Genomic DNA, 115,343 nt, shown 5'->3' on the forward strand with positions numbered 1-115,343 from the left:
CAATGCGGATCAAACGACAACTTTTGAGGTGACCTCAAACGCGCTTGATGTCATCAACCCGGATACGCTTCAAAATGCACTTGGCGGCGGACTTAAAACGCCTAATCAATTCTTGGTTGGCGGAAGTCTGGAATGGCCGTTCAAATTGATTTTATCGGCGGATTTCAGCTATCAGCAATGGTCGCAATACAGGAGCTTTTCCAGATCAAATGATGGTTTGAAAGACGTAGGCCGTATTAATGTAGGGGCAGAATATCTTCCAAGATTTACATCGCTTAACTACTTTGATCTGGTAAGATACCGCGTTGGGTTCAGCTATGGTAAAACGCCGTATTCGATTGGAAAAAGTGATGTCAATGATACCAATGTAAGTCTGGGCTTTACATTCCCGATGGGCCGTGGATATCAGAACTTTCTGTCTGTTGCACTCGTCGCAGGGCAAAGAGGCAACACGGGCGGAGGGATGATAAGAGAGCGTTATGGACGCGTTGTACTAGGCATTACGCTGTTGGAAAGATGGTTTGTTAAACAGAAAATCGACTAAAATCAGACATGCGACTTGCATTGATCTTCACACAAATACAAAAAGGAAATAAATTTTTATCTCCTTTTTACCTTCTTGTGCTGGCGGTGTGGATGCTGGCAGCTTGTGAGGGAAAACAAAATAAATTAGGTGCATTATACACCGGCCCGCTCGAACTTGTCAATGATGTTGAGGTAAAATACAGTGAGCAGGGAAAGCTTAAAGTGGTGATGAAAACGCCCAAGCGCCTCGCTTATCAGAACGAAGCACAAGTTTTTCCCGATACGATCAACATTAACTTTTACGATACAACGGGCACCATCGTAACACGCCTGCGTTCCGATTCGGGACATTATGACAAAGCGGCGGATGTTTATATTGTAAAGGGAAATGTTCGCGTCGTAAAATCAGAAACAGAAGAGCTGCTTACTACCACAGAGCTCAATTGGAGTCCACGCACCAGGAAGGTCTTTACAGATAAACCACTTTCCGTGATCAACAAGCGGACTTCTGAAATTACCAATGCAATTGGAATGGATGCAGAGCAGGATTTTACACGGATCAAATTCAGAAAGGCGACCGGAATCTACAAGTTCAGCGGCGCACCTTAATATTCTTTGCAATTCTTCAATGCAGCCTGTACAGTTTCGATCGAAGTATATACGCTGTCTTGCCCCCACTTCATACTCAGGAAGCTGACCAGCTCGGCAATCTCAATCTCAGTCAGTTTAGGGTTGGCTGGCATGGGGCGGTTGAATTCTTTGCCATCGACTATAATAGTGCCCTTCATGCCGTTTCTGATAATGCACGCAACTGCGGATTTATCATTGTATCGGTCAGACTTCGCCAATGGCGGATACAGATTGGACATTCCCTTGCCGTCGGCCTGATGGCAATTGGCACAATAGGTTGTGTAAAGATTATATCCTTCTACAAAATACTGCTCGCTTTTTAGCTCAGAAGCGCTCTTGCAGGACAACACTGCCATAACAAACAAAACAATAATGGCTGGCTTGGTCATGAAATCATGGGGTGACTTACTATTTGTATTCGTCGAGCAGGATCTTCATGTCGGCAATTAACTTCTGCGTTCCTTCTTCCGTGGTGCCGTCGTACATGCCCCTCACACGCTTTTCCTTATCAATGAGGATGAATGCTCCTCCGTGAATGTATCCGCCGTCAGCGGTCTTGTCTTCCTTTGCAGTGACCAGATAGTTGTGTTGGCCAATTTCAAAGATCTTTTCCTTGTTTCCGGTCAGAAATTGCCATTGACTGCCTTCGACTCCCAAATCTGTTGCAAATTTCTTTAACACCTGAGGCGTGTCATGGTCGGGATCGATGGAGTGGGAGAGGATCATGACCTGCGGGTTTCCTTTGTACTGATCGTAAACCTTAATCATTTGGCGCTTCATAATAGGGCAAATGGTCGGGCAGGTTGTGAAGAAAAAATCCGCAACATAGATCTTGCCTTCTGCGATCTTTTCAGAAACGGAGTCGCCTTCCTGATTAACAAAGGAAAAAGCCGGAATGGTGTTATAAACCGTGTCTACAACTTCCTTTCCATCAACCATTTTCTTCACCGCATCACGTTCTCCAAGGATCGGCAATTTTTTCTCTTCTTTACAGCTGGTAATGCTAAAAATGAATGCAGCCAGTACGAACGTGTATATATGGATAGTCTTAATTCTTAATTTCATAACCTGTTACTCCAAAAATGTTTGCGCTTCCTGAATTGACTTTAATGTTACCTGTTTCACTTGCAGGATCTTTTCCTTTTCGGTCTCAAAATATTGAATCGCCTGCTCTGGTTTTAACGCCTTGGCAGAATCACCTCTGTACCCGTGCATCCAGCTCATCATCAGCTTATCAGACTCGTTGAGCTTTTGGTTGAGGTCCACAGCCTTCATGCGCTCTTCGGCAATGGTATTACTGCTAATGCCCTCATTTTGAAGGCTATCCATATGCTGGATTTTCTTGGAAAGTTGTGATTTTAATGTCATGATCTGATCCATTTGCGGCATTACTTCGTCGTGAATGGTCATCACTTCTGCTTCCAGTTCAGTGGCTTTATCTTGTTTACCTTCTTTACCACATCCTGACAAAAGTGCCAGGACAAACAGGGTTAGTAGCGGGTATTTCATGCGTTTTTTGGGAGGTTAAAATGTATTATTGTTGGCAATGCTGCTTGGTCAACTTTGTTCTTTCAGGATCATTTCGCGCGCATTGACCAGCACCGAATCGGAAGGATTATGGCCGCCGATCATTTGCGCAATTTCCTGCACACGCTCGTCTACGGTTAGCTTTTTGATTTTACTGACAGTCTTTTCGGATGAATGGTCTTTGTAAACAAAATAATGCGCATTACCGCTACTGGCAATCTGGTGTAAGTGCGTGATGGCGATAATCTGGTGGTTATGCGCCATATTTTGCATCATCTTTCCCATTTTTCTGGCAATTTCACCCGAAACACCCGTATCAATTTCATCGAAAATGATCGTCGGGAGCATTCGTTTGTCTGCAAGAATGTATTTGATAACCATCATCAATCTGGAAAATTCCCCGCCGGAGGCAACCTGCTTCAAATCCTGCGGAACGACACCTTTGTTGCCGCTAAAAAGGAAGGCAACCGAATCCAGGCCGTTTGCTGTCGGCAAAGTCTCCGTAACCTGTATAGATAAACTGGCGTTTGGGATTCCCAGTTCCGAAAGTCTTTCCAAAATCAGTGTTTCTATTGCTTTGGTAACTTTTCGTCGCTTTTCTGAGAGGATTTTTGCGCTTTTGAGCATGGCCTCCTTTGCCTGGGTCGCAGCTTTTTCGGCCTTAACCAGGTCTTCATCCAAGTTTAACACGATGCTAAGCTTACGCTGCAATTCTTCCTCGATTTGAAGCAACTGATCGACGCTGGTTACCTGATGTTTTTTGAGCAATGTATAGATCAGGTCCAGGCGCTCCTGAACGAGCTCGGCGCGCCCCTGATCAATGTCAACAGAGCTGTTTGCCTGGTCGATCTCGTCCGCTACATCGCGTAATTCTATTAATGTGCTCTGTACGCGCTCGCGGATTGCGTCATAAACAGGAACGAGCCTGGCGGCCTGGCCGATTGCATTGGCAGCATTTTTAAGCAGTTCAAGAATCGAGTTGTCCGGGTTATCCAGTAATGTATACGCGAGTTGGAGTTTTTCGCGGATTTCCACTGCATTTTCCAGAATGTTCAGCTCTACTTCAAGCTTCTCTTGTTCGTCTGAAACCAGCTTCGCATTGTCTAATTCCTGAAAGAGAAATTGGTCGTAATCGAACTCTTTTCTGAGCTTGACCGCTTCCTGCTGCAGCGTTTCAAAAGCCTTGGCGGCGTCCTTATAGGCCGAAAAGTCACGCTGATAGGATTTAAGCAGTTGCGCATTATCAGCAAATGAATCCACCACACGAAGCTGAAACTCATTATTGCCCAGCATCACCGAATCGTGTTGCGAGTGAATGTCAAGCAGCTGGCTTCCAATGCGTTTTAGGGCATCTAGGTTCACAGGTGTATCATTGACGAATGCACGTGACTTGCCAGCGACAGAAATTTCGCGGCGAATGATGCATTCATCGGAATAGTCTACATTTTCGTCCTCAAAATTTGGAGCAAGATCATAGCCGGAAAGATTGAAACTGCCTTCGATCACACATTTTTCGCTGGAATCGTATAACGATTTTACGTCTGCCCGATTGCCCAGAAGTAAGCCAATGGCACCCAGCATGATCGACTTTCCAGCGCCCGTTTCACCCGTTATGATGTTCAGTCCGGGATCTGGTGACATTTCCAGTTGCTTAATCAGCGCGTAATTTTTTATAAGTAAATTCGAAAGCATATCTATACGAATATAGTTATCAGATCAACAATTAGGAAATATAACGATTCGCATTCCGGTTTTTGATGGCTCATTTTGAGCTGGCGTCATACACGATCTCATAAAGCGAAGGCAATGGAATGAGGTGCGCGTGGTTACGCGTGTCGCGGATCAGCAGATTCTCCTTTGTAAAGGATTCAAGTTTGCCAAAATGCGTGTTGCCATTGTCCATCACTGCATTGATCTCTATTTTGAGCAGCTTTTCGAGTGAAGCAAAAATGTCTTTGGAAGAAATGCGTATCAATCTTTTGCTCATAATAGTAAACTCAAAACAATTTGGACGGGGGAATGCGATGGTTTATAAGGAAAGACGTTGATATAATTGCGTTTTTGTAGGATCCAGCCCGACCAGAAGCGTGTACGCTTTTGCGCGTTCCTCGGGCTGTGCCTCTATCAGGATCCTGTACAGCTCATCGGATTTTGAATCAAAGAATGAGTTAATGACCACACTTGCCGGGCGCAACTGATTGACTTCTTTCGCTGTGTTGAGCACTTCAAGCACTTTTGCGCGTGTTTCGGCAGGATTTTGAGTTGCCACATCAAGTCCCAGCCGGTAATATTTATACATTCCTTCTCTGAACGGCGTAAACTGCTGGCTCATCAGGTTCTCAACAAGCCAGTAGCGGTTGCGTGAATCCCCATTGGAATCCCAACCACGCTTGTTAGGGGAGGAGTTACGCGCCTGATTTACAAGGTTAAATGCCTTTTGCACGTAAGGTGACCCGCCCAGTTTGCTGAAAGAGTCGTAATCAAAAATCAAAGCGACATTGGCGTAAAAGGCCAGAATGTACGGAAGTTCTTCGGTGTAGTTATTTTCATTAAAATACAGGGGCGTGTTGGGCAAGTAGCTGAACGTGAAGTTCTTATCTACATAAGTAAAAAGAACTGTCTCGTAGTTTGAATTGTAAACAGGTCTTGAAACGACCAATTGTGCGTTTCCCTCATAGGCGCCCTGATTCAGTGAGCGGGTCAGGTTTACATTGAGCTTACATTTGATTTTTTCTTCTTTACCAAACTCGTCGTTGGTCCAGCGCGTATTGTTCAAAAAATCATTCATATAAGTTTGAAGCTGGGCCATAGACTGTGGATCAGTCTTTTGCTGCGCTACAAGCTGCTCGTAATTAAGGTTGACAGAGAACTGAAATTCCTGCGCGAGCGATTGGGCAGAATTCGTGCAAGCGACTATTAAAAGCAACCAAACCCATATATTTTTCATGCTTCACTCCATTTATTTAGGACAATGTTCAGGATGTCCTGTGCCACTTCTTCTTTATTTTTAAGATCAAAATGTTTCACATTTTTCCCTTTGTCAATAACGGTTATTTTGTTGGTATCGTGTGCAAAGCCAGCACCCGGATCATTCAGTGAATTAAGAATGATGAAGTCAAAGTTTTTGCGCAATAACTTATCCATCGCATACTCCATTTCATTCTCTGTCTCCAACGCAAAACCGATCAGCAGCTGGTTTTGCTTCTTAGTTTTCCCCAACGTTCCTGCAATGTCCTGGGTTTTTACCAGATCAAGGGTCATTTCCTGGCCTTGTTTTTTGATCTTATGTTCGGCAATAACCTTTGCAGTATAGTCGGCAACGGCAGCAGCGAAGATCACCACATCGCTTTCTTCAAAGTTTGCGGCCGTGGCTTCATACATTTCATTTGCACTCTGCACATTGATGCGCTTCACCGTTGGCTCAGTAGTCGCCAGGCTCGTAGGCCCGCTGACAAGCGTTACCATCGCTCCTGCGGACGCAAACGCCTCCGCGACTGCGTAACCCATTTTCCCCGACGAGCGGTTGCTAATGTAACGCACCGGATCAATTGCCTCCACTGTCGGGCCAGCAGTAATGAGCACCCGCTTTCCGGAAGTGATGGGTTTTTTCGCAAAAGAGCTGCCTAGCACCTTTATGATCGTTTCCGGCTCGGCAAGGCGGCCATCCCCAACCAAGCCACTGGCCAGCTCACCGTGTTCCGGCTCGATGAAGTGATTGCCAAAGCGAATCAGCGTATCAATGTTCTGCTTTGTTGACGGATGCTGATACATATCGACGTCCATTGCAGGGGCAAAGAAAACAGGGCAACGTGCTGATAAATAAACGGCCGTCAACAGATCATCGCAGTTGCCGGTCGCACATTTTGCAAGTGTGCGCGCTGTCGCCGGGGCAACCACCATCGCATCCGCCCAAAGGCCAAGCTCGACATGGTTATTCCAGGTCCCGTCCTTTTGGTCGGAAAATGCGCTTAACGCAGGTTTTTTAGATAAAACGGATAATGTAAGCGGGGTAATGAATTCCTTTGCCGAGTCCGTCATAACCACTTGAACATCAGACCCTGCCTTTACCAAAAGCCTGACAAGCAGAGCAGATTTATATGCAGCAATGCTGCCTGAAACGGCTACGAGTATCTTTTTACCTTTGAGATTCAAACTTCAATCGCTTTGGGTGGTCAATTCGGAAGGACTCCTGTCAGGCATAAAGTTACAGAGATAAGTGTAACATTTAAAGCCTATAAATGAAAAGCCAGCCGCAAAAGAACTTTGGCGGCTGGCTTTTTATAAAATCGAAAATTATTCTTCTGTTGTGTCGCGGTAAGCGTGGTAAGTTTTTCCTTCGATGAATTCATCTATTGAAATGCTTCCGGCTTTCGGCATGCGCTCGTAAAACTTGGAAATCTCAATTTGCTCCCTGTTTTCAAACACTTCTTCCAGGTTATCTACGCCAGAAGCAAACTCAGCAAGCTTATTATTAAGCTCTTCCTTCATTTTGCTGGAAATCTGACGGGCTCTTTTAGAGATTACAGATACTGATTCGTATAGGTTACCAGTTACGTCTGCGATCTTGTCGGTATCCCGGGTAATGATTGATGGATTGGTTGCCATACTTATGGTGATATTAGTTGAAATTAAAATCTAAATAAAACTACTGTCCTTTCGGCTCTGTAATGGCCGGCGTTGTTACTTTCGTCGGCTTGTTAGCTGGATCTGGCTGCGTTTCAAGTTGTTTCTGACGTTCTACTTCGGCTTTTGCAATAACATCGATCTGTTTTTGACTTTCGTCAAACATTCTTTCCGCATCGCGGTTATATCTTCCTGTCGGATATTTGTCGATCAGCTCCTGATAAAACTTCAAGACATCCTGGTATCTTTCTTTCTGCTTGGCACTGAAACTGTTGGTTGCCAGATTGTACTGCGATTCCACTTTCAAAAACGCAAGCTCTTCATTGTATTTCGAGTCAGGGAAATCTTTACGGAAATTCTCGATCGATATCACGGCCGATTTCATAGACATTGCATTGAAATCGCTGATCTTGTGATACAACCGGGCCCTTTCATAAGCTTTGCGTTCAAGCTTTGCCCGCAGCTCCAATATATAACGTGTACATTCTTCGCGGAACGGACTTTCGGGATATGCGTTGATAAAATCCTGCATCGCCGAAATCGCAGTAAATGTACTGGTCTGATCCAGATTGAACGGCGACGAATCTTTATACAACGAAAAAGCATGCATATAGAGCGCTTCCTGTGCGTAATCGCTTCGTGCGTATGTATCAAAGAACTTTTTGAACAAAAACTGGCTCGTATTGTACTGCCCTTGCTGATACTGGGTATACGCATAGTAAAACTGCGCTAACTCAGACTCCGTACTTCCTTTTAATAATGGAATGAGTTCCTCAAAAAGTAGGCCGGAACGGTAAAAATCCCCCTTTTTGTAATAAGACATCGCGGCATCATACTTTTCCTGATCCGTACCAGTCTTTTGTAACTTCGAGAACTTACTGCATGAAGTAATTACAAGGACCGCAATAAAAAGCAAGAAATAGCTTGCTGGACTGTTTTTTCGCATATTAGGTGCAAAGGTAATAAAAAAAGCTACACCATTCATAACGAATGCGTAGCTGATATAGTGTTAAAAATTAGCCTATTGCTGATGACGTACAAGCATTTTTTTGGTGGCTACTTTTTGACCGTCCAGTGACAATTGATAGAAATAAAGCCCTGTTGGCATATCCTTCGTGTTCACACGCAGCTTTCTGTCATTTCTGTTTAGGGGCAGCTCAGCCATTTGAGAACCAAGCACGTTGTAGATAATCAATTTTGCATCGCGAATGTTGGCAGTGATGTTATAGTCAAGATCTGCGTACTCGCTGGCAGGATTGGGATAAATGTTTGATACTGAAATCTTATCGTTGGCATACAATTGCTCTTCCACTTTCAGCTGCGCTTCCATTTCAGGTTGTCTTCTGTTTGAAGATCTTTCAACGATTTCGGCAGTAGCGACACCTGTGCTTTCGGAAGCATTCGGAGAAGAAAACAGGAATGAGCGGTAAAAGCTGTTCAGCACTTTTGGATTTTGCAAAGACAATAATTTATAACTTGAACCTGTTGCCAAACCTGAAAATTTAATGTTTTCACTGGTAGCCGGCTTTTTCTTGTTGACCATATTCAAACGGCTCCCGTTCGAGACGGATTGTGCGTTTAAACCCTGCAAGGCCAACGTTAGTGAGATTAATAAGTAAAGTATATTTCTTTTCATAGCGTCAAATTGGAATACTTTATGACTAATATTTTATAATATTTTACCAAAAAAGTACATTACAAAAATATAGAGAAACAATTGTATATTCAAAATATATTGTGCGAATGGACATCTTTATTTTGATGATCTAAAAAACCATGCCTGTCAAAATAAAATTAGGCCTGTCCTGATATATTTTTTACAACTCTTTCCAAATCGTCTTATTCTTCGTCGGTTTCTCAGAAATCCGCCAATTGAACCCGTCCAGCTGGCGTTCCGGTGCCTTAATCTGTGAGGGAGGGATCAGCCTGCCGTCCGGTTTCCCCACAAATGAGATTTTATGTACACGGTTGTCGGTAAAAAGCAGATTCATCCTTCCACATTCAACCCGGTTTAGCCCTATGCTTTTTTGCTCATCATCGATGGCATAATAGGCGCTTTCCCCGTTTCCATCCACAAGGACCTGTTTCAATTGATTTCCCTTTTCAAAAAAAGCATTGATCGTCCGGCCCTTAACCTGGTTAAACTGCTTGACCAATGTGTCCTCCGTGATCACAAACGATTTGCCTTTCAGCAGCATCCGGTTGATCTCATTATTGACCAAGAAAGCGGTGATTGAATCTGCCTCCATCTGATAATGCTGATCGCTCCACAATATTGGTTTCCGGAAAAATCGTATGATCGAATCAGAAGTGTCATAAGTGATCGAATCGCACTTGCCCTGAAAATCACTTTTATATATAAATACGTTTTTGTTTCCGACCAATTTTCGGGTGCTATCCTTTTGATTTTCATATGAATATAATGTATCAGCCCGGATGTAAAGCGTGTCATCGGACACCACATTCCTGACATAAGCATGACCGAAAATTTTGGAATAGCCTTCTTTTTTCCAATAATATCCTTCATCGCCGTTCAGAACCGTTTTATCCTTTTTCGCAACGATCACTACATTGCCTTTTCCACGGCCATTATTTGTTTTTCCATCTACTTCCAGCGAGTCAGCGGTAAGTGTATACGTTTCATTGTCAACCATAGTCCGCTTCTGAAATGAAGACTCCGCCGACTCCGTATTATACCGTCCCCTTGTTCCATTTACCGTCCCGTCTTTATTAGTGATTTTCGTTGCACCATTGAAATCCGACCACTTAGTGATCGAGTTGTAAAGCAATGTATCCGTGGTGAGCACATACTTTTTATTGACCAGTTTTACACTTCTATAGTACGTAAATTCCTTCGTGCGTGTATTATAAAAGCCCTCTTTACTCGTCAGCACATTCTCCTCATCAACCGTCCGGCCTGGCGTTTTGTAATTGGCAATGCCATTGGCCATATCATATTCAATTTTTCGGGTTGTTAATGTGCGTTTACTATCTTTCAAAACCGTCCTCTTACCACTCACAATAGCGAGTCTGGTGTTGCCGTAATAATAAAGCGTATCGCCGGTAACCGTAAGTGTGTCGCCCTGTACAATCTTTACATTTCCAAAGGCTTCGATCACATTCGTATTTATATTCTGAATGGCCAGTTTGCTATACAAAAGCGCACCCTTGTGCTTGAAAACGCCATTTGTAACACGGCGTGAGTCGACCCCGTTTTCATTGACAATTTCCAGCTCGTCGGACTTTATGATTTCAACAAGATCTTCACTCTGAGCGGGCTGGGAATTAGGTAAAGTTCTCTGCGCCAGCAGATAATGTGAAAAAAACATCAAGACAAAGAACGTCAATCTAAACATATTACCTTTGATATTGATGACGCGCAAAAGTTTAAAAGGGTTGCAGTTCGCGATGTATTTTTTTTTATTCATGTTGCCATTCTTTCTTTTACCTTTGAAATAAGCGCCATTTAAATAGCCCGGTAAAAGACTTTTCAGATCTTATATACGCCAAAACTACATCAATTACGTTTCTTAGGTTCATGTTGGATGCTTTTTTAACTTTTATTAACCAACACAAGCTGGATCTCAAAAAGCAGCCTTGCCTGCTGACCGTGAGTGGGGGAGTGGATTCGGTTGTAATGCTCGATTTGTTTCATAAAGCGGGTTTTCCTGCCGGTATTGCGCATTGTAATTTTGGGTTAAGAGGCGAAGATTCGGAGGGAGACGAGCAGTTTGTTCAGCAGCTTTCCGACAAATATGGTTTTCCATTTTATACCAAGCGTTTTGACGTAAAGTCACTGACCCAAAAAAAAGGCATCTCAACGCAAATGGCTGCGCGCGAGCTCCGTTACGCCTGGTTTGAAGAGCTCCGGACTACACATCATTATACATATATCGCTACTGCCCACCACGCAAACGATTCGCTTGAAACCACGCTACTGAATCTTGTACGCGGCACGGGTCTATCCGGTCTAAGTGGCATATCGGCTATCAACAACCATCTTTTGCGTCCATTGCTCCTTGCTACCAAAGAGGAAATTCTTGGCTATGCAACAGAAAATGCTCTGCCATGGCGGGAGGACCGCTCGAACGATTCCGATGACTACAAAAGAAACCAGATCAGGCATCAGGTTGTGCCCGTTTTGAAGCAGCTTAATCCCTCGTTAGAGTCAACGTTCATTCAATCTTCTGCAAAACTTTCAAGCGCGGACCGGTTGCTGAAAGAAGTGTTGGACGAGTGGGCAGCAAGCATCGTTGTGAAGACTGGTGATCAGGTTAGGATTAGTAAGGCAGGGCTCATGTCGGAAAGCGAGCCTGCGTACAGACTTTGGCACATTTTGCAGGATTATGGGTTTGCCTATGCGCAGGTAGGGAAGATTGTTGAGGGTTTGAATGGAATTTCGGGCAAAATTTTCCAATCCGCATCTCACACTTTATTAATAGACCGGCAAGATTTGATAGTTAGAAAAAGCACTGTAAATGAGGTAGACTATTACATCCAAATTGAGGACAATCAGCAGACGGCGGAGTTCGCCGGACAATGCATTTCACTAACAAAGAAAAGCTCAAACACAGATAATAACTTTGTAAACAGCCCAAACTCGGTATCGATAGACTACGACAAACTCGTGTTTCCGCTGCAACTCAGGAGATGGCGGTTGGGTGACGCCTTCCAACCACTGGGCATGAATGGTCGGCGCAAAAAACTCAGCGACCTTTTTACCGACCTCAAAATGGATCATTTTGCAAAGCAACAAACGCAGATTCTTGTCAATGGAAATGACGAGATTATTTGGGTGGTAGGGGTGAGGCTGGACGAGCGTTACCGGATCACAGAAAGTACGCAACAAATTTTACAAGCATTCCTGAGTACACACGAATAGGATCACGATCCAGATATTTTTTGACATATCTATTGCGCATAAAGTTTTTGTTTTTACATTTGCACCACGTTTCGCATACGGCGAAATGATTTAGAGAGATGGCAGAGTGGTCGATTGCGACGGTCTTGAAAACCGTTGACTGTTACAGGTCCGGGGGTTCGAATCCCTCTCTCTCTGCAGAACACACAAAATACAGCCAGCCCGCCCACCAGCGGGCTTTCTTTTTGAGCGTATAAGCAGATTTTGATTAATGTAACTGGCAGTTGAATTGTATACCGTTTTCCATACCATAGAAATGTGGTAGGTAAATTTCTGACAACCCAATTCAATTCGTTATGGAGTACTTAAAAAAAAAGCACTAGAATGCGCGTACGGTTTATTCTTCGGAAAGCCAGGCTTAACAAATTGGGACAGTGCCCGCTTGACTGTCACATTCGTGTGAGTGGAATTCCATCCACACCATTCTCAACCTCCATCATGGTAGCTCCTTCCAAATGGGACTCGAAGTTCCAGCGGATAAAAGGAAGCTCGGACCATGTCCATTCTCAAAATAAAAAGCTTGATCAGATCCGGAATGATCTGGAAACGATCCGTGATACCAATCTTGCAAGAGGCCGAAGGCTTACAGCAAAGGAGGTCGTCGATATTTACCACGGAAAGCGGGAGGTGTCCTGCAACTTCCTTACCCTTTGCCAAAAAAAGATTGACGACCTGCGATCTCAGAACCGGTCCGCTTCTACAATACAGATCCATAAGAAGTGCCACCTTTACCTGCTTGGATACCTGAAAGAAAATATGCTGGTTGAAGATATCGAGCGCAGGCACGTTTCAGGATTCTGGCAATACCTCAAAGATCGGGGCTACAACCATGATTATGTAAATAAGACGGTTGCCAATTGTATCAGCCTGTTCAGATTTGCAGTGAAGAAGGGATATTCGGACCATAACCCATTTGCCGGTATTTCATTCACATGGATTAATGAAGTTGATTTGACTTGCCTTAATGAAGAAGAGATCGAAAGATTGAAAACCTACACATGGAGCGAAACCCTTCAAAAGGTAGTGGACTCATTTCTTTTCATGTGTTACCAGGGTATGCACATCGCAGACTATCAAAAGCTGACGGATGATCACCTGTCGAGTGTGAAGCACGTGCAATGGATCCGGATTGGACGGACTAAAACCAAAGTGCAGGCAAGCATCCCCCTACACAGTGAGTCGGCGAAGATCATCGCCAAATACGGAGGGATGTCAAACCTGCCAAAACTATCAGGTCAGAAGTCAAACGAATACCTGAAAATCATTGCTGAGAGAATCGGGACCGAAAAGCACCTGACCAACAAGATCGCAAGAAAGACCTTCACGAACATGTGTATCAACGATTACGGCATGAGTGATGAGTCTGTCGCCGCCATGCTCGGTCACACATCCACCAGGTTTGTGAAGAAATACGGAGCTGTTTCTCAAAAACGGATTATATCCGAATGGAAAGACAAAATTGAAGTGGCTTAATTGATTTTACTCAACGTTATGAATAAACCTATCCTTACTGACGAAGACAAAGTCCGGATCATAGCCTCCGTATATTCAAACCCGAAAAAATTATTAATAGCCACGCAGATTCACAAGCTCAAAGAATCGAGCGCTGATGAACTAACACGACTAACCGGTATCAAAGCGAACCTGATCACCATGTATCTGAAAGAAATGGAAGAAGCAGGAATAATGAAAACCCGCCGCGAATCATATTATGTCTTTTACTCCCTCACTCCGTTTGGAGAAAAGATCATAACGCTCTTTAACTGATATCAGCTATTGCACATCACCCATAGTTATTGGGCGACGCACATCGTTTCCAATATTCAATGATCGTCCTCACAGTTTCGGATAGATCCTTGTGCGATGAAGGCTTTACGAAGAATCCTTGGGCAGATATGCTGTAAGCATCAATTACCATTTTCTGGCTTATACCAGTTGAGAAGAAAAGATAGGGAATGCATTTCAGATTTATGTCCGCGTCAGTTTTAAGCTTTTCTCTAAGTTCAAATCCATTTAAAAAGGGCATGTTTATATCTGAAAGCACGAGAAAAGGAACGGTAGTTGGTAAATGCAGATAGTCTAATGCTGCTTGTCCATCTTGGAAATAAACACGCTTATTTGGATAATTAAGCTCTTTAAAAACCTCCTCTAACAAAAACTGATCATCTTCATCGTCTTCGATTATCACTATTACTCCGTCCCTGTTCATAATATCAGTCGTTTGACAATCCGGAATTTTTGCAGATCAAGACAATATACCCCTATTAAACTGCTTAGTAGTCCTAAGTATATTTAAATATTTTAAATATAATTTTATCAATCCAACTGAATCAAATATCTTTGAGTCAAATAGCGCACACGCAGGGAACAACTCGGAAAAGAGCCGGTGAAATGGAGATGATCAACCAGGAAGCCGGCTCGCTTAATATCACCCAACTCTATACACTCACTTCACCATGGCCTTTAATTTCAAGGAGGTGCAGGCTGATCAGGATTATCGTGTTAATCAATCAGCTTCAATTTGTCAGAACTGTCTGCACATAGAATCCGTACAGCTTCCCGCAAAAGATAATTTACCTCCGATGCACCGCAGCAAATGTGGCATCGGACATTTTTTTGTCAAGAATACACACACTTGTAGACTGTTTGAATCGAAATGAGCGCACCGAATGGAAATAGCTTTTGGACGCTTCGCAGTGAGCACGGCAGAGATACTTTGTTTGAGTCACCTGAAATGATGTGGGAAGCCGCATGTGAATACTTTGAATGGTGTGAAGAGAATCCGCTTATAGAGGTTGATTTCCGTGGTAAGGATGCTGATCAGGTTCACATACCAAAGATGAGACCTTTCACAATGCAGGGGCTTTGTCGGTATCTGGATTGTAACACCCAATACTTCCGTCAGTTTGAAGATCGGTTAAAGGACGATCAGCAAGGTTTTTCTCGCATCATCACGCGCATTAAAGAAACCATTTACGAGCAGAAGTTCACTGGTGCAGCATCGGGCTTTCTGAACCCGAACATCATTGCACGTGATCTTGGCCTGATCGATAAGAAAGATATGTCTATCAATGCTGATGTGACAGTCGAATACACAGACGGACCGAATGAAACTGAAGATTGATCGAAGGTTTTTTAACCGGGCTTACTGGGTTTTATGTGCAGCAGTAGCACGGTTTGTTATTTTACGGGGAGGTAGTAACTCTTCCAAAAGCTGGTCCAATTACCAGCATCTCGTTCTTTGGCTTTTAAAGGGAAATGAAAACGCAATCGTTTTTCGAAAGCACGGATCCACACTGAGGAATTCAGTTTATGAAAACCTTAAAATGGTTTCTAAGCAGCTGGGCATCTTTCACCTGTTCGATTTCTACTATTCAGGGGACAAAAGGGAAATGGTTTGCCGGATCGGTGGAAACCGGATTGTGATGTCCGGACTTGATGAACCGGATAAGCTTAAATCTATTGTTGGCATCAAGCGTGTAATCCTGGAAGAAGCGGATGCTTTCACAGTCGAGGATTTCAAAGAGCTCGTTCGTCGTTTCCGGGGTGTTACCGGCATTCAGTTCATTTTCATCTTTAACCCGGTCAGCGAAAATCATTGGATCAAAGAGATCCTTTTCGACACGCCGCATTACGCAAGCCGGGCCGAACATCACGTATTTACAATCGATGACAACCGGTTTGCAACCGCTGATGATTACGCTGAGCTCGAAGCTTTGAAGGAAATTGATGAGGATGAGTACCGCATTTACCGTTGGGGCGAATGGGGTGTTATCCGCGCTAAGAATCCGTATCTGATGCACTTACGCCGCAATCTGAATGCAACCAAAGTCATTGACAACGAAGATGAGGGCATTATCCTATCCTTTGACTTCAACGTAAAGAACTCTGTTTCGATCTGGCAGAAGTGGGAAGACGAGGACGGCTGGCATGTTCAGTGTCTTCGTGAGATCAGGATGGGAGGGACGGAAGATACGGACCTGGAAGCGATTTGCCGAATCATCGCCGAGGATTATGGTGATCGTGAGATCTCGTTCAGTGGTGACAGCTCTGGCAATAGCAAGAGCGCTTTGACCAAAGGAAATGCGGAGGCTTTCAAGATTGTGTACGGATATCTGAGTAAGCATGGCTGTGAGTTTCTGACCTACAATAAGCTGAACAGTAACCCGCGCAGAAAGAAAAGCCGGTTTGTTACAAATGCCATTACAAAGGAGCTGGGTGCAAACTTCGCCATTGATGAGAGCTGCACGCAGCTTTGGGCTGACATTGTTTCCGTTCCCTGTGATGCAGAAGGTGATTTGGATAAGAGGTTCTGTGATGACAATGATGTCGGCCACTTACTGGATACACTGAGATACTTTGTCTGGGTGTTCTGTTTTGACATCTGGCTTGACGTGAAGAAGAACATCGCGGTTCCCAAGGAATTCCAGGTTGACGACAATAACGCTAAGAACAATGCCTACTGAACATCATCCAATTTTACCTGCCACTAAATCCTCATAGATGTACGAAAGGAATACCAGGATAAGAATCACCGAAAGAGCCACGGGGAAAGCCTTTAAAAATTTCTGTTTGAAAGAGTGTCCACGCTTCGGGACAATAGAAAAGACCAATGTTGCTCCTGCCGCCATGATTATTATGGTCAGCACGTTTGCAAGAAAGTCTATCGCGGAACTGAGAAGAGGGTCCAACTCGGGGTCAGCGGCGGTTGGATGAATCGTGTGAAAGTAAACCAAAAAACTAATGAACAGGCCTAATGAAAGCAGCCACCATTTTTTTCTATTCATAATTGAGGCAAGGGCAGATTTAAAATTTAAGCACATAAGGAAATGAACGCACTTAATTTACTCGTAGGCCTTGCACCAGTGGACTCTGGACCAAACCGGATGTATGTCAACCGCATGCCTAACGTCAATGCTGAGCTGATCGAATCCATTGCCGAATCGGAAGAAAGGTCAGCTGATGATCCGACTGGCCTGGCTACCATTTGGAAGGAAGTAAAAGATGAGGCCTATGACTGTCTGAAATCTGACCTGCTTTCTGAAATGGCAAAGCGTGCCAACTTCCGCGAAGTGGTAGAAAGCTCCGAATTGCCGGACTTGATCAACGATCCTGAATCGATATTCTTTATGGAGGAGCGGATCATTGGTGTAATGATCACTATGCCTAAGAGCCGGTATCAATTGCTGTTCATACGCAACCTGTACATCAATTACATGATCGGTTCCTTTCCCGTCAATGCGGTTGTGAAGGCGTTCGACATTGACAAAGGTGTGCAGATCGGTGCGGATATCGCCGTCGAGGTTGGTCCTGATATGGATTGCCTGCCGGTGAACATGTCCATCGATTGCAGCAAGACAGGTAACAAATCCATTTTCGTTGGTGTGGTGGTGGATGAGAATATCGAGCTGCTTTCGTTCCATTGGTCAAACCATTGCAGCTACGCTGGCGCTTACCTGTACAATCTCACAAGCCCTGATGCTCCAATCCTATCAAATCTGAACGACATGGATGATTGCTATGTCGCCCTTGAATACGAGATCAGGCTTTCCATTGATCAGGTGATCGCTCAGTTTGCTGACCGGCTTCGCAGGACTTACGCTATTATGTGTGCAATCGGTATCATTGATCGCGGATTGAAATCGAAACGGGCCAGTCGGTGGACAATGGTAAACCGTGATGCTGAAAAGCAGAACCTGGAAGATTTGAAGGCTGACTTGAAAAAGGAAATGGCCGGAGCATGCCGTCAGATCTACGGCCAGGTTGAACAGGAGAAGCTCGCACTGATATCACGGCCGGATGATCAGCAAGGCTATTTCGTTGGCGACTATGTTTAGAGATATCGAAGATATCGGTCACATTGCTTTTGCATTTGCGATCGACCCCGCTACATTTTCAATGTATTATCCAGGCCACAATGATTTTCATTATTCGCCTGTCAATCTCAGATTGGATGTGTTCGACCTTGTCGAGGAGATTAGGAGATTGGAAGAACCGACAGAGATTGATATACAACAATTGATAACCGATCTGACAATCCATGATCACGAAATCAGACAGCAGCGAAGTGCTGGGAGTCGCAGTCTCCCTTCAAAACATTTGTCAGCTGATCGAGGAAGATCTCGAAAGGGAGCTGCTCAGAGCCGGGGCCGATGTGGTGGTCGTGGTTATACACCGTATCAAGCGAGAAGGCAAGGACGCGCTCGGCGGTACACTTGACACAAAGTCAGCCAGCCGGTCCGGTGCATATTCAAAGAGATATGCAGGCATCCGGAAAGAGGCAGGGCGCCAAACTTCCCAGGTTGATCTGAACATGACCGGTAAGATGCTGCTCGATTACAATCTGACTGAGCGATCAAAGACAGCGGTCGGTGTTGGTTTTATGTCAGATGAATCTGATGAGAAGGCTGGATACCTTGAAGAATATTACGGAGCGGAGATTTTCGTCCCTTCCGAACAGGAGGAAGATGATATTATGGAAGACGCCATGTCGCGGGTGGAGAGATTGATTGATCGTCTTTGAGTCGCGGTTTAGTGTTTAAAATATTATCTCGTTCACTACTGAATGGCGAATCACTCAAAGAATGGAATTGAAGGCTAAAATTTTCAGGGTCATTACTTGGAAAGTTTGGCCTTAAAAGATTCAGTAAATACTCACTTGTAGGAGCCGTTTCCGAAGAGTACACAAACTGCCCATAGAGGAGCGACTTCTTATTTACACTTATTATCCAGTAGTCAATCATTGCAAATGCGATGTTTAGTTTTTGAAAGAAAATAAATATTATCGAGATGATCAACAATTATTTTCATACTATAAATCAGGCATTTACTGATATTCTTCCCATGCGATGCGGTGAGTCAGTTTGGCGCCATCAACTGAACGGCCTGGGCAAATTGGTTTGGAGTACTGCTGATTCTGTCCGGTACATGCATGATCAGGACAGATCCTTCATTGTCCGTGAGGATCAGTACGATTTACAAATGTGTCACCTGGTTGATAGGATCCGAAAACAGAAAATTGAATTTGGCATCAATGTTCCGGTTTACACGGTTGAATGCAGCTGGCTTGGTGTAGGGTTTCCCAAGACTGCCGGGATGCTGGCCATGTCTGTGTTCGAACAGCTAGAATCTAACAATATTTCAGCCACCGATTTTGACAACAACACAGAACGGATCCTTTCATCCTATTGGGGAGTCAATCAGGAGAAGTTCGGTCACAATCCTGAATACAACGCATTCCGTATTTCCTATTCATACACACTGCCGACCTTGAATCGTGAGGATCTCATGATTCTGGAAGGCTTAACGGATTTGGACTGAAACGGGAAAGGGCAATCCCGAAAGATATGCCCCGCCCTACCGTTGAGTAAATCGTGCTCAAAAGTTACGTTTAATTGCCGATCGGTCACATATTTCCTATTTAACGGTACAATAAGCTATGCACCCACAACTTTCATTCGCCCTCGAACGCGGTTACGTCGATCCAGCATTAATGCCTGACAATTCCCACATGGAAGTCAACAGCGTCAAATATTATGTTTTTTCAAACAGTGGTGAGAAGCTCACGCAGTCCCGGCTTTACGCTTTCTCTGACTTTCTGGATGAATATAACCGATTTGTCGCAAGGAAAGAGGACCTGCAAACCGCAATGACTTTTATTGAGGAAACACTTGCCGAGGCTCTCATGGTTGTAAATACCGAACCGAAAGAATGTCTCAACCTGATCACACAAGCTAGGTTCCGCGCTCAGACTACACAGCAGCGCATCAATATGGGCGCATCTGTCGAACGCATCTGGGAGATATCAGCGATCTGGTTTCTTGCAGAAGATGAGGATCCAGAGATCAATGATCCAATCAGGAACAGAAAGAAGGTTCTGGACTTTCAAACCCGGCCAGAGCTTACCGGTTTTTTTCAGAGATGGGCAAAGAACGTTTGGAACGCTTTGCCCAGGTCCTTAGACAACTCTTTGCAGAATGCTATCAGGGATCTAAATCTGTCGGAAATATTACAGAACCAGATCTTCCAATCCAGCAGTGGCGAGTTTTCAAAGATAAGCAACGGACTACGCGTCTCCTTGAACTCACAGACGGAAACATGGGCCAGTGTGAACGATTCCTTAGACTCCCTGCATACGAGTTCCACAAACTGATGTCTTATCACGATCAGAAAAACAAGAAAATAATTGAGCAAAATGAAAAGAATCGCCAACGGCCAGAACGCAATCATTCTAACGCGGAATGGCAGACAAACGAACAAGGTGGATAATTGAGGCAACCTCAAACATTCCCGACGTCAATAAGCAGCTTGAAAGGCTGATTCAACTTCAACAAACTCAAAACGAACTTACTCAGCAGAATACCACTTCGACTGCTCTGGCCATTCAACGGCAAAGAGAGCAGATCGAGCAGATGGCCAATGCTCAATCCAAGGCAAATACTGCCGGTGTAGCAGGCGGCAAGCAGCAAGCCGACATGATCGGCACTCTTCGGAAGGAATACGATCTGCTTTCAAAACAATTATCCGGGATTGTCAATCTTGCTGCCGGTGCATGGGCTGTTGGCCAATTGAAAGCATACGTGATGGAGGTGATCGCGGCCAAATCTGCACAAGATGGCTTTGTCGCCTCCATGGAACAAATGCTTGGTTCCAGACTGAAAGCCGAAGAGCTGAATGCGAAGCTGATCGCGATCGCTTTGAAGTCTCCTTTTGAAATCGAGCAGCTTCAAGAGGTTACCAAGAAATTGCAGGGCATGGGAGTCGAGACTGAAAAGCTCATTCCCTATATAAATATGCTCGGTGATATTGCGGCTATTGTCGGCACGCAAAAGCTTCCGCTGATTGCAAAGGCTTTGACCGATGTGCAGAGCAAGCATGTGCTCATGGCGCAAGAGATCAAGCAGTTCACTGATAATGGTGTTCCGCTTTATGATCTGCTCGCCAAGTCCATGCAAAAGCCGGTTGAAGAGATCCGGAAGCTGGCCTCTGAGCACAAGCTTGTTTTTGAGGATGTTGAGAAAGCGCTGATCACGGCAACACAGAAAGGTGGTATTTATTACGGGCAGATGGCTGCACAAGCTGAACAGCTCGGCGGTAAGGTTGCCAACCTCGGTGATTTGTACACCCAGGCCAAAGCCAAGATCGGTGATTACTTTGAGAATGGATTACGTCAGGGTATAAAGACTACCGGCGAATTTATTCAGGCAACTATTGGCAGTGAGAATGCCATTACCCGGACACTGACCGCATTAAAGGCGGCACTTGCCGTTTGGATCAGCTACCGTACGGCCGTCATTTCTGTCGAAGCTGCGAAACGGGCAAATAATGTGACCTCGCTCGCTGGCCTAGCTACGATTGAAGCATCCACCGTGGCGACGGTCGGCCTTTCAGGTGTGACCGTCAGTCTTTCCGGCGCATTGAATGGATTGAAAGTGGCTTTCATGTCCAACCCGTTCGGGTTCGTGCTTACGGCCGTAACATCCCTGATCAGCGTGTTCTATGCCTTCAAGGCGTCTACCATCGAAGTTGCCGAAGCTCAGAGCATTGAGGCCGAAGCGCTCAGAAAAACGAATCAAGAGATCACCAACAGTATCGAGCGTGTCAAAGGGCTGACGATCGGAACTGCTGAGCGTAAGAAAGCTACCGAGGACCTGATCGCTAAATATCCGGAACTGTTCAAAAACCTAAACGCGGAAGCCATTGGAAATGCCCAGCTCGAAACCGTATTGAAGCGTGTGAATGCTCAGTACCGTGAAAAAATTCAGCTGGCCATTCTCGACGCGAAGAACAATGTTCTGCTTGAAAAACAGATCGATCTTGAAACGCAGCGGTACAATATCATCAAGAAGCTGCGTGAAGAAAATGGTGAAATCTCGTTAAAGTTTGCTGATGATAGTAAGTTCATTGCTGAATTGAATCGCCGCATGGGGATCATTCAGTCCAGTGTGCAAAGCAGTATGACAGGCGTAAACCTGGGAGCTGGTAACATGTCGGATGGTGGTGCAACTGCCCAGATGATTGCAAACGCTAAATTATTGGAGTTTGAAACCAAGAAGGTGCAGTCCGAAATCACCAAGAATGCCAATGAGCAATCCGGTATTCGGGTGAAGATTGATTCATCCGAGCAAAACCAGAAGCTTACAGAACTTCGCCGTCAGCTCCGCAATCATGAGATTTCGCTCGATGAATTCAATAAAAAAGCCGAAGCTCTCAACAAAGAATCTGTCGATAAGGTGGTTAAAAAAGTTGAAGAAGGTGAGGACAAGAAGAAAAAGGCCAAAAAAGCTACACTCGAACTTTCGCTCGAAAATGATGTCCGAGAGTTGAAGTCGATGGAGCAAACATTTGCAGTTAGAATGACCTTGCTGAACAAACAGGAAGCACTTGCTATTGAGCAAACCAAGCGAACGGTCACCGATAAAGAACAGGCACAAGATCGAATACTTTCCATTGAAAGAGAATATGCCAATAAACGTGGCGCCTTGGCTCTTGAATGGGCTGAAAAGGAGATGATGGCCGCTACGAAATGGTTTGAAGCCACTATTGAAGCTCATAAAACAAAGAACATCAAACTTAGAGCATTACGTGAAGCCGAGTCCTTTGATATCAAAAAATACAACGAAGAGGTTATCGCTCTTGCTGATAAAGTAAAGGATCAAGAAGCTCAAAACTACGAGCAGCAGCTCGAAATGAATAAGTTTTATAGAGCCGAGGTTGCCAAGAACGAAGCGAAGTTCTGGCAGGATCGCGAAATCGTTGCTTTGGAAGCGATTAAAAAAGAAAGCGACGCTCAGCTTGCCGCCTGGGGCGAGCAAAAGACTCAGCTTGAATCTCATGCGACTGCTATTTCCGGCTCTGTGTTGAAGCAAAAGGAATATCAAGATGTGCTATTGCAGATTTCGGTTTTGAAAAACAAAATGACGAAGGAAGAGCAGGAGAATTACCAGATCGAAGCTGAGATCATGGCAAAGCGTATCGCTCAGGCTCAAATGTACATGCAAATAGCCATGGACTTTATTGGCAAGATGTCTGGTCAGGGTACAGACACCTACGGCATTCACATTGAAAACGCTGTCGCGGCGGTTGACAAGTTGTACACCTACGCGATGGAAGCCAATAAGAAAAGCTTTGACTACCAGATTCAAAATTCCAAGCTTTCCCTTGAAGCAATGACGGGCGTCTGGGATCAATACGCGGAGCGTCAGAGGGCTTTAATGGATTCAAAGAACGGTTTCGATATGGCAGCAACGTCGATGAATCAGGTTCTTGAAAATATGAAGGCCGTCGATCAGGATATGAACAACTTCACAAAGTTACTTTCCGAAGGCAAGTGGCTCGGGGCTGTTGTGAGTGCTGTCACGGGTATTTTCACTACTAAAAAGCGTTTGGCCGAAGATGAGAAGGAGTTGCAGCGTCAGGAGATGGAAAACAAACTCGCTCAGTATGATCATGAAATCGCGTTGCTCGATGATCTTCTTGTAGCTCAGAAAAAAGCTACTCAGGACTATTACGACGATAAAATGGACAAGATCAATAAAGAGATCGAAGCCGAACAAGCCAAGTACGCAAAACTGACGGAAGAAGCTCAGGCGTTTTACACAGCGAATCAGAACAGATTAAAAGAGGATGATGTCTTTCGTCAGCAAATGGTTCAAGCCGGTGAGGCTCGCGCCGTCGCAACGCTGGAAAAGCAAAAACAGCTTCTCATCGAAGAGGTTCAGGCCAATAAAGACAGCGCACTCACGAAAGAGCAGATCGCAGATGAGGTTGCAAGAATCACGAATGCCTTCAATAAATTGATTGCCGATACTCACAAGGATTACCAGGAGGCAATGGGTGACAAAACGAAGGAGATCGGAAAGGCGAATGAGGAAGTAAAAGCACAGGAAGTTGATAAGGTTGCCGAGCTTCAAGGTAATCTGCAAGATGTTTTGGATGGCTTAAAAAACGCTCTTTACGACGCTCAGGTTGATATGGCAAATGCGACGATCGTTGTCGCCAACAATGTCGCTCAGCAGCAGATCAGAATTGAAAGCGATAAGTGGGAAGCGATGAAGCAATACGCTATTCAGGAGCTCAAAATGGCGGCAAAAGTAGCACTCGGGAAAGGAGATGCAAAGGGACACGCCACCGCCATGAATCAAGCTATCGAAGTGGAGCAGATGCAAAACCCCTGGACGGCATTGATAGGACCGACTACCGTTCATGCACCGAGCATTCCTCGAAGCACACGTCCGAGAACAGACCGGCCAGGTGAAACCCCTGGCGGTAACGGGGAGCACGGAACTGGAACAGGAAACCCAACGGGGCCAAGCACTCGCCCCCTTTTCCATGGTGACCCTTACGTGCAGCTCAGAGGAAATGCTGATGGCATTGACACAATTCCTGCTAACCTTCACAAAGGTGAAAGGATCGTTCAAAGCTATCTAAATCAGTTTCTTGGGCCGAAAATTGGAAACGAAGAGCTGGTACATGGCTATCTTCAATATGCAAATCTGATGGATCGATTACCGAATACCGCGGTTCCTGAAATACCTCAAATGATTCTTCCAGACTTTGCACTGAACAATCAGAATGTGGTTTCCATGGATCGGGTTGAACGGAAGCTCGATGAGCTGAACAAAACCTTTGCCAGTAAATCCCTGATCCAGGTTAACATTGACGGCAACGCAGTGAGCATCTCTGAGCAGTGGGAAAGTCACAAAGCCACTTACTACGACACACTTTTTAAACAATAATATGTCCTCTATCACGCCGAAGAAGCCTGCCAGCAAATCCGCAAAGAAAGAACGTAAGATCAAGACCGTCACGCCCGTCGCCGTGTTCGACATTGTCGAGCTTGACAAGATCATCACCTGTCTGACGATGCTGATTAATAAGGAAAGCGAAACCGCTCAAACCCGGATCAACATCAATCACAATGCTCGAAAGCTGCAAAGTGAGTTGAAGAATTACCGCAGGCGTACGACCGAATATTATAAACTGGCTGACTGATGTTTTATCTCAATGGCACACAGATAAACGAGCCGGCCGGTTGGTCAGGCGTATACTGGACACGGGTCAGGCATCCGGGTTACTTTGGTATTTGGCGCCATCGCACCGCAAAGGTGATGGGCGTTGGAGAAGTAGGCTTTGATGGCGAGGCGCGGTACATTCTGCAATCGCTTTGGAAAAAGTATGGCGTGAACGCTTCGGCTATCTTCGAAGTAAGGGAAGGCGGCGAAGTGATTTACAGCGCCGAAATTGATTTCGGTATCTGGAAAGACAACGGGCGGTATTTTAATGTCAGCTTTCGAGACGAAGATACTGAGCTTGATTCGCTGTCATCGATGGTCGTAGCCATTGAGCCGACGGTTCAGATCAGGCTTCCACAGCAAACAATATCGGCGGGCATTGAGTATGCGATTGGTGAAGGATTGTCGCGGCCCGCCCGGATAGATGGATCAACTCATTCAGTTCCTTTTGCGACTTCGAAATCCGGTGAAGGGAATGGATTGTCTGCATCCACATTGGGGGCTGTTGAGCCAATCTACCGAAATAGTACAGATCGGAAAGCAATTCTAAACCTGGAAGGTAAGGTGATCGGTGTTTGGAGTGGAGGTGGCAACTTTCGGCTAATTGCAGAAGTCACTCAGGACGGAGTGCTGAAAGATAGCCGCATAATCTCGATTCTTTCAACATCTGGATTTCAACAGACTTCCTTTATTTCTGAGCGAATTGAGATTCCGCAAGGTGCCTATTTGCGTCTGGTCGTGTCTGGCAATAACGGGCTAAATGTGACATACAATGCTGATAGCTTCCTTACCATCTTTGAAAACTCAGATTCTGATTCATCATTGATCTGGGGATTGACTTTCAAACAGGCCATTGAAGGTTTGCTTGAAAAGCTTACAGCGGGGTCCGTGACGCTATTGAGTACTTATCTCTCGAAAGGCCTGGGCGCATCGCGTACTTTGACAAGTGAAATGAACGTGCGCGGCTACCGTTCGAAGATCCAGATATCGTTCAAATCTTTTTTCGATGACATCAACGTGTTGGATAACCTGGCCTGCTGGAAGCGTGGCAATGTGCTCTACATAGAAAGCAAGGCAGACATGATCGGCAAGGTTGGACGATCTCGAATCACGGATTTTGAAACGCTAGAACATTCAGGATCACCATATTATTACTCATCCTACAATGTAGGTTACAATAACTGGCAGTCAGGCACCGCGGCTGGTCGTGATGAATTTTGCACACAGCGCACTTATCAAACTAGGCAGCTAAAAATGAAAGCCTCACTATCTATTCTTGCCAGCAGCATATCCGCTTCCGGTAAAACGATGGAAGTGCTCCGGCGCAATCCCAATTCAGAGAAAGCCGACACCAGCCAGGACGAAAAGCTCTTTGTGATCGAGGCTGACAAGATAGGATCCATTTACATTGCCCGGACCGGATCTGTTGAAAATGTTATCAGCCCGGAAAGCGCTATCAATGGAGGGCTTTCGCCGCGTAACATTCTTAACAGGTGGATGAACATGCTCGCCGTAAATGGGACGGCCACCTTCACTTCTGGAACAGGTAATATCACCGCGCGTATTGATGGTATTTCTGAGAGTGCGGATGTTGCGCCAGACTCGGTTCAAATCTTCTCAGACCGTAGCGTGATCATCGAAACAGGCATGACCATGCGGCAATATTCCCAAATGGGTGAAGTGGTTGAATACTTTGATCACGACGGAGCTGCAAAGGCCGCGCTGATCATCGAAGACAGTTATAGATTTTCCACCGGCAAAGCATCTATCAAAGCAATCGAGCTACAATGAACATATATGAACATGTAATCTGCTTTGAGAAAGCGGACGGCACTGATAAAAGTTACTATGCAGCAAAAGCATCTCATGACGCTCTTCAAGCTCAAAAGGGGGATGTATGGCGCTGGCTTGCTCCCAAATCCATTGCACAAGGTACAGACGTCCGAAACCTTGCACTGGTCCTGGTAAAACCCACTTACGTCCCAAATTGCGGAGATGCCCCGGAAATCAATGCGGTTCGTCACAAAATTGGCATTGTTCGTACCCAAGAATCAGAGAAGTACGTTGATCTGAGTATTTGGGTTGGTTCATTGCAATCTGCTGACAACTGGAAACAGTTCGCTTTACAGCGCGCTAACGGGCAAATTGTAATCGGAACCTTTAAAGGTCAGCAAACCAATAAGGTTGATTACATGCAGGCACTCAAAGAATTCTACGAGTCATTCCCTTACACAAAGGTACTTTGCGATGTCGAAGGAAGTAAGATGCGCGTCCGGATCTGGGAAAAGCAAGGCGTTTTCCGGCTGGCCGACGAAGGCTTGACCGTTGGCCTGGGTAGCACTTCAATGTCCAACACAAACAATCCTGTCATAGACCGGATCGATCAGGGAGTTTTTAACTATCCGGCGCAGGATAGTTATTTAGTGAAAATCGGTGCTAGCATCTTAGAGGGAAACCAGTTCACTCTCGATAATATCACTTATGTCGCTGTTGCTGGTGATACTCCTGATAAAGTTTTGAAGCAGCTCATCTCAGGCTCTCGATACAAAGTTTCCGAAGATCATCCTGTCGAGGCGTATGCAGAAGCAGGAAGCCGGACCATCTCGAATACAAATAAGCTCACAGTTCAGGCGGTTTTTGACGACGTGCTTTCAGGGAATGACAACTATCACATACGCGTGAACGGTACACCACAGCCGGGGAATGTTGTGCAAGTTTCAGCAACCGGCAAAACGACAAAAAGCTATACCGTTCAGGTTGGTGACTCGACTGATGACATTGAAGATTTTTTTAACACGGACGTTGGAGGCTTTTACACCGTGGCGGCGGGTGTGATACCGCAGGTCAGCTTTCTGGCTGGAATTCAGGTGATCGAAAACAAGAATTCTCCGTCAATTAACCTATCTGGATATCAGCATATCAATTCATATGCTGTACGCCGTTGGAGGATTATTGTCGGCTCAGATGTCAGGGCCGGGAACATCTTCTACTATGGCGATAAACAATACACTGCCGATGACAATGACACATCTCTTGATATTGCCGCACACTTCGGCTTTGATTCTGTGAGCTTTACCGTTGAAACCGAAACGGGGGCAACGCCTAACGCTTATGCTATTAAGGGATTCCTATACAATGAAAACAACGTTGCAGATGTAACGATCTCGGAAGGGCCTAAACTGGCCAGGTCATCTCAGCTGGTGTTTGAAGCGGAATTTAAGTGTGACATTCAGTCTGGAACATATCAACTTGGGATCATCGATGAGCGATCAGAAAATCCTGAACTGATTGCCCTGGGGAATCATATCCAAGTGAAGGACAAGGCAGTCGGAGAAATCATCGAAGTTGCGGACTATGGTGATGCGTTTGGATTTGAATATTACGAGAACGGCTTAACTCAACGTTTACGCCTTCCGGTTTACATCAATCCACCAAAGCAACAGACCGAAGAAGAGCGGGTCGTAAAGTTCATGGGAGGTTACAGACGAACTACTACCAAAATGGAGTACGTCAGCAAGCTTGTTACAACAGCTGGTCATCTACCGATGCATGTAACGCTTGCGAGCTTTTTGAAGCATGAGCACCTGCGTATTGGAAACAAAGTTTATTACAATGCCGGTGAATACACTGAGAATATGCTCATTAGCGGAGAGGATCTACGTCAGGCAACTTGCGAGATAACTGAACTCGGCAAAGAGAAAAACAACTTTTCACGGTACAGGTCAAATTATTATCAGTCAGGCTCTTACGGTGGATTCTGCAAAGTTATTGGCGAGGGGGTCAAGGGTCGTTTGCAGCTGTGGTTGCGCAGTTCTGAAATTGTAAGAGAAATAGAGGATTGGCAGCTTCTCAATACTGCCTCATATCAGCTTTTTGCTGAAACTTTTGATAACGTAAACCTGACCATTTATCATGCCGGATCTCACTATCTAACCGCATTTCTTCCGAAAGGCCAGCGCATCAGACTATCAGACTTTTTAAAATTTGAAACTGGTGATGAATGGATTATTCAAGTGGGTTTAACGAGTGCATGTTCGAATATCGCCGCAATCACTTACGCTTGTGAACGAGCAGTCGATTTAACAATTGCCTACGATTGCCAGAGTGTCGAAAAGCCAGCTTTTGGAGAGTTTTCTGACGATTTCAACTACGATTATCCGATCTAAAATGCCCAATACCAGCCAGTACAGACAAAAGATCAATTCGGATCTAACCTCCAATAATTCTAAAAGCATTTCCGCCTCAAAATTGCGGGCTGTTTTAGAGACTGGTGCAGGGGTTATAGACGATATTTATAATAATTTGTCACTCGCCGACCGGCTAGGAACGTTCAATGCAGCGACATCAGCGTATGTAATTTCAGAAACAGGAGCAACCGGTACACTTGTGGAAGCTCCCGCTTTTGGCAAAGGGAAGTATTTTGATTGCGACACGCAGGGAACTAACTCTCTTACAGGAGTCTCAAAATCTTGGGGTAACGGCGACAAAATAATAAGCGCAGCGACGAAGTGGGATCGAATTCCTTTTGCATCAGCGATTACGGATCCGAAGCAAAGCCCAAATCTGATCAACTTCGCCAACCAAAACCCAGAAAACTGGTCACTTGGTTCCACAGGAAGTTCTTTGGCTCCCAGGTTTTATCGCGCGTCAGGAACAGCAGTCGTTTCAATTGAAAAGAATATCAAGGGAATTGGATTTTTTGGAAAAGCAATCACCCAGCCAAGTGCTAGAATCAATTTTCTTAGCAATACAATTCCTCTGGATTTGCTCCCAGCTTCATCCAAGGTGGCAATCGGCTACTACTTATATTTAAAGCCGGGGACAATCTTAGGTGGATCTACTCAAACATTACTTTTAAAAGTTCCGGAAGGTACTGGTCAGACAGTCGCAACTGAAATGATAAACCTGGGAAATGGTTTATATTATGTTCGTTCCACTGCTTCAATCACAGTTGCTGCCTACACAGATCGGATACAATTGGCGGTCTACCTATACACAGATGCAGCTAGTCCTGCGGATTCTGAAATTTGGTTGGGCTCGCCGACGCTGCTTAAAATGGATACAGTACTGACACCTCAAATGTATTTAGGTGCCGACTACATCAGCTTGGCCAGAACAGAAAGCACTATCTCCGAAAAGATCAATACAAACGCACTGCTGGATGTATCATTTCGGAAACAAGTTCTTGGAGCTACGTCACTGCTGGCGCCATGGACCTTCACAGCTTCGGGAACTCCACCGAACACCCCAGCATCTTTCATTATAGAATCCACTCCTGATGGACCGATCGGCTCGAAGTCTATAAAGGCAACGCTTTTCAAGAACGGATCAAATAGCAATATATCGGATTTCCAGCTTGTCCAGCGGATCGCAATTCCTGCTACTTATGTTGGAATGTCGAAGCTCAGTTTCAGTGTCTGGATTAAACGAACTTCGCTTAGTATAAATATTGCAGATGCTCCAATACTGTTTTATGATGCAGTTACAGGAGGTGCTTCAACCAGCGTTCCAACACCTCCAACAATTATCCCGCAAGCCTTAAACGAGTGGGTTTGTGTCAAATTTGAAAATATTTCCGTACCTGCAAATGCGCTATCAGTAGCCATCAGGTTCCGCGCGACATGCTCACCCAACGCGGTTGCCGATACAAATTTCTTTTTGTGGCTTCAAGCACCTCAATTAGCGTTCGGCTCGCCTATTGCCAATGCGATAAACGTAGGAATTGCAGATGAAGCAGAAGTGTTGGTAACAAACAAACTTGCGGCATCATTTGGCGTTCCCTTGCTTCCAAACGGTGATTTTACCAATGGAGTGATCAGCCACACTATCGTAACGGCGAGCACTTTCTTACCAGAATTTGCAGTAGTCGATCAAGCAAGTACTGTCGGCACGAAAGCGCTGAAAGTCTCTAATATCAAAAGGTTGTCGGATAGCGCTCAAAGCATCCTGCGAGACTACATTACAATGAATGTTGTAGCAGGTGCCAACGCTACCATATCATTCTCCTTTCTATTCAAGGGTAACCTGGCATTCATTAAGCCATATTGTCAAATTGAATTTAGAAACGAAGGTGGCAGTGTCAGCACTTATATTGGGCTTGACACTTCTTACATTGATTTGGGAGACGGTTGGCTGCGTTTTTACGCTCAGGGGATTGCAATTCCTGCCACAGCAACAATTTTGAGATGTGGTATCCGGCTAGATACACGGTCCACCGCTGTCGCTGGGAATATATATGAATCTTTTCATACAGGTCATATGGCTGCATTCGGAAGTTCAATTGTTGAGTTCTCGAAAACAACCTACCAGACAATTGCAAGTCAGCTAGGGAACGATACGAACTTTGCGGGCGCAATTTCGATGCTTGTTAATCCTGTGAATTACTTCGGGTTGCAAGGAATTAAAATGTGCTTTTTCGGGGACTCCATTATACAGGCGAATGTCAATTCGGCCAATGCAATCACCACAAACTACGAAGTTGATTTGCTTGTGAAAAGGTTCGGCATTGTACCCTATGTGCGCGGAACAGGAGGTAGCCAAGTTGTAGACAACGGACAAATTGCATGGTACAAACAGGATGCGGATCCTGCCCTAGATGGTCTTTATTTAGCTCGTCCTGATGATGGTGGGGTTGAACCAGTGACGCCTCATTATACTTTTTCGGCTGCTGGTAGCACCGCGCAGCGTGTGAGCACCATACCGACGAGTTCGCAAATTGTATTCATCCGTTTCGGGACAAACGATTACATAAAATACCCGTTGGGGGATATTTATTCACCACAAGATCAAACGACGTTTTGCGGCGCTTACAGGCTCATGCTTAGTTTGATCCACGCCCGGGTGCCAAATGCAATAATCATTCTGGCTACACCATTACATCGAAATGGAGAAGATACAGCAATAGGAACCGGAATCGCGGCGGGCGTAAGGTTTGAGCAAGTGCGCGACGCCATCCGTAGTATTGCCAAAATCGAAAAATGTTTGCTCTGCGAGACTTCCGAATCAGGGGTAAGCCAAAGAAATCATGCGAATTTTTTGAGCGATGGTATACATCCGAATGCGGCCGGATACGGCAAAATATCCATTCCTGCGATCAACACTTTGAAGAAAGTTTACGGACTATAACATATGGAATTAGCGATCATTATATCAGGTTTTTACGCGGAAAGTACATCTGTAAAGGTTGTGGCTGACGTGGCTGATGGTATCGATGTGCTCATCTATGATGACGAGACAAAACAAATCCTTGGTTCAGCACTTACTGCTGATGGGAGCGCTAATATCACCGTTTCTCCAATTCTGTACGCCGGTCAACGTATCATTGCATACCTGGCAGAATTCGGACAGGACACTTACGGATCTCTTGTCGTTACAGAGTCCGAAACAGAGCATACTGGCTGGAAAACTCCTGAAACAGTTAACGGTCAATCTTACAAAGCTTATTTAATAGCGGGCGGAGCAGCATTGCCTGATCTTTATGATCCTGCATCCTGCCGGAACTTTTCGCGTGATAAGGATAGCATTGATCGGGCTATTGACGTGCCAATATCTTTCATTTTGCGTCAGATTGAAAGCCAGGGAGGCACGGTACAGGTTGTCATTGAGAATATTAGTGGTGCGATCGGTGGTTATAAAAGCAAATTTGACGGCGATGCCCAAGGAACGAACCTATCAAAAACCTATTCTGATAGTGGGAATTACCAGGTAAAAGTTTGGGGGGTCAATCAGGTTGAAGCGCAGGCCATTACGAAAACCTATTCACTGACAATGCCTACGGCCAGCATTGACTTTGGTAGTACTGTTGTGGACTTAACATATTTCGCTGATTACGGAAATAATACATCTCCGGGGTTGAGACCGCTGCGAGTTACAGTCTATTCGTCTGTTCCGGTTGAAGTGCAGATCGATGGCGTTCATACGTGGGCGGTTGCCAGCAGCACAGGAATGCAGCCAAATGAAACAGGTCGATATGATGGCCCGGTGCATTTCGTGGAAGAAGGTGAGTATACGATCCGATGCCGGAAAGCATCTGATTCAAGCCAGGAGCTGGTACGGCAGATCAAACTAAACAATTATTTCTCATGAAAGAGCAAGTCAATGTAGCTGACGCAAATAAGTCAGCTTCGAAAAAAATTAAACCCATAATCGAGATTGACAAAACTGGTCCATGGGTTCACGTCACTATTCCCGAATACAATAGCTGGATCAACCTGTTTCTTAATGATAAGAAGGTAGGTTCATATAGGCTTGAAGAGGGCAAGGTCAGCATCCAACTGTCGGCGGCACTCCCGTACGAATATAGAATCCGAGCGGAAGTGCTCAAAAAATAGTACAGTATAAACTTTAAACCTGAAAGCAAATGCTAGGTTACTTTTTAACATCGAAGGGGGTTGACCTGCAACCACTTCACAATTATAATAGCGAAGCGGATCAGACGCTTGGTGCTTACATAGCACTTGGCATGGTCGATGCTTCTGTCGGTTTGCGCCTTGGCGGTCAGTATGAAGCTGAGACAGTGTCATCTGCCAATATAGTTTCTATCATCAAAGAGCTTTGTCTTAGCGATCAAGCCTACTTCTTTGGGAGCTCTGACATTATTGGGCAGGAGGCTGATCCGGCAGTGACATCGGAAGCTGAGGCTTTTGGCCCGTCTGCCGGTCCTCGTTTAACTGATACACTCCTTGGAACGGTCGTTTGGAGGTTGAACCATGCTTACAGTTCCCGCAATTTCTTGAACATGCTTATGGCAAACCGTGAGTTTGACTTCTTCATGTTCACCAATAACAGCGTGGAAGCTGCTTACTATGATGATCATGGAATTTCGTATTCTGCGATTTCTAATGCCAAAGGAAACAAGGATGCTAAGATCGTGGGCGGTTTTACTTCCATGTATAAATCATTTGCCGGGTTCCTCCCTGTCCAGTTAGGAATTAACCAGGCCTCATTGAAAAACGACGTGAAATTCGTGATTGCTGAGCCGACTGCTACCCTGGTCGTTCCTGCAACCTGCTCGACGGTAGGGCGTAAGAAGTTCACTAAGCTTCTGGCCAGTGCCGGTTCGTTGGTGTTCGCTACCGACCCCGCCAATGCGTGCGTTGATTGGTATTGCACGCAGGTTGACGGTTCGCCGTTGCCAGCGGCTGGAAAAGGATCTTTCAATTCTGGCACCGCTACCTTGACATTGCCAAGTACACTGGCAGCAGGTAAGTACATCTACAAGATATTTTGCCTGAACGCAACCGGCGTGAAAGGTGAAATGTATGTCGAAGTACTGGTAAACTAACTGAGCCAGCTTTCGATGATGATTTCGGTGACGATTTCATGATTTGATGGCTGGCCGGACCCCATAGCCCTCGAAAAGAGGGCTTATTTTAAACACACACTGAAAATGCTGGATTTCAAACGAGACATAGCGCCATACCTGGTTAAGCACGGACAAGAAAAGCCGGATGCCAAGCTGCTGCACCCTTTTTACGAAGAATCGGTGAAGCATAGCAAACTCGTTGAAAGTGTTTTCAGTGATGAGTGCCCGGACTTCCTGAAAGTCGAAAGACCAAAGGAGAAGGAAAAGCCCAGCCATACCAAGTTCAGGGCCGCGATTTATAAGGCTATTACAAAGCCATTCCGTCGCAGACTGATCAGAACCATCTCGGCCATCCGGAATGCCGATGATTTTACCATCGAGTTTCCGGCAGTTGATGCTGCCATACCTTTCGAAGATACGCTAAGCTATTACACTTCCGAAGCTTTCGGCGCTTGGAAATCGCTTGAACAGTGGTTTTGGGAACAGGGTATTCAGCATTTCATTGACGATCCGAATGCGTGCGCTGTTCTTCTTCCTCAAATTCCGGAAGATCCTACCAAATACCGCGAGGTTGTTCCCATATGGGCTCTGTCTGGTCAAGTGTGGTATTATGGCGAAGGTCAGAAAGCTGTCATCTGCGCTCAGAAGAAAAATGAAATCACAATCAATGGCAAGAAAGAGAAGTCGGGTTTAATCCTGTATTTCTTTGATCAGGAAAGCTATTGCATTGCAAAACAGGTTTCAGTCAGTGGGGCAAAAACAGAATGGGATATTCTTGGGATGAGCGCCGGTCAGGATGAGGCAGGCAAGTTTATTGGATTTGCGGAAGCCTTTCCGCTTCATTACTTCCGCACCATGCCGGTTTTCAAGATCGGTTCACTGATCAAGAAAACAAGCGAAGACGGCATTCATAAGCTGTTTGAGTCCTATGTGTCTGATGCGATCCCAGCTCTGAAATCAGTCTTGCAAAGGGCGTCGGATATCGACATCGAAGCGCTGCTTCACACAGGATCCTTGGAATGGCAGTATGTCACCAAGCAATGCAAAGCATGTGGCGGCGATGGCCAGGTAAAAAGCTTTGTCGAAGGTGCTAACGGTCGTAGGAAAAACACAACCATTAAATGCACAAAGTGCAGCGGCGCGGGATATGAAATCTATGATTCAGCCCTTGAAAAGATACTGATCAGCGCGCCTACGCAGACGAGTTTCGGTGACGATGATGCTAAGCCGATGCACTTGCCCACCCCACCGGCCGGTATGATCGAAAGGTCACCAAATGCGATCGTTCAATTCCGCGAGGAATATAAGCGTAACATGGTCGAAGCATATCAGGCAATTGGTTTGGGTCACATTGCTGATCAGGTCTTCATGGCCACATCCGGAACTTCCAAGCGTTATGACCGTCACGAAGGCGAGCAGATGATCACCGATGCATCACGCCATTTGATCGAACGCGTGTTGCACCCGGTCTATGCTGGAACTGACGCGATCCGTTACGGGCCTGTTGGAAAAGCAGGCGATCAGGTGCCCGTCATTGTCAGCCCGAAACGGTTTGATATCAGCTCGATTGACATGACGCGCGAAGAGCTCAATGATGCGATGACTAACAATTATTCGGAGGAATTGAAGGACGCGCTGCAAGTGAAATATCTGGATCAGACTGTCGGCAAGGATTCAATCGAATACAAGACTTTCCGAGTTAAGATGCGGCTGGATCCGCACCGCAACAAGAATGATGAAACCAAGTCATTTCTGCTCTCACAAGCATATCTGACCATGAACCGGGAATCCGAAGAGTTCAGCAGAACCATTGAACAGCTTCAATTCTCCATCAACTTTGAAACGGTGCTTCGGGATGTGATCCTAAAAAACGATGCTTTTTTTGAGATGGCAGTAAATGAGCAATATGAACTATTGCTTGCTGAAAACAAACTGTACTTCTCCGTTCGCCCGGCAGGTCAGCCTATTGAAATGAGCACGCTGGCACCGCTTGTAAATGCCAAGGATATCAACCAGATGAATGAATAACCATGGAAGAACTGGAATTCCTTGAACAAGCGGAAGTAAAGCAGGAGAAGCTCCTGAACGGTTTCATGCTAAACATGAAGAAGGTCGCCCGCGCATTTCTTGACGCAATGATCGATCTCATGGATGATCTTGAAATGAGCCGGGATAGCAAAATGAACGACTGGAAGACTGTCACGCGCTACCGGCTTTACCTACGGTCGTACCTGGCCACAGCTGGTTATGACGCCGCGGTTAATGAGCTTCTGACTGGAATGAAGGATGTGATCATCTCCATTGAAAGTTATTACGAGCCTTACGGTGTAAGCAAGTACTCGACTTTCTTTCAACAGGCTGGACAGGAAGCGCTCGACCGGGTCAAGATCCAGCTGATTGATGTCATACCAGAAACAGCATTCATTGAGCCGGTGAGCCAGGCCTTAGAAAATGCAGTGATGCGCGGTCAAAGTCTGGCTGATCTTAGAAAGCAGGTAAGGGAAGTGGTGCATACCAGTGAGCTGCCAGCCAACTATGTTTTTCACCAGGCAAAGCAAAGTTTATGGATGTTTCATCGCAATTACTCGACATCCATCGGCACAACGCTTGACCTAGCCCACTACTACTATGATGGTGTTGCCGTGGCTCACAGCCGCAACTGGTGCATCAAAAAAAAGGGAAAGGCTTTCACGAAACAGGAAATAGAAAGCTGGGCAGATGAAGAATGGCAGGGAAAGATTCCGGGCACGACCAAAGAATCGATCTTCTGGCTTTGCGGCGGGTACAACTGCATAGATGTGCTTCGCCCGATTACGAAAGAATTGTATAACCGTTTAAACCAAAACAATTGATTATGAAAAAGTGCATTGCTTTATTATTAACGCTCGGCCTGGTGATCGGCCTTGAAGCAAACGCCCAGAACTGGCGCATTTACTACACTTCCGCTGATCAGGTCAGAGTTGACAGCGCATCAGGAGGCTTGCACCGTATTACTCCTGCCAAGGATTTGAAAATCGTTTCAAAGGGAAGTAAGATCGGGTTTACGTTCGCAGGCTTCGGCCTTACACTGTCACCAGATCAGGTGCGTAGGTCTGACAACACAGCCTATGGCGCCACGGTTTCAGATGTAATTACTGCTTTCATTTCTGGTGCTGATGCAATCACCGACCAGGCGATCATCAATAGCACAACGACCGGCACACTGGCCGCTAGCACATTCTCTTATGTCGAGATTGCAAATGATCACGCATCTGCTGCGAGTTCAATTCTTGTGGCTGGTCAGAGTGTTTCAATACCGGCAGGGAAGTCTTTGATTTTCAAAGCCATTCGTTCACCCAAGACTGGCAGGTATAAACCCATCCCAGCCATCGGATACACTGCAACGGGGTCCAGTCTGAGGATTTACACAGTCAAAGAGTAATCACCTGAACTTCATTCGCGTAAAAGTTAAATCAGTTTTCCAATCAAATACCAAGAGTTATGACTCCTGAACAAAAGGAAGCAGCCGACAAGGCCGCTGCGGACAAGGCGAAAGCCAATCAAGAAGCTGCTGAAAAAGCATTAGCTGATAAGGATGCCGCTGAGAAAGAAGCTGCTGAAAAGGCCAGGGCCGACAAAGCCAAAGCCGATAAAGAAGCCTCTGACAAAGCAAAAGCAGAAAGGGAAGCAGCCGACAAAGCCGCTGCGGACAAGGCGAAAACTGCTAAGAAAAAAACGCTAGCTGATTTGAAATCATCTGACGATGTGGTGATCGAATTCAAGAATCCGGTTCACGTCGAAGAAGATGGTGAAAACTCAGTCCGGAAAGAAAAGGTCGTTCAGCATGTAAAATATGCTTTCTGGCAAGGCCTCAAAAAGGACGACAAAGGCAATCCCGCATATTCAACACTGAGAGGCGCAAAGCTAATCGGATATGTGCAGGATGATAAGGTCATTGAATTTTAATCACAAGTCTCATTCGCCCGCGGGCAAACACTATTAAATAGGTTGCGACCTACCAACACACATGGCAAAATTAGCTGACAATCTTACATCACTTCTGGCTGCGGCCGGCGTGAAATTAACTGATGAGCAAAAAGCCGTTTTGGCTGATTTGCCCCAGGATGAGGTATCCGCACCGGTTCAAAGTTTCTTTGATACGGTTGCAAACCAGGCTACAAGCGAATTCGCGAACCTCGCAAAAAAGGCTGGAAATCTGGACAAGTTCGATGATGGGCTTGCTTCATGGGCTGACCTCTTGGGTGATGATATTAAAACCATCGCAAAAGAGAAAGGTCCGCAAAAGCTTGAAAAGATCAAAGCTCAGATTGCTGCCAAGATCGAAGCGGCCAAAACTGCTGCGGCAGGAGGATCCGGCGACCTGGACAAGCTGAGAACTGAGATCACCGCTCTTCAAACGAAGCTGCAAACCGCTGAGGTGGAAACGCAAGCCGCACTTGAAAAGCAGAAAGGTGAATACGAAGGCAAAATCTTTAATTCTTCGATGCTCACAAAGCTTCAAAGCAGAAAAGATATTGTCGAAGCATACGCCAATCAAGACGCATTGTCAATGCTCGTTTTGCCGAAAGTATTGGCGCACATTGAGGGTAAAGGGCTCAAAGTCAATCCCGCCAAGTTGGATGTTGTCAGAACTGATACCGGAACCCCTTACATGAAAGGCGCCAAGGCTGTGACCCTTGACGAACTGTTTGACGAAGCGCTGTCTGAAAACAAATTCAGGCAAAACGCCGGACCGAACCCTCCGAAGACAACCGTCGAACTCGATGGAAATCAGGCTCCGAAGGTGACAAAAACAAGCTTACTGCGTCCGGAAGTGAGCGAATCGTAAAATTCTAAACGACTTTTGAAATGCCTAATAATGTAAACCTTGGTATTGCCAGAACTGTGCAAGCGGCTTTGATGCATACTGCTAATAACGGCTTGAAGTTTAACCGCTACGGCGCTGCTCAGGCTATGCTTTCTCCTGCCGTTCAGGAGGTAAGAACCCAGATTAGCCCTTACGGTCCAACCGATAGCACGTCGGTTATCTGGGGAGCGACACCTGGCCGGGACATCCTTGTTCCAAAAGTGCAGGTCAATACTTACCCAGCCAGGGTAGTATCTGGATATGATGAAAGGACCCGCGATTTAAATGGCGAAGATTTCTCTGATCCATTGACGATCGATGTTGTTTATGATTTCTACAAAGAGATCAAAGTCAACCGCTCACTGGCCAGAGAATTGTTTGAGCCGAAGGCTTTGGAGTATATGAGCAATTACGTGGCGGGTAAGATGTCCGACACGCTGGATCCTAAATACAAAGTATTTGTGGATCGTCTGGCTTTGCAAATCATTCAGGATTTCGATTCAGGTGTGGCAAATCCTTTTGCGACTTATGTGCTGAGTTCTTTGATCGCACGTATCGGCAAGAATGCTGCTTTCCCAACTGCCAACGCGCCGACTGCTGCCGCGCCTTTGATCGAAGTTCCTACGTTCAACGCTGACAGAACTTTGAAAGCTGAATTCTGGGATTTCATCAATGAAACCAAGATCGCTAACAAGATCACTGGTAGATTGATCATGATCGGTGGAACACTTGCTTTGCGTGCAATGCGCCGTGAAGGTGTGTTGGCAATTAATGATGCGGGTTACGATTGGGCAACCATGTTCGGACGCACGCCGGTGGATTTCTACTATGACGAGCTGATCGATACAATCTATGGTGCTGGCCGGATCCTGCTGATCGATTCAGGGGCAGCTGCGGCAGAAACATTCTGCTATGCTGACTTCCCGGAAAAATTCGGCGATCCTACCAACAGCGATGATACTGCTGATGCGAAAGGTAAAATCATGTTCATGAATTTGCCAGAGGATGAGACAATCCTGAATAATGTTGCGAGCTCCTTCATTCGTGATGTTGATGTTCGTGTCACTCGCAAGCGTGATGCCAATGATTTCGCGGTAACAACTGCTACCGTCGCTCTTCCTGCTGGTCTTTACATCCGTCCTAATGGATGGTTCACTGAGGATGTGACCAACGTACTTCATGGTGTTTCCGGTATTTTCGCCGCGAAACTGATATAATCATCTGACAGAGGGACATCGATGTCCCTCTGTTCTTTCCCACACACAATGAGATATTTCTTGTTAATGCTGTTCAGTTTGCTTCAACTGACGGCCATCTCTCAAAGTAAGGTAACCGGAACATTCCAGGTTGACCTATCCGGATACTACACAAAGACTCAGGTTGACAGCATCATTAAGTTGTCGGGGGGAGTAATCACCAAGCCGCCTGTTACGTTGAAGCCTTGCCGTGTTTCTCCTGTCATTACGCGTCTGATTTCATTCAGTAATCAGGGGGCTCAACTTCAATTCCACGGCGAGGGGGTAGAGTCAATCCAGTATGAAGTTTGGCCTGTGCTGAGCGGTACACCCGTGCTCGTTGATTCTGTTAGTCCAAAGTCCAATATAATTGATCTTGATTTTAAAAAATCAGTTTTACCAAACGGGACTTACACGCTGATCATTAAAGGAAAATCCTGCCTGAGCGACAAACCTTCTGAGATTCAATTCCAGATCAAGTCCGATCAAGGCGGCACTACAACGCCTCCCGTCATAGACAAGCCCGATCAGCCGGTACCGGTAAACGGAACATTGAACAGGCTTAAAACGATGACCGAAGGAATGGATGAGCACATGAAGCTCGCTGTTCGTGACTCTGCCGACGTTCGTATTTTCACCGATCTCGCCCCGGATAGGATTAGCCCTACACATAGCTACCGATATTTGGTAAACGGCGAAATTATCACTCAAAAAAACCGGCTCACCAATTACATGGTGTCCGGGAATAATCCGATCCGAGTTGTCAAAGTCAAACTTAAAGACGGCATTCCTAGCATCAATCAATGGGGAACTCAGGAGTCCGATTATCAAGGCGGTGGCTACTATCAGCGAGACGCGGGCGAGCTTTTTTCCTATAACACAAGTTTTGCATTCAATACGTTCGTGGCTCCGGGGCAGAGCGACAGTAAAGGTTTTTTGAATCCGATCCTCTGGAACTACAACCCGGATGGGCGGCAGATTTCTTGGCCTGAGATTGCGCCAGATATGAAGCTACCTGCCGGAAAACTCTGGATTGATAATTGGGACGGCTACACTCCTGAGTTGATCCTCTCGAAGGGAGTGACTCATCTGCCTCACCACTGGTTGCCGTGGAATGAAGCGGATGGAAACAGGCAGGCAAATGCACTTAAACAGGCAGGAAAGACCTACAACAACGTTCCGAGAAATGAGGTAATATTCAAGCTATCAAAGCTCCCGCCTGTTGTCAGATCGGACGGGACGGTGATAACGGATGACTACACAGGCGACGGCGGGACTAACAAATTCTGGTGGCCTAACGGCGGCTTTGACAAAGAAACCGCTATCCGAAAAGCGGATGAGGCAGATATTTCAGATGCAATCTGGATTGGCGAGACCATGGAGAACGAGTCTTGGACGCCTGATTATTGGGACATGCACCGTCATTTCTACAAGCGGCTTCGTGAGCGTTACGAGGATCGTTTTGGCAAGCGCGGAATCCCTTATGAAATTGTCCACAACTATTACTATTTATGGCCTGAGCCGATTTCACTTTCAAGAAAACGCCCGGCGAGTTACTTCCGCGATCTGTTAAAAAGAAATCCTGAGAATCTTCCATCAACTCCGTACAGTCCGGGCGGCACCCTTGCCAGCACCACGATGGTTACAGAGGGGATTTATCTTGGCGCTCCCGACATTCAGATTGGACTTATTTACGAAACGATCTTCAGATTTCACATCAACAAAATTCTTGGACTCCGTAGCGGCGTTTTCCTGACGGGGAAGCATGAGTACAGGCCGAACAACAAATATAAGTATGTGTACCCAGAAGGGGAATTTTACACAGACGCCAAAGTTCCCCTCGATCCTAATGTGCACATCGCGGCTGGCTTTATCGGTCAGGTTTACGGCAACCTGGTTCACGAATGGGGCGCTCCCGGAAAAAAGAGTCACAAAAAGTTTAGCCACGAATGGGCGAAAGGACTGTGGTTTCCAAACGGATCACCATTTCCGCAAGACGAGTTTCCGTACTACTCCTACACGAACGATTATTACGCAGGGTTTGACGGAGGGGCAGACCTGACCTACTTTTCTCAAAAGCTGTATAATGAGACATTTGGCCAGACAGACCGAGGTCAAACAGAATACCTTTCTTATAAGATCGACGGCACAAATTGGATTTTGCCCGACCAGGCGTACGGTCAAGAAATAGTTTCTGCTTACGATCAAAAAAGAGGATTTGTCTACTCCCAACGCAAGGATGGGAAGATAGCCTGGTTCTATTTGAATTCCTACGCGGACAATAACTGGCACAAGCTTGAAGTGCGGTTTCCGAACGGACAAACCAAGACTTTTAAAGTTTCAGGCAACGCCATTCATGCCAGGCTAGATATCGAATGAAAAAGCACATCCATTTGGCGGTACTCGTTTTCGCCATCATTGTTCTGATACTCGGTGCCATTTGGTTGACGAAAACCTATAACCACAAACCCGTCGAAACGCACTCTTGGGTTATTGACAGCCTTGCCTACTACAAAGGACTGGTAAAGAAAGATTCCGCTACCTCCGATCAACATCATCAGCAGTATGAAGACAGTTACACTCATTATCTCAATCCTGATTCTGTTGGCAGGGAAAGGCTACGCGCAATCTTATGGCAGCGAGCTCGCGGTGCTGACAGCGTATCAAGAACAGCTCCTTGATAGCGCCTACAAGTACGAGCTGCTCAAACCAACATTTTTTAACCTTAGAACCGCTTATGAGTCCAGGGGAAAGGAAATCGACGACCTCCGAAATGCCTTGCGTTTGTCTGAAATGCAAACTGCACTGCAAAAACAAAGCTTTGAAGCCGCTATCAGTGAAGAAAGGAAGAATGCAAGAAAGGGATACTGGAAAGGGTTCAAGCATGGATTCGGCTCAGGTTTCCCTACTGGGTTTTTAACCGGGCTTTCAGTCCATTAATCTTCAACCAAATGAAAATTTTCGAACATTTTAATCTCACGTCAATGCTCGCCTCTATCGGTTTGACAATTAAAGGAATGGTCACAAATCCCGCATTCCTTTTGCTCTCTTCTTCGACTGTGGGATTTATACAGGTCTTCAATTACCGCAAGGATTTGACGATCGATCTGCTAGTTGCTACTGGTATTTGCTTTACGACAATGACCTTTCTCGGACTTGTTAAGCATTACAAGTCGGGTGAGGCAAAAGCAGAAATATTTGTAAAAAAGACCATTGAACAGTTTGTAGTAATGGTCTCCGTGGTGCTGCTGGGATATATCGCCTCGATCATCATCGCCGTGGTATTCAAGATTGTTACGCAGGCCGTCGCCGGTGCCAATCCGGTTCCAGGTATGGCATTGTATTTCATATTCGCCGGTTATGGTGTGATGTTCACCTACTATTTCATTAAGAGCTGTGATCTGATAGATCAGATCCTTCCGAAGCTTTTGCCTAATTGGTTCAGCGCTCCATTTCGGAAATTCCGGAATTCCGGCGATTACAAGGATCTGCTGTCTTTTGTGAAAGAAGAGGAAGAAATTAAAACGCCGGCGCAATGAAGACACAGTCGCAGCTGATTGCCAGATTCGGAGATCCTTACGAGGACCGGCTTGCTTTCGAAAAGAAGTGGATGGTGTATTGGGATGTGCCAAAGGAAATTATTGAAAACATTCAGGTAATTCCGAAGAAGATTTACATCAACTATTACGCCATTGTGCCTCTGGAAGATACGCTGAAAGAGCTTATCGCAAATGGCCTGCACAAAGAAATCAAGACCTGGGACGGATGCTTTAATATTCGGCCAAAGCGCGGAAGCACGGGCATTTCAACTCATGCATGGGGTATATCTGTTGATCTCAATGCCAACTGGAATCCATTTCGTGGCAAAGTAACCTGGTCGAAAGAATTCCTAAACGCTTGGAGGCAGAACGGATGGATTTGCGGTGCGGATTGGTCGGCCAGATCCATCGACGGCATGCACTTCCAGTGGGAAGGCTTCTAAAAATCTTTTATAGTGTGTATGAGATTTAAAGGGCGATTCTGTTGAGTCGCACCTTTTTTTGTGTCTTCTAAGTACATAAACAGTGATAGTTTATACCACGATGCAGTCACGTTGAGGACTTACAGTTATTTTGATATTTCCTGCTAAAAGCTTAGTATTGTGGAATGTAGACCTACTCAACGATGAAAATACTCTTCACTTTTTTATTTCAACTGCTATTATTTTCTTGTTCCCGCAAAGGTGAAGGGGCTCATTACGAACCAGATCCGATAGGGACGAGTGCCGAAATACTTTCAAAATATAGTGTTCCAGATAGCAGCAATGACAGCGTAGCGTTTAAGAGGGCAAAAGTCGCTCTACCAGGAGTAAATTTCGGAATTTCTACCGATGAGTATGGGAATGCCAGTTCATATATTCTCCAAGGCTTAGGTGCAAACACGTATTTCGTAAAACCCTTGTTTAACAAGAATGCCCAGCTGTATAAAATTGAAATTTCTGGACTGAGCCAGAAAGCTCACAATTTGGACGACAAGCTTGCAGACGACCATAAAAATCTCGTTAGCTTCCTTGAAAGTCAAAACGGTAGACTAATAAAAATTGGATCTTATCCCAAAGAAAGGGACTTAAAGCCCGGAGAAGTAAAGTGGACACATTCTTGGGCTAGTCACTCTAAACAAGTGAAAGTTGGAATTGCGGAAGAGTCGTTAGGAGGGACTTTTGAAGTAGTTGCTTGGATTTTTGATCAGTCGATGATTGAGCAAGAGCAACTAGCTGATTCCGCCAGCCATAAGCGAAGAAGACGGACGGTTCGCTAATTTGACCTAACAAAGGATAATATGTATTTTCCTATTTGGACAATCCAGCTCGCCTAAGCTACCAGCAAAAATCGCTATTATTGTATTTCGTAACTCACTGCTTTTAACATGATTAAAGAAAGATTCGCGTACATCGATGCACTACGCGGCTTGGCAATTGCTGGTGTTATAGTCACACACGCTGCAAGCATTACCCATTTAACAGGCATACTTCGACCTTTGACGGAAATGGGTGGGATGGGTGTGCAGCTTTTTTTTGTAATCAGTGCTTTTACCATTTTCAACTCTCTTTCAAAGCACGATACGGCTCCTAATGCTGTGCGTGATTTCTTCATTAAGCGGCTATTTCGTATAGTTCCTGTCTATTGGCTCGGTATCGTTCTGTATACCGCCGTTTATGGCTTACAGTCTCGCGGATGGAAAGAGGGGCCGGAGTTATGGCACTACCCATTTCACTTGTTGCTAGTAAATGTTCTTCATCCTCTGACTTCAAGTTCAGTTGTTCCTGGTGGATGGTCGATCAGTTGTGAGGTGCTATTCTATGCGATTGTTCCACTTTTGTATTTTCGTCTGAAAAAAACTCAAAATCTAGTAATTCTAATGATAGCTAGTATTGTGATTTACCCAATAGCAAACAAGTGGCTAAGTATACATTTAGGCCCGGTTATCTTTCCTGGTCTCAATCCGAAAGACTTTTGGTATAGGTGGCTGCCATCTCAATTGGGATGCTTCACTTTTGGAATCTTACTTTTCAAGTTGATACAAGCCAACAAGCTGAGTAAGTTTTTATTGAATAAGCGTTTAAACCTGTTCGCGCTGGCGTCAATCTTTGTTTCCATACTTTTGATGCTCCCCTATAAATTAAAAATCATAGAGCCGCACTATATTTTCTCATTTCTATTTATGTGCATGGCGCTGCTGTTGTCAGCCATCCCCTGGAAGTTTATGGTAAACAATGTCTTTATATTTTTAGGGAAAATAAGCTATTCGTGCTACTTAATTCACTTTTTGGTGTTGAAGCAAGTTTATGATTTTGCCAGCGTTTACCTACCTCAGATTGCGCAAGACAACTTGGTTCTTTTTTCATTCGTACTGACAGTAAGCGTAATATTCACGGTACCATTGGCCATGTTGAGCTATCAATACGTTGAACAACCGGCTGTGAATGCGGGGAAAAACTTCATGAACTACCTGAACGGTACAAATTCCCAATCAGCGTAGGCGTTTGCCAGACGGCCATCTATAAAATTTGAGAGCTTCTTGCGTTACAAGCCAATTAAGGCCGATTTGAACCATCGGCCGTAATTGGCTATTGACTTGTATTGGATAATATGATACTATTGATGTCATTTTATTGATATCATCAACAACATAATGGAATTCGTAGCAGTAAACGACGTGATTTATCTGGAGAAGGGCATGACTGTACAGTATCCAAATTTACCAGTTTGGTTCTTTAAAGATCATCATCCTTACAGCCAGGAAACTGCTGATTCACATTGTACTGTCGGAGAGGTTCGCAGGCGCCGCTCGGGAATTGATCCTCTACGAAACGAAGCCAAAAAACTGATTGGCTTCGTTTTCGAATATTTGAAGGTTCCCTACGATTCGGGTGTATTAGGCAAATATGTGGCTCATGTCATCAAAGAGCCCAGAGAGCAAGAATTTATTATTCCTGCCGGAGAATATATCGTCACTGACATCAAGTTCAAGGATTTACAGCGCAAGGTGTTTTGCCAGACTTTTGATCCAGATTTGAAAAAGCCGGTTTTGAAAGTGTATTTCTATCAGAACTCAAACAATTATGCAACCAACAACAGGGTGAAGGTGGTGCACAGGATTCTATGAAATCAACTTGATGTCAGTGAGCAAATGGAAAGTATGCACTTGCAAGGCTTCATTGATTTGGTTTGTGATACTTTCCCAATCGACAGACTCTTTAACCGTTTCTCTAACATCGGAGGTGTCAACGTGGAAATCCAAGCTATCATACGCCTCATCAATCGCCTTATCGATAAGCGAATCTCTGTCAATACATGGGCAAACCGTCTCTTTACTGAACAATCGATAATCTCCTGATTCAATCTCATTTTGATCTAAATCGGTGATGTATTGCAACGCTTGAAATTCATGGCCATTGGTGCCGCAAAATTCGAAGCCTTCTTCAATTGCTTGCTTTGCTGTCATTCTACTTTCCATGATATATCTAATTGTATTGGTTGATGTTAGTAACTGATGTTTTTGTTCCAACAAATGATTTGCCCGGCAAATGGCTTATCGAACCATTCAAGCAGATCCTTACGAGATAGTCCATCGTTTTGAGCAACTTCATCGAGAATGTCTTCGCCTTCCCTGTTGCAGTAAACCCAAAAGCACCCATCTTCATCCACTTCAACATTCCAAACCTTTTCAATCTTGATATCGGGGGCAATGGTGATCATTGGTGAGTTGTAAGGTTTTCCAGACCATACGCGCGGGGAAAACACCTCGCCAGCTTCCCAGCGATGGCCAGCACGGATTGTATGGTGTTTAGGTAACATCTTTGAAAAGCGCTCCACCTGGATCGGGTCCCAAGGGAAGGTTTTGAAATAGGCTTCTGCGTACGGCACGAGCTGTATTTGGTCAACAGGAATGGATTTCCATATCTTATGCACAAAGTCAGTGGGTTGACCTGCTTTTGGATGGTATGCCGGGAATGTCCGGCTGAATGTGATAATCTTTGCCATAATCTCAGTTTACAAGTTGAAAAACAGGACTTCCATCTCTTATTTCGTCAAAGAAGATATGTGGATTCTCTTCGTAAGCGCTCAGCAGGTGATCAGCCATTGGTTTCATTTGCGGATCGGTAACTGACCTAAGCATTTCCTTTTTCGCTTCAAACCACTCTTTTTTATCTTCATCCGTAGCATCTCGCCAGATAAGGTCGCCGGTCTTTGGTTTGTAATTGGGATCATAAACATCCGCTCGCCAATTAACGTGTTGAAGTTCTACTCCAAATTCTTTGCTTTGAAATACGAACGGAGTGACGCCATCCCTGCTATTGTAAATCACAACACTGATTTTCTTTCTTATGCCAATGCTTTCGTAAGTCATGTGGCAAAATGCTTCTGCGTGATTGGGTTTTCCTTTCATATGATTTTCTCTTTAAAAGTTAATACTTGCATTCCCATCTGCTCGGCGACGGCCTTCTCTATCTTGGCGCCTTTGCTGGTCCTCCAACAGGAAAGCATCAGGATCGCTTCACAATCGAGCAGCATTTCGATATCCTTTACCATGTGCTCCTTCCAGGAAGCGGTTTCAGGTAATCCGTTTTTCATTGGATTGACAGTCTCCCAGCCTGAACACATTAGGATCTTTTCGGCTTCCGCGAATTTTTCACGCGCCTGCTCAATCGGTACGCCTGTGATCTTGCCGGATATGTAGATCTTTTTCATCTGGGTATTTCTATGATGGTTTCGCTTTCGATTGACCCGTGCAGATTATGAAGCGGACAAACTAGCACGCCGTTTTGTTCAACCATCAGCGTTCCCAGGTGCGGACACTTTCGCCCTTTGCAGGATTTGCCGATCATGCTGTCGTGCCATGTCCAGTATTTGACGGCATCAGCTGGCGGCTTGACTCCTGTTGTCAACCTTTTGCACTTCATACGCCTGACCACAACCTCAATGAATTCGGTTTCGAAGTATTTTCCCACGATAACGATTCCGTTGGTTTTGCCGTTTTCATCCACTGTGTATTTGTATCCAGATCCCAGATCTGCAAACCGGCCGTCAATGTGATAGTGTTCATCCTCGACCGAAAATTGAGGATCTTTGTGCTTTTCTCCGATGATGGGAATGTATAATACTTCGCTCCAATCCATTCTGAGTTTTGCGCAGCGGACATTATAATATTTCCCCAGAATGAGCTGATCTGTTTCGTTGAACGGTGTCATGGTTTAATTCAGAAAAAGTACGATGGGTGTAACTGGATTGAAAAGGCTTCCGTGCTTATCCACCACGGGTGTGAGAGTTAGCCAGGTATGCTGCACGATCTTCGGATGCTTGGCTTTGAGACTATACCATTGCAGGGTATTCTCGAACATGTATTTGTAAAAGCATGTGTCGTGCGAAATAGGGCTCCACTTTATAGGATGGATCCTTCCTTGACTTTCTTGGTTTTTCATGGTGTTGACGAATAGGAGTAAATGGGGGTGGTTAGCCCCCTTGGTGATTGTTAGTGATTAGTGATCTTCTTCCTGCTCTTGGAGATATTCTTCTTCGGTGATTCCACGCTCGGCGAGCACTTCTGACAATGGCCGTAGGTTGGCCGGGATTTCCTGCTCAGCGTCTTCATCACTGGTATGCGGGAAAACGTCGAGGATGAGCGTGAGCACCATGTCCGTCATTTCGTACGGAATCAGGAAGCCTTTCATTTGTTCGTTGACACGGTCAATGGCCTGCTGAATTCCATCTGCATTGACCAGCATGTAATTGACAATCTTCTTTTCCTTGCCGCTTTTATCGTCAACGGAGAAGTAAATGACCTTCGCTTTGAACCACTGTTCGCCTTCTTCGTAAGTGAACAGATCTGCCAGGCGCATGCGGGTGATGCTGTCAACTGAGAAATCACTTGCGCCGGTTACGATCAGCTTGTAACATTTCGCTTCCGCTTCGGTAAAAGAGACCGAATCGATTAGGTACACTTCATTGATTGTTTGCAATGAACCCGCTTCGTCTTGTTTTTGATAGCGGATTTTGCAGAGATACCAGGATGCCATAGTTTATGAATTAAAGTTTGAAATTGAATGCTTTGAGCGTGGAATAGCCGAGCAGGAAGAACGGAAATACGGCGATCGTCAGCACGAGCGCGGCCAACAGAATCAAGGCGAATAGGATTTTCAGTGTGATGGCCATATGGGCTCGACTCTGTTAAGATTACAATTCGGTGTTTTCTTCAAAATACCCGGTTAAACAAGCATCACGGCATTTTTCACAACAGTTACACCGAGGAATACCCTTGACATCAAGGATAATATTTAGCTCACTACCCGTCTCATTGGCCATGCATCCAGTACAAGGATCGTATTCACTTTCGGTGAGCTCACCGCAATTTTCACAGCAGTTTTCGTTGCTCATGGTTCGACTCTGTTAAGGTTTTGAACAGGATTGAAGTAACCCGCAAGGCGGGGCTCGAATTGGTATGTCGGGCGGCACGTTGCTAAACCCTTATTCTAAATCTGATCTTTAATTTCTATGGTAGTGCTCGTCAACGATTTGCGTAACGAGTGCGTAAGTGTCGGTCGGGAAATCTTTTGACAACATCCAATTGAGGAAATCAATGTGGTTCTTTGCCGGGTTGCCGCGGTGCTTTCCAAAATTCAGAATCAGATCGCCTTTATCATCGTAGACAAACTTTCCAGACAGGTCCGCGACCTTGTTTCCGTAATTGGTGTACAGGGCGAGTTCTTCAATGGTCTGGGGAAATCCTTCAAGATTCTCATATCGGGCGAGCTGAGCGAGCAGAACGTCAAGCGTAGCTTCTATATCCGCTTGTGCGCTGTGAGCGTCTTCCAGATCTTTTCCCAGGTAAAATTTCACCGCAGCGGAAAGCGTCCGAGGTTCCTGAATCTTAAAGAGGTTTCCCGCATCTATCATCAGGAAATTATTGTGATCCCAGAAATGGCCGGCTCTGTTGAATTCATTGAACAAAAGCGGCACATCAAAAGCATTGCTATTAAAACCGGCAATGTCGCAACCTTCCAGAAGTTCTAGCAGTCCTTTTGAGAGCTGCTTAAATGTCGGCTCGTTGGCAACATCTGCATCACTGATACCATGCACGGCCGTTGCTCCTGCTGGTATGGGAATCGTCGGGTTTACCTTCCGGCAAAGCGTTTTGTACTGACCTGATGGCATGTATTTGCAAACAGCTATTTCAACGATCCGGTCGTTTTCCCGGTCAACGCCGGTGGTTTCCAAGTCAATGAAAGCGATTGGTCTGGTAAGTTGAATTTTCATTCTTATTCGATGATTTGCGGTATAACTTCTCGGCGGCTCCACTCAGGAAGCATCATGTTGATAATCCCGTGGTTGTCTTCTTCTGCGTAGGAGTCGAAGCCTGGCCAGTTGTTACGGAGCATGGCTTCTTTCACATTTCGGAGCGCGGTGCGGAACCTGTATTTCCCGTTGGCGATATCTTCCGGGCTGTAATAAAAAACAACTGGAAGGTATGGCAAAACGGTTTGCAGCATGATGCAGAATACACCTTTCACTTTGCGGCCGGTGATCTTCTCATAGCCTTCGGCATACATCCCCTCTGAGAGGTAGTACATGTATTTTGCGGCGTCGTACTGCATTTTGCCGATATTGTCGGCGTGCGTGGTTTTGAATGAAATGATCGCGTTGCAGCCGATATTCTCTTCGATCTGGAAAGCATCCGGACGGATTTTGCAAGGCAGCTCGGTTTCTTCGTCAGTCCAGTACATGGAAACTTCCGGCACGGATCCTTTCAGCAGCTCAGGGATAATGCCGCCGCCATAATTATAATAGTGCCTTTTGATCAGCTGAATGATCTGGTAGCTTTTCGGGTCAATGGCGATCTTTCCGCATCGCTTTTTAAGCTCAGCCAGGTACATGCGAGATCCGTCCATCTTGTCAATGCTCAGGCCATTGCCTAGAACTTCAATGTACGCATCACCGGGAATGTCCGGATTGATCTTTTCAGCTTCCTTTTCCCAAAATTCAATGAGCTTGGCAATTCCTTCTTTGCTTGACTGATTGCCGCCTGCCGGTTCCAATGCCAGTAAATCAAACTTTTCAGGTTCAAGAAATGCGGTATGGCAGAAGGTGCCCAGCTCGAAGTGCGTCTTATCCGGTTTGATCTGGCTTTCCTCTGTGCAAACGCGATAATGCAACGGCGATTTTAGCGCTTCTTTCAGGGTTCCGGACGAGCAAGCCTTTGTTCTGAGGTAGATGTCCATGTCTTCTTCAAGTACGCGCCCTGATCTGCTCATTTGAGCGAGTAGTGTCCGAACGTCAATAATATCCTTACGCTTTTTGATGAAGCTGATCACTTCTTCGATGGGTGTGAATTCTTCCACATCGTAAAAGGTCGGATTCAATTCCGGTCCTTCGTCAGCGTCAGCCAGTAAACTAAAATCCAAATTCATAGAATTTCAGGTTATGGCAGGGCTTTTTACACCCTGCCAAGTGAATTAATCGATATTGATAATTAGCGGCTTCACTGACCAGCTGTCAGAGTGGAATGCGTTGCGGCGGTTCTTCTGTTTGCCCTTATAGATGATTCTTAGCGCGGTTCCACGGACTAGATCCTGCGCAACAATGGCAGCAACCAAGCGCTTTGATCCGTTGCGGACAGATTTGATTTCGCCCTGGCTGTCTTGTTCAAGGAAGTATGCGCATTCCAGATCAATCAAGACAGGATTAGCATCCTGGGTAAGTACCTGTGAAACATCGATGCGGTCGAAAAAGACGTTTTTGAATTCACCTGGTTTTTCTGGTGTCCAATAATCCGACATTAGATCGAGCGGCATTTCCATTGCTTTCGAGAGGTCGGGAAGATTCACAACGGATTTGGTAAGGTCAAACACTTGGCCCATCGGGCGGGATACTGCAACTTCGGTCGTTGCAACTTCTGTTGTTTCTTCGGTTTTTGCGATTGTGCTCATTGAAATAAAATTTATGATTTAGAGATTGGTTTCTTGAGTGCGGTTATGCTTATACGTTGATCAGGTGCAGGACGGTTTGTATTACGCTCATGATCGTCGTCTGGCCAAAAACCGCAGTGGCAATAAGGATCACCGCACATGCAGCCGCCACGATCAGGATGAACTGGAAGAGCCAGTACAGGTACACGATCATGATCCAATGGTTGTTCGGTTCTTTCATCGCTCACGGGTTTGGGCATTCTTAACGGTGTAAATGAAAAGCGCGGCAAACAGTACAATTCCCAGCGTAATCAGGTCGGTCCAGTTCAGGCGATCAATAACAGACTCCACAAGGGAATCTGCCATTGATGCCAGACAAAGCAGCACCATAAAGATGATCGTGGTGCGCATTATTCAGCCTTGGTTAGGGGGCTTGCTTTGATCAGCAGATCAACACCTGTTTTGAAGTCGGCCTGCGCATTCTTCCCATCTTCGGTGCTGAAAGTGAAGCTTTCAAGGATCACCTTAATCTGATTGGTCATATCGGTGAACTTCTCCAAGTCTGGGCGGCGCGCTTTTTTGCGAGCTTCTTTTTCCTTGGCAAGGCGATCTGCTTCGGCTTTTGCTTCTGCATCCTGCTTTGCTTTCAATTCAGTGGCTACACGCGCTTTTTCGGCAGCTTCCACGCGGGCAGCTTCGATTTCAGCGAGCCTTTTTTCTTCCGCTTCTTTGGCGTCGGCTTCTGTTTTCAGGCGGCGAGCTTCGGCATCCTTTTCGTCCTGCTCACGCTGCGCAATTGCGTCACGTTCCATTTTTTCGGCGACTAATATCGCTTCATGAGCCGCTTTCTCATCTTCCAGCCTTTGGCGTTCAGCTGCGATTTCATCTTGCTGACGTTTCAATTCAGCGGCAGCGGCTTCCTGTTCAAGGCGTTGCGCTTCAAGGCGGTCTGCTTCTTCCTTGGCCAGCCTTTCAGTTTCCAGACGCGCTTCCAAAATGCTTTGATACTCCGCTTCCAGCTTTTCAACCTCTGTTTGAAACTTATCGTCTGGAAGACTTTCAAGATCAGCCTGACCGATTTTCACTTCACCAAGAGAGTAGGATAGGCCATTGAATGTCACACCCTGGAATGATGTCACAACTTGCGCACGGCTCTGGATCTTCTCTTTACGCTTGGATTCAAACTCTTCTTTGATCCGATTTTTTTCCGCAATGATAGCTTCTTCCATTTCCTGCAAAGGAGTTTCGATGCTGAACAGCTCCTTCGTAATTTCCTTTGCAGCCTCATTGACTTGACGTTGCCATTTGAGAGCATCCTCATTAAGAGTTTTGCGCTCTTTCTCAACCTGACCACGTACAGCTTTGACCTCTTTGCGGGCAGTGGAGACTTTCAGAAGACCTTCACGATCATTGACATCTTTAATTTTCAGGCCTAAGAATGCTTTACGCATGCGGGCAATCTCAGTCTTAACTTTGGTGATCGGCGCGAGCTTCTCGTCAGTTTCGGGCAATTCGAGTACTTCTACGGACATGACGTATAATGTTTGGAGTTAACAAAATGAAGAATGGAAAAGGGTGCCGGTCTTTCCCGGCTGTCTTTATCTCGGCATGACGCCGGTGGTGTGGTAAATGGACATTAACACGGTGGATCTGATTGCCAGGTGTTTGCTTTTACCTTCCTGAGTGTCGAATGAGTAGGCGTTTACAAGATCCCACATTGCTTTTGATAGCTCTTCTAATCTCTGTGCTTCTGATACTGCTGGTAATTCGAGAGTTTCCATGATGATTAAGCTTAGCAGGTTAGAGAATCAAATGCACGTCCTTGGATCACTGAGGCATGTTCGTAGTTGTCACGTGCCCAACGCTCGTAGTTTTCGAAGTCGTCAATGTTTTCAGCAAGCTGAGCGTCAAAGCGTTCTCTCAATGATTCAACTGTGTCGTCGAATTGAACTGCTACGCTAAGTTTGATCGGCATGTATTCCGTTTCAACTTCAACGGTGATCAGGTTACCGCGAACGATGCTATCCTTTTCGTAAGGAAGAACCAGGCTTTCGTAAAGCTCTTGGGTGAAGTCTGCAAGGCTCAATGCTTGCACGTCTGATTTGATTAACTTTGTCATAGTTTTTAGAATTAGCACACCCGGTGTGGCTTTGCCTGCCGGGTGTCTTTTTGGTTTAGCGCCTATCGTTTCGTGATTGGCATGTACAAATATAAATCATGTTGAAACATTATCCAAACATTATTTATAGTATTATCATCATTATTTATGTAAGTCTATATTTATTGTTGATAGTCAATGTGTTGCATTAATTAAAATTTTGAAAGATTTTTTATAAGTATTATTATTACTGATAGTTACATACCCCCTATCAGTAGTTATGAATAGAATTTACCTTGTCCTCTTGTTGTCCCTTTTGCTAGCATCGCGTTTTAGCGTTGCTCAAGAATCCGTTTCGCAGCCAGCAACCAAGCTGGATAAATTCACATCAAAAAGTGGCGTGATTATTAAGTTTGAAGATTACAACTTAACCGGTTTAGCTCAGCAGTTTGGCGCCTCGGCTGAAACAAAAATTCGGAAAGTGCACTCAGGAGACGACGTAAAACTATTTTATCTGATTTCCAATAAAACAGAATACGGCCTCAAAGTTGCCGCAATTGCATCAGAGGATTTTACTGAGCTTTCGAAGGCTCTTGGTACTTTACAAGGACAGCTAGTCATAGACCTTCAATCAAAGGCCGACTATCTTGAAAATAAGTATGTTACAGAAGATGGCTTTCATCTAGGCTATCTGATACAGAAAGGCAAACCTACTTGGTACATGAGACTCGAAAAATATGGGAGTGGCGGCTCTATTTTCTTGAATCAACTGACAGTCATTGAAGATTCATTTAAGCTCGCTAGTACCAAGCTTAACGAACTCAAATAGCCGGTAAGCATTACAACAACCTAAGAGCGGACTTCGGGCCGGAAGATTAATGATGATTGAGGGTGGGTAGGTGGTCAAATAGGATTTAAATATCGAAAATCTCTTTATAATGCAGATCAAATATGCAAAACAAACCCGCTGGCAAAATGAATAATGAATTATTGCTGCTGCTAGCTAATATTGGAGCCTGGGCTTTCGGAGTTCTCGCGTTGACCTGCGTTTTTGGGATATTCTATTTTGGGAAGCAGTTGGAAATTGAAAGGGATGCAAAAACTGCAATGTCGGGAGTTCTAAAAAGTGTCGAATCGAAACCTCCGAAGGTATTATTGCAAGATGGTAAACTTGGGTCCAATGCGGTCTTAAAAGTAGGAAATAGCTTAACCTATTTCCAAAAAACTACTTCGGGTCCAATATTTGAAATTGACAACACGCCCCTAACAATCGCTCTGATCAATGATTCGATAGCGGTATCCGTTGATATAAATGACTCAAATGGAGATCTTGTGGCTAGGCTAGTAGAAAATGAGTGGCAAATAAACGCGAATAAGATTTTCGATAGAAATTACACCAAAAGTAAGCTTGAGATTATTGACGTTCAAGGCGAAGTCGTGTTTCAAGCTGCCTTGCTCGGCGACACCGTGCAATTACAATGTAAGTTATTCGGTAGGAATAAGACTGGTTTCGGTATGTATTCTGACGAAACGAATCGGGGGGTATTCGCTTTTGCAAACCCCAACCGGCCCTTTGAATTTTCGATTAAACCTATTTTCAAATACCCAAGTGAAAAGAATCTAGGCAAACAGATATGATTGGAATGCGAAAAACAGAGCGCACTTCGGGCTGAAAGACTGAATTAATCTAAACTAAATCTTATAAATTTTATGGGTAAGTACATCATCAAACACCGAAGCAACGGAGAATTTCAATTCAACCTAAAAGCCGGAAACGGTGAGATCATTTTGACAAGCGAAGGTTATGAAACCAAGGCTGGCTGTAAGGGCGGGATTCAATCTGTTAGGAACAACTGCCAGGACGATTCACGCTACGAACGAATCAATGCTACCACTGGCCGGTATCGTTTTGTGTTAAAAGCGACAAATGGACAAATCATTGGAACAAGCGAGAACTATGAATCGTCATCTGGAATGAACAGTGGGATTGAATCTGTAAAGCTAAATGGCACGTCGGATGATGTGGACGATCAGGCTTCGTAACAACATGAAAGCGGAATTGGGATCGAAAGATTGAAATAAATCTAAACAAACTCTTATGAGCACTATACAAGATGATATTGCCGACCAAATTCTCTTATCAAAAGCCAGTATAGCGGCACTATCGGTTGGCTCTATTTTATTAGTTCCGCAAATGTTCGATGCATTTAATGGAATGTTTCCTAGTCCGATGACCACCTTTTTAGTTGGTAGGAAGTCGTCTCCAATCAGGGTTGAAAACGACACAGTCAAGTCAGGGGGATATAATTTGAATATCCCAGACTCGATAAAGGCATTAAATGGTGCTCCGAGTTTCCGACTTGAAATGATTCGGTTGCCAACAGCCGGAGCCATTTTGAAAATTGGTGATTTGCTAGCAAAAAGTGGTTATTTCACCAAGACGCCCGAGTTAGAATTCATGAGGCACCTTCGAAACGGCATTGCTCACGGAAATCAATTTAATTTTGTTCCCGCAGAGCCCAGACGGCCGGCGTCGTTTGAGACTTTTGTCATAGAAAACGGTCTGCATGGTAAAACAGTCCTAGGCGACTTTATAGAGTCAGGTGATGTTTTAGCGCTATTCGACCTTCTTGAAAGCAATTTGAGGTTAGGTTTATATACAGTTGGCCACTGAGCAATAACAATTATAATGCGTATCGCTATCATATCGAATAATTTGAATTCGAATAACCAGAATCTGGTGCAGACTGGTAAAATCTCATTTAAAAATTTATTGAAAAACTGCTTATTAACTTAAAGCCAAGCCTTATGAGCGATCTAGAAAAAGCCACAATTGAAACAACATTTAGAATGATCAGGTTAGAGAAGATACTCGATTATTTGGTCGATACTAATCCGACAATGAACTTTCCAAGTCAAGAACAAATAAGAAAGATAGAGTTAGAAGCGGCCAATGCGCTTTCAAAGACTATCCCGGGTGCAAAGTGGACGCCTGTTAACGGAAAATAGTTAAACCGTAAGTCCTTTATATCTACATAAACTATCATTAGATGAAAATCGGAGATATTGATATTCAGAATTCAATTTTGAACCTCGAAATGAATGTGGAAGTGTTGTCAAAAGTATTAGACTATGTCATGCAAAACAATCCATCGGTTCGCTTCCCAACGCCGATAGAACATGCACAAATGCGGTCAGATACTTTATCTGAAATTAAGAAAAAATACCCTTCAAATGGCATTCTGGGCGGATAAAGGTTTTGTCCGCTATGCTCAGGTGAAATGGTAAATTAATCCGACAAGACGTTAACATCGATGAAAATATCCAATAGTGAAAAGGCAAGTGAGCAGTTTGGAAGAATGGCTGATGATTTCTTTTTAACATTAATCAGGGTCAAGTTCCAAGATTACGAAAACTCTTCCTTGCCTTTCATCTATGCACACCTTTTGGAATTAAGCTCTAAGGCTGCTTGCTTAAAGTTGAACTTAGATTTTTCTGGCCTAAATCACAGTATTTATAAAATTTTCACTTTGATTGGGACTAAGCATCCAGAGATATTAGGCCTCCTGCCGCCGCAGAGCAGCTTTAATGAATATAAGAAAATGTTCGTACGAAGTGACGCTGGACATAATACTGTAACATTGCCGCCCCCCGATCAGGATTACTTGATTCACCAGTGGGAAATGGCATATATTATGGACAATGTGATGAATTTAAAATATGGTTTTACAAGGGACTGGGTTATGTTGTCAAATGTTATGATAGCATATGAGGGATTCAATGACCTTTTCCTGCCTCTATTTAAAGCAACAAGAAAGATTTATAGTACACCATTTTTGGACGAAAATTTCGTGTATCGGATGGTGAAGGGATTTGGAAACAATGAGAATACAACGGCGTGGATCAATTTAGTTCTTGATGTATAGGAGCGCAATAATCACTATTCACCTGCATACCTTGGCAAAGTAAAAGAAATATGGATGAACTTTATGTTATCAAGCAGGAATTGCGTTTGGGTGACAAAAGAATTAGAGCTATTGAAGAAATCTGACATATTTGTTAGGAGTTTCTCGTGATCCATTATCTAAAATGTAAAATGGTATAAATCGCATCCCTGACATCATCATTCATCCGGTGGGATAATCCGGATTCTTTCTCTACATATCGACGGCCATGATCAGTCCAGGATCCTTCCATCGTTTTGAAAATTCCCTTTCTCAGTGGTGAGAATTCATGTACTGTGAAGCCAGCTTTGCGGATGATCTTGGCGATCAACTTGCCGGTCGCATGATTCTCGCCAACGTTTCGGGCTTTGGCCTGAGCTGTCGCATAGTTGCCACCTCTCAGGTTATGCTTTTTGATCTTCCAGCCAGCTTCAATGTAAACCGTCGTTTCGGCTGGATCCAGATCCTTCAATGCTTCCAAAATATTCTCAATGCTGACCGATTTTGCCATTGTCCAGGTCCGGGTAGGATAATGCCAGGCTGCAACGCCTGATGCGTTCAGGTCCGGGTCGATGGCGACGATATTCGGAGTCGGGCAGTTTGGGCGCGAGATGAAATTCATGTCAACAAGCTTAAAGTGCTAGGATCTGTATAAATCTCTTTTTTTCGGCCGCGTAGGTGCAGCCGACGTAAAGCGCTGTACATGTAGGACCGCTCCGCATCTTCATTCGGCTCAAAGCCACCTTTCCATCCGAAGCCTTCCGGCGTTTTTGTGTAAGGGTTGTGCACGCAGCGGGCTTTACCCTTTTCATCGACATAGATCAGTCCCCACTGTTCTGGAAGGTCTGACACTTTCAGTAGGCTTGTCCGGCAGCAATAGAATCGATATCTGCCTACACCCTTTCCCGGTTCGATCCGGAATGGCTTCTTTCGGTCAGCAAACAAATCGGATCGGGATACTTTGCACTCGATCAAGATACTATGATTCCAAGCTCCGAATCCAATCACGTCTGCACATTCAGCTTCAAAGCTTTTTAATTCTTTAAACGCAAATCCGCAGCTCTTTTTCAAAACCCAATTGTAGGCTGATTTGACCAAATCTCTGTGTGTCAATGTCCTCATGCAAATGGCGCTTCTTCGTTATCGTAATCATGGTCTACCAAATCTTTTCCCATTAGAAGAATGTCGCAGGGTGCATTGTAGATCCGCATATCGATCGCGCATACCATATCGCAGCCGTTTATGTAATCGCCGAATTCTTCCAAGATGCCAGAAAGCTTATTGGCCATTTCGGCCATGAAATCTTCCTTTTCCTTTAACCCATCGCTCATTATTTTTTTTGATGATTCGCTTTGCGGGCTGTCGGGTGTAGAATTGACGGTAATGATCATCTGGTAATCACTAATCACGCTATTGACAGCGTTGGCCATGTAATTGATAGTGGATGTTGCGAGCAGAATTTTGCTCATGCTGTCAAGTCTTTGAGGTTCGTTCATTGGAATGTTTATTAGAGGTTATTGTTGAAAACTTGCGATCAATGTTTTGATTTCTTCGCGCCTGATCAGGCTGTCTTGCGCTAATTTGAAAGCCTGCTGCATGGTTGGCGTAAAGCTGATATCGAAATAACCACTGCCGCCACACTCGACCGTATAGCATATGCGTCCGTGTGGTTCATATCCCACTTTATCGAAAATTGGATCACTGCTTTTGCTAAACCCAATTGCCTTGCGGATGGCGGCAATGAGTTCCTCGTGTGGTTTTACCACTTCGTCAAATGGAACACATACCAGGTCAAAGTCTCTCACGACGGATCCGTGAACACAGAGAGCATATCCATGTTCATTTGCCAATTTCTGAATCAAACCAAAGTAGTTGACGTACATCATTGGCATCCATTTCGGGCGCTTTGTTTCTTTAAGATTAGCCATTGAGAACAGTGATGTATTCATCCACTTTTGCTTTTACTTTTTCTAAAAAGTCATTCGCATCTTCAATTGTCTGACAGATTTCTTTCAGCTTGTCAAAAACAACCAAGCGCTGAGCAGTGGCGATTACAGACTCATCTTTGAATCCCAGCTTTGTAGCGTGCATCAGATCAGACATTGACTTTATTTTACCAGCATCCTTGGCGTCAATTGCTTCCTGCAACATGATTTGGTTCGCCTTCTTCATGTAGCCCCACTTAGTCTCGGAATCGAGATTGAAATAGCCGAATTGATCAAGAAGGCTATAAATTACACCGCCGTAATCCTGAAAGCCCTCGGATTCTGGACCTGATTTGAATAGTGCGCTTCTTAGCATTTGCAGCTTGTGAAGCAGCGTTTCCTCAATGGTAGGCACATATTCATACTGGTCGATTTTGTGGGTTAGCTGAGCAAATACCTTCATTGCAGGCATCTTTTTCAGTTCGATGTATTGCTTTACCCAAATCACAAAATTTGAAGAGGTGAAAACCACGATGTTTTTTTCTGAGAAGTCTCCGTCCAACCCCATTTCCAGCGCAGCGAATATTTCCAGCGTGGTCATGTTCGGGAATTTTTGCAGATCAGATTCGATCTCACCGATTAGCGCTTCCTGATGCAAGTCATCCTTATCCTTACTTCCGAGTCGTGTTTCGGCTTTAATGACAATGGTTGAGGCGGTTCGAAGGCGCATACGTTCGTCCAGTTCACAGATCTTCGGATTTTTCTCAGAAGGGATTGATGCAGATACGAGCCGAAATTCTGACTGGCTAAGTTTTGCTTTAATCTTGTCAGGAATCGAAAGCTGGATCGATCGCTGGATTGAAGTGTTTGGTTTGGTTATGGCTGTCATAGCTTTTAGTTTAATCCACGTTTTTGCAGTATTCTTTGCTCGGCTGTCAGCACGCTTTCGTAATTCTTTTGAATATTCCCCTTTCCAGGGGGAGCATTTGGTTGCCACTTACTTTCAGCTCGGAGTTCGTACACGATGCCCTGCCATCCTTTCTCGACCGTTTGCAGGATAATGGCCGTGGCGGTGGGTTCGTCAAAGCCGGATAGCTTTTTGAGCTGCTGATCAACGGCCGTTTCCGTCAAAGGCTTTTTGATTTCCTGCCGGTGTTTGATCCAGGCAAGCCAGGCAGCGGAGAATTCCTTTCCGGTGAAGGGTAAATCAACCTTTGTCGGGTCAAATTTGGGAGAACCTTTTGCCGCAACTTTTGGAGAGGGTTTCTTTTTTTCTTCTGTGGAAACATCAAAACTTTCAACTTCTGTAAAACCGTCATCCGTAGCCGCGGCTACACTGTTTATAGGTTTATTTGTTTCATTGTTTGTTTGTTTAACTATAGGGACTGTGCTTGACCCGTGCTCGACCGGTTGGTTGACCCGTGCTTGACCCGGTGCTTGACCCGTGCTCAACCCCGTGGTTAACCGTTTTTCGGTTAAGCGTAAGGCATTGTCGAGACATTCCCCTGATTCGATAGTGCAGTTGATGATTGAAATGACATTCGCCTTGTATTGATTTTGCGACTTGATCACCATTCGAACGAATCCCCATTCGACCAAATCATTTAGGGCTTCACGTACGGTTTGTATCTTACGTATGCCGATGGCTGCGCCTGCTTCGTCCATGGGAAAGCCGAAATTTTCCACCCAGCCGAGCCGGTTATTTTTCTCAATAATCCACATGTATAACGCGCAATGCTTGGAGCCTACCAAATCTTGATTTTCAAAAGAAAAGTCCCACCACTGCCGGGTCAGCTCGTATCCTGTCATAGGAATTCACTAGAAAAGAGTTAAAGCCGTTTGTTTCAAATCGGCCGATCGCACGTGTTTGATGCTATCCTGCCAGTATTCGGTATTCAATTCACATCCATCGCCGATTCGGCCCATCTTAACAGCCTGGTACACGACGGAACCTATGCCATTGAATGGATCTGCTACCACGTCGCCGGGGTTCGAGAAGCGTTCAATGCATCTTTCAATCACGTCAAGCTGCATAGGGCAAATGTGCTTTGTCAGGTTTCTGCGCGCCTGATCACTGTTAAGTGTGTTCACCCGGCTGATATCATCCCATACGTGATCATTGTTGGATTGCGGAGGAACGCACATAAATTTCTTGGATAGCATTTTTACCTCGGTCAAAGCTTCGCAGATCTCAACGTGCCGGTTGAAATCATAAATTTCAGAGGTGTCCAGCGCCTTCCATGCTTTCAGCACATCGGACAGGTCGAGCCTTTTAAGATATTCAGGATCAATAAGCCGTTCGCCTGATGATTTCCAGAATGCATGTGCATCGAGTTGCCATCTGGCCAGTGAGTACTGAGACTTATCATGCACCACAGGCTCATCACCGTATGCATTGCTGTTTTCGGTAGGCGGCTTTCTGAAAATCAAGACGTATTCTGGCAGGCCTGCACCCATCTTTGTCATATCCTTGCAGGCTTCGGACCAACCGAGGCGATATGTCTGATTGTTTTCGGCAACAACGTCCGTGGTAATCGTTATACGGGATAACAGGTGAAAGCCGTGTTTTCGGAAGCACCGGACCGTATCATCGCTGAAAGGATCAATGCTTGTGAAACCTGTGCCGTTCATGTAGCTGTAACGGATCCTGTCTTTAACGTGGATGGCGGCAATTCGCCCGGGTTTGAGTGTCCGGTACATGTTCGGAACAAGGAAATCCATTTGCTCAAAGAATTCCTCGTTCGTTACATTATGCCCGAAACAGTTGAAATTCTCCGAATATTCGTAATGGTTGCCGAACGGTATGGAGCTAACGAATAGGCCTATACTGCAGTCCGGCTTTCGCTCATATTCATCAACGGAATCATTATTGACCAGCACCCAATTATCACCGCGCTTCTCCTTACGGCCGGAAAACATTTCACGTTTGAGCTGGTATTGATACAGATCTGAGTTCAGTCCGAATTCTTTAATGATGTCGGTCATTTCAGATTGCAGTGTATTATGCTCATTCCACTTGCGCATCACTTCTGCCCATATTTTCAACTCTGCATCGGTCATGATTACGTGTATCTCCACCTGGTGAGCTTGTAAGAAACGGTAGATCCTGTGAAGTGCTTGTAGGAAATCATTGAAGCGGTAATCAATTCCGACGAAGATTGCCTTGTGGCAGTGATATTGGAAGTTGCACCCGGAACCGGCAATTTCTGGCTTTGTAGAAAGATACTTGAAGTCGCCTTCGCTGAAACCGATCAGGTATTCCTCTTTCAAATCAATGTTCTGACTGCCATAAACAGACTTGCAATCACTTCCGAGCACTTTCTGAATGGCTTCACGCTCTTCTTCCCGATGATGCCAAAGAATGTAATGCGAGTCAGGATCAGCATCGACGATCTCTTTCATCTTGGCAATCCGGGTAGGTATTGACAGCTTCTTTTCCTTTGCCGCCGCGGGAAGGCTCGCAGATGCCTCGGGAATAAATGTGCTTTGGCCGGTTTTCTGATCAATGGCCAGCTTCCTGTCATAGGTGACAATATGCTCGTGAACAATCAGCGGCGGCAGATCATAGCCGGTGTCGTCATATCCCAGGTCAGACGGCTTTGTAAGGAATACCGCCCAGCTCGACATCCAGAACCAAAACTCCTTTTCCCGCTTCTTGTAAAGTGTGAGATTGCCCGCGCTGGTGGAATCCCGTTCAAAAAACCGTGTAAGTGCCTGACCACGATCCATGATGCCGAGGTATTCAGCATAATTAATCAGTTCGAGATATCGGTTTGGTGCCGGTGTAGCGGTATGAACGAAACGGTAGGGGATCTGTCCGAACGTATCAACGATAGCGTTTGTCGTGTCCGTATCCAGATTGCGAAGCACTGATGCTTCATCGAAAGTGACGGAAATGAATTGAGTCGCATCAATGTCACCCATCCTGATTCTTTCGTAGTTGGTGATATAGAAGTGGTGCCCTTCTTCTAGCTCGCTTGTGTTGATGATATACTTCAATTTGGGCATGCCCAGCTTTTTGCGATCCTTTTCAAATTCTTGCTTTACTCCGAGGGGACAAACGAATAAGACATTGCCGCCCTTGTAAGACTGGACCATCCTTTGGGTTTCCAGCTGCATGATCGTCTTACCCGTTCCGAAATTTCCAAAGATCGCCCGGGTGCCACCCTTAATCGACCATTGAACAATGTCGCGTTGATGCGGCTTTAAAATTGGGTGCAAGTCTTCCGGATTAATGTCAAAACCCGTTTTTGGGGCAATACGAATCTTGGCTTCCAAAAAGTTTTGGTAGTTCATTATTATATAGTTTTTAGAATTAGCACACAGAAGGGAGACGGCTATGCCATCTCCAATAACGATTCTTTGATATCAAGTGTAGTTCCTTCTTCCTTTGCCAAATGATCCTTGGCGGCCTGGATGATAGCTTCATCCACCTGCCTGTCTTCGTACTTGCCTGCCAACACAGCGTAGATATTTCCGATAGTGTAAGGCACTCCTTTGTATGGAGTTTTCAAACCAGCTTTGGTAAGGATTTCAAGTGCCTTAGCTGGCAGTTTAGCCCTTTTTCCAAGCCGTTCGTACAAATTCCTTGTTTCTTTAAGCATAATCTTTAATCTTTGTTGAAACAATGTTTGAATATTCTTTATATTTAAAGACTTGTTGAATGCAAATATAAATAATGTTGAAATAATATCAAACAAATTTTATACTAATCTATATGGAAGAAGAAGAAATCAAGTCACGCTTTTCCGAAGAGATTAAAGCCCTCGGATTCTCAAAGAATGCTATCGCGCAAGAGATCGGATTTTCTGCTCAAACATTTACTAATGTGACATCTGGAAGGAATTTGCCAGGAGTCTTGCTCTTGAACCGGATTCAAAGAAGATATCCTAGCTTTGACAGCAATTACGTAGTAACTGGTATTCGAGCTGGCGAAGATTCCGAAAAAGTAAAGTCATTAATTGAAGAGGTGGATTACCAGAAAGCCATCGTATCCAAACTAGTGGGAAAGGCTAAGGGCGCGAACCTTTGCCCAGACAGAGATCATGATTTCAGAATTGAAGGCGCAAAACAAATGATGCACAATGCACGACGCGCTGGAAAAAGCAAGTTTTCAAAACCTATGTCGGTTCGCGTTCAAGGAGTGAAAGTGCCATCACTGATCGACTTGTTCGAAAAGTAATCACTTGCTCCGAAAGGGCTGTATTTTGTGTGGCTTATATACCATTTTGTATACCATAAGGCCAAAACAAGCAATAGAGGCAGATTTTCAAGACCCTCTCTCTCTGCAGGACATGATGTCAAAACATTCAAAAACCCCGTTTAAACGCTTTAAACGGGGTTTTTGATTTTTACTAACTACCAAAAAATTCAAATATTCCCAATGTTTTTTGACGTTAATCATGGAACAACGCCACGATCCAAAATGACGCAGAAAAAAGCACTTAACTAGCTGGTTAGCAAGATGTTCACCCCGTAAACATCTTGCGTTTCAATGATAACAATTCGATTTTTGTTCATCTAAAACCAGTTGTATTATGTTAGAAAACAGTTTCGGGTTGAATTTCTTTTTGAAAACCCCAAGAGCAGAAAACGAAGATGGCACGCGCGCAGTCTACCTGCGTGTCACAGTGAACCATCAAGCTAGAGACATTACCACAAGGCGAACATGGCATCCGTCCAAATGGAATGTGAGGGCCGGGAGAGCAACCGGGAATAAAGAAGATACAAAGGAGCTCAACGCTTATCTAGACTCACTGACAACGAAAGTGTTTCAAGCTAAGAAAGCATTATTGGACGCAGATAAATAGTTGACCGCGGACGCGATCAAAAATTTGATGCTCGGAAAGGAAGTGAGCAAAATGACAATCCTTAAAATCTTCAAGGAGCATAATGAGCAGGTCGCAGAACTTGTCGGCACCGACTTTGCACCAGGCACACTCGAACGATACGAGACTTCGCTCAAACACACCCGTGAGTTCATTAAGTGGAAATATAAGGAAGACGATTTTGATATAAAAAAGTTGGATTTCGAATTTATCTCCCAGTTCGAATACGCCCAGAAAATCGATGACTGGTCCGCTTTGTTATTAGCCGAGGTCGAGGAACACTTTGAACGCATTAAGGCCGAGGTCGATCAATCGGTAGACACAATCGACAAAGCGGCAGCTGTAATCAAAAGCAATCAACGACCAGTTCATTTTTCTGACAGAAAGCAAGCTTTCTATTACGGCTTGGCGCAGAGTCTTCCATGGTCTGTTGTTGCGATAATTTGCTCGATTTTATTTTCTTGGCTAATCTCAACAGACGAGGAGTATCGAGAGCGTCTCAGGATTGTTGAAGCTTACGAAAATGCACCAGCCTATCGTCTTCTGATGCAGAATGGAGAGATTTTGCAGGATGAACGTGGTAGTTTTTTGAAGCTTCGAGCCCAGGGGAAGAAAGGGGACGTGTTGATTGGGCGAGAATACATTTTTGACAAAAAAACCAAGGAAATGCTCATACCACTTGGGCGGAAGTAATGCCCCAAAGTCTGAAATCAGGTTTCGAACATTTTCAAACAAAGACAAACAAACTCAAACATTTTCGGGAACCACGGTGGTTTTTCCACAGCCAGCTATCGCCAGTACGTCGCAAAAAGTGTCGGAGCGACGCTCGCCGACCCGGCGGCTGGCCATGGGAAAACCCCTGGACCCCTGCTATTCGCCTCGCGGCTCATAGCTTAAATCGCAGACATTATGGAAAGCAGAAGAAAAGGAAGACCGCCGAAAGAGGAGAAGGTTGTGCGAAGGGACCACTTTTCTGTCTGGGTTACTAAAGACGAAAAAATTAGGATCAACCAGCTGGTCGATAAAAGCGGGCTTTCCGCAAGTCAATTCTTTTTGACACTGGCCTTGGACGTCCCCATTAAACAGCCGCATAAGAACACATTGCCCGCCCGAACAGCCGAGTTGATTCGGACGCTCGAACAGCTCAGCGGCATTCTGTCGCTTGCGGTGTTGAAAACAAAGGATCATCAGGTGCAAAGCCGGCAATGGATGCAGAGCAGTCAGCATTTGCGCTTACTTTCGCAGATAATCACGCTCTGGATATTTGAAGATTTTGAGATCAGGACATTTCATAAGACGCTCAACAATGTGCAGGAGTGGATGCACCAGTTGACGCTATACATTCAGTGGATCCTGCCAGAATCTCAAAACAAGACCAGCATTCTTGAAACAACCGAGAACATTTTTCGCAACGCCAAAGAGCTGCTAGCAAAGTATGACCGCTACTATCAGCCTGCTGAGCTTGTCGGACAGCTTCGGGTATGGAAATCGGATGTGTCGGATCATCCCGATCAAGTGCATAGGATCATCGAAGAGAAGGTTACGGCAATGCTTAAACGTTTCGACTTATGATTGGAAAAGTTGGCTTGGGAAATTTCGCTAAGGGAATATTGAGCTACTGCTATTACGAGAAGAACTTGACAGCAAAGCAATCGAAAGAAGTTACGATCGACGATGTGCGGGGAGAGCTCATCTACATTCAGCACCTTGGCATCAATACCATGCAGGATGGAAGGCTGGACTTGGATTATCTCGCCAAGCAAATGCTGGATAACAGGGACAAAAACAGAAATCTCAATAAATATGTTTGGCATCAATCGTTCAGCTTTCCGCCACGGGAAGATCCGTCCACAGAAAAGCTCACCAGCTTGGTCGTAGAGTTTGCAAAGGAATTTGGTTTTTCGGAGAATCAAATGCTTGCCTTCAAGCACAGCGACACGAAGCATAAGCACATTCATATTGTCGCAAACCGGATCAACTACAACGGTAAAAACACAGCCGATCATTTTAAGAACTATGCGCGGACGGGCGAATTTTCAAGACGGATGGAATTAGAACTTGGACTTACAATAACTTCTGACATGAGTTTAAATCAAAAAGGAAAGCAGCACGCACCAAGGCAGGATACCGCAATCATCAACCTCAGAAGTTTGGTAGATCAAGTTTTAGCAAAAGCATCTTCAATCGACGAGTTTGGAAAGCAAATGCAAACGCACGGATTCAAGACGTATATAGGAAGAGGTATAGCCTTTTTCAATATGCAAAATCGGATGAAAGTGAAAGGTTCTGACCTGGGGAAAGAGTATTCATTGCAAAATCTTGAACAGCGAATGGGTTTGGAGATGTCGCAAGCTTTTGTGCCTGTAAAACGCAAGAAAAAGTCTCGGCGGAAACAACAAGGATTAAGTATCTAACGAATGTCAGAATAGAGAAACAGCTGATAATATGTTTTCCTGAGTTCAAAACCACACGCACACTTGTCAGTCATTGCAACGAAAGTTACGAAGTAAAAAGTGACGGCTGCAAAGTCTCCGGCTATTTACCGCGGCGATTGCCGCTCCTTAAACCGCCTCCCGACTTTGCACCCAAGGGGCAAACCCCGTCACTTTTTCTTCGATTGAAGGAGGCGATTGCCCTGAGCACAAAGCCAGGCTCGTAACTTCAAAGACTTTCAATCATGAAATCACTAGAAAATGCTCCAAGAATTTATGTAGGCACTTACAAAATGTACAATTGCGGTTCACTCTTCGGGAAATGGTTTGATTTGACAGACTATGCCGGTGTAAAGGAGTTTTATCAGGATTGCTATGAATACCATCGTAATGAGTTTGATACGGAACTCATGTTTCAGGATTGGGAAAACACTCCTGACTTTCTGGTCTCCGAGTGCTGCTTGGATGAAAACGCCTTTCCATTTTTCCAGACCATCTCCGAAATGGATGGAGAGACGGCGGAAGCTTTCAAAGTTTACTCTGAACAGATTAATTGTTGGCCTGGAAATGGCAAATCTTTGGATGAGCAAATCGATGCCTTTCAAGACAGCTACCGAGGGTATTTTGGTGGGTCGATGAAGGATGCGAAGGTGGAATATGCCTATCAGTACATTGAGGAGACGGGTTTGTTTGCAGATATGCCTACGACGCTTGAAAGGTATTTTGATTACGAGGCCTTTGCTCGCGATTTGTTTTTAGAAGGTTATACCGAGGTGTACTGTAGGCTTCCCATTTTTAGATGAGCTGTGATTTAGACTTGGTTGTTGATTTCAATGATTAAGTCTTCCTTTTTCATGGCACTTTTTTTCAGCAATATGCGCTTTTGATTTGGAGTTAGTCCCTTCATTGACCTGTGTGGATGCTGACTGTTGTAATTATCAAGCCATTTGTCCGCAAGCGCCTCTCTGCTAGCATCATCCATGATTATTAATGTTCGCACACATCTGCCCGAGCTAAGAGCATCACTTACAAAATCCATACCGCGCGGCGTCCGCTCCAGGTTTCATTCAAAGCCTTTGCCTCAATTAGAGGCTGTTTCAGCCTTTTTAGAATACGTCTTTTTCGCTTACGCCTTAGTTTGAGATCCATACTTCGATAGATTCGAAGCACTCGTTTGCGATTCCATTGTAGGCCTCTGTTCCTCAAATTACCGTAATACCAATCAAAACCTCTTGTCGGATGTTCTTCTGCCAACTCATTAAGCATGTCTATAACAGGCAGGTCGTTTTTGACAGTTTTGTAATAGAAAACACCCGTACTTAACAGCAAAACACTGCAAGCCCGCTCAATGCTAAATCCAGCTTCCTGAGAAATATCGGAAGCTATTAGCCGCTTCTGAGCAGGCTTTAAAGCTTTTTTCGATGATCTCTTTTGCCAGCCTGTGATCAGGTCCAATTCCGCATACATGTGTTTCAGACGGCAGTTCTCCTCTTTGATTGCCTTCAATTCCGCCAGTTCCAAAGCTCCCATACCACTGTACTTCTTACGCCAATTGTACAAGCTAGCTTTGGAAATGCCATTTTCTCGAGCAACATCGTTTGCTTGTTTGCCAGAATCCAAGTCTTTGAAGATTTTGACGATCTAAGTTTCTGTGGATGTTTTTCCTTTCATAGCAGATTAAAATTAGAAAATTTGTCTAATTCATCACCACTCTATTTTTGGGAAAGCGTACAAGAGTAACTCGCATAATCATTCAATTCTTCGGAATAATCGAGCGATTTAATATAGCTAAATTGTGGAGTAGTAGACAAACTTATAATCCTGAAGAGGAAAGCAACAATTCTAGAAAAAGTGAAACGATATTTTTCTGCATGGGATTTCTTACGTACTTTGGAGTGTAACCTTCAATCAAATGAGTAACAACCTTCTAAAAAACGTTTCAGATCTACCTCCAAGTATTGTTGTAGAACTTATCGCATCAACTATTGCCACAGCCGTCGTTTTTTTGGTTACTTATCTTAGCAAAGAGATTCTAATCCGAAAAGTGCCTGAGCTAGCCGAGTACGAACTTTACATATACCTAGTATGGATCTTATTAATAGTTTGGTTAGTCCTAAGGTTCTACTTAAAAGTTAACGCAATCAGGTCATACCTTCCAGTCCTAAGGCCCACATTTCATATCTTGGAAAAAAGAATTTACCATAAATTCAACGCTCCTGATAGTGTGACACATCGCCGCACCTTCAAGCTGCGGTGTTTAAAAAATGATACCCGAGTTTTTTCAGACAAGTTTATCTGGACTGGAGAGAAATATGACATTAGATGTCTCGAAAGGCGATATCAACTTGTACTCACCAATAAAGAAGCCTACTATGATACGTATGAAATAAGATTCGATCGTTTGCTCTCAGCAGGAGATGAAGTTGAGTTTACGGTGGAATGGGAGTGTGACAACAAAAGCCTTAGTGCGAGACCATTCTTCTCTACAACGATTTTGGCGCCAACGGACAAACTAATTATGGACCTTCATCTCGATTCTTCGTTGGGCGTGCTTGATGCAGCCTTAGACGTCTGTCACGCAGAAGGGGAAACCCCAAGACAGACTAATGCAAAATCACTGGATTCGGGTCGAGCTACCTGGGAGCTCTTAAAACCGAGTCTAATGTTCCATTATAAGGTTAGATGGATACCATGAACCAAGAAATTCATATGAAAAATATCATCGAACTAAGCAAAGAAGATTTCATTTCCAACAATATCCTCCGTAAAGTAAGTAAAATAGTGGAGCATGACGATCCGCAAATAACGCAGGATATTTTAGAACTGATCCAGGCGTTTGAAAGTAGTCTAATCTCTGTCGGCCTGTCTGCTCCTCAAATAGGAATTTTTAAGAGAATTATTGTTGTAAATATTAAAAAAGATCAAAATCCCGATCATATAGTCATGATCAATCCAGAAATTATACAAATTACCGGTAGTAAAAAGATTATGAAAGAAACATGCCTATCACTCCCCAATTTTCGCGGTCCAGTCCAGCGCAAAGATAAGGTAAGAGTTAAATACCTTGGTATGGAAGGAAATGTGAAAATTGAAGATTATACTGGATTTATGTCAAGGGTTATTCAACATGAGATAGATCACCTATTAGGGGTACTTTATGTAGACCGGATGAATTCACTTAGTCTTCTCGAGTCAGTAAACTAGCCACCATATTATAGAACTTTTCGTGGATCATACAGCAAAGATCACTTCACTGTTCTTGTACTCTTTATATACGCGAAATTCACCCGTCTCAAAAAAATCCATTATTGAATCAATTTTCAAATGTGTAACAACACCCCTGTACGTATACAAAATTAACATCTGCTGACACTCAATTTCGCCCTCTTAATCATCCTGATAAGATCATTAGTGAACAGCAAATATGGGTGAAGAAAAATAAAGTCAAATATATGTCGTCAAATTCATAGTCGGCTATGTTACAACAAACAAAATTCTTCGCACTTGCCTGATGGACTTCAGTCTTCGCTTGCCTTACTGATGAATCTAGAAAGTCCACACGAAAGGGTTCGTCACTAAATAGTTTTACCAAACTATTCGCTTATTATTGCATTTTTAAAATTGTTCTATGGATGTAAGATACACCTTTCGAGATCTAATTGTATATTTATTGACCGGATTAGTTTGCGGCATTTTGACAATCATTGCATATCCTAACCTATTCAACATTTTATATCAGTTGTTAATGGTTTTGAAGGAAAAGGATATTATGACCGTCGTTTTATTAGTCGGAGGTATGCCTACACTTTATATACTGGGACACCTAGTTCAGATTGTAGACCTAATCTTAAGTTTTCACTTGCCAAAAGTATTCAAGCAGTATGCACACGCCCCATACCATCACAAAAAACGATACGTGATGCAAAGGTGGCTATACTTCTTTTTGGCTTCCTCCACAGTAGAATATCGAGTTGAAAAGCGGGGGTTAAGCTCAAGCGAGTTTTCGAAAATGAAGTATAAAATTATTTATAATGGAAAAACTAACGAAGCAGAAGCTGAGTACAATTACCTAATCAAAGATCTTTTTAACTGTCTAAGAGCATTCACTTTTTTATTAGCAATTAAGATTAGCATCGATCAAAGGCCCTGGCCAGTAATTTTATTCTACATAATATTGTATCTTCTTTTTTGGATAAAGGCATATAATGCCGCAAAAAATTACACATATTCGATCACAGGCCTGTATAATGCAATGTCATAACACTTAGTTTGTAAATTTCCATTTTTGTCTCTTTCCTTATTTGTATTGCAGTTAATTTCTTATTTAATTATTTATTTATACGCGTTTGAGCAGTAAACTATATTTCTGTTAACATAAATACTATCGGTAGCAGCTCAATAAGTTAGGCAGATTAAGGTTAGCTTCGGCTGTTTTTGATGATTTGAAAATTCTTTCCCTGCGAATATAATATTTTAGACTAGATATTGCATTTCTTTAGTTTGATTCACAGGCTTGATATACAGGCTCTTATAGCTTATCGAGTCTAATTTTACAACAATAGTAATTTTGTTACTCATTCTACCAAGTTAATAAGATCCCCTGGTGATTAGCAATAATGACTATGTCTTGATCCCAATGACCGACTTCCATGTTGGTTTCAACTAGGAGTTGTCGCAGCTATGTGCCTATTCTATTTGGAATTGCTCTGCCTTGATTGCTGCTTACTTTCAATTGTACTTTTTTTTTCTTGTAGCGGATGCGTAAATATTAAATCAGTGGCTCGTAATCAGTGTATTTTTTGAGTGTATGGGTTAGTACATAGACTCATGGCTGACTCTAATGTTATTAAATTGAATTGCAAGGTCCCACACATTTGCTCGCGAGAGTGTCGTTCTTTCTGAGCGCCAATAACTGGTTCTTTAAACTCGCCGTTTATTTTATAACTGGCGTGTTTATTTTGATTGCCACTCAGGATTTGAGCGCAGTTGATAATATGACCTGATATAGTAGTTTATTCGTGATTCATTGCTTATTGTGAACGGACTCTAACAAAAGCAATGATACTTGTCTGACACATTTTTGGTCGTAAAAGACAGTCTATCTGATATCACCCTGCGACCCGACTTTAACTCACGTCGGATGGCGATATATTTTCATAGAGTTTATTTGATTCGACACCATAAAACGATCAGAATTTCTCTTTATTAGCCGACTCGTTTTTTTCCAGCATCAAAGCAATCAGAAGACAAATGCACTTCACCATTGACTTCCAGATTGGACATTAATTAATTGTTAATTAAAGTGCTGATGCACTACGCTTTACCGATAATTGAAGTTCTGTTGCTCATTTAATATCTCTAAAACATTTTTTTATCCTCTAATATCTGATTTTAAATCCCTTACACCGCTCAGTCCAGTATATAAAAGGTAAACATCTAAATTTTCGTTATCGATCAAAAATCCATCATAATCTTTTATAGGCGTTGTTCCAATCAGTTGCAATATTTTTGGAGCGCTACCACTATTAATAAATAGGCAATGGGCACCACTATAATAAGGATAATTGCATTTTCGCGGCTGATATATATTTTTTTCAACAGCATGTTCAGATAAGGGGCCTTTGCCCCATGGATCGCATATAAATATATCAAAGCTTCGTTTAAATCGGTTTATTTGCTCCAAGGCGAATAAAAAAAAATTGGATGCGCAGACAAAATCATCCTCCAATACAACCGTAATTCCAATACGATCGACCGGAATAACTTCCAGTGCATGCGTATGTGCAATCCAGCATCCAATAATACCTTTTTGATGTACATGATTTTGTACATACGCCTCTACGCCGGCGTTTAAATATTTTTTAAATTTCGGATTGCTGTTATCGAATATCACTCCTTGAATATGAGTGAGGTCATATGGGAATTGACTTAATAAGTTTTTTATCAGTACCCGCCTTTTGGCATTAGATAGCAAATTGATATAATGTATCGATGTGATCTGGTTTAAGATGTCTAATCGCATGTTTTTTTTTGCAATTTAAGCTATTACAGTTAATTAGCAGGTAAAATTTGTGTTATATTACACTCATTATGTGAGTAGTATTGAAATCCTAACCTTAATGCAGCCACTTTATTTAAGAAGCGCCGAATATAATATTGTTGAACATTGCAACTTGCGTTGTGCGGGATGCGACCATGCATCTCCCTTATTGCCCAAAACCTTTCTGTCATTAGTCAACTTCGAGAAGGATCTGCTTGCTTTGAAACATACGGCCAGAATCGGAACTTTTAAACTTTTGGGTGGTGAACCAACCCTTCACCCGCAGATAATACAATTCATATTAAAAGTTAAGTCACTAGACTTTACGGAAACAGTGTGCGTCATCACCAACGGGACAGTATTGCATAAAATGGATGATCGATTTTGGCAGGAGGTGGATCTGTTACAGGTCACGATTTATCCCAACGTGGTTGTCAAGATGACCGTTGAAGAAATGCAGGCTAAGGCGGATAGCTTCGGAGTAAGACTGGAAATAGAGGACAAACGATATTTCCGTCATACGATCATGGATGAAAAAATTCTAGACGCAGAATTGGTTAAGGATATTTTTAAAGCTTGTGAACTCCCCACTACTTATGCATGTCATACGGTTCGTCATGGTCGTTTCTACAAATGTTCACCCGCTGCCTTTACTGCCGAGCGTCTACTTCTTAGGGGAGAGCTTTATGATGATTCCGGTGATTATATACAATTGGAAGACAAGGAAGATATGAGTGTAGCATTAGAGGCCTACCTAAACTCTGATGCCCCACTGCCCTCTTGTGCATATTGCTTGGGTACCTGCGGGACATCCTTTGAAAGCTATCAGATATCACAGCAGATATTAAAGGCCAATAGGTCGGTTATTGCGCATAACTCGGACACCAGAATTGAAGATTTACTTGACAGGGCGCACCTGCAAAAACGGTTGCAGCTATTAAACATGACAAATTACCGCCACGGAGAAGTTTAATATGAGAATCATTTCTTTTATGAATGTCAGTAACTTGAACAATCTGAGTACTGACTCCGGATATAAATTTTACGACATCTTGGCCGATGAGTTTATTTCCTCCGGTCACGAATTCATCTTTGTCGGCCCCGCTCCACTGCGGTGCACTAAAGCCGGTTTTATTCCATTTGATTTTGGATCCAATAAATATGAGTTTCGGTTCAATTTTAATATTGAAATAGTTTCAGCCATAATAGGTTCAGCAGATCCGGATATAATTATGGTAAACCAAGTGGAACTGGTCCCGCATTTTTGCATTTGCCTTGAGGTTTTGGGCAATATCACCGCAAGGGTAGTTACCTACGCACACTATATTCCGTTCTCCTTGGATCAGCAAGGTTTTCTTCATGCTGACAGCTCCTTGAACGCCCGCGGACTAAACGAAGTTATCAAGCATGCCTTTTTTTCTGGCATGGAGATGGCTGAACTGGTTTTTTTGCACAGCACCTTTGCAAGGGATTATATTGTGATATCGGCGCAGCAGACCGGAAGAAAAGTTGATCTACATAAATTTGTAATAGTGCCACCGCCAAGGGATGAGAATCTCTATGTTGATTTTCCTGTGGTTTCCGATAATCGGGAAATACTTTACAACCACCGATTATACGAACATTATGGCGCGGAATATTTGGTGCAGTTAATTCCAAGTTTAACTGCTATTGGAGCCAATATTACAATATTGGATATTTTAGGCAGCAGGACCGCCAAACGTAGGGCACTGGACCACTCCCCAGATATTTTGCGGGCCCGGTTAAAATCGTACTCGGATGTGCGCGTCATCGAAAATGGTGCTTTCGGTTTCGAGTATCGGTCAATTATTCAGGGTACTCGATTCGCTCTGGCTCCAATGCGACCAAACTGTACTTGGTCGATGTCCTGTATTGATTGCATGGCTATGGGCAAGCCGGTATTAGCTCCAGACATTGCCTGGTTTCGGGAGTTCATACCAGTTGAACTTTTGTTTAGCGATGGAGAGGAAGCGTCGGAAATCGCGTATCGCCTCCTTTATGATGATGTTTTTTATAAAGAAATGGCGTTAGCATGCTCATTACGGACCCGTCATTTGTCTTCCAATACTATAGCAAGGCTGTTCATTAAAGAATTTTTAAAGCTAAAAGAAAATATACATGCAGACAGAGTCACTTGAGGTGCTGTTTGTTTCCCAGGGCGCCGATTTAGCTACCGAAATACAGTTTAAGCGGATACGGTCGGATTTTCCGCAGGTCAAGCGACTACACGGAACGTTTTCCTTAAAGCATCTTCTCCAATTAGTTAGAGAAGCGGTTGATCAGGAGTTTTTTGCTTTGGTCAATTTCGAAGAGGAGTTTCCAGGTGAATGTGTAGAATTACCCCTAGAACATTCAGTCAAATTAGACTCTTATCGAAGTTTAAAGTATGTGCGTAAAAGCTCGCTAAATATTGATTATCCGGAAATGCAGGGAACGACATTGTCGACAGATATGATGGATATCGTTTACCTGACGTTTGACGAGGGTATAGCGGAAAGCAATTTTATGACATTACTAAAACGTTACCCAGACTTAAAAAGGCTTCATGGTATTCATGGACTGACTTCCGCCTTTAGATTATCCGCTTTTCTAGCCATTTCGGAATGGTATGTGCTAATTGATGGAGATAATGAGATACTGCCAGAAATTAATCTGCTGGACCTTACCCTGCCTAAAGAGTCAGGCGAAGTAAAAATTTATTTTTCAAGAAACCCGGTAAATGACTTAGAATATGGATATGGTGGCGTTAAAATCTGCCCTACCGCTCATATGCGGCGTGTGTCAAATGATACGATAGATCCAATTTGCAGTGGTACACTCCGACCCGTGTTCGATCAAGACCGGCTCGTCGTCAGTGTAACCCGATTTAATTCGACTCCTTTCGGAGCATGGAAAGCTGGATTCCGCGAGTGTGCAATGCTACGGGCAAATGCTGACAGGTTAAATCGTACGGAGCAAAATTGGGCCTCGAAAAAAATTGAAACTTGGCAAGGAGTTGGTGCAGATAGATTAAATGGTATTTGGGCGCTGCGCGGCGCGATGGATGGTGAACTATTTGTCAGCAACGGGTCGTCTCAGGAACAACCTGGTCTTGCGAACATCAACAATCCGAGATGGCTCAGGTCAGAATTTGAACGTCGATATCCGCTGCGCCTTTGCTCGGTCATCGGAGACAATCCAGCGCTTCTTAATCATTTTATCCGCCATTATCAGGCGATTGGAGTAGCGAATTTTGACATAATTGTTCATGTTAATGAGCCCGGCGATTCGCTTTTACAAGAAATATTGGATCGGTTACAGAGTTTTGACATCCGGCCAGTTGCTTTTCTTTATGGTGCCTGGAACGGGCTAAAATCCAGTCAGTTTATAAATAAGATTATCGCTCAAAAGCCAGAGCATTGGTACATTATTGCCGACAGTGATGAGTTTCACCTCTACCCTGCACCGCCAGCACAATTGATTCTTGAGGCGGAGGCAAAGGGTTTAAGTTATGTCACAGGGGGGTTGATCGATCGTCTAGGCCCTGAGGGAGAATTAAACGCAGTATGTGAAGAGCCTAACCTATGGCAGCAATATCCCTTGGCTGGCTTTGTGTCCTTTCCATTAATGCGAGCCAATCCTTACAAAATCGTTCTTTGTAAAGGAGATCAGGTGCTATCTGAAGGTCAGCACGGCGTCCTAGTTCCTAATCAGCCTTATCCCCAAAAAAGTGCCGTTCAAGTACAGGTGCATCATTTTAAATGGACTGCCGATATTGCCAAACGATTGAACGAAAGACGGGAAGCTATTCGTAATGGTATTTGGGAGGGCTGCTATCTTGCCTATGGCGAAGAGATTGCGCATGTGCTGCAGCATTTCCGGGACCACAAAGGAGGATTTGATCTAAGCGAAGAGGCATTCCTATTAGCAACCGCAGGCAATTCGTTTGATGATTATGTGCATTGGGCTAAATTAAGTGATCAACTATCAAGTTGGTCCGTGCTCAGAGCTTCACCACAATTAGGGACATATAAGACATGACGAAATTATCCGTTATTATCTCTTCATATAACCAATCGAAATCTATCATCAGAATCATCGACCTATTGTTACAGGAAGCAGCGGAAAGTCAAATGACCCTGGACCTGATCATCGCTGACGATGGCTCGACTCAAGATGAATTGCAGCACTTGTATACCTATATTCAAGCTAATGATGTCCCGGCCCGCATAGTTTGGCAACGAGATAAGGGCTTCCGATTGGCGGCTTCTAGGAATAACGGGCTAAAACTGGCGATTGCTGAGATCATTATTTTCATGGATGGGGATTGTTTACCAAATTCTGATTTTTTAAAGCAACATCTATTTAAACAGCAAAAACTTCTCGCTCCGAGCATATGCATAGGAAAGCGCAAATTTAATGATGCTGCTGACGCCACCCATGACCAACTGTCTGCTAGCATTGTAAGAGAGTGCAACGAAGACTTTGATATCCGCTCTCGCCTAAAATCTGCCTTTCCCTGGGAAGCGGCACTTGGCCGTAATTTTAGTTTAAAACGAGGTGAAGAAAAGATCTATTTTGACGAGGATCTGTGGGGTTGGGGTATGGAAGACCTTGATTTCGCAATTAAATACTATCGAGCGGGCTGTCGGAGATTTATGTATATTCCTGAGGCTGTTGTGAACCAAAGCGATGATTTGAGCAAAAGTTACAATCCTTTTGCCAACCCCGAAGCTAAATATCTCCTGCCCGCCATCGGTAATGTACTACTTGTCATGCACAACCATATAGAGGAAGATGCAATTTTTATCCGACTGGCCTTTTACCTGCAACAATACCTTATACCTTTTAAACTGGAAGAGTCTGTGGTCCGATACTTTCCAGAGATGGCTGCTTTTTTTTATCAGCAACATGAAAGCCTTTTGCCCAAAGAGAAAACTACGGTACTGGATTTGTACCGACAGGCTCTTAAATTGCTGGTGGATCAAGCGCGAGAACTGCCAGAATACCCCCGCCATCCAATATTAAAGCGTGCTATAATCAGCGATCCTTCATATTTATGAACTAAGCATGGAAACTTTAACACAACAGTTTTATTATTTACGACATCATCGGACATTGGCGCACGACCAAGAACTTATTTGCGGTGGACAGACTGATTTGCCTTTGAGTGAATCTTCGGTGGAGTATATGTTGCACTATGGCGAGCATATCGCCGCTTGTCTCCAAAATGTTCGGGCTATATATACGACGAATTTGGTGCGGGCTCGTCAGACAGCTGAAGCGGTGAATGTGCATTTGAATCTCCCTATTAAGGAAATAGCAAATTTAAAAGAATGGTGCCTTGGAGATTGGGAGGGGCAAAAGTGGAATGATCTGCCGCACCCCTTTACTTTCGAAGGAAAGCCGCCAAACGGTGAAGCGCGTAGTGACTTTAGGAATCGTATCCGACAATCGGTTACCGAGCTATTGCATACCGGAGAGGTCTTCCTAATCGTAGCTCATGGAATAGTATTCCATGAATTATCCGATTATTTTACTGATCAGCCAGAGTATATAGAAACAGCAGAACTGGTGGAACTTTGCCATGCAAATAAGCAATGGACATTAAAACGGATACCTTATCTATAATCCCGTATGAATCAAATTACTACCATTAACGGATTGAAAGTTCACTATAAAAATAAGAACGAATTGGATGCGCTGGTCAGGGAAATATTTGATGACAGCATTTATGATTTTGACAGCTCCGTACTTGCACCATTAATTTTGGACTGCGGTGCGCACATTGGATTATCTGTGCTTTACTTTAAGACGAGGTATCCTGAAGCGGAAGTTATCGCCTTTGAACCTAACCCAGTCAATTTCGAGTTATTGAAACAAAATGTCAAGAGCAATAACTTATCCAAAGTAATCTGTTTGCCAGTCGGGGTTGCAGATTTTTCCGGGAACTCTGTTATGTTTGGTCACTTTGGTGCCGCGGATGGCACATTGGGTAATTCTATCATGTCCTCCTGGGGTAAGCGCCAAGATGGGTCTTCGCTGGAAGTACAGGTTATTCGCCTCTCTAATCTTATCGGTCGCCAGCCGATAGAATTCTTAAAACTTGACGTGGAGGGCATGGAATGGCCAGTAATCCATGATATTCAACATCACCTAAATTTGATAAATCATTTTTTTGTGGAGATTCATTCTACGAATCAAAACTTTACAGAGCTAGAAGCAATAAAAGGTCTGTTTGCTAAACAGAATTTCAGCGAAAAAACAATCAGTCATAAAGCACTTTCAGAGTTTTTAAACGGTACAGACAATTGGATAGAAGATAACAAACCCGTAATTACACAGATTATCTTTAAAAAAGAATACACTGCTTAATACCATGGAATATTCTGGATTACAATCTTATACGGATCATCCTTATCTGGGCGGAAATATCCTGGAAGGAGACCCTTTTACGTTTGCGCCGCGCAGTTGGCAATATCTCATGGATCGGTTTGCAATTAATTCGGTACTCGATCTGGGTAGCGGCTTGGGTTATTCTGCAGCCTTTTTTCACAAGGCCGGTGCGAAGGTCATTGCGGTAGATGGTCTTTTAAAAAACGTTGAAAAAGCAATCTATCCTACGATACAAGCTGACTTGGCATTGGCTCCCGTCCATTGCTGCGTTGACCTTGTACATTGCCAGGAGGTCGTAGAACATATCGACGAAAATTACCTCGATAATCTATTATCCTCCTTGTCTTGTGGGCGGTTTATCGTAATGACGAATGCTTTGCCCGGGCAAGAAGGCCATCACCATATTAATGAACAACAGACAAGCTACTGGACAGGCCATATGGCTCGGTATAATTGTCATCTGCTTGTGGAAGATACATACCGTCTGCGGCTACTAGCTGCGTCGGAGGGCGCAAACTATTTGGCAGCCACTGGCAGTATTTATGCCAATCGAAACAAATTTTAGCGAGTAAAATTGCTTGGAAATAGCAGTTGATAGTCGTGGAGAATATTGAGTTGGACGTCGGCAAAATCTTTGCGGCAAATTCGCAAATACATTTTTGCCGGAACCATTCTACCGAATATTAAATGTTAAATAGTTAGTTCGGATCGCCAAAAGATGGTTCAATGAAAAGACCAGTCCGTATAAATGGCCTTATCAAACATGGCATATACGCTTTACCCAACTATTGAACAAGATCAAAGTCAGTACAGCGCGCTCGGTTTTGTTAAAAGAAAAACGGTTAGAATGTATGGCTAGATTTCCCAATACTACTTAAATCTCAAAAAATTAATCGTAGCATTTCATATCGCTGTTCGCGATTTGAAAACAGCGAACGAGTTAGATTATTACGTCAGGAAAGCTTTTAACATAATGCGTCCCCTTAAACATGGTGATATTGCTAAATAAAGGCAGTTTAGAAAGTAAGTGTTGAAAATACAATTATCATTACAGTTCTACATTAAGTGTGTGAGAAATTCCAGAATCTTTAAGCAGAACCCATACTGAATGCCATCAAGGAGTGTCGGATTATTGCTTGACGCTTTTTTGATTGAGCAGAACTGTATGTATTGCTTAACCATTTCAACTTAATTTTTAGCAAATCTTATGTTTAATACCGAATTGCCAATGTGGTGTTTTATTTTCTCTAGCACTTCGAATTTTCGCAATGCATTTTACGCTATGGAGTTTTAGGCGCAACTAAATTTTCAATATTTTGAACTGCTGTTAAGCTAATAACTTTTTCTCCTGTACAATACGGTATTTTACAAAAATTGGCTGCGTTGCAGTTCCCATTCCATGAATAGTCTATCTCTCCGGAAACAAGCACACCAATGACTTCGTTGGTATTTAAGTCAAAAACTGGTGAACCGGAATTTCCCTGTGCTGCAAACAAGGAGGTATAAAAAAACTCAGTATCTCCATTTGACTGGACACTTGCATTCAGTGCCACCTTTTTAGGCAAGCCATAAGGGTGACCGATCATATAGAGTGGTGTGAAAATGTTTGGTTTTTTCTCAGTTGAAAACTTCAAAAATGACCGATCGAGCGGTCTTGACACTTCAAAAACAACTAAATCGAGCTCCTCGGAACTTTGCGTAATTCGCGTAGGGTAATATATATCCTTTAACGCAATTAATCCCTCAAACGCGCCCGCTTTATTAATCATTTCATACCCAAAAACAATGGCATAACGGTCCACGTTTTGCTGGAACACGTGAGCCGCAGTCATCATGCTCTCTTCATTTAGTACGAATGCAGTTCCTACGCCAATGACTGGCTGGCTGATAAAAGGTGTACCAGGGCATAACTTAAATTGTTCACCCAAAGTGATTCCGACATCCAATTGATAAATACTATCTGTAACCGCATGTAGTTTGTTTTTTTCGATGACTATTGCTACTGCTCTGGCATTGTCTAGTATTTGTTTCTGCCAAGCAATTAGCGGAGTCAGTGCTCTGAGTTCGACACGTTTTTCAAAGGACGTTGGCCCAGGAACAAGTTTTTTAGAGAATATATAAGGACCTTCAACATTCAGCGAGAAATCTGATGCGTTATTTTGTTCAGTTGTGATTAACAACACAGTACTTTCTGAAACGGTAACTACTCCATCTACAACGGTTGTGGTTATACCTTCTGCAATGGCATTTACCACTTCGGGAGCTTGGATAACAATGGTAGTAGCTGCATTGGGTATTAATGCACCCGGTGGGTTGATGCTAGCAGTTGGTTGTGTAACCTCTTTAATAGACTGTATCTGAGCGTTCTGCCGAACTTCATTTGGAGTTTGATCCTGATTGAAAACGGCATTATTCAGGTTTTGAATTGCCTGAATCTCCGACTGTGTTTTAGTTGCCCGAAGTGTTTCTGGTGCCTTGGGAATTATTATTAAAGTGGAATCCTGCGCATAAACACTTCTTAATAGCAATATCAAACTAAGTAACAATATTGCTCTCATTAGTTGTCAAATTTTGGCTTCGTGTACAGATTAAACAACGGAATATCTAATACCAGACCAGCTCCAATCCGCATAGACTCATAAGATACAGATTCTGAACCTGACATGACTTTCCGGATTTCAGGTCCGAATTGTGCACCTATGTTAAGAGATAAGGGTGTTTTTCTGAACCCATAATGAAGGTACAAACCTGGTGAAAGAAAATTCTTCAATTTAAATTCCGGTAATGTACTAGTAGCTGAATTATTATCAAGTCTAAGCCGGGTAACTGCACCGATATCAATGATAGGAATGAAAAAGCCGAGTGAATTACCTTTTTTTATTCCCCAACTGCCAGACAGGCCAACTGGAGCTGTAAAACCAATTGAAAATTGCGTGCCCATATTGGTATTGTCTGAAAGATTGTTTTTCCAAGGTCTTTCTAATGCTGGTAAAATACCAGGATAGCTATTGACAGAAAAATTAAATGAAGCGACGCGCTTGATCGCATAACTACCAGCTGGTAGCGCAAAAGCATCTATTGCTTTTTCTATATCTTCTGCATTTTCTGCAACAGCCATATCGTTTACAAAATGAATGAGTGAAGTAACCTGCGGGTTTACGGAAATATTGAATTTATCAGGCAGTGACAGCATATTATTACTCAGCATTAAATCCAGTTTGCGATGTATATTTTCTAGTTCCTCAGACTCTATTTTTTTTCCATTCACAATATAATTGGAGAACAAACCTTTGCTATAGTCAGTAACTTGGGTTTGAAGCTTACGGATTTCAATCTGGCTAAATACCGGATTTCCACTTCCACTATATTGACTGTTTGCTGATATCATTCCCTTCTCAATTTCGACGGTAATAGATGACACAGAAATGTTAGAATAGTAGGAAATCACCAGATCTTTGAAATCATCTTTGTTTACAAGTGAATTAATTAAGGATAGTTCCTGACCTGAAATGACCTCATTTTTAATTGAAATTCTTTGTACTACTTCGGATATACTACGTAATTCTGTTATTAACGGTGTACTATCATAGTTATTTAAATAAAAGGTGATCATTTTGGTAAATTCTCCATTTACAATTTTGGCTGCCGTTCTATTTCTTTTGCTGATTTTACCTGGACTATCAACTTTACTGACAACGCGATACCAATTTTTCATTTTGTCGCTCACCAGTATGTTGTTTAGCTGATCAATTTTTGAAACAATATTGAGTCCATTATTTTGAGGTTGACTGGCTATTTTTCCGCTTATTTCGAGTGCTTTGATCAAGCCATTTGCATATTTTCTTTTTTGAATATCATAAGTAATATCGTTAATAACTCTTGCTGTCAGGAAATAGGGCTGTATTTTTATTTTTATTGAAGGTACTTTAAGCCCGTCTAAGCCTTTGCTATTGAGGAAAGTAATTAAGGTGTCACTAGAAATAAGAACATTTTCTGATAAATTAATCATCGCATCTACAAAATTATAAATAGTATCAGCACCTATTTTAATCCCGCTTTTATTCGCCTTCTTTATTTCTGTTGCGGTTGCCATTACTTTTTCTGCATTATCACTAACATCTGTTAAAACCAAACTGATTAATTTTTTGCATTCCTGGAAGTCGTTGTTGTCAGGATCAGTATTTACTATTTTTTCTAGCGCATTTTTTAAATTAAAAGTCGAACCTGCATTTTGCTTAAAATTTATGTCGTAGTATTTTGTATTTTGCTGAAAAAGAAGTCCCATATATAACAAATAGAAATTCTCTTCCCCTCCATAGGTACCTAAGAAACTTTTTCCAGCAAAACGCAACTCTCCGTTATCTATAATAGTCATACTTTGGGCAAGCATCCCTGATAGCAGCATTGAGTTAGAAATATTAAATTTCATGGGATCGTTATCCGTTCGCCAACGATTGATATTTCTACTATTTTCTATTGTTTTAAAGTAATCAACGGGATTTTTTAACTTTGATAGATTTGGTATTATTTCCAAAGCTTCAAGAGCAAAATCAATGTCCGGATTTTTACCAACTAATTTTTTCAGTCGGGGTGTCGACTTCAAATTGGCTGTATTTTCTATCAAGTGACTCAAGTCGTCTTCAATATATTGCTTGATCTCGTCGGGAAAGCTTGTAATCTTGTCTGCTTGGAAGTTGGTGAGGTAAATTGTTGTTCTTGGAAGCAAAACTTTAAATTCTGCAAATGGATCGTCTTCGTTTGGATTTTTAAGCCAGATTTTCACACGTTCGATAACATATGTCGTCATCTCTTCTTTAATCCGTTTTGCTAAAAACCTGCTTAGACCATCAATAGCAGCTTCGAATGCTAAATCACCACCGATAAACGGAATACTTTTTTGAATGGAAGATGTGTAGTTGGAGGATGCATAGCCATCGGTTCCAAGAATTTCTATATTCCGATATTTATTCAGAAATTGTTTAACAACAAAGGCGACAAATTTATTGTTGTTAGCAAATCGATGCTGAATTTTATTAATTTCGAATGTGTCGAGCTTAAATTTGGACCTAAGGTATTTTCGTTTTGATAGCTCCAACTTATCAGAAAGGTCTCCTACTTTATTAGTTACTGTTGTAATGTCGAATTGTGCGTTACCTATGTTCATTGAAGATGATGGGACTGAACTTATTTGCTTTTTTGCTGATATATAAGCCTTCAAGCTATCCACATATTGTGTGTTTAAAGAAGTAAACGCCTTGTCTTGTAAATCAGTTATCAAATAATCAAGCTCTTCTCTCCCGAGATATGTCTTAAAAATAGCAATCACAATGGCCCGATCTTTAATAATTTCATCTCCACGCATTTCCGGATCAATGGAGTTGTAGTCTTTTTTGAGTAAGTCAACTAGCGCGGCGGAATGTCCGGCGACAGGAGCATCTTTTTGTGCGAGGAGCGTGTGATTTAGAACACTGGAGAGCAATAGGCACAATAATCCTTGTGAAAGTCTTTTCATTTTGGGATAACATGAGGGTGAATAGGGTTTTACGTTGTAATAAATATAAAGCGTCTTTTTGGGCATTTAATATTGGCAAAAAAGAAACTTATTTAACGGTACAATATCTGAGCTCTTGCAATGAGATGTTGAAATCTCATAATTGGTGAAATTGCTAAATGTCTACGAATGCTTAGAAATTTACACCTGGTCCTACTGGTTTAAGTGTTTCCTGTTCAAGCCTGAGAAGTTATCAGATAGTCTTCAGTTTTTAATTGATGCTAGGGAAAATCGAGGGGGTGACTCCTGTGTGCTTCAAGCCCAAGGCGCAGTTCGGTTGAAAAAATGTTACACCCAGGCGGGTACTCGCGGAATTTATGGTGCTGAGTGAGTTCTTTTAGCCCTTCGGAATTATAACACGTTCGGTCGTATCAATTTTTGGGATGTAGTCGGAACAACAATGGTTCCTTTTAGAAGCTATTTGACTTATTTGAGGTGCTGAATTTTCTATCCAATAAGGGTTCAACCTCGCTCCTTTATTTTGACATGTTGTAGCTGTATTGAATAGCTTCTTTTGCTACAATAGCTAGTTTCCCTACTTGAATATCATTGCTTGTCATTTTTTGTGATTAGTTACAAGTTAAATGAGGCTGGCATTTTAGCGAAGTCGGGTAAAAAACTTTATGTGTTCGTCTCTGAATAATGATGAGTCTTTTAACCTAAAACCTCCATTTGTTTTTTAAGAACCTGTCGATCACAGCTTTATCCGTTGTTTCCTTTTGATCGCTATAAAGCCGGACTTTCGATTTTATAGCGATGCGATGTAAGTAAAACGTCGAAGCAAATTTAGGAAGTTGTTCTGTCTCTGTTTTGGCACAATTGATGATAACGAGGAGAAGAATGAGAGTGGACAGGTAATTCATAGATAGCAGAAAGGGCAATTTTTTTGCAATATAGGGATTTCGGGAACTGCTACTCCTAATTGCAAACTCGGCACTCGAGAAAGCTGTTCTTCATTCTGGTGCCATGCATCTGCATTTCGTTAAGGAGAGGACCCAATAAACTCTGATTGGTGCGTTACCTGGTTCCCATTCTTTTGATAGGGTTTCGAACCCCCGGAAAGAAGGGATTCGAACTTTTGAAATCAATAAAATTCGACTGATTTTTGCCATTAAAAAACAATTTCGTAATTTCAAGCTGAATTTCGATTGTTACATATTGACAGTCAGTAAGTTATAAGCTTGAATCGGTCTTTTTTGAGTGTATGTCGTGAATCATGGAACTAAGGAAGTGATGGTTTTTAATTCACTGTTAGTGAGTTTGTTAACTAATTGTCAGCGATCCCTCTCTCCCCACCACACACCCCACCACCTCAATCCCACCGCAAACCGCCAAAACCTCCAAAACAAACCCCTCCTTATCCTCCGGAGAAATCATTACACTGTCAAACCGGTTGTATCTTAACTCAATCCTATCCAGCGAGAGCGCGGGGGAGCTTAGCGGGTTTCTTGTTTGGATGATCTTTTTGATTGAGCTTATATGAATGGTTTTATCATAGAAAAAGCCGGATTTGATTCTGATTTCATTTCTGGAAATTTGATAGTAGGTTGTCATGAAAAGGTGCACGATTAATGCAGTGACTAGCGCAATAATGCCGAGGCCCACCCATATGCCTTTGACGGCCATGAATGTGCCCATAATGGCTAGCAACCCAAATATAGGGACGGATAACTCAATGCCAATCTTAGATTTGTACGTTTTCACTATTCAGCACATTAGGGTCTTGGCTCAGAAATATTCAATATACACAAAGTTTCCAAAATGGCCAATGGGCCTATCTAACATGATAATGTTTCAAATTTTTAGTTTGAAACCATTCCCATTTTCACTATTTTCAACCATCAACAAATAATAAAACCGCTAGGAATCATGAATAAACTTCCCTGGGCGAAATACATATTCAGTATCTGGATCGTCGCTATATTCGCTAGCATTGTTGTGAAATTCGTTAGCAGCAGCGTATTTGTTCTGGTGCCGCTTTGCGTTGGGCTGTACTGGCTTTCTATAAAGGGATTCGCGCAAATCAAAGGCTATGAATAACGTGGACGTTTGCTTTTTGAATTTTTTATCTTCTGCGTGTTCTGCGCGATTTAATTCAATCACAGAAAATTTCCTCCCATAGTCCTGCTGCAAAACCCGGCGGGTAAGCAAATTCATGCGGGTATGGACCGCACCGTCAGATGGTAGCGGGCATCTCAACTACTTCACAGCCAGCGCCGAATTAATTAAGGTTGAGTATCCGTTTATTAGGACTATCTTTCACTACATCAGCGTCGTTGCTCTTTCAACATTAAACTTTCAGTCTTTATGGACAAAGGGCATGACCCGCAATTTATCGTCGTTTCTGCCAGTGAAATGCTCACGCAAATTGCCGAAAAGGAAAAGAGGGAGGAGGAGCTGGTTATTGCCAACAAAGAGCTGCTTTTTCAAAACAATGAAAAACAAAAACGAGCAGACGAGCTGATCATTGCGAACCGCGAACTCCGGCGTCAGAATATCGAAAAGGGCAAAAGAGCGGAGGAGCTGACCAAGGCCAATGAGGAACTTGCCCTACAAAATGCCGAAGTTAAAAAGTTGTCGGTAGAACTTGAACTGCTCAATATTGAGCTTGCATCACAATATGTTGAAAAAGAGAAACAAGCCCTGATCCTGGAAGCGGCCAATCAGGAACTCGAATCGTTCTCTTACTCTGTTTCGCATGATCTAAGAGCGCCGTTAAGGGCCGTAAATGGTTTTACCCAAATACTATTAGAAGACTACATTGAGCAGCTGGGGGAAGATGCGCAATATCTGCTGACCGAGATCATCGCCAATTCCAACAAGATGGGGCAGTTGATTGATAATCTGCTGGATTTTTCGAGGCTGAGCAAACAGCAGATTTCTGTAACACATGTGGACACGGACAAAATGGTCAATTCTGTCATTACACAGCTCAAACAATTAGAACCTGGCCGCATTTTCAATTTCGACATTAAACCGCTCGACGTAGCAACTGGCGACCCCAGCATGCTCAGGCAGGTTTATGTGAATCTGATTTCTAACGCTATGAAGTATACTTCTAAAAAGGAATCAGCCCAAATAGAGATCGGGTCTTTCACAAATGAAGGTTTCTGCACCTTTTATATCAAGGACAATGGTGCAGGGTTTGACATGGCCTACTATGATAAGCTTTTCGGTGTCTTCCAGCGGCTGCACAGCAGCAACGAGTTTGAAGGGACCGGCGTAGGATTGGCCATTGTGCAAAAAATTATCGCTAAGCACGACGGCAAAGTGTGGGCTGAGGCAGCGGTAGGGCAGGGCGCTTGTTTCTATTTCAAAATTCCTGCTCCGGCTGACTTACCTCTTACTTAACTGACACATGGAAAACCAAGACATCCAGATCCTTCTGGTGGAAGACAATAAATCGGATGCCGCATTGACAATCAGGGCACTAAAAAAACATAATCTTGCCAATAACCTGATCCACCTGATCGACGGGGCGCAGGCCATTGATTTCATTTTTGGAAAAGGGGATTACTCAGGCAGAAATTTGGATATCAAGCCGAAAGTGATTTTTCTGGACATTAAGATGCCTAAAATAAACGGATTAGAGGTGCTTAGGATCTTAAAAGGGGATGATAATACAAGATCGATCCCTGTCGTGATGATGACATCCTCCAAGGAAGAGAAAGACATTATTGAAAGTCATAAGCTTGGCGTAAACAGTTATGTCGTCAAACCGCTCGGTTTTGAAAACTTCTCAAAAACAATCGCAGAACTTGGATTTTACTGGCTTGCGGTTAACAATGCTCCGCGGCAATAATCTTGGCCCGGTTTCAACTCATCATTTGCAGCAAACAGCTGGTTCATGGATAAATTAATTAGAATTCTGCATCTTGAAGATCTGCCCAGCGATGCACTTTTTGTTAAAAAAGCACTTGTTAAGGCGAACATCGATTTTCAGGAACTCGTTGTTGACAGTAAGGAAAAATACATGACCGCGCTGGAAGCATTCTCACCAGACCTGATTCTTGCCGATCATTCCCTGCCATCGTTCAATTCTACTGAGGCACTAAGAATATTAAAGCAAAGCGGCTTGAAAATCCCGTTCATAGTCGTCACGGCCGCAATGAGCGATGAATCGGCCGTGAACCTGCTGATGAAAGGGGCCGATGACTATATTCTGAAAGATCGGCTGAGCCGGCTGCCCATCGCTATTTCCAATGCGCTTGAAAAATATCGCCTTAAAAAAGAGCATGAAAAGTTTATGGACGACCTCATTGTCAGCGAACAGCGCTATCGCGCACTGATTGAGCACAGTGCAGACGGAGTCGTTATTTTAAATGCGCAGGGAAGGCCTACGTATGTGTCTGTTTCTGTCACGAATGTTTTGGGATATGAGCCAAATGAAATGTTGGGTGTGGATTTGTTTACATTGATCCATCCCGATGACAATTTGCACATGGACCTGATGCTGGAAAAAATCCTGAACAGTCCCGGAATCACTATGAAGGGCCACACGGGCCGCATGCGCCATAAAGATGGCGGCTGGCGATGGATCGAGGCAACCATTACGAATTTGCTTGGTGATCCCGCCGTTAACGGGATTGTAGATAATTTCCGGGATATAACAGATCGAAAACTCGCTCAGGATGCCATTACGGCGAGCGAGGAAAAGTACCGCCTATTGTTTGAAACCAGCATGGACGGCATTCTCTTGACATCAGAGGATGGCCAGGTCCTTGAAGCCAACCAGGCTGCATGCAGCATTTTTCAACGCAACGAAAGCGAAATTATTCATCTGGGCAGATCAGGACTTGCCGATCTGGACGATCCCAGGCTATCGGCTCTTTTGGACGAACGGCAGCGGACCGGAAAGGCTAATGGAGAGGTCTTGCTGCTGCGCAGGGACGGTTCCCGATTTGCCGGCGAGATCTCATCGACTATCTTTAAAAATGCCGATGGGAATGCGAATACTTCCATGATCGTGCGTGACATCAGCGAACGAAAGAATGCAGAGCAGCTTCTCTGGGAAAGCGAACGGAGATTGGAACGGGCCACTACCATGGCGCGGATTGGGAATTTCGAGGCAGATCCGGCCAATAACCTGGTGTTCTGGTCACCGATGATCAGGGAAATTCATGAAGTAGACATTGATTTTAATCCCGAGCTGGAAACGGCGATGAACTTTTACAAGCCGGGTTCCAACCGCGAAGCGATTAATAGAGCCCTGGAAGAAATTATCAAACATCAGACGCCCTTTGATCTGGAACTGCAAATCATCACAGCCAAAGGAAATGAGCGGTGGGTCCGGGTAATGTGCGAATCCGAGCTGGTCAACGACAGAAATATGCTTTATGGCAGCTTTCAGGATATAGATAAAATAAAAGAAACAGAGTCGGAAGTTTTCAGGTCATACGAAGAAAAGAATGTCATTCTTGAAAGTATCGGGGATGCTTTTTTTGCGATAGATAAAGATTGGGTGGTAAACTACTGGAACAAGGAGGCAGCCCGTCTTCTGGGACGCGCAAAAGTTGACGTTCTCAATCAATATCTATGGGATTTGTTTCCAAACAGCATAGGTTCTGAGTCTTACAGGCAATACACTTATGCGGTCGAAAGTGGTCAGATCGTTCATTTTGAAGATTACTACGAACCCTTGAACACATGGCTGGAAGTGAGTGCGTATCCCTCCGTAAATGGTTTGTCTGTATTTTTTAAAGACATTACCGAACGAAAATCTTCTGAAAACAAGCTCAATGAGCTCAATAATAACCTCCACCAGTACTCAAATGAACTTGCGCTTTCCAACAAAGGTCTGGAACAGTTTTCCTATATGGTCTCGCACAACCTTCGCGCGCCGGTTGCCAATATTATTGGGCTCTCGGGCCTGCTGAGTGACGACAGCTATCCTTCGGAATCCAAAAAGGAATTTTTAAACGGCATCCTTGAAAATGTCAAACGACTCGATGACGTCATTACGGATTTGAATTCCATTTTACAGATCAAAAAAGAGATCGGCGAAAAAAGTGAGATTGTCAACTTTCAGGATCTGGTCGAAAGCATTCAGGACAGCATACCCAATGTGATGCTAAAAGAAAATGTTCGGATTGTTAGCGATTTTACCCGGGCAGCCGAATTATTTACGCTCAAAACATACCTGTACAGTATTTTTCATAACCTGATCAGCAACAGCATCAAATATCATCAGCCCGGCCTGAATCCCGTCATTGAAATCAGCAGCAGCATATCGCAAGGTAAGCTCACATTATCTTTCAAGGACAATGGGCTTGGGATAGACCTGCACAAAAAACGCGAGCATCTTTTTGGGCTTTATAAACGCTTCCATCATCATGTGGAAGGCAAGGGTATGGGCCTGTTTATGGTCAAAACCCAGGTTGAAATACTGGGAGGAAGCATATCCGTTTTTAGTGAAGTCAATAAAGGAACCGAATTTCTAATTGAATTTAATTTGTAAAAGTGCGATACGATGACAACACACAGCCGATTTATTGTTGTAGACGATGACCCGCTCAACAACCTTGTTTGCAACCATATCATCCTTAAATTCAATGCTGATGCAGACATCAAGCTCTTTACAAATCCTGAAAAAGCATTGGAAATGGTCCAGGCCGAAGGCAGCGGCGGAGGTGAATATGTGCTCTTTTTGGATGTGAATATGCCTGGTATGAGCGGTTGGGAGTTTCTGGAAGCCTTCGAGAGCTTTGATGAAAGGATCCGCCAGCGATTCAACATTTACATTCTTTCCTCATCCATTGATCAGGGTGATATTGAAAAAGCTGCTGCCAATCCTTTTGTAAAAGGTTATTATCCTAAGCCGCTGAGTCTGGCAACAATGGGAAAGTTAGAATAGCGCTAAGAACAAGCAAAAGGCCGGATTGTTCCGGCCTTTTGTCATTTTGAAATTATAATGTGCTGTTTGCCAATGCAATCTCTTTTTCTTTGATCCAGCTATGGATCTGTTCTGCAATGATTTCCCAGCCCGGCTCACCGCATATGAAGTGCGATTTGTTTTCAAATTCCAGGTAATCCACATCGCCATTCTCTTCATCCTTATAAGCATTGTAGTTTTTCTCTACCAGCTCGTAGGGAATAATCTTATCTTCCTTGCCCGCTATAAATAGCATTGGCACATGCGGCACTTCCAGCGGGACCTCGCCGTACTCGCCCAGACAGCCCCTCAGCACATTGCGGCTGTCATAAGTTGCCGTTGTTTCAAAGGCAATCTGTGCCGCTGATTCGTCCAGCGTATTGCAAAAATTCTCATGAAACGTTTCCGCCGTATGCTTAAACGGCTCGTCGCCCTTGAAAGGATTGGTGATGGCGGCTACGTTTTTAAAAAATGGCCAGTCAATTGTCATCATTTTATTGGGGGCCACCGGAGAAATCGGAACACCCAGGCTTGCCAGGTTTTTATTGACAAATATCTGCGTCAGTAAGCCACCGACGGAGTGGCCAATCACGATCGGCTTCTCAGTTACGTCCAGTTTTCCGCCGCCGGCGTCAATGACAACCTGTTCTATGGCACCGATGACATCTTCCAGCATCAGATCCCCAAGTGTGGCAGGCGGATTGGCGCGCAGCGCCGATGGTTCTCCCAAATGGTCCGGCCAGGATGGCGCAATGCAGTTATAGCCGCGTTCTTCGAAATAATTAACCCATTTATCCCAGCTTTTACCATTCTGAAACATTCCGTGGATGAAAACAATTGTCTTTTTCATGATTGTTGATTTAAGTGTAAAACAATAACGTCGCAAAAAATAGCAGGCCAGATCAGTTCAGAACGCGAATGGGGAAACTGCTTCCGGCAGCTAGAACTTGACGTTGTAACTCGCCTGGATCTGTGGAATTTCTCCTGCAAATCCTTGGAAAAAATGGCAGTCGAATAATGAATATAAATATTTTGATAAAAAATTTTTCTATTTGTGCTAAATCGATTTACTTAGTGCGCTAAATCGTTTTACTATTTCTAAACCCGCTTAAATTTTCCTGACCTATGAAAAGCTTTTTACTTTTCTGCCTCTTTTTTGCCCTCTTTTGGGCAAATGCGGCAGCCCAGCAGCAGGTGACCGGAACGGTTACAGACTCCCGGGGCGAACCCTTGCCCGGCGTCAACATTATTGTCAAGAGTACATCCACTGGAACTGTTACCAATGTAGACGGAACGTATTCGCTGAATGTGTCGGGTGAAAATGGCGTGCTGCTGTTTTCATTTATCGGATATGCACCTTCCGAGGTGCCCGTCAACGGCCGCACGCGGATTGACCTGGCTATGAAGGAAGATCTGCAAAACCTCGACGAGCTCGTAGTAGTGGGTTACGGAACCGTCAAGAAATCCGACCTGACAGGCTCGGTGGCATCCATTTCCTCGGCCGAACTGAAGGCCGTTCCGGTCGCAACATTTGATCAGGCTTTGCAGGGACGCGCGGCAGGGGTACAAGTGGTGCAGTCCAACGGTGTTCCCGGCGGCGGAACCAACATCCGGATCCGTGGTACTACATCCGTGAGCGCCAGCAGTGAGCCATTGTATGTGATCGACGGCATGCTGATCAACAATAACACCAATGAAATGTCGGCAGGCGGCCGGGGCCCTTCCCTTAACCCGCTGTCGACGATCAACCCAAGTGATATCGAATCAATTGAAGTTTTGAAAGATGCTTCCGCCACAGCCATTTACGGCTCGCGAGCTGCCAACGGGGTTATCCTGATCACCACGCGCAAGGGCAAAGCAGGAAAGGCTTCTATCAATATTGAAACTTACTACGGAAGCCAGCAGGTCACCAAAACGCTTGATCTGCTGAATGCAACGCAGTTTGCCGAGCTGGTCAATGAGGCCAGCACCAATGCAAAACTGGCGCCGGTTTACGCAGATCCGGCCAGTTTCGGCCAGGGCACCAACTGGCAGGACGAGCTTTTCCGTAAGGCATCTATCTCCAACTATCAGGTGTCGATCGCAGGTGGAAATGAAAAGACCCGCTACGCACTCGGCGGGGGGTATTTCAAGCAGAACGGCATTGTAACAGGTTCTGATTTTGGCCGCTACTCATTCAAACTGAACCTGGATACCGATGTCAGCAAAAGGCTGAAAGTGGGCGCCAATATGTCCTACAACCGCATGGCCAGCAATGGCGTGCTGACAGGCCCGGGAAATGTAGTGCAGGGTGTCGTAACGAATGCATTAATGTTCAACCCGATCTTGCCTGTTTATGATCCGGCCAGGCCGGGCGGCTACACGTTCCAGCACGACAGGCGAGATGCAATTGCCAACCCTGTGGCCGAAGCGAAAGAATATGAGGCCATTACCAACACTTCCAGGATGCTGGGTTCTGTTTTTGCTGAATACCAGATTGCCCAGGGCCTTTCGTTCAGGTCCAGTTTCGGAATTGATGTTTTGAATACCAAATCCAATACTTTCGGCCCGAACTTCCTTAAACGCACGGAAAACAGCAAAGGGGAGGCGTCGGTAACTACCTTGCAGGCACTCACCTGGCTGAATACCAATACATTTAACTACACCAAACAGATTAACAATGACAACAGCTTCAATGTCTTGCTGGGGTTGGAAACACAGAAGTTCAGAAATGAATCGGTAAATGCCTATGCCTTTGGGTTCCCTGATGCGCGCACGGGGTGGCATGATATCGGTTCTGCCGAAAATCCGCAGACGACGTCCAACGGCGAGCTGCAATGGAGCATGCTGTCGTATTTCGGAAGGATCAATTACACGCTGAAAAACAAATATCTTTTTACATTGACCGGCCGCAGCGACGGCTCTTCCAAATTTTCAGAAGGACGCAAATTCGGTTTTTTCCCCTCAGCAGCATTCGCCTGGAAGGTTACCGAGGAGAATTTCATGAAGTCGGTCAGTTTTATTCAGGACCTGAAATTCCGCGCCAGTTATGGCCGCACGGGTAACCAGTCTATTCAGCCCTACCGCTCGCTGGCGCTGATAGGGGCTTTGGGACAGGGTGTGTTCTCTACAACGGGCCAGGAAGTGATCCGCGGCCGCGAGCCGGTTTCTTATCCTAACAGGGAATTGAAATGGGAAACCACCGACCAGATGAATGCAGCCATTGACGTCTCCGTTTTAATGGGCAGACTGGACCTTACCATTGAAGCCTATAATAAGAACACAATTGACCTGCTCCTGGACACGCCCATTCCGTACACCAGCGGTTTTGACAACACCCTGCTCAACATTGGAAACGTGCGTAACCGCGGAATCGATGTGGCGATCAACTCGGTGAACCTGGATGGGAAAGTGCAGTGGAATACATCCCTGAACGTGTCTGTAAACCGCAATAAGATCACCAACCTGGCCCGCAAAGAAGATGTGAACCTGGGAGTAGGCGGCAACATTCTGCGGGAAGGCGAGCCGATCGGCACGTTCTTCGGTTATGTCTTCGATGGTATTTACCAAACGGATGAAGAGGCTAAAAACAGTCCGGCCATTGCAGGACAGAGCCCGGCAGCAGGCGATCGTAGATACAAAGACATCAGCGGCCCGAACCGCACGCCCGACGGCATTATCAATGATTTTGACCGCACCATTATCGGCTCGGCGCAACCGGATTTTACCTGGGGTTTGAATAACAATGTCACATTCAAGGGAGTCACATTATCCCTGTTTTTCCAGGGATCGCAGGGAAATCAGATGGTGAACCAGAACCGTGGTGACCTGGCCAATGTCAATGGCAAGCAGAATGTACTTGCAGAGGCAGGCCTGGGAAGGTGGACACCTGAAAACCGCTCCAACAAATACGCCCGCGCACTATCTACGGCCAACGACAATGTGTTCTCGTCGCGATTTGTGGAAGATGCATCTTACGTGCGTCTGAAAAATATTACGCTGGGCTACAATCTTCCCGGAACCGTGCTTAAAAAGATCGGGCTGGCCAATGCAAGGCTTTATGTAAGCGCAAGCAACCTTTGGACGCTCACTGATTACAGCGGTTATGACCCGGAAGGCAATGCCTATGGCGGAACGACCAATATCGTAGGTGTGGATTTTGGAGGGTACCCTCAGGCTAAGACCTACACGGTCGGTCTTAATTTCGGATTTTAGTTTCAAACAAGATTTTTAGAATAAAAATGAAAAAGTTCAAACTCATAAAAACATCCGGAATGATCCTGGCAGCAGCATTGCTGTGGCTGAGCTCCTGCGAGGATTTCCTCAAAGAAGATCCCCAGGACCGCATTGCCCAGGACCGTTTCTACCAGACGGCCGAAGACGCAACGGCCGCTGTCAATGCTGTATATTCCAATCTGGGCTCGACTTCCTCAGGACCCGAGGGCATTTACCACAGCACCACGTGGATTGCCGCCGGGCTTGCTTCGGATGAACTGATCAATAAGCAGGAAGGTGCCATAGCAAATGATCAGCTGGCTACTTTCTCCTGGAACGCGGAAAATGGTAATATTGGAACGATCTGGCGCATTCATTACAAAACCATTACGCTGGCAAACATCGCCATCGAGCGCATTCCGCCCATTGATATGGACGAAGCACTGAAAAACCGGCTTGTCAACGAGGCAAAGTTCCTGCGGGCACTGGCTTATTTCAATCTGGTAAGAATGTTTGGTAATGTGCCTTTACTCGTCAAAGAAGAAGAGCCGCTTAATCCCGGCGTAGCTGATGTGAATGCCGTTTACACCCAGATCATCAGTGATTTACAGTCTGCCGAAGCATTGCCGCTTGATGGCGCGATCCAGGAAGGGCGTGCAACCAGCGGTGCAGCGAAAGCTTTGCTGGCAAAAGTATATCTGACCAGAAAGGACTTTCAGAATGCGTCTGCAAAAGCATTGGAAGTCATCCAGTCTAACAAATATGCGCTTTGGCCCAGCTTCGCCGATGCATTCAAACATACGAATCGCAACGGCAAGGAAGCACTTTTCTCGGTGAGCTTTGGTGATGGCGGCGGGAGTATTTCCTTCTGGGAGTTTGGTCAGTTCAATGTGCGTTTGCTGCCTCCGGAGCTTTCAAAGGAAATCTCGGGTATCCGCAACACACAAGGCTGGCAGGCGGCAACCAAAGACCTGTACAATTCCTTTTCAGACAATGATGAGCGCAAAAAGGTGACATTTCTGACTGAATTTGTCAATGACAAAGGTGCTACCATCAAGCTTAGTGACATTTATATTCAAAAATACTGGGACAGAACAGCCGAGCCGGTGGCAGGCGACTCGCAGCAGGATTTTCCTGTGATCCGCTATTCGGATGTGCTCTTAACCTACGCCGAAGCCCAGGCTGAACTTACTAATGCAGCCGTAGCCAGCCAGTATGTAAATATGGTTCGAAAAAGGGCGAAGCTGGCTGAGGTCAACCTCTCGGGCGCTGCTTTGAAGGAAGAAATCCTGGATCAGCGCAGGAAGGAATTTGTGGCCGAAGGGCACCGCTGGTATGACCTGGTGCGCACAGGGACCCTGGAAGCCAAGGTGCAAAAAGCTAAATCTGTTGCCGTTAAGCCGATTTATTACCTATTTCCACTCCCGCAGCGTGAGCGCGACGTGAACCCTGAGCTGCCGCAGAACCCCGGCTATTAACCAAAAATAACCCACTGATTGACTGTGCCGGGCGTTGCAGAACAACGCCCGGAGGCATGCTGGAACTGGCCATGGACCCGAAACGCAACGAAACCTTTGGCAACTGATTCCTACCCTTAACCTTAATCCTAACCCTTTGAAAAAGTACTATTTGACATTCCTAAACCCTTTAATGATGCTGATCCCGATGGTATTTATGGCCATCGGGACACAAGCGCAGAAGGCCTATTTTATTGATGGATATCATGGCGGCGTGTATGGACATTACCCTGTTGGCTACACGCAATTTGTTGTAGATGAGTTAAATAAAAATAAATTCTGGAAGATCAATCTGGAAATCGAACCCGAAACCTGGGACTCTGTAAAGGTGAGGGAGCCCCAGGCGCTGGCCGGTTTTCAGGAGCTGTTTGCAGACCAGTCGCTGGCCGGTCGGATCGAATATGTGAGTCCGGCGTATGGTCAGAGTTATTTTTACAATGTTTCCGGCGAGAGCATTATCAGGCATTTTCACTATGGTATCAAAAAGGTGAAGAGCTATTTTCCAACGGCTGTTTTCACAACCTATTCTTCGGAAGAGCCCTGCTTTACCAGCGCATTGCCGCAGATACTGAACTCATTTGGTTATAAATATGCTTCGCTGAAAAACCCAAACACCTGCTGGGGCGGTTACACGCGCGCCTTTGGCGGTGAGCTTGTCAACTGGGTAGGGCCGGATGGGTCGCGCATTACCACCGTGCCCCGTTATGGCAGTGAGGGCTTGGAACCAAATTCCACCTGGCAAACCGAAGGCTGGACCAACTCGCCCAAATACATCAGCGACGCATTGAAATCGGGCATTAAAAATCCCGTGGCAATGACCTTTCAGGACGCAGGCTGGCGAAACGGTCCGTGGATCGGTAATGGCGAAAAGGGGTATCAACCAACTGAATACAAAACCTGGCGGGACTATTTTGCCAATCATTCCATCGGCAAAACCGATCAGGACTGGCATTTCTCGCAGGAGGATATGCAGGTGAGCCTGGTGTGGGGCTCACAGGTGCTGCAAAAGATCGCCCAGCAGGTCCGGGTGTCGGAAAATAAGATTGTCATGGCCGAGAAGATGGCTACTTTGAATAAAATCTACAACAATGCGCCCTGGCCCCAGGAAGCCATTGACGAAGCCTGGCGCGGGCTCATGCTTTCGCAGCACCACGACTGCTGGATCGTGCCGTATAATGGTAAGCGTGGAAATACCTGGGCTGATAAAGTGGTGGTTTGGACGGATACGACCAACCGCATCAGCGACCGCATTATCGCCTCGGCGGCCGGTACTCATGTTGGTTTGAATAAAAATGCAGACCAGTGGATCAATGTTTACAACACAACCGGAAACATTAAAAATGAGCTTGTTTCCTTAAATCTTCCTGCCGGAATCGATCCGCAGACGATCAGTATAGTTGACGATAAAAATAAGGAAGTGCCTTTGCAGGTGAGTGCTCAGGATCAAAAAGTGGTTTATTTTAAATCGGCTGTTCCGGCAATGGGTTATAGTCAATATAAATTCGACAAGAAGAAAACCTCTAAAACAGCAGGCGCGAAAGCTTCGGTGCTGGCATCCGGGGACATTGTTCTCGAAACGGACCATTATAAACTGGTTTTGAACAAAGCAAAGGGAGGCAGTATCAAAAGTCTGATAGTAAAGACGTTGGCGAACAAGGAATTTGTCGATGCAAAAAGCGAACGTTCTTTTAATGAGCTGCGTGGTAATTTCTTTGATAACGGCGGTTTTCATTCCACAACAGAAAACCCGGTAACAATCAGCATTATCGAAAACGGGCCGCTGGTAGTGACTGCCCAAGTGAAAGGCGAACTGCTTTCAAATCCATTTACCCAAACCATTACCCTCAAACAAGGCGACCGAAAAATCGAATGCGCGCTGGAAATTGACTGGAAAACCAACATCGGCATCGGCAGTGACTACAAGCAGCACGAAAAGATTGATCCAAAAGATTATCACAAACCTTTTTACGACGATAGTCAAAAGCTGCTGGCATTGTTTCCCGTTAATTTTCAATCCGAAAAAATATACAAGGATGCGCCTTTTGACGTGACGGAGAGCAAGCTGGAAAATACGTTTTTCAGTCGCTGGGACAGCATTAAGCACAACCTTATGGTCACATGGGTTGATTTGTATGATGCTAAAAACGACATGGGCCTCGCACTGCTTTCGGATCAGACCACATCCTACGCGCACGGCAAAAACTTCCCGCTCGGACTGAACGTACAATACTCCGGCGCAGGACTCTGGGGCAGAAACCACACCATAACCGGCCCCACAAAAATGCGCTACGCCCTCGTGCCTCACGCCGGAAAATGGGACAAAGCAGCCATTTCCACAGAAGCATCAACCTGGAACGAACCAGTCCTGGCAACCCTAACAAACCAACCCGCCAAAACCCAAAAATCCCTAATAAAAGCATCAAGAAAAGGCTACCAATACCCGTCAATTTCAATTGACGGAAATGACCTATTCATAAGGATCTTCAACGCCGAAGGTGACGATCAACCGCAAAAAATAACATTGGACGGGAAAGCATCATCTGCCGCTTTGGTAGAATTGAATGGCGATGTAAAAGAGGAATTAGTAATCAGTAATCAGCAAGGCAAAACGGTTTTGAATGTATCCATGCCCCGTTTCGGAATCCGGACAATTCGTCTGAAAGACTTTTCAACCCATTGAATTATCCTATCTTGCCAAAATGAATATGCAGAAAATCAAGATCCTCATTGTACTGCTTTGCATAGCATTATCAGTTCATGCGCAGAATGGCCGCAAGCTCAGGTTAAGCCCGGTTTTGCAAAGCAATATGGTCGTGCAGCAAAACCAGCCATTTAAAGTCTGGGGCCATGCGCCTGCCGGAGCCGAAGTGACCATTCAGCCAGACTGGTTGTCCGCACCGGTGCGTATTTCGGCCAACGCGGAAAGCAAGTTTCTGGGGATTATCCCTGTTCCGGCGGCACGGGCTGGTGATTTTACTAAACATAAGATCACCATCAGCAGCGGCCAGGAAACGCAGACGCTGGAAAATGTTCTGATCGGGGAGACCTGGATTTGCAGTGGGCAATCCAACATGCAATTCAAAATGCACGAAACGCTGGATTCGGCCAGTGAAGTGCCGGCTGCTGCTTTTCCGCAGATCCGTTTGTTCAGTGCAAACCTGAATTTCAGTAATGAACCCCTGGATAGCATTCAGGGCACCTGGCAGGAATGTACGCCTGCCAGCGTGCGCACATTCAGCGCCGTGGGTTATCATTTCGGGCGGGAATTATTTGCCAAACTGAATGTGCCCGTCGGGCTGGTTTTTACCGGGATAGGCGCTTCGGCAGCACAAGCTTACGTGCCCCGCCAGATGCTGGCGGCCGATACAATGCTCAACCGTGTTTATTTACAGCCCTATCTGGACAGTCCCAAATCGAAGGAAAAGATCGACGGCGGCTTTACTTTTGAGAAAGTGACCCGGCCGTTTTTACTTTATAATGCCCTTGTCAATCCCTTTATCAACCTTTCCGTTAAAGGCTTTATCTGGTATCAGGGCGAGTCCAACCGTAACGAGCGCACGAGCTACACCCGCCTCACACAGGCTATGATCCAGAGCTGGCGGTCGGCTTTCGGGCAGGGAAATCTGCCTTTTTATTACGTACAGGTAGCACCGTTCTGGTATGAACGGGATGATGCAGCACTGGCCGACTATGCATTCTTTCGCGAAGCACAGGAAGCTGTGGCCAGCTTAGGAAATACAGAAATGGTCGTGAACATGGATGTGGGCGAGTCCCGGGATCTTCATCCGAAAAACAAAAAGCCCATCGGCGTGCGCCTGGCCAGAACGGCGCTCAACAGGACTTACGGCCTGCTGGAAATAAGCTATCAAGGGCCAAAATTTGACTATGCATTGTTTGGAAAAAAAGAAATCGAGATACATTTCCTTCCCGAAACCGTACGCAACGGGTTGGAAACCAATAACGGGAAAGCCCCTGAACATTTCTTTGTAGCAGGTGCAGACAGGAAATTTCATGCCGCAAAGGCCCGGATTGATAAAGACCGGATTATACTGACTTGTCCTGATGTAAAGCAACCGGTGGCTGTCCGGTATGCGTTTACGAATTTTGCAGTGACCAATTTGCAAAATAAGGACGGCCTGCCTGCACTGGCATTCCGCAGCGACGACTGGCCTGAACCAATTCCCCAAAAATAGCCTTCCACATTACAGGCATGATCAATAAAATAATGACAGATCCGAAACCATCGATGAGCGACCTTGCCAGGAAGCTGAACGTTTCAAAAACAACCATATCATTTATTCTTAACGGAAAGGCAAAGGAAAAACGGATCAGCGAATCGCTTGTTGAAAAAGTGCTGGCGGAGGCAGCCAGCCTGGGTTATCGGCCCAACCAGTTTGCACAAAGCCTGCGCACAGGCCGAACAAACATTATCGGGCTGATGGTAGAAGATATTTCCAACCCCTTTTATGCGAGCATTGCCAAATTAATCGAAGAAAAGGTTTACCAGAATGGCTATAAAATCGTGTATTGCAGCACGGAAAATGACGTGGCGCGCGGCAAGGATTTCCTGACAATGTTCTCTACGCTCAGTGTGGACGGCTGCATTATCGCTCCTACCCAGGGCATGGAGCAGGAGATCCGCGACATGCTGGATAAGGGCAAGGGCGTAGTGCTTTTTGACCGCTATTTTGGCAACGACGGCACCGATGCGGTAATGGTCGACAACCAGGGCGGCATGTATTTGGCCGTGGAGCACCTCGTGGCACGCGGCGCGAAAAACATCGGTCTTGTTGCGCTTGCCCTGGGCGATCCCGAGAAGGAAGACCGCATCATTGGTTTCAAAAAAGCCATCGCCGACCATGGACTGGCTACGCATGTTTTCCCTCTTCCATTTAAGGGCGGACACGAAGATTATTTGCAGGATATCAGCGAAATACTCAGTCAGAACAAGCTGGATGCGGTTGTGTTCGGGACCAATTACCTGGGCATTGCCGGGCTCGAAGTGATCAATCAGTCGGGGCTAAGCATTCCGGATGACATTGCCATGATCTCCTTCGATGACCATGATCTTTTCCGGATACACCGTCCGGGCATAACCGTGGTCGCTCAGCCCATCGAAGGCATCGCGCAGGTGGCGATAGATACGCTGATGTCCAAACTGCGCAATCCGGCTTTACTCAAAAAAGCCGCCGAAGTAATCACATTGCCCACATCATTGATTATCAGGGCTTCAACCTAGCGGGTTATGGAACATAGCAGCACCACATTGACTATGCAGAGCAGGACTTTTCGCTGCGTGCTGATCGTGTCTTTAACCGGTTTTTTATCCGGTTTTGATTCCATTGTTATATCGGGCATTAACCTGTCTGTGAGGCAATTATGGCATACTTCGGATTGGTTTCACGGCACGTTTATCGTTTCCATCGCATTGTGGGGAGCAGTGGCCGGAGCTCTGATCGGCGGATATCCCACCGAACGCTGGGGCCGAAAACCGACGCTGCTGCTCACGGGCGCGCTGTTTATGCTTGCGTCGCTCGGGACTGCCTTGTCCGTTTCGCCTTATATGTTTTCGGTTTTTCGCTTCATCGGTGGCCTGGCTGCGGGCATCGGCGCCATTTCGGCGCCAACCTACATTGCCGAGATCAGCGATGCGAAGGACCGTGGCAAACTGGGCATACTATTTCAATTTAGTCTGGTCGGGGGCATTCTGCTGGCTTACATTTCCAATTATATGCTTGCAGGCATCGCAGGTTCCGGCGACTGGCGGTTTATGGCTGGGGCCACGGGCGTAATTGCGCTTTTTTACACTTTGCTCGCCCTTGGCATTCCTGAAAGTCCCCGCTGGCTGATGCGTGCTGAAACAACTTTGGAACAAACTGCAAAGCTTCAAAATGCAGGTTTGTTTTCGGGAAAATATTCCAAAATCCTGGTCATTACATTATTAATGGTCTTTTTTAATCAATTTTCCGGGATCAGCTTCGTGCTTTTGTATGGGCCGCAGATTTTGAAACAGGCCGGGCTGGGCGTGTCGCAGTCGCTGCTGGGCGGCGTTTCCATCGGCATGGTGAATTTGCTGGCAACGGGTGTTGGAATGTATTTTATTGATCGGGTAGGGAGGAGGCAACTGATGTTTGCAGGATCGATCGGGTATATTTTAAGTTTGTCAATGATGGCCTTAGGCTTTTATGCGGGCTGGTCTGCGTGGTTTGTACTGAGCTTCATGCTGGTTTTTATCTGCTCACATGCCATTGGGCAGGGCGCGGTGATCTGGGTTTTTATTGCGGAGATTTTCCCAACGCGGGTGCGGGCGTTTGGTCAGGCTTGGGGCTCGGGAATGCTGAATGTATTTGCAGGATTGATTACGCTGCTGGGCACGGTGCTCATCAACCAATATTCAACCTGGATCATATTTGCCGGCTTTGCTTCGCTAATGGTGCTTCAACTAATGTTTGTGGCGCTGCTGATGCCGGAAACGAAAGGCATTTCCCTGGAAGCCATTGAAGATCAGTTTTCTTAATTTTCCCGAGCTAAATTTCAGCGACCAGTCCATGAGCCGATTTTACCTGCATTGTATTTTTGTTTTACTGACTTTTTCTGCCTGTCAAAAAAAGTCGGAATCGCTATTCAGCCTGCTGAGCCCGCAGCAGACCGGTATTGATTTTTCCAACGACATCCGTCAGACCGATTCGCTTAACATTTTAAAATACATGTATTTCTATAATGGAGGCGGCGTGGGCCTGGGTGATATTAACAATGACGGACTGACGGACCTTTTCTTTTCAGGAAATATGGTTTCTTCCAAATTGTATCTCAATAAGGGCAACATGCAGTTTGAAGACATTACCAACAAAGCGGGCATTGCCACGAACGGCTGGTGTACAGGGGTTGCAATGGTTGATCTGAACGCAGACGGGTTACTGGATATTTATGTGAGCCGCGCAGGCAGTCCCGACCCGGCTATGCGCGCAAACCTGCTTTTTATCAACAAAGGAAATAATACGTTCGCTGAATCGGCGGCAGATTACGGACTGGCGGACACCGGTTACAGCACGCAGGCCGCTTTCCTGGATTATGATCAGGATGGCGACCTGGACGCTTACCTGCTCACGCATGACCATTCTCCGCGGGCAGTCAACAACCTCATGCCGATCAGGTCACACGGAGAGGCAGCCAATACAGATAAATTGTTCAGAAATGAGGGCAATGGTGCAGCAGGCCATCCGGTTTTTAAAAATGTTTCCGCAGAAGCCGGCATTCTGATCGAAGGTTACGGCCTGGGCGTGGCTGTAAACGATCTGAATGGCGACGACTATCCGGATATTTATGTCGCCAATGACTTTTTGAGCAATGATTTGCTCTATATCAATAACCGCGACGGCACTTTCACCAACCGCATTGGAGAATATATGAAACACCAGAGCTATAATGCAATGGGCGTGGACGTGTCGGATTATAACAATGATGGTTTTCAGGACATTGTGGTGCTGGACATGCTGCCCGAAGATAACTACCGGCAAAAGATCATGGCGGCAGGAATGTCCAATGAAAAGTTTGATTTCATGAGGCAGATCGGTTACCAGCCGCAATACATGCGCAACACGCTGCAACTCAACAATGGTAACGGCCATTTCAGTGAGATCGGCCAACTTGCCGGCATTGACAAAACCGATTGGAGCTGGGGCCCGCTTTTCGCCGACTTTGACAATGACGGCTATCGCGATTTGTTCATCAGCAACGGACATTTGAAGGACATGACCGATAAGGATTTTATCAAATACAGCCAGCAAACGACGATGTTCGAGGAGAAGGACGAGGCAAATGCGAAGCTGCTTAAACTGATGAACAACCTGAAAGGCGTCAAAGTCCCAAACTATGTGTTCCGAAACAACGGAGATCTTACATTCACGCACGCAACCAACTGGGGCATTGATGAGCCGTCCTTTTCGAATGGCTCCTCCTATGCCGATCTTGACAATGACGGAGACCTGGACCTTGTCGTCAATAATGTCAATGAAAAAGCATTTATATATCAAAACGAATCGCAGAAGCTTGGTAAAAACAACTGGCTGCAACTTTCGCTGAAAGGCGATAGCCCGAACCGTCAGGCATTGGGCGCGAAGGTGAGGCTTCATTATCAGGGGCAAATGCAGGTTTACGAACATACATTATACCGGGGGTTTCAGTCGACGGTGGGTAACATTGTTCATTTTGGTCTGGGCAATGCCAACAGGATCGATACACTGGAAATCCGCTGGCCCGATGGGCGTGTGCAGCAAATGTTAAATATAAATTCCGGGGAGCGCCTGGTTTTGGAACAAAAAAATGCATCGCGGAAATTAAAAAGCATTACTAAACCAATCCTGCCCATTTTCAAAGAGGTGAGCAATGAGTACGGGCTTAATTACACACATTTGGAAAACGAGCACCTGGATCTTGCAACGCATGTTCTGATGCCACAAACTTACTCGACGACCGGGCCCTCGATGGCGGTGGGAGACATGAATGGGGACGAGCTCAATGATCTGGTAATAGGCGGCGCCGCAGGTTTTCCTACTGTTTACTTTTTGCAACAAGCCAATGGGCGCTTTGTCAGGAGGGAACTCTCGGTTGACAAGGAAAAGGAAGATGCCGGAAGCTTGCTTTTTGACGCGGATGGTGACGGTGATAATGACCTGTATATAGCCAGCGGCGGCAGCGAGTTTAATGCAGGTTCCGCCCTTTACCAGGACCGGCTTTACAAAAACGATGGTAAAGGGAATTTTACCAAAGACGCCGCCGCGCTCCCGCCGATGCTTGCCAGCAAGTCCTGTGTGACGGCAGCAGATTTTGACGGCGACGGCGACCTCGATTTGTTTGTGGGAGGACGCCTTGTGCCAGGCAAATATCCGGCAGCTCCCGAAAGCTATATACTGCGCAATGATGGCGGAAAGTTTACCGATGTAACTGCAAAGGTCTGCCAGGAAATTCGTCACATCGGCATGGTCAGCTCCGCGTTATGGACGGATTTCGATAACGATGGCTACACCGATCTGCTGGTGGCCGGTGAATGGATGCCCGTGCTGTTCTTCAAAAATAAAGGCGGCAAACTCGTTAATGTGACCGCCTCAACTAATCTGGGCAACACCTCGGGCTGGTGGAACAACATCCGGGGCGCTGATATGGACAATGACGGCGACACGGATTATATACTTGGGAATATGGGCACCAACACGCCTTTCCGGGCTTCGGCCTCGGAACCGCTGACTGTGCACAGCGGTGACCTGGACGGGAGCGGGCTGCATCAATCCTTGCTTTCCTGGTACATTCAGGGCAAAAACTATCCATGGCCTTCCCGGGATGCCCTGCTGCGCCAAATGCCAAGGCTCGGCAAACGCTTCTTTTTGTATGACGAATACGCCAGGGCAACGACCCAGGACGTGATTTCTCCCGAACTGCTTCATAAGGCCACCGTATCAAAAGCAAGCTATTTTTCCTCGTCCTACATTGAAAATCTGGGAAAAGGTAAATTCAAAATAAAAGCACTCCCCCTGCAGGCGCAGTTCGCCCCGGTTCAAGGCATCGTCATTAGAGACGTAGACGGCGATGGTAATACGGACCTGATCCTTTCGGGAAATTCTTATGCGCCGGATGCTTCAATCGGGCGGTTCGATGCAATGCAGGGATTGTATTTAAAAGGCGATGGGCACGGGAATTTTGCGCCCGTGCCGCAGGCCCTGAGCGGATTAATGCTGAATGGTGACAACAGATCTCTCGTCGAGCTGATCACGAAGGATAAAAAAGTGCTTTTGATAGGCGCAAGCAATTCCGGAAAGCTGGAAGTGTACAAGCAGCTTCAACCTCAGTAATCCAGCCTGACTCACTAACATTCCAAGCGCTTTTTTCATCTAAAATGAAAAGTTATACCGCAGAGAGAATGCTGTGCCCGGCAGATTATAGCCTCGTTTTTCGTAATAATTCTCGTCGGTTACATTCGCAATTTTAACCCCTAATGAATGATGGGAATTTACTTTGAATGAAGCAGCAAAATCAATAACAGCATAGCTCGGATATTCAATTTCCGGATTGATGGGATCGGTATAATCAATGTCTTTCCGCTGGCCTACCGACCTTCCGGAGAGCCGCATTTGCAGCCACTTTTGATTATTATATTCAATGCCATAATTGAATGTATTCCTGGCCACATTCTGAATGTCGCGTTCCACCGCAGAGGCATCTGTTCCGACGATCAACTCCTTGGCTTTCAGCAAAGAAGAACCTGTAACGAATGTTTTGAATGAGTAACGATAGTTTTGAAATACACCAAAATCAAAAGCAAGCTCCGTTTCGATTCCCTGGATTGTAGCGTCTGCCGCGTTGACAAATGTGGCTCGTGAAACGATGACTTCGCCATTGTTTTGCGGTTCATTAACCACATTGATAATCTTGGCAATCCGATTATCCACTTTGGTTGAAAAGTATGTGAGGCCGACCGTAAATCCTGAACTTGGCTTCATATATTGAAATCCAAAATCCCAGCTTAAACTGCTTTCATTCTTTAAATCCGCATTTCCGGCTGTGACTGCAATTCTGCCTTTTGCATCTTTTACTTCATTATAACCTGCGACTGAGTAAGCGTCCGTCGTGACAAATGCTCTTCCTGTTGCGACTTTCAACCTAAGATTCGAAGTAACTGCATAATTAATCCCCAAGCTCGGGCTGACGAACGGAGTGTTTCTTTTTCCCGCCTGATAAGTCGGCAAGAGCGCTGTTTCTTTCACATTAAATGTAATGTTGTCATAGCGTACACCCGGTTGCAGCGTCCACTTTTTGTAATTCAAAAGGGCTTGCGCATAAAATGCTGAGGAAGTGATTGCATAAGCCGGTTGCGTTGGCGCCCGCTCGGTGGTGTCATTGCTCCATCTCCGGCTGCTGGTTTGGGCATTCAGATAGTCGTAACCCAGCATGATCGTATGTTTTCCAATTTTCCAAGTGTCCTTCACCTGCGCGCCGGTCCATTGGTTTTCGCCTTCTGCCGAGCGAAAAGGAGTGACTGGTTTTCCTGCAACATTCAATGTGAAGTTTCGAGTGTTTTCCTGCGCGTGAAAGATTTTAACACTTGCCTCATGATCTCCTATGTTACCCGAAACGGCCAGATCAACCGCATTCCTATCATTATTTTTCTTGCTCGCTTCCGTGCTTCCCGACGAAATTTCTCCCGGTGATTCCACATCCCTGGCCACAAAATTTTCCCCGCTTACATCAAACCGCCAGTTTTTACTCAGCTGATATCCCAGTCGCGCCCGGCCCGTGTAATAATGCAGATTGGTGTATGGCCGCCGCTGCCCGTCCGTAACCGTTTCGTCCACTTGCTCGACCGGAATGTTGGTATAATTCTTCTGCGCATTTTGAAATCCAAACAAATTCCGGAGCAAGTTATCCTGACCTATTTTATAATCCTTGGCACGTTGAAAATAAGCGAATGAAACGTCGTAATCGAGCTTTTTGGTCAAATTTCCGCCCGCATTAAGACCCGCCTGCACGGTTGCAAAACTCCCATATTCAAGAAATGCATTTCCACTCGTCGGTCCCTGAGATTTGGTGCGGATAATGTTAATCACCCCGCCCATTGCTTGCGAGCCGTATAAAGATGACGCTGGTCCTTTGAGGACTTCGATGTGCTCAATGCCAATTAAGTTAATCTGCGACAGATTAGTAACACCGGCCGGCCGACCATCAATCAGAAGCAATGTGCGCTGATTTAATCCTGAAAACTGCGGCCGGAAACCACGTATTCCGATGCCTGATGAAAGATTGGGATATTGAATCACATCAACCGCCGCAAGCTTCCGGACAATGTCGGTAATGTCCGCTGCGGGTGTGAGTTTTAGATCTTCGCTGGAAATGATCGAAAGCTGTTGCGCGAGCGTTTCTTTTCTGGTTTCAAAGCGCGTTGCAGTAACGACAATTGGGTTTAGCAGATTCGTTTTGCTGGAATCTACAATGGTTTCCTGTGCATTTGCAGCAAGAGAAAGCGCCAGCAATGCTGCTGTTTTGTAAGTAAATGTTTTCACTATTGAATTGAACTAATGAGCGTGATTGCTCCGATTATGATGGAAAATGTGCCTACGAGATAATTGACGATCCGAAAAAATTGCTCGCGTTTCGAAACGTATTTGCTGATGGATAATGCGAAGAAATATCCGTAAGCGGACATGGAGAGAATGATGCCCACACTTTGAATAACGATGATCCAGACGGCAGTCTGCGCGTCGCTGGCAGCAAGGGTAAGCGCCACTGCGCAAGCCCCGCCCGTGCCCGCCAGTCCATGCACCATACCAACCCAAAAAGAGCGGCTAACCTTCTGCGGCGCATTCGTGAAAATTCGTGCATCCCGTGGCAAAAAATTGCGCCGAATCGCCACAATCCCCAGACAGATCATCAAAGGTCCCACCAGCATTTCAACCTTCCCCGAAACTTCGAGGGAAATCTGGGATTTAAGCAGCAGCACCAAAATAGCAAATAAAACCAGGCTCAAAGAATGTCCCAGCGCCCAATGCATTGACCGCCAAATGAGTTTCCAGCGCCGTGCCGGGCCTTGCTTTTCATCAATGGCCAAAACGGAAACCGCCGCCATGTGATCGGGTTCAAAAGAATGCTGGATGCCTAAAAGAAGGGAGTCAACAAGTAGAAAATTAACCATAACAATCGAATAAAGTTTAGCCTGAAAGGCAGTTCACTTATCCGGATTGAAAACAGGAGCATACACGAGGAAGGGCATAAGCCGGGAACGGCCTGCCAACATCCTATCGCCTTTCTTCCCGAAAGCAAAACGGATATTTTCAACTGGCAGGTCTTCTGGCTCGTTCAACTCCTAACGCCTTCCCGGGTGACCAGTGGCATCATGTCAGAAGCTTATATTTTGAACTTACAGCAGCGGGAACTGCTCCGGAATTACACCGGATTCCCTTTTAATTCCACCAAAGGCGGAAACCAAATGAAGCGGCAAAGCTAGATGTTTTTAATTTACATTGTTAACATTTACCATATCTTTGCGCCCTTTACGAGTTCTTTACTTTATTTTTTTCCAACAGAAATAGGTTTTACTAACCAGTAAATTAATAGGGAATCGTGTGAGAATCACGAGCTGTCGCGCAACTGTAAGTAACGCAAAAGTTTATATCAGAAGATGTCCACTGGGAGCAATTCCGGGAAGGACGATGTAAATGTTACAAGTCAGGAGACCTGCCTTTTTTCAAAGTTGACGATGCTTTCGCGGGATGAAGCAAGTCGGTCCGGATATCTGTTTTTGCGGTTTTGCTAACCCACAAAACCAACAGGCGTGCTCCTGCAAGACATTCTGCCTTCCGCTTCTGATTGCATCGTAAAAATGCTGCAAGGGACTTTTAACTCATCTAATCATCAGTTAAAAGTATGCAAACATTTACGAACCGCTGTTCGCGAACTAACAGCGCCAGAATTACCAATTTAAAACTTCAATTGTCCGCATCGTTGCTGCTGATAACAGCCGCAAGTTATGGGCAAACGCAGGATCACAAGGACACGCTCACCAGCACAAAAGACCTTTCCGAAGTCGTGATCAGCAGGGCAAAGCAACAAGCTTTCTCCGGGGTCAACAAGATCAATGTTCCACTGCGCGACCTGCCCATTACCACATCCAATGTTTCGGTAAAAACGATCGAGCAGCGGGGTGTTGATGATCTGGGAGAGGCCATGAAAAACACGACCGGTGTGCGGGCCAATAACACCTATGGCGGCTTTCAGCATTTCACAGTTCGCGGGTTTGCAAACTTCGTTTTACTAATCGATGGTGTGCGCGATGAACGCCACAACATTTCCACGAGTGCGCCCAACACGAACTTGGCTAATGTTGAATCCATAGAAGTTTTGAAAGGCCCCGCTTCGGTTCTTTTTGGACATTCTGCCCTTGGTGGAATTATTAACATTGTTAGAAAACGACCAACCGCTGATTTTAAGGCTGATTTCTCTGCAAGCTACGGAACTTTCAACACCAGACGCATGCGCGCAGGAGCAGGCGGAGCGATCAATGACAAGCTGCGTTACCGGGTTGATTTTGGCATGTCGGATACGGACGGTTACCGCCAATCCGGCTCAAATACGAACAATGGTTACTTAGCGCTCGAATACGCGCCAACCAGTAAAGACCTGTTTTATCTGACGATCGGGGCGAACAAAGATATCTATGACACGGATGCTGGAATCCCGGTTTTGGAAGGAAGCAAAGTTGCACCGGGGATGAATGTGAACACGCGTTACAACGATCCGCAGGATTTTCTCAAACATACGCGCTATGATTTCCAGCTGAAATACACCCGCCAGCTTGCAAGCAATCTGCGCTTGTCCAATCAGCTTTCTTACTATGATGATAACATCAATTATTTTTCAACTGAAGAGCTGAGTTTAAATGCAACCCAGGATTCTCTGACTCGCTCGTTTCCCTTTTACTTCAATCACTTGACGAAGCCATGGCAGAACCAGCTGGAACTGACCTATGACTTCATTACAGGAAATGTTGAGCACAAGTTACTGGCCGGATATTCGGTGAGCATCCTTGACCGGAAAACGTATAATGGCGATGTTTTCGGACCTGGATTGAATGCGACAATTCCATTTAACAATCCCATTTTGAACCAAGGTTACCTCGGCATTGAAGACTACAATTACCGCGCGACCATGGAGAATGTGCACGGGATTTATTTACAGGATTTCGTCCGTTTTTCAGATAAATTAAAAGGTCTGGCCGGGCTGCGTTACGATATTTTTGACGGCACTTATTATACCAATAAAGTGGATGCGGACCGGAACATTACCGAGCACGGCGTGAAATCCAGCATTTCAAAATCAGCACTGACTTACCGTCTTGGATTGGTGTATCAACCCGTCGAGCCGCTGTCCGTGTATGCCTCTTACTCTACCTACTTTAAGCCTTCCCGCCGCGTGGCACCGAATGGTGAAACGTTTGATCCTGAGACTGGTTACCAAGGTGAAATCGGCAGCAGACTGGAAATCTCGCGCAGATGGGCGGGTAATGTTTCACTTTATTATATGCGCAAAAACAACCAGGTCGAAGCCCTGCCAGGCGGCGTTTTCCGCAGGATCGGATCAGCGGAATCGAAAGGTTTTGAATTTGAAGTCCAGGGCAATCCTGCACCTGGATTAGATATCAATGCAGGTTACACATTGACCAAAGCCAAATATCTGCAACATGCTGGCGGAGAGGTGAATCCTGTTGCGGGTAAGGTTGCTTCGTTTGCCCCAGAAAACATGCTGAATGCGTGGGTCAATTATGAAATTCAAAATGGCGCGATCAAAGGACTAAGCGTCGGCGCGGGCGCTAATTATATGGATGAAACATTCACAAACAGCTCCAATTCTTTCGCATTGCCAGCTTATACGGTCATTGATGCAGCTTTGGGTTATCGCGTCGGACGCATTGGCATCCGGTTGAATGTGAACAATTTAT

Annotated in this window: 113 protein-coding genes, 1 tRNA gene and 2 riboswitches (2 of these 116 cut by a window edge); of the genes, 67 read left to right on the forward strand and 47 right to left on the reverse strand. The window is 44.8% G+C overall.

The features are described from left to right. Positions 1 to 544, forward strand: partial view of a hypothetical protein gene (locus L0659_RS04600; RefSeq protein ID WP_235124493.1) — the 3' end only. 653 nt of this gene lie to the left of the window's left edge; the window shows 544 of its 1,197 coding nt (coding positions 654–1,197); its start codon lies off the left edge, out of view; it ends in the stop codon at positions 542 to 544. A gap of 8 nt (positions 545 to 552) precedes the next feature. Next, entirely contained in the window at positions 553 to 1,134 is a 582-nt protein-coding gene (gene lptC, locus L0659_RS04605) for an LPS export ABC transporter periplasmic protein LptC (protein WP_235124494.1), read from the forward strand. Here lptC and L0659_RS04610 read toward each other — a convergent pair. The 11 genes from L0659_RS04610 to L0659_RS04660 form a co-directional block, all read right to left on the reverse strand. Beyond that, on the reverse strand, positions 1,131 to 1,544 hold the full coding sequence (locus tag L0659_RS04610; protein WP_235124495.1) for a cytochrome c: 414 nt from the start codon (positions 1,542 to 1,544) through the stop codon (positions 1,131 to 1,133). The genes lptC and L0659_RS04610 overlap by 4 nt on opposite strands. Before the next feature lie 19 nt (positions 1,545 to 1,563). Then, on the reverse strand, positions 1,564 to 2,220 hold the full coding sequence (locus tag L0659_RS04615; RefSeq protein WP_235124496.1) for an SCO family protein: 657 nt from the start codon (positions 2,218 to 2,220) through the stop codon (positions 1,564 to 1,566). A gap of 6 nt (positions 2,221 to 2,226) precedes the next feature. Then, positions 2,227 to 2,664, reverse strand: coding sequence for a viral A-type inclusion protein (locus L0659_RS04620; RefSeq protein WP_235124498.1), 438 nt, complete (start codon positions 2,662 to 2,664; stop codon positions 2,227 to 2,229). A 48-nt stretch (positions 2,665 to 2,712) separates the two neighbouring features. Next, on the reverse strand, positions 2,713 to 4,374 hold the full coding sequence (recN, locus tag L0659_RS04625; RefSeq protein WP_235124499.1) for a DNA repair protein RecN: 1,662 nt from the start codon (positions 4,372 to 4,374) through the stop codon (positions 2,713 to 2,715). Positions 4,375 to 4,444: 70 nt separating this feature from the next. Then, entirely contained in the window at positions 4,445 to 4,669 is a 225-nt protein-coding gene (locus L0659_RS04630) for a hypothetical protein (protein WP_235124501.1), read from the reverse strand. A gap of 42 nt (positions 4,670 to 4,711) precedes the next feature. After that, positions 4,712 to 5,629 carry a DUF4835 family protein gene (locus tag L0659_RS04635; protein WP_235124503.1) on the reverse strand — a complete coding sequence of 306 codons (918 nt, stop codon included), beginning with the start codon at positions 5,627 to 5,629 and terminating at the stop codon, positions 4,712 to 4,714. Next, the gene (gene coaBC, locus L0659_RS04640; protein ID WP_235124504.1) at positions 5,626 to 6,834 is read right to left on the reverse strand and encodes a bifunctional phosphopantothenoylcysteine decarboxylase/phosphopantothenate--cysteine ligase CoaBC; all 1,209 of its coding nucleotides are present in this window, start codon (positions 6,832 to 6,834) and stop codon (positions 5,626 to 5,628) included. The genes L0659_RS04635 and coaBC overlap by 4 nt, the downstream gene beginning before the upstream one ends. Positions 6,835 to 6,975: 141 nt before the next feature. Beyond that, positions 6,976 to 7,287 carry a DNA-directed RNA polymerase subunit omega gene (locus tag L0659_RS04645; protein WP_026632203.1) on the reverse strand — a complete coding sequence of 104 codons (312 nt, stop codon included), beginning with the start codon at positions 7,285 to 7,287 and terminating at the stop codon, positions 6,976 to 6,978. Between the two features lie 40 nt (positions 7,288 to 7,327). Then, positions 7,328 to 8,251 (reverse strand): outer membrane protein assembly factor BamD, encoded by a 924-nt coding sequence (locus L0659_RS04650; RefSeq protein WP_235124505.1) that lies wholly within the window; start codon positions 8,249 to 8,251, stop codon positions 7,328 to 7,330. Positions 8,252 to 8,326: 75 nt separating this feature from the next. Beyond that, positions 8,327 to 8,941, reverse strand: a complete 615-nt coding sequence (locus L0659_RS04655; RefSeq protein WP_235124506.1) for a T9SS type A sorting domain-containing protein — start codon at positions 8,939 to 8,941, stop codon at positions 8,327 to 8,329. Between the two features lie 181 nt (positions 8,942 to 9,122). Beyond that, a complete protein-coding gene (locus tag L0659_RS04660; protein WP_235124507.1) occupies positions 9,123 to 10,661 on the reverse strand; it encodes an OstA-like protein in 1,539 nt (512 codons plus the stop codon). Positions 10,662 to 10,843: 182 nt separating this feature from the next. Between L0659_RS04660 and tilS the strand changes: the two genes are divergently transcribed. From tilS to L0659_RS04680, 4 genes are all read left to right on the forward strand, one after another. After that, a complete protein-coding gene (gene tilS, locus L0659_RS04665) occupies positions 10,844 to 12,187 on the forward strand; it encodes a tRNA lysidine(34) synthetase TilS (protein ID WP_235124508.1) in 1,344 nt (447 codons plus the stop codon). Between the two features lie 92 nt (positions 12,188 to 12,279). Further along, positions 12,280 to 12,364 (forward strand) — tRNA-Ser (locus L0659_RS04670). A 186-nt stretch (positions 12,365 to 12,550) separates the two neighbouring features. Next, positions 12,551 to 13,699: a site-specific integrase gene (locus L0659_RS04675; RefSeq protein ID WP_235124509.1), complete on the forward strand. Its 1,149-nt coding sequence runs from the start codon at positions 12,551 to 12,553 to the stop codon at positions 13,697 to 13,699. 18 nt (positions 13,700 to 13,717) lie between these two features. Next, positions 13,718 to 13,993, forward strand: a complete 276-nt coding sequence (locus L0659_RS04680) for a helix-turn-helix transcriptional regulator (protein ID WP_235124510.1) — start codon at positions 13,718 to 13,720, stop codon at positions 13,991 to 13,993. A 16-nt stretch (positions 13,994 to 14,009) separates the two neighbouring features. Here the strand turns inward: L0659_RS04680 and L0659_RS04685 are convergent, their stop codons facing one another. Then, the gene (locus L0659_RS04685; protein WP_235124512.1) at positions 14,010 to 14,435 is read right to left on the reverse strand and encodes a response regulator; all 426 of its coding nucleotides are present in this window, start codon (positions 14,433 to 14,435) and stop codon (positions 14,010 to 14,012) included. A gap of 447 nt (positions 14,436 to 14,882) precedes the next feature. Between L0659_RS04685 and L0659_RS04690 the strand changes: the two genes are divergently transcribed. After that, on the forward strand, positions 14,883 to 15,350 hold the full coding sequence (locus L0659_RS04690) for a DNA-packaging protein (RefSeq protein WP_235124514.1): 468 nt from the start codon (positions 14,883 to 14,885) through the stop codon (positions 15,348 to 15,350). Continuing rightward, positions 15,334 to 16,692 (forward strand): PBSX family phage terminase large subunit, encoded by a 1,359-nt coding sequence (locus tag L0659_RS04695; RefSeq protein WP_235124516.1) that lies wholly within the window; start codon positions 15,334 to 15,336, stop codon positions 16,690 to 16,692. The genes L0659_RS04690 and L0659_RS04695 overlap by 17 nt, the downstream gene beginning before the upstream one ends. Positions 16,693 to 16,695: 3 nt before the next feature. On the opposite strand, the gene L0659_RS04700 is transcribed toward L0659_RS04695, so the two are convergent. Continuing rightward, positions 16,696 to 17,013, reverse strand: coding sequence for a hypothetical protein (locus tag L0659_RS04700; protein ID WP_235124517.1), 318 nt, complete (start codon positions 17,011 to 17,013; stop codon positions 16,696 to 16,698). Between the two features lie 42 nt (positions 17,014 to 17,055). On the opposite strand from L0659_RS04700, the gene L0659_RS04705 reads away from it, so the two are divergent. The 25 genes from L0659_RS04705 to L0659_RS04825 all read left to right on the forward strand — a co-directional run bounded on the left by L0659_RS04705 (position 17,056) and on the right by L0659_RS04825 (position 47,269). Continuing rightward, entirely contained in the window at positions 17,056 to 18,063 is a 1,008-nt protein-coding gene (locus L0659_RS04705; protein ID WP_235124518.1) for a hypothetical protein, read from the forward strand. A 203-nt stretch (positions 18,064 to 18,266) separates the two neighbouring features. Further along, complete coding sequence (locus tag L0659_RS04710) at positions 18,267 to 18,749, forward strand: hypothetical protein (protein ID WP_235124519.1); 483 nt, start codon at positions 18,267 to 18,269, stop codon at positions 18,747 to 18,749. A gap of 266 nt (positions 18,750 to 19,015) precedes the next feature. Continuing rightward, a complete protein-coding gene (locus L0659_RS04715) occupies positions 19,016 to 19,546 on the forward strand; it encodes a hypothetical protein (protein ID WP_235124520.1) in 531 nt (176 codons plus the stop codon). Between the two features lie 118 nt (positions 19,547 to 19,664). After that, complete coding sequence (locus L0659_RS04720; RefSeq protein ID WP_235124521.1) at positions 19,665 to 20,378, forward strand: hypothetical protein; 714 nt, start codon at positions 19,665 to 19,667, stop codon at positions 20,376 to 20,378. A gap of 88 nt (positions 20,379 to 20,466) precedes the next feature. Continuing rightward, positions 20,467 to 24,963: a tape measure protein gene (locus L0659_RS04725; protein WP_235124522.1), complete on the forward strand. Its 4,497-nt coding sequence runs from the start codon at positions 20,467 to 20,469 to the stop codon at positions 24,961 to 24,963. Position 24,964: 1 nt separating this feature from the next. Then, on the forward strand, positions 24,965 to 25,219 hold the full coding sequence (locus tag L0659_RS04730; protein ID WP_235124523.1) for a hypothetical protein: 255 nt from the start codon (positions 24,965 to 24,967) through the stop codon (positions 25,217 to 25,219). Then, positions 25,219 to 27,030 (forward strand): hypothetical protein, encoded by a 1,812-nt coding sequence (locus tag L0659_RS04735; protein ID WP_235124524.1) that lies wholly within the window; start codon positions 25,219 to 25,221, stop codon positions 27,028 to 27,030. Before L0659_RS04730 ends, L0659_RS04735 begins: the two co-directional genes overlap by 1 nt. Next, positions 27,027 to 29,405: a hypothetical protein gene (locus L0659_RS04740; protein ID WP_235124525.1), complete on the forward strand. Its 2,379-nt coding sequence runs from the start codon at positions 27,027 to 27,029 to the stop codon at positions 29,403 to 29,405. Before L0659_RS04735 ends, L0659_RS04740 begins: the two co-directional genes overlap by 4 nt. 1 nt (position 29,406) lies before the next feature. Continuing rightward, positions 29,407 to 32,364 (forward strand): SGNH/GDSL hydrolase family protein, encoded by a 2,958-nt coding sequence (locus tag L0659_RS04745; protein ID WP_235124526.1) that lies wholly within the window; start codon positions 29,407 to 29,409, stop codon positions 32,362 to 32,364. 3 nt (positions 32,365 to 32,367) lie between these two features. Further along, positions 32,368 to 33,324: a hypothetical protein gene (locus L0659_RS04750; protein ID WP_235124527.1), complete on the forward strand. Its 957-nt coding sequence runs from the start codon at positions 32,368 to 32,370 to the stop codon at positions 33,322 to 33,324. Beyond that, on the forward strand, positions 33,321 to 33,569 hold the full coding sequence (locus L0659_RS04755) for a hypothetical protein (protein ID WP_235124528.1): 249 nt from the start codon (positions 33,321 to 33,323) through the stop codon (positions 33,567 to 33,569). Before L0659_RS04750 ends, L0659_RS04755 begins: the two co-directional genes overlap by 4 nt. A gap of 29 nt (positions 33,570 to 33,598) precedes the next feature. Next, a complete protein-coding gene (locus L0659_RS04760; RefSeq protein WP_235124529.1) occupies positions 33,599 to 34,522 on the forward strand; it encodes a hypothetical protein in 924 nt (307 codons plus the stop codon). Between the two features lie 105 nt (positions 34,523 to 34,627). After that, complete coding sequence (locus L0659_RS04765; RefSeq protein ID WP_235124530.1) at positions 34,628 to 36,571, forward strand: hypothetical protein; 1,944 nt, start codon at positions 34,628 to 34,630, stop codon at positions 36,569 to 36,571. Positions 36,572 to 36,573: 2 nt separating this feature from the next. Beyond that, positions 36,574 to 37,395: a hypothetical protein gene (locus L0659_RS04770; protein ID WP_235124531.1), complete on the forward strand. Its 822-nt coding sequence runs from the start codon at positions 36,574 to 36,576 to the stop codon at positions 37,393 to 37,395. Positions 37,396 to 37,397: 2 nt separating this feature from the next. Next, positions 37,398 to 37,964 (forward strand): hypothetical protein, encoded by a 567-nt coding sequence (locus L0659_RS04775; protein WP_235124533.1) that lies wholly within the window; start codon positions 37,398 to 37,400, stop codon positions 37,962 to 37,964. 59 nt (positions 37,965 to 38,023) lie between these two features. After that, positions 38,024 to 38,488, forward strand: coding sequence for a hypothetical protein (locus tag L0659_RS04780; protein ID WP_235124534.1), 465 nt, complete (start codon positions 38,024 to 38,026; stop codon positions 38,486 to 38,488). A 61-nt stretch (positions 38,489 to 38,549) separates the two neighbouring features. Further along, positions 38,550 to 39,371: a hypothetical protein gene (locus L0659_RS04785; RefSeq protein ID WP_235124535.1), complete on the forward strand. Its 822-nt coding sequence runs from the start codon at positions 38,550 to 38,552 to the stop codon at positions 39,369 to 39,371. Between the two features lie 20 nt (positions 39,372 to 39,391). Next, the gene (locus L0659_RS04790) at positions 39,392 to 40,606 is read left to right on the forward strand and encodes a hypothetical protein (protein WP_235124536.1); all 1,215 of its coding nucleotides are present in this window, start codon (positions 39,392 to 39,394) and stop codon (positions 40,604 to 40,606) included. A 48-nt stretch (positions 40,607 to 40,654) separates the two neighbouring features. Next, on the forward strand, positions 40,655 to 43,003 hold the full coding sequence (locus L0659_RS04795; RefSeq protein WP_235124537.1) for a hypothetical protein: 2,349 nt from the start codon (positions 40,655 to 40,657) through the stop codon (positions 43,001 to 43,003). Positions 43,004 to 43,189: 186 nt separating this feature from the next. Continuing rightward, complete coding sequence (locus L0659_RS04800) at positions 43,190 to 43,564, forward strand: hypothetical protein (protein WP_235124538.1); 375 nt, start codon at positions 43,190 to 43,192, stop codon at positions 43,562 to 43,564. An 11-nt stretch (positions 43,565 to 43,575) separates the two neighbouring features. Continuing rightward, the gene (locus tag L0659_RS04805; protein ID WP_235124539.1) at positions 43,576 to 44,163 is read left to right on the forward strand and encodes a hypothetical protein; all 588 of its coding nucleotides are present in this window, start codon (positions 43,576 to 43,578) and stop codon (positions 44,161 to 44,163) included. Next, entirely contained in the window at positions 44,160 to 44,606 is a 447-nt protein-coding gene (locus L0659_RS04810) for a M15 family metallopeptidase (RefSeq protein ID WP_235124540.1), read from the forward strand. Before L0659_RS04805 ends, L0659_RS04810 begins: the two co-directional genes overlap by 4 nt. 182 nt (positions 44,607 to 44,788) lie before the next feature. Beyond that, positions 44,789 to 45,421 carry a hypothetical protein gene (locus tag L0659_RS04815; protein ID WP_235124541.1) on the forward strand — a complete coding sequence of 211 codons (633 nt, stop codon included), beginning with the start codon at positions 44,789 to 44,791 and terminating at the stop codon, positions 45,419 to 45,421. Positions 45,422 to 45,529: 108 nt separating this feature from the next. Further along, complete coding sequence (locus L0659_RS04820; RefSeq protein ID WP_235124542.1) at positions 45,530 to 46,642, forward strand: acyltransferase; 1,113 nt, start codon at positions 45,530 to 45,532, stop codon at positions 46,640 to 46,642. Between the two features lie 153 nt (positions 46,643 to 46,795). Further along, entirely contained in the window at positions 46,796 to 47,269 is a 474-nt protein-coding gene (locus L0659_RS04825; RefSeq protein WP_235124543.1) for a hypothetical protein, read from the forward strand. Here L0659_RS04825 and L0659_RS04830 read toward each other — a convergent pair. The 16 genes from L0659_RS04830 to L0659_RS04900 all read right to left on the reverse strand — a co-directional run bounded on the left by L0659_RS04830 (position 47,264) and on the right by L0659_RS04900 (position 55,185). Continuing rightward, positions 47,264 to 47,620 (reverse strand): hypothetical protein, encoded by a 357-nt coding sequence (locus L0659_RS04830; RefSeq protein WP_235124544.1) that lies wholly within the window; start codon positions 47,618 to 47,620, stop codon positions 47,264 to 47,266. The two genes, L0659_RS04825 and L0659_RS04830, sit on opposite strands and share 6 nt — an antisense overlap. Positions 47,621 to 47,646: 26 nt before the next feature. Next, a complete protein-coding gene (locus tag L0659_RS04835) occupies positions 47,647 to 48,147 on the reverse strand; it encodes a hypothetical protein (RefSeq protein ID WP_235124546.1) in 501 nt (166 codons plus the stop codon). 4 nt (positions 48,148 to 48,151) lie between these two features. Beyond that, entirely contained in the window at positions 48,152 to 48,553 is a 402-nt protein-coding gene (locus L0659_RS04840; protein ID WP_235124547.1) for a hypothetical protein, read from the reverse strand. Then, positions 48,550 to 48,855: a DUF4406 domain-containing protein gene (locus L0659_RS04845; protein WP_235124548.1), complete on the reverse strand. Its 306-nt coding sequence runs from the start codon at positions 48,853 to 48,855 to the stop codon at positions 48,550 to 48,552. The genes L0659_RS04840 and L0659_RS04845 overlap by 4 nt, the downstream gene beginning before the upstream one ends. Continuing rightward, positions 48,852 to 49,355 (reverse strand): hypothetical protein, encoded by a 504-nt coding sequence (locus L0659_RS04850; protein WP_235124549.1) that lies wholly within the window; start codon positions 49,353 to 49,355, stop codon positions 48,852 to 48,854. The genes L0659_RS04845 and L0659_RS04850 overlap by 4 nt, the downstream gene beginning before the upstream one ends. Before the next feature lie 3 nt (positions 49,356 to 49,358). Next, positions 49,359 to 49,586, reverse strand: coding sequence for a hypothetical protein (locus L0659_RS04855; protein ID WP_235124550.1), 228 nt, complete (start codon positions 49,584 to 49,586; stop codon positions 49,359 to 49,361). A gap of 57 nt (positions 49,587 to 49,643) precedes the next feature. Further along, positions 49,644 to 50,180 (reverse strand): DUF4494 domain-containing protein, encoded by a 537-nt coding sequence (locus tag L0659_RS04860; protein ID WP_235124551.1) that lies wholly within the window; start codon positions 50,178 to 50,180, stop codon positions 49,644 to 49,646. A 10-nt stretch (positions 50,181 to 50,190) separates the two neighbouring features. Next, a complete protein-coding gene (locus L0659_RS26285; protein ID WP_255726956.1) occupies positions 50,191 to 50,316 on the reverse strand; it encodes a hypothetical protein in 126 nt (41 codons plus the stop codon). A gap of 330 nt (positions 50,317 to 50,646) precedes the next feature. Further along, complete coding sequence (locus tag L0659_RS04865) at positions 50,647 to 51,417, reverse strand: 3'-5' exonuclease (RefSeq protein WP_235124552.1); 771 nt, start codon at positions 51,415 to 51,417, stop codon at positions 50,647 to 50,649. Positions 51,418 to 51,419: 2 nt separating this feature from the next. Then, positions 51,420 to 52,568 (reverse strand): PD-(D/E)XK nuclease-like domain-containing protein, encoded by a 1,149-nt coding sequence (locus L0659_RS04870; protein WP_235124554.1) that lies wholly within the window; start codon positions 52,566 to 52,568, stop codon positions 51,420 to 51,422. Between the two features lie 45 nt (positions 52,569 to 52,613). After that, positions 52,614 to 53,087: a hypothetical protein gene (locus tag L0659_RS04875; RefSeq protein WP_235124556.1), complete on the reverse strand. Its 474-nt coding sequence runs from the start codon at positions 53,085 to 53,087 to the stop codon at positions 52,614 to 52,616. 49 nt (positions 53,088 to 53,136) lie between these two features. Continuing rightward, positions 53,137 to 53,307: a hypothetical protein gene (locus tag L0659_RS04880; protein ID WP_235124558.1), complete on the reverse strand. Its 171-nt coding sequence runs from the start codon at positions 53,305 to 53,307 to the stop codon at positions 53,137 to 53,139. Beyond that, positions 53,304 to 53,477, reverse strand: coding sequence for a hypothetical protein (locus tag L0659_RS04885; RefSeq protein WP_235124560.1), 174 nt, complete (start codon positions 53,475 to 53,477; stop codon positions 53,304 to 53,306). Before L0659_RS04885 ends, L0659_RS04880 begins: the two co-directional genes overlap by 4 nt. After that, positions 53,477 to 54,598 carry a hypothetical protein gene (locus L0659_RS04890; protein WP_235124562.1) on the reverse strand — a complete coding sequence of 374 codons (1,122 nt, stop codon included), beginning with the start codon at positions 54,596 to 54,598 and terminating at the stop codon, positions 53,477 to 53,479. Before L0659_RS04890 ends, L0659_RS04885 begins: the two co-directional genes overlap by 1 nt. A 66-nt stretch (positions 54,599 to 54,664) precedes the next feature. Then, positions 54,665 to 54,847 carry a hypothetical protein gene (locus L0659_RS04895; RefSeq protein ID WP_235124564.1) on the reverse strand — a complete coding sequence of 61 codons (183 nt, stop codon included), beginning with the start codon at positions 54,845 to 54,847 and terminating at the stop codon, positions 54,665 to 54,667. A gap of 11 nt (positions 54,848 to 54,858) precedes the next feature. Next, positions 54,859 to 55,185: a hypothetical protein gene (locus L0659_RS04900; protein ID WP_235124565.1), complete on the reverse strand. Its 327-nt coding sequence runs from the start codon at positions 55,183 to 55,185 to the stop codon at positions 54,859 to 54,861. Between the two features lie 259 nt (positions 55,186 to 55,444). Here L0659_RS04900 and L0659_RS04905 point away from each other — a divergent pair, with 259 nt between their 5' ends. The 7 genes from L0659_RS04905 to L0659_RS04935 all read left to right on the forward strand — a co-directional run bounded on the left by L0659_RS04905 (position 55,445) and on the right by L0659_RS04935 (position 59,090). Then, positions 55,445 to 55,993: a hypothetical protein gene (locus L0659_RS04905; RefSeq protein WP_235124566.1), complete on the forward strand. Its 549-nt coding sequence runs from the start codon at positions 55,445 to 55,447 to the stop codon at positions 55,991 to 55,993. A 122-nt stretch (positions 55,994 to 56,115) separates the two neighbouring features. After that, positions 56,116 to 56,802 (forward strand): hypothetical protein, encoded by a 687-nt coding sequence (locus tag L0659_RS04910; protein WP_235124567.1) that lies wholly within the window; start codon positions 56,116 to 56,118, stop codon positions 56,800 to 56,802. A gap of 72 nt (positions 56,803 to 56,874) precedes the next feature. Continuing rightward, a complete protein-coding gene (locus L0659_RS04915) occupies positions 56,875 to 57,207 on the forward strand; it encodes a YegP family protein (RefSeq protein ID WP_235124568.1) in 333 nt (110 codons plus the stop codon). A 55-nt stretch (positions 57,208 to 57,262) separates the two neighbouring features. Next, positions 57,263 to 57,838: a hypothetical protein gene (locus tag L0659_RS04920; RefSeq protein ID WP_235124569.1), complete on the forward strand. Its 576-nt coding sequence runs from the start codon at positions 57,263 to 57,265 to the stop codon at positions 57,836 to 57,838. A gap of 134 nt (positions 57,839 to 57,972) precedes the next feature. Continuing rightward, entirely contained in the window at positions 57,973 to 58,173 is a 201-nt protein-coding gene (locus L0659_RS04925; RefSeq protein ID WP_235124570.1) for a hypothetical protein, read from the forward strand. Between the two features lie 41 nt (positions 58,174 to 58,214). Beyond that, entirely contained in the window at positions 58,215 to 58,418 is a 204-nt protein-coding gene (locus L0659_RS04930) for a hypothetical protein (RefSeq protein WP_235124571.1), read from the forward strand. 60 nt (positions 58,419 to 58,478) lie between these two features. Next, the gene (locus L0659_RS04935; RefSeq protein ID WP_235124573.1) at positions 58,479 to 59,090 is read left to right on the forward strand and encodes a hypothetical protein; all 612 of its coding nucleotides are present in this window, start codon (positions 58,479 to 58,481) and stop codon (positions 59,088 to 59,090) included. Positions 59,091 to 59,244: 154 nt separating this feature from the next. Here L0659_RS04935 and L0659_RS04940 read toward each other — a convergent pair whose 3' ends face one another. Genes L0659_RS04940 through L0659_RS04975 form a run of 8 tightly spaced genes read right to left on the reverse strand, consistent with a single transcriptional unit; the run spans position 59,245 to position 65,733 of the window. After that, on the reverse strand, positions 59,245 to 59,730 hold the full coding sequence (locus L0659_RS04940) for a hypothetical protein (protein WP_235124574.1): 486 nt from the start codon (positions 59,728 to 59,730) through the stop codon (positions 59,245 to 59,247). Further along, positions 59,727 to 60,230, reverse strand: coding sequence for a hypothetical protein (locus tag L0659_RS04945; protein WP_235124576.1), 504 nt, complete (start codon positions 60,228 to 60,230; stop codon positions 59,727 to 59,729). Before L0659_RS04945 ends, L0659_RS04940 begins: the two co-directional genes overlap by 4 nt. Further along, the gene (locus L0659_RS04950) at positions 60,227 to 60,604 is read right to left on the reverse strand and encodes a hypothetical protein (protein ID WP_235124578.1); all 378 of its coding nucleotides are present in this window, start codon (positions 60,602 to 60,604) and stop codon (positions 60,227 to 60,229) included. The genes L0659_RS04945 and L0659_RS04950 overlap by 4 nt, the downstream gene beginning before the upstream one ends. 18 nt (positions 60,605 to 60,622) lie before the next feature. Continuing rightward, positions 60,623 to 61,036 (reverse strand): hypothetical protein, encoded by a 414-nt coding sequence (locus tag L0659_RS04955; RefSeq protein WP_235124580.1) that lies wholly within the window; start codon positions 61,034 to 61,036, stop codon positions 60,623 to 60,625. Further along, positions 61,029 to 61,922: a hypothetical protein gene (locus L0659_RS04960; protein WP_235124582.1), complete on the reverse strand. Its 894-nt coding sequence runs from the start codon at positions 61,920 to 61,922 to the stop codon at positions 61,029 to 61,031. The genes L0659_RS04955 and L0659_RS04960 overlap by 8 nt, the downstream gene beginning before the upstream one ends. A gap of 5 nt (positions 61,923 to 61,927) precedes the next feature. Next, on the reverse strand, positions 61,928 to 62,842 hold the full coding sequence (locus L0659_RS04965; RefSeq protein WP_235124583.1) for a hypothetical protein: 915 nt from the start codon (positions 62,840 to 62,842) through the stop codon (positions 61,928 to 61,930). Positions 62,843 to 62,851: 9 nt separating this feature from the next. After that, the gene (locus L0659_RS04970; RefSeq protein ID WP_235124584.1) at positions 62,852 to 65,329 is read right to left on the reverse strand and encodes a DNA methyltransferase; all 2,478 of its coding nucleotides are present in this window, start codon (positions 65,327 to 65,329) and stop codon (positions 62,852 to 62,854) included. A 41-nt stretch (positions 65,330 to 65,370) separates the two neighbouring features. Continuing rightward, positions 65,371 to 65,733 carry a hypothetical protein gene (locus tag L0659_RS04975; RefSeq protein WP_235124585.1) on the reverse strand — a complete coding sequence of 121 codons (363 nt, stop codon included), beginning with the start codon at positions 65,731 to 65,733 and terminating at the stop codon, positions 65,371 to 65,373. A 17-nt stretch (positions 65,734 to 65,750) separates the two neighbouring features. Between L0659_RS04975 and L0659_RS04980 the strand changes: the two genes are divergently transcribed. The 6 genes from L0659_RS04980 (at position 65,751) to L0659_RS05005 (ending at position 70,096) form a co-directional block, all read left to right on the forward strand. After that, positions 65,751 to 66,215 carry a hypothetical protein gene (locus L0659_RS04980; protein ID WP_235124586.1) on the forward strand — a complete coding sequence of 155 codons (465 nt, stop codon included), beginning with the start codon at positions 65,751 to 65,753 and terminating at the stop codon, positions 66,213 to 66,215. Between the two features lie 355 nt (positions 66,216 to 66,570). Further along, complete coding sequence (locus L0659_RS04985) at positions 66,571 to 66,843, forward strand: Arm DNA-binding domain-containing protein (protein WP_235124587.1); 273 nt, start codon at positions 66,571 to 66,573, stop codon at positions 66,841 to 66,843. 27 nt (positions 66,844 to 66,870) lie between these two features. Beyond that, positions 66,871 to 67,554 carry a phage integrase SAM-like domain-containing protein gene (locus L0659_RS04990; RefSeq protein ID WP_235124588.1) on the forward strand — a complete coding sequence of 228 codons (684 nt, stop codon included), beginning with the start codon at positions 66,871 to 66,873 and terminating at the stop codon, positions 67,552 to 67,554. A 216-nt stretch (positions 67,555 to 67,770) separates the two neighbouring features. After that, the gene (locus L0659_RS04995) at positions 67,771 to 68,433 is read left to right on the forward strand and encodes a plasmid mobilization protein (protein ID WP_235124589.1); all 663 of its coding nucleotides are present in this window, start codon (positions 67,771 to 67,773) and stop codon (positions 68,431 to 68,433) included. After that, positions 68,430 to 69,275 carry a relaxase/mobilization nuclease domain-containing protein gene (locus tag L0659_RS05000; RefSeq protein ID WP_235124590.1) on the forward strand — a complete coding sequence of 282 codons (846 nt, stop codon included), beginning with the start codon at positions 68,430 to 68,432 and terminating at the stop codon, positions 69,273 to 69,275. The genes L0659_RS04995 and L0659_RS05000 overlap by 4 nt, the downstream gene beginning before the upstream one ends. Before the next feature lie 263 nt (positions 69,276 to 69,538). After that, positions 69,539 to 70,096 (forward strand): antirestriction protein ArdA, encoded by a 558-nt coding sequence (locus L0659_RS05005; protein WP_235124592.1) that lies wholly within the window; start codon positions 69,539 to 69,541, stop codon positions 70,094 to 70,096. A gap of 8 nt (positions 70,097 to 70,104) precedes the next feature. Here L0659_RS05005 and L0659_RS26455 read toward each other — a convergent pair whose 3' ends face one another. Beyond that, positions 70,105 to 70,332, reverse strand: coding sequence for an integrase core domain-containing protein (locus L0659_RS26455; RefSeq protein WP_409018715.1), 228 nt, complete (start codon positions 70,330 to 70,332; stop codon positions 70,105 to 70,107). Continuing rightward, a complete protein-coding gene (locus tag L0659_RS05010; protein WP_235124594.1) occupies positions 70,320 to 70,913 on the reverse strand; it encodes a transposase in 594 nt (197 codons plus the stop codon). The genes L0659_RS26455 and L0659_RS05010 overlap by 13 nt, the downstream gene beginning before the upstream one ends. A 292-nt stretch (positions 70,914 to 71,205) precedes the next feature. Here L0659_RS05010 and L0659_RS05015 point away from each other — a divergent pair, with 292 nt between their 5' ends. Together L0659_RS05015 and def are read left to right on the forward strand one after the other, a co-directional pair. Next, on the forward strand, positions 71,206 to 71,988 hold the full coding sequence (locus tag L0659_RS05015) for a hypothetical protein (protein ID WP_235124595.1): 783 nt from the start codon (positions 71,206 to 71,208) through the stop codon (positions 71,986 to 71,988). Between the two features lie 14 nt (positions 71,989 to 72,002). Continuing rightward, the gene (gene def, locus L0659_RS05020; RefSeq protein ID WP_235124596.1) at positions 72,003 to 72,497 is read left to right on the forward strand and encodes a peptide deformylase; all 495 of its coding nucleotides are present in this window, start codon (positions 72,003 to 72,005) and stop codon (positions 72,495 to 72,497) included. 2,167 nt (positions 72,498 to 74,664) lie between these two features. Here def and L0659_RS05025 read toward each other — a convergent pair. Further along, positions 74,665 to 75,315, reverse strand: a complete 651-nt coding sequence (locus tag L0659_RS05025; protein ID WP_235124597.1) for a glycosyltransferase family 25 protein — start codon at positions 75,313 to 75,315, stop codon at positions 74,665 to 74,667. Positions 75,316 to 75,412: 97 nt separating this feature from the next. Between L0659_RS05025 and L0659_RS05030 the strand changes: the two genes are divergently transcribed. From L0659_RS05030 to L0659_RS05060, 7 genes are read left to right on the forward strand one after another with little or no spacing between them, the layout of a single operon-like run. Next, a complete protein-coding gene (locus tag L0659_RS05030) occupies positions 75,413 to 76,306 on the forward strand; it encodes a radical SAM protein (protein WP_235124598.1) in 894 nt (297 codons plus the stop codon). Between the two features lies 1 nt (position 76,307). Further along, the gene (locus tag L0659_RS05035; protein ID WP_235124599.1) at positions 76,308 to 77,492 is read left to right on the forward strand and encodes a hypothetical protein; all 1,185 of its coding nucleotides are present in this window, start codon (positions 76,308 to 76,310) and stop codon (positions 77,490 to 77,492) included. Continuing rightward, positions 77,473 to 79,374 (forward strand): glycosyltransferase family 2 protein, encoded by a 1,902-nt coding sequence (locus L0659_RS05040; protein ID WP_235124600.1) that lies wholly within the window; start codon positions 77,473 to 77,475, stop codon positions 79,372 to 79,374. Before L0659_RS05035 ends, L0659_RS05040 begins: the two co-directional genes overlap by 20 nt. After that, on the forward strand, positions 79,371 to 80,396 hold the full coding sequence (locus tag L0659_RS05045) for a glycosyltransferase (RefSeq protein ID WP_235124601.1): 1,026 nt from the start codon (positions 79,371 to 79,373) through the stop codon (positions 80,394 to 80,396). Before L0659_RS05040 ends, L0659_RS05045 begins: the two co-directional genes overlap by 4 nt. A gap of 7 nt (positions 80,397 to 80,403) precedes the next feature. After that, entirely contained in the window at positions 80,404 to 80,964 is a 561-nt protein-coding gene (locus L0659_RS05050; RefSeq protein WP_235124602.1) for a histidine phosphatase family protein, read from the forward strand. A gap of 6 nt (positions 80,965 to 80,970) precedes the next feature. Further along, positions 80,971 to 81,708, forward strand: coding sequence for an FkbM family methyltransferase (locus tag L0659_RS05055; protein WP_235124604.1), 738 nt, complete (start codon positions 80,971 to 80,973; stop codon positions 81,706 to 81,708). Positions 81,709 to 81,712: 4 nt separating this feature from the next. Further along, positions 81,713 to 82,294: a bifunctional 2-polyprenyl-6-hydroxyphenol methylase/3-demethylubiquinol 3-O-methyltransferase UbiG gene (locus L0659_RS05060; RefSeq protein ID WP_235124605.1), complete on the forward strand. Its 582-nt coding sequence runs from the start codon at positions 81,713 to 81,715 to the stop codon at positions 82,292 to 82,294. Between the two features lie 715 nt (positions 82,295 to 83,009). On the opposite strand, the gene L0659_RS05065 is transcribed toward L0659_RS05060, so the two are convergent. The 4 genes from L0659_RS05065 to L0659_RS05080 form a co-directional block, all read right to left on the reverse strand. Further along, positions 83,010 to 84,287, reverse strand: coding sequence for a serine protease (locus L0659_RS05065; RefSeq protein ID WP_235124606.1), 1,278 nt, complete (start codon positions 84,285 to 84,287; stop codon positions 83,010 to 83,012). Continuing rightward, on the reverse strand, positions 84,287 to 87,241 hold the full coding sequence (locus tag L0659_RS05070; RefSeq protein ID WP_235124607.1) for a hypothetical protein: 2,955 nt from the start codon (positions 87,239 to 87,241) through the stop codon (positions 84,287 to 84,289). The genes L0659_RS05065 and L0659_RS05070 overlap by 1 nt, the downstream gene beginning before the upstream one ends. A gap of 1,302 nt (positions 87,242 to 88,543) precedes the next feature. After that, the gene (locus L0659_RS05075; protein WP_235124608.1) at positions 88,544 to 88,984 is read right to left on the reverse strand and encodes a PH domain-containing protein; all 441 of its coding nucleotides are present in this window, start codon (positions 88,982 to 88,984) and stop codon (positions 88,544 to 88,546) included. Positions 88,985 to 89,140: 156 nt separating this feature from the next. Then, positions 89,141 to 89,437: a hypothetical protein gene (locus tag L0659_RS05080; protein ID WP_235124609.1), complete on the reverse strand. Its 297-nt coding sequence runs from the start codon at positions 89,435 to 89,437 to the stop codon at positions 89,141 to 89,143. A gap of 150 nt (positions 89,438 to 89,587) precedes the next feature. On the opposite strand from L0659_RS05080, the gene L0659_RS05085 reads away from it, so the two are divergent. From L0659_RS05085 to L0659_RS05100, 4 genes are read left to right on the forward strand one after another with little or no spacing between them, the layout of a single operon-like run. Further along, positions 89,588 to 90,631: an ATP-binding protein gene (locus L0659_RS05085; RefSeq protein ID WP_235124610.1), complete on the forward strand. Its 1,044-nt coding sequence runs from the start codon at positions 89,588 to 89,590 to the stop codon at positions 90,629 to 90,631. 7 nt (positions 90,632 to 90,638) lie between these two features. Next, the gene (locus tag L0659_RS05090; RefSeq protein ID WP_235124612.1) at positions 90,639 to 91,082 is read left to right on the forward strand and encodes a response regulator; all 444 of its coding nucleotides are present in this window, start codon (positions 90,639 to 90,641) and stop codon (positions 91,080 to 91,082) included. A 45-nt stretch (positions 91,083 to 91,127) separates the two neighbouring features. Then, positions 91,128 to 93,737, forward strand: a complete 2,610-nt coding sequence (locus L0659_RS05095; RefSeq protein WP_235124613.1) for a PAS domain S-box protein — start codon at positions 91,128 to 91,130, stop codon at positions 93,735 to 93,737. 12 nt (positions 93,738 to 93,749) lie between these two features. Next, positions 93,750 to 94,133, forward strand: coding sequence for a response regulator (locus tag L0659_RS05100; RefSeq protein ID WP_235124614.1), 384 nt, complete (start codon positions 93,750 to 93,752; stop codon positions 94,131 to 94,133). 52 nt (positions 94,134 to 94,185) lie between these two features. On the opposite strand, the gene L0659_RS05105 is transcribed toward L0659_RS05100, so the two are convergent. Beyond that, on the reverse strand, positions 94,186 to 95,001 hold the full coding sequence (locus L0659_RS05105) for an alpha/beta hydrolase (protein WP_235124615.1): 816 nt from the start codon (positions 94,999 to 95,001) through the stop codon (positions 94,186 to 94,188). A gap of 275 nt (positions 95,002 to 95,276) precedes the next feature. Here L0659_RS05105 and L0659_RS05110 point away from each other — a divergent pair, with 275 nt between their 5' ends. The 7 genes from L0659_RS05110 to L0659_RS05140 all read left to right on the forward strand — a co-directional run bounded on the left by L0659_RS05110 (position 95,277) and on the right by L0659_RS05140 (position 109,707). After that, complete coding sequence (locus L0659_RS05110; protein WP_235124616.1) at positions 95,277 to 98,345, forward strand: TonB-dependent receptor; 3,069 nt, start codon at positions 95,277 to 95,279, stop codon at positions 98,343 to 98,345. A gap of 26 nt (positions 98,346 to 98,371) precedes the next feature. Then, complete coding sequence (locus L0659_RS05115; RefSeq protein ID WP_235124617.1) at positions 98,372 to 99,823, forward strand: RagB/SusD family nutrient uptake outer membrane protein; 1,452 nt, start codon at positions 98,372 to 98,374, stop codon at positions 99,821 to 99,823. A gap of 136 nt (positions 99,824 to 99,959) precedes the next feature. Then, complete coding sequence (locus tag L0659_RS05120; RefSeq protein ID WP_235124619.1) at positions 99,960 to 102,542, forward strand: glycoside hydrolase family 38 C-terminal domain-containing protein; 2,583 nt, start codon at positions 99,960 to 99,962, stop codon at positions 102,540 to 102,542. Between the two features lie 19 nt (positions 102,543 to 102,561). Further along, on the forward strand, positions 102,562 to 104,055 hold the full coding sequence (locus tag L0659_RS05125; RefSeq protein ID WP_235124620.1) for a sialate O-acetylesterase: 1,494 nt from the start codon (positions 102,562 to 102,564) through the stop codon (positions 104,053 to 104,055). Between the two features lie 17 nt (positions 104,056 to 104,072). Beyond that, positions 104,073 to 105,101, forward strand: a complete 1,029-nt coding sequence (locus L0659_RS05130) for a LacI family DNA-binding transcriptional regulator (protein WP_235124621.1) — start codon at positions 104,073 to 104,075, stop codon at positions 105,099 to 105,101. 6 nt (positions 105,102 to 105,107) lie between these two features. Then, positions 105,108 to 106,379, forward strand: a complete 1,272-nt coding sequence (locus tag L0659_RS05135; protein ID WP_235124622.1) for an MFS transporter — start codon at positions 105,108 to 105,110, stop codon at positions 106,377 to 106,379. A gap of 31 nt (positions 106,380 to 106,410) precedes the next feature. Continuing rightward, on the forward strand, positions 106,411 to 109,707 hold the full coding sequence (locus L0659_RS05140; RefSeq protein WP_235124623.1) for a VCBS repeat-containing protein: 3,297 nt from the start codon (positions 106,411 to 106,413) through the stop codon (positions 109,705 to 109,707). A gap of 39 nt (positions 109,708 to 109,746) precedes the next feature. Here L0659_RS05140 and L0659_RS05145 read toward each other — a convergent pair whose 3' ends face one another. Together L0659_RS05145 and L0659_RS05150 are read right to left on the reverse strand one after the other, a co-directional pair. After that, positions 109,747 to 111,912, reverse strand: coding sequence for a TonB-dependent siderophore receptor (locus L0659_RS05145; protein ID WP_235124624.1), 2,166 nt, complete (start codon positions 111,910 to 111,912; stop codon positions 109,747 to 109,749). Beyond that, positions 111,912 to 112,541 carry a cytochrome c biogenesis protein CcdA gene (locus L0659_RS05150; protein WP_235124625.1) on the reverse strand — a complete coding sequence of 210 codons (630 nt, stop codon included), beginning with the start codon at positions 112,539 to 112,541 and terminating at the stop codon, positions 111,912 to 111,914. The genes L0659_RS05145 and L0659_RS05150 overlap by 1 nt, the downstream gene beginning before the upstream one ends. Before the next feature lie 127 nt (positions 112,542 to 112,668). Beyond that, a riboswitch (cobalamin riboswitch) is annotated at positions 112,669 to 112,851 on the reverse strand. A 68-nt stretch (positions 112,852 to 112,919) separates the two neighbouring features. Next, positions 112,920 to 113,106: riboswitch (cobalamin riboswitch) on the forward strand. A gap of 166 nt (positions 113,107 to 113,272) precedes the next feature. Between L0659_RS05150 and L0659_RS05155 the strand changes: the two genes are divergently transcribed. Continuing rightward, positions 113,273 to 115,343: the 5' portion of a TonB-dependent siderophore receptor gene (locus L0659_RS05155; RefSeq protein ID WP_235124626.1), read on the forward strand. It continues 95 nt past the right edge of the window; 2,071 of the gene's 2,166 nt are visible here — the first part of the coding sequence; the start codon lies at positions 113,273 to 113,275; its stop codon lies beyond the right edge, outside the window.

Source organism: Dyadobacter sp. CY347 (genome assembly GCF_021502655.1).
Classification (GTDB): domain Bacteria; phylum Bacteroidota; class Bacteroidia; order Cytophagales; family Spirosomataceae; genus Dyadobacter.

Bases quoted from the DNA above. Each gene is read 5' to 3' on its own strand.
- lptC (WP_235124494.1), top strand. From the start codon at position 553: ATGCGACTTGCATTGATCTTCACACAAATACAAAAAGGAAATAAATTT.
- L0659_RS04610 (WP_235124495.1), bottom strand. From the start codon at position 1,544: ATGACCAAGCCAGCCATTATTGTTTTGTTTGTTATGGCAGTGTTGTCC.
- L0659_RS04615 (WP_235124496.1), bottom strand. From the start codon at position 2,220: ATGAAATTAAGAATTAAGACTATCCATATATACACGTTCGTACTGGCT.
- L0659_RS04620 (WP_235124498.1), bottom strand. From the start codon at position 2,664: ATGAAATACCCGCTACTAACCCTGTTTGTCCTGGCACTTTTGTCAGGA.
- recN (WP_235124499.1), bottom strand. From the start codon at position 4,374: ATGCTTTCGAATTTACTTATAAAAAATTACGCGCTGATTAAGCAACTG.
- L0659_RS04630 (WP_235124501.1), bottom strand. From the start codon at position 4,669: ATGAGCAAAAGATTGATACGCATTTCTTCCAAAGACATTTTTGCTTCA.
- L0659_RS04635 (WP_235124503.1), bottom strand. From the start codon at position 5,629: ATGAAAAATATATGGGTTTGGTTGCTTTTAATAGTCGCTTGCACGAAT.
- L0659_RS04645 (WP_026632203.1), bottom strand. From the start codon at position 7,287: ATGGCAACCAATCCATCAATCATTACCCGGGATACCGACAAGATCGCA.
- L0659_RS04650 (WP_235124505.1), bottom strand. From the start codon at position 8,251: ATGCGAAAAAACAGTCCAGCAAGCTATTTCTTGCTTTTTATTGCGGTC.
- L0659_RS04655 (WP_235124506.1), bottom strand. From the start codon at position 8,941: ATGAAAAGAAATATACTTTACTTATTAATCTCACTAACGTTGGCCTTG.
- L0659_RS04660 (WP_235124507.1), bottom strand. From the start codon at position 10,661: ATGTTTAGATTGACGTTCTTTGTCTTGATGTTTTTTTCACATTATCTG.
- tilS (WP_235124508.1), top strand. From the start codon at position 10,844: ATGTTGGATGCTTTTTTAACTTTTATTAACCAACACAAGCTGGATCTC.
- L0659_RS04675 (WP_235124509.1), top strand. From the start codon at position 12,551: ATGCGCGTACGGTTTATTCTTCGGAAAGCCAGGCTTAACAAATTGGGA.
- L0659_RS04680 (WP_235124510.1), top strand. From the start codon at position 13,718: ATGAATAAACCTATCCTTACTGACGAAGACAAAGTCCGGATCATAGCC.
- L0659_RS04685 (WP_235124512.1), bottom strand. From the start codon at position 14,435: ATGAACAGGGACGGAGTAATAGTGATAATCGAAGACGATGAAGATGAT.
- L0659_RS04690 (WP_235124514.1), top strand. From the start codon at position 14,883: ATGAGCGCACCGAATGGAAATAGCTTTTGGACGCTTCGCAGTGAGCAC.
- L0659_RS04695 (WP_235124516.1), top strand. From the start codon at position 15,334: ATGAAACTGAAGATTGATCGAAGGTTTTTTAACCGGGCTTACTGGGTT.
- L0659_RS04700 (WP_235124517.1), bottom strand. From the start codon at position 17,013: ATGAATAGAAAAAAATGGTGGCTGCTTTCATTAGGCCTGTTCATTAGT.
- L0659_RS04705 (WP_235124518.1), top strand. From the start codon at position 17,056: ATGAACGCACTTAATTTACTCGTAGGCCTTGCACCAGTGGACTCTGGA.
- L0659_RS04710 (WP_235124519.1), top strand. From the start codon at position 18,267: ATGATCACGAAATCAGACAGCAGCGAAGTGCTGGGAGTCGCAGTCTCC.
- L0659_RS04715 (WP_235124520.1), top strand. From the start codon at position 19,016: ATGATCAACAATTATTTTCATACTATAAATCAGGCATTTACTGATATT.
- L0659_RS04720 (WP_235124521.1), top strand. From the start codon at position 19,665: ATGCACCCACAACTTTCATTCGCCCTCGAACGCGGTTACGTCGATCCA.
- L0659_RS04725 (WP_235124522.1), top strand. From the start codon at position 20,467: ATGGCAGACAAACGAACAAGGTGGATAATTGAGGCAACCTCAAACATT.
- L0659_RS04730 (WP_235124523.1), top strand. From the start codon at position 24,965: ATGTCCTCTATCACGCCGAAGAAGCCTGCCAGCAAATCCGCAAAGAAA.
- L0659_RS04735 (WP_235124524.1), top strand. From the start codon at position 25,219: ATGTTTTATCTCAATGGCACACAGATAAACGAGCCGGCCGGTTGGTCA.
- L0659_RS04740 (WP_235124525.1), top strand. From the start codon at position 27,027: ATGAACATATATGAACATGTAATCTGCTTTGAGAAAGCGGACGGCACT.
- L0659_RS04745 (WP_235124526.1), top strand. From the start codon at position 29,407: ATGCCCAATACCAGCCAGTACAGACAAAAGATCAATTCGGATCTAACC.
- L0659_RS04750 (WP_235124527.1), top strand. From the start codon at position 32,368: ATGGAATTAGCGATCATTATATCAGGTTTTTACGCGGAAAGTACATCT.
- L0659_RS04755 (WP_235124528.1), top strand. From the start codon at position 33,321: ATGAAAGAGCAAGTCAATGTAGCTGACGCAAATAAGTCAGCTTCGAAA.
- L0659_RS04760 (WP_235124529.1), top strand. From the start codon at position 33,599: ATGCTAGGTTACTTTTTAACATCGAAGGGGGTTGACCTGCAACCACTT.
- L0659_RS04765 (WP_235124530.1), top strand. From the start codon at position 34,628: ATGCTGGATTTCAAACGAGACATAGCGCCATACCTGGTTAAGCACGGA.
- L0659_RS04770 (WP_235124531.1), top strand. From the start codon at position 36,574: ATGGAAGAACTGGAATTCCTTGAACAAGCGGAAGTAAAGCAGGAGAAG.
- L0659_RS04775 (WP_235124533.1), top strand. From the start codon at position 37,398: ATGAAAAAGTGCATTGCTTTATTATTAACGCTCGGCCTGGTGATCGGC.
- L0659_RS04780 (WP_235124534.1), top strand. From the start codon at position 38,024: ATGACTCCTGAACAAAAGGAAGCAGCCGACAAGGCCGCTGCGGACAAG.
- L0659_RS04785 (WP_235124535.1), top strand. From the start codon at position 38,550: ATGGCAAAATTAGCTGACAATCTTACATCACTTCTGGCTGCGGCCGGC.
- L0659_RS04790 (WP_235124536.1), top strand. From the start codon at position 39,392: ATGCCTAATAATGTAAACCTTGGTATTGCCAGAACTGTGCAAGCGGCT.
- L0659_RS04795 (WP_235124537.1), top strand. From the start codon at position 40,655: ATGAGATATTTCTTGTTAATGCTGTTCAGTTTGCTTCAACTGACGGCC.
- L0659_RS04800 (WP_235124538.1), top strand. From the start codon at position 43,190: ATGAAGACAGTTACACTCATTATCTCAATCCTGATTCTGTTGGCAGGG.
- L0659_RS04805 (WP_235124539.1), top strand. From the start codon at position 43,576: ATGAAAATTTTCGAACATTTTAATCTCACGTCAATGCTCGCCTCTATC.
- L0659_RS04810 (WP_235124540.1), top strand. From the start codon at position 44,160: ATGAAGACACAGTCGCAGCTGATTGCCAGATTCGGAGATCCTTACGAG.
- L0659_RS04815 (WP_235124541.1), top strand. From the start codon at position 44,789: ATGAAAATACTCTTCACTTTTTTATTTCAACTGCTATTATTTTCTTGT.
- L0659_RS04820 (WP_235124542.1), top strand. From the start codon at position 45,530: ATGATTAAAGAAAGATTCGCGTACATCGATGCACTACGCGGCTTGGCA.
- L0659_RS04825 (WP_235124543.1), top strand. From the start codon at position 46,796: ATGGAATTCGTAGCAGTAAACGACGTGATTTATCTGGAGAAGGGCATG.
- L0659_RS04830 (WP_235124544.1), bottom strand. From the start codon at position 47,620: ATGGAAAGTAGAATGACAGCAAAGCAAGCAATTGAAGAAGGCTTCGAA.
- L0659_RS04835 (WP_235124546.1), bottom strand. From the start codon at position 48,147: ATGGCAAAGATTATCACATTCAGCCGGACATTCCCGGCATACCATCCA.
- L0659_RS04840 (WP_235124547.1), bottom strand. From the start codon at position 48,553: ATGAAAGGAAAACCCAATCACGCAGAAGCATTTTGCCACATGACTTAC.
- L0659_RS04845 (WP_235124548.1), bottom strand. From the start codon at position 48,855: ATGAAAAAGATCTACATATCCGGCAAGATCACAGGCGTACCGATTGAG.
- L0659_RS04850 (WP_235124549.1), bottom strand. From the start codon at position 49,355: ATGACACCGTTCAACGAAACAGATCAGCTCATTCTGGGGAAATATTAT.
- L0659_RS04855 (WP_235124550.1), bottom strand. From the start codon at position 49,586: ATGAAAAACCAAGAAAGTCAAGGAAGGATCCATCCTATAAAGTGGAGC.
- L0659_RS04860 (WP_235124551.1), bottom strand. From the start codon at position 50,180: ATGGCATCCTGGTATCTCTGCAAAATCCGCTATCAAAAACAAGACGAA.
- L0659_RS26285 (WP_255726956.1), bottom strand. From the start codon at position 50,316: ATGGCCATCACACTGAAAATCCTATTCGCCTTGATTCTGTTGGCCGCG.
- L0659_RS04865 (WP_235124552.1), bottom strand. From the start codon at position 51,417: ATGAAAATTCAACTTACCAGACCAATCGCTTTCATTGACTTGGAAACC.
- L0659_RS04870 (WP_235124554.1), bottom strand. From the start codon at position 52,568: ATGAATTTGGATTTTAGTTTACTGGCTGACGCTGACGAAGGACCGGAA.
- L0659_RS04875 (WP_235124556.1), bottom strand. From the start codon at position 53,087: ATGAGCACAATCGCAAAAACCGAAGAAACAACAGAAGTTGCAACGACC.
- L0659_RS04880 (WP_235124558.1), bottom strand. From the start codon at position 53,307: ATGAAAGAACCGAACAACCATTGGATCATGATCGTGTACCTGTACTGG.
- L0659_RS04885 (WP_235124560.1), bottom strand. From the start codon at position 53,477: ATGCGCACCACGATCATCTTTATGGTGCTGCTTTGTCTGGCATCAATG.
- L0659_RS04890 (WP_235124562.1), bottom strand. From the start codon at position 54,598: ATGTCCGTAGAAGTACTCGAATTGCCCGAAACTGACGAGAAGCTCGCG.
- L0659_RS04895 (WP_235124564.1), bottom strand. From the start codon at position 54,847: ATGGAAACTCTCGAATTACCAGCAGTATCAGAAGCACAGAGATTAGAA.
- L0659_RS04900 (WP_235124565.1), bottom strand. From the start codon at position 55,185: ATGACAAAGTTAATCAAATCAGACGTGCAAGCATTGAGCCTTGCAGAC.
- L0659_RS04905 (WP_235124566.1), top strand. From the start codon at position 55,445: ATGAATAGAATTTACCTTGTCCTCTTGTTGTCCCTTTTGCTAGCATCG.
- L0659_RS04910 (WP_235124567.1), top strand. From the start codon at position 56,116: ATGCAAAACAAACCCGCTGGCAAAATGAATAATGAATTATTGCTGCTG.
- L0659_RS04915 (WP_235124568.1), top strand. From the start codon at position 56,875: ATGGGTAAGTACATCATCAAACACCGAAGCAACGGAGAATTTCAATTC.
- L0659_RS04920 (WP_235124569.1), top strand. From the start codon at position 57,263: ATGAGCACTATACAAGATGATATTGCCGACCAAATTCTCTTATCAAAA.
- L0659_RS04925 (WP_235124570.1), top strand. From the start codon at position 57,973: ATGAGCGATCTAGAAAAAGCCACAATTGAAACAACATTTAGAATGATC.
- L0659_RS04930 (WP_235124571.1), top strand. From the start codon at position 58,215: ATGAAAATCGGAGATATTGATATTCAGAATTCAATTTTGAACCTCGAA.
- L0659_RS04935 (WP_235124573.1), top strand. From the start codon at position 58,479: ATGAAAATATCCAATAGTGAAAAGGCAAGTGAGCAGTTTGGAAGAATG.
- L0659_RS04940 (WP_235124574.1), bottom strand. From the start codon at position 59,730: ATGAATTTCATCTCGCGCCCAAACTGCCCGACTCCGAATATCGTCGCC.
- L0659_RS04945 (WP_235124576.1), bottom strand. From the start codon at position 60,230: ATGAGGACATTGACACACAGAGATTTGGTCAAATCAGCCTACAATTGG.
- L0659_RS04950 (WP_235124578.1), bottom strand. From the start codon at position 60,604: ATGAACGAACCTCAAAGACTTGACAGCATGAGCAAAATTCTGCTCGCA.
- L0659_RS04955 (WP_235124580.1), bottom strand. From the start codon at position 61,036: ATGGCTAATCTTAAAGAAACAAAGCGCCCGAAATGGATGCCAATGATG.
- L0659_RS04960 (WP_235124582.1), bottom strand. From the start codon at position 61,922: ATGACAGCCATAACCAAACCAAACACTTCAATCCAGCGATCGATCCAG.
- L0659_RS04965 (WP_235124583.1), bottom strand. From the start codon at position 62,842: ATGACAGGATACGAGCTGACCCGGCAGTGGTGGGACTTTTCTTTTGAA.
- L0659_RS04970 (WP_235124584.1), bottom strand. From the start codon at position 65,329: ATGAACTACCAAAACTTTTTGGAAGCCAAGATTCGTATTGCCCCAAAA.
- L0659_RS04980 (WP_235124586.1), top strand. From the start codon at position 65,751: ATGGAAGAAGAAGAAATCAAGTCACGCTTTTCCGAAGAGATTAAAGCC.
- L0659_RS04985 (WP_235124587.1), top strand. From the start codon at position 66,571: ATGTTAGAAAACAGTTTCGGGTTGAATTTCTTTTTGAAAACCCCAAGA.
- L0659_RS04990 (WP_235124588.1), top strand. From the start codon at position 66,871: ATGCTCGGAAAGGAAGTGAGCAAAATGACAATCCTTAAAATCTTCAAG.
- L0659_RS04995 (WP_235124589.1), top strand. From the start codon at position 67,771: ATGGAAAGCAGAAGAAAAGGAAGACCGCCGAAAGAGGAGAAGGTTGTG.
- L0659_RS05000 (WP_235124590.1), top strand. From the start codon at position 68,430: ATGATTGGAAAAGTTGGCTTGGGAAATTTCGCTAAGGGAATATTGAGC.
- L0659_RS05005 (WP_235124592.1), top strand. From the start codon at position 69,539: ATGAAATCACTAGAAAATGCTCCAAGAATTTATGTAGGCACTTACAAA.
- L0659_RS26455 (WP_409018715.1), bottom strand. From the start codon at position 70,332: ATGGATTTTGTAAGTGATGCTCTTAGCTCGGGCAGATGTGTGCGAACA.
- L0659_RS05015 (WP_235124595.1), top strand. From the start codon at position 71,206: ATGAGTAACAACCTTCTAAAAAACGTTTCAGATCTACCTCCAAGTATT.
- def (WP_235124596.1), top strand. From the start codon at position 72,003: ATGAAAAATATCATCGAACTAAGCAAAGAAGATTTCATTTCCAACAAT.
- L0659_RS05025 (WP_235124597.1), bottom strand. From the start codon at position 75,315: ATGCGATTAGACATCTTAAACCAGATCACATCGATACATTATATCAAT.
- L0659_RS05030 (WP_235124598.1), top strand. From the start codon at position 75,413: ATGCAGCCACTTTATTTAAGAAGCGCCGAATATAATATTGTTGAACAT.
- L0659_RS05035 (WP_235124599.1), top strand. From the start codon at position 76,308: ATGAGAATCATTTCTTTTATGAATGTCAGTAACTTGAACAATCTGAGT.
- L0659_RS05040 (WP_235124600.1), top strand. From the start codon at position 77,473: ATGCAGACAGAGTCACTTGAGGTGCTGTTTGTTTCCCAGGGCGCCGAT.
- L0659_RS05045 (WP_235124601.1), top strand. From the start codon at position 79,371: ATGACGAAATTATCCGTTATTATCTCTTCATATAACCAATCGAAATCT.
- L0659_RS05050 (WP_235124602.1), top strand. From the start codon at position 80,404: ATGGAAACTTTAACACAACAGTTTTATTATTTACGACATCATCGGACA.
- L0659_RS05055 (WP_235124604.1), top strand. From the start codon at position 80,971: ATGAATCAAATTACTACCATTAACGGATTGAAAGTTCACTATAAAAAT.
- L0659_RS05060 (WP_235124605.1), top strand. From the start codon at position 81,713: ATGGAATATTCTGGATTACAATCTTATACGGATCATCCTTATCTGGGC.
- L0659_RS05065 (WP_235124606.1), bottom strand. From the start codon at position 84,287: ATGAGAGCAATATTGTTACTTAGTTTGATATTGCTATTAAGAAGTGTT.
- L0659_RS05070 (WP_235124607.1), bottom strand. From the start codon at position 87,241: ATGAAAAGACTTTCACAAGGATTATTGTGCCTATTGCTCTCCAGTGTT.
- L0659_RS05080 (WP_235124609.1), bottom strand. From the start codon at position 89,437: ATGAATTTGCTTACCCGCCGGGTTTTGCAGCAGGACTATGGGAGGAAA.
- L0659_RS05085 (WP_235124610.1), top strand. From the start codon at position 89,588: ATGGACAAAGGGCATGACCCGCAATTTATCGTCGTTTCTGCCAGTGAA.
- L0659_RS05090 (WP_235124612.1), top strand. From the start codon at position 90,639: ATGGAAAACCAAGACATCCAGATCCTTCTGGTGGAAGACAATAAATCG.
- L0659_RS05095 (WP_235124613.1), top strand. From the start codon at position 91,128: ATGGATAAATTAATTAGAATTCTGCATCTTGAAGATCTGCCCAGCGAT.
- L0659_RS05100 (WP_235124614.1), top strand. From the start codon at position 93,750: ATGACAACACACAGCCGATTTATTGTTGTAGACGATGACCCGCTCAAC.
- L0659_RS05105 (WP_235124615.1), bottom strand. From the start codon at position 95,001: ATGAAAAAGACAATTGTTTTCATCCACGGAATGTTTCAGAATGGTAAA.
- L0659_RS05110 (WP_235124616.1), top strand. From the start codon at position 95,277: ATGAAAAGCTTTTTACTTTTCTGCCTCTTTTTTGCCCTCTTTTGGGCA.
- L0659_RS05115 (WP_235124617.1), top strand. From the start codon at position 98,372: ATGAAAAAGTTCAAACTCATAAAAACATCCGGAATGATCCTGGCAGCA.
- L0659_RS05125 (WP_235124620.1), top strand. From the start codon at position 102,562: ATGAATATGCAGAAAATCAAGATCCTCATTGTACTGCTTTGCATAGCA.
- L0659_RS05130 (WP_235124621.1), top strand. From the start codon at position 104,073: ATGATCAATAAAATAATGACAGATCCGAAACCATCGATGAGCGACCTT.
- L0659_RS05135 (WP_235124622.1), top strand. From the start codon at position 105,108: ATGGAACATAGCAGCACCACATTGACTATGCAGAGCAGGACTTTTCGC.
- L0659_RS05140 (WP_235124623.1), top strand. From the start codon at position 106,411: ATGAGCCGATTTTACCTGCATTGTATTTTTGTTTTACTGACTTTTTCT.
- L0659_RS05150 (WP_235124625.1), bottom strand. From the start codon at position 112,541: ATGGTTAATTTTCTACTTGTTGACTCCCTTCTTTTAGGCATCCAGCAT.